At 67.8% G+C, this 114,736-nt stretch carries 109 protein-coding genes and 1 pseudogene (2 of these 110 only partly in view); 61 read left to right on the top strand and 49 right to left on the bottom strand.

Annotated features, from left to right (window positions below):
• From AC0685_RS03505 to AC0685_RS03490, 4 genes are all read left to right on the top strand, one after another.
• A protein-coding gene (locus AC0685_RS03505; RefSeq protein ID WP_478224066.1) for an acyl-CoA dehydrogenase crosses the window boundary here: on the top strand, positions 1-997 show its 3' portion. 848 nt of this gene lie to the left of the window's left edge; 997 of the gene's 1,845 nt are visible here — the last part of the coding sequence; the start codon falls outside the window, past its left edge; the stop codon is at positions 995-997.
• Positions 998-1,122: 125 nt separating this feature from the next.
• Positions 1,123-1,398 (top strand): GlsB/YeaQ/YmgE family stress response membrane protein, encoded by a 276-nt coding sequence (locus AC0685_RS03500; protein WP_340686134.1) that lies wholly within the window; start codon positions 1,123-1,125, stop codon positions 1,396-1,398.
• A gap of 71 nt (positions 1,399-1,469) precedes the next feature.
• Positions 1,470-1,766, top strand: coding sequence for a GlsB/YeaQ/YmgE family stress response membrane protein (locus AC0685_RS03495; RefSeq protein ID WP_037307283.1), 297 nt, complete (start codon positions 1,470-1,472; stop codon positions 1,764-1,766).
• 21 nt (positions 1,767-1,787) lie between these two features.
• Positions 1,788-2,504, top strand: a complete 717-nt coding sequence (locus AC0685_RS03490) for a leucine-rich repeat domain-containing protein (protein WP_478224064.1) — start codon at positions 1,788-1,790, stop codon at positions 2,502-2,504.
• A 106-nt stretch (positions 2,505-2,610) separates the two neighbouring features.
• On the opposite strand, the gene AC0685_RS03485 is transcribed toward AC0685_RS03490, so the two are convergent.
• Genes AC0685_RS03485 through AC0685_RS03475 form a run of 3 tightly spaced genes read right to left on the bottom strand, consistent with a single transcriptional unit; the run spans position 2,611 to position 6,639 of the window.
• Entirely contained in the window at positions 2,611-4,449 is a 1,839-nt protein-coding gene (locus AC0685_RS03485) for a VanW family protein (RefSeq protein ID WP_478224062.1), read from the bottom strand.
• Positions 4,450-4,469: 20 nt separating this feature from the next.
• Entirely contained in the window at positions 4,470-4,763 is a 294-nt protein-coding gene (locus tag AC0685_RS03480) for a GroES family chaperonin (RefSeq protein WP_007032412.1), read from the bottom strand.
• 40 nt (positions 4,764-4,803) lie between these two features.
• Complete coding sequence (locus tag AC0685_RS03475) at positions 4,804-6,639, bottom strand: NHL domain-containing thioredoxin family protein (RefSeq protein WP_478224061.1); 1,836 nt, start codon at positions 6,637-6,639, stop codon at positions 4,804-4,806.
• A 152-nt stretch (positions 6,640-6,791) separates the two neighbouring features.
• On the opposite strand from AC0685_RS03475, the gene AC0685_RS03470 reads away from it, so the two are divergent.
• A complete protein-coding gene (locus tag AC0685_RS03470) occupies positions 6,792-7,361 on the top strand; it encodes a hypothetical protein (RefSeq protein ID WP_478224060.1) in 570 nt (189 codons plus the stop codon).
• Here AC0685_RS03470 and AC0685_RS03465 read toward each other — a convergent pair.
• Together AC0685_RS03465 and AC0685_RS03460 are read right to left on the bottom strand one after the other, a co-directional pair.
• Positions 7,328-7,825, bottom strand: a complete 498-nt coding sequence (locus tag AC0685_RS03465) for an SRPBCC family protein (RefSeq protein WP_478224059.1) — start codon at positions 7,823-7,825, stop codon at positions 7,328-7,330. The genes AC0685_RS03470 and AC0685_RS03465 overlap by 34 nt on opposite strands.
• Before the next feature lie 35 nt (positions 7,826-7,860).
• A complete protein-coding gene (locus AC0685_RS03460) occupies positions 7,861-10,206 on the bottom strand; it encodes an oxidoreductase (RefSeq protein WP_478224057.1) in 2,346 nt (781 codons plus the stop codon).
• Between the two features lie 420 nt (positions 10,207-10,626).
• On the opposite strand from AC0685_RS03460, the gene AC0685_RS03455 reads away from it, so the two are divergent.
• From AC0685_RS03455 to AC0685_RS03435, 5 genes are all read left to right on the top strand, one after another.
• Positions 10,627-11,190, top strand: a complete 564-nt coding sequence (locus tag AC0685_RS03455) for a DUF3558 domain-containing protein (RefSeq protein WP_478224055.1) — start codon at positions 10,627-10,629, stop codon at positions 11,188-11,190.
• A 334-nt stretch (positions 11,191-11,524) separates the two neighbouring features.
• Entirely contained in the window at positions 11,525-11,971 is a 447-nt protein-coding gene (locus tag AC0685_RS03450) for a hypothetical protein (RefSeq protein WP_478224053.1), read from the top strand.
• A 20-nt stretch (positions 11,972-11,991) separates the two neighbouring features.
• On the top strand, positions 11,992-12,582 hold the full coding sequence (locus tag AC0685_RS03445) for a DUF3558 domain-containing protein (protein ID WP_478224051.1): 591 nt from the start codon (positions 11,992-11,994) through the stop codon (positions 12,580-12,582).
• Positions 12,583-12,585: 3 nt separating this feature from the next.
• The gene (locus tag AC0685_RS03440) at positions 12,586-13,779 is read left to right on the top strand and encodes a hypothetical protein (RefSeq protein ID WP_478224050.1); all 1,194 of its coding nucleotides are present in this window, start codon (positions 12,586-12,588) and stop codon (positions 13,777-13,779) included.
• Positions 13,780-13,781: 2 nt separating this feature from the next.
• A complete protein-coding gene (locus AC0685_RS03435) occupies positions 13,782-14,525 on the top strand; it encodes an ESX secretion-associated protein EspG (RefSeq protein WP_478224048.1) in 744 nt (247 codons plus the stop codon).
• Here AC0685_RS03435 and AC0685_RS03430 read toward each other — a convergent pair.
• The 3 genes from AC0685_RS03430 to AC0685_RS03420 form a co-directional block, all read right to left on the bottom strand.
• Positions 14,522-15,277: an amino acid ABC transporter ATP-binding protein gene (locus AC0685_RS03430; protein ID WP_340686123.1), complete on the bottom strand. Its 756-nt coding sequence runs from the start codon at positions 15,275-15,277 to the stop codon at positions 14,522-14,524. The genes AC0685_RS03435 and AC0685_RS03430 overlap by 4 nt on opposite strands.
• The gene (locus AC0685_RS03425; protein ID WP_125679484.1) at positions 15,274-16,077 is read right to left on the bottom strand and encodes an amino acid ABC transporter permease; all 804 of its coding nucleotides are present in this window, start codon (positions 16,075-16,077) and stop codon (positions 15,274-15,276) included. Before AC0685_RS03425 ends, AC0685_RS03430 begins: the two co-directional genes overlap by 4 nt.
• Before the next feature lie 76 nt (positions 16,078-16,153).
• Positions 16,154-16,963, bottom strand: a complete 810-nt coding sequence (locus AC0685_RS03420) for a basic amino acid ABC transporter substrate-binding protein (RefSeq protein WP_478224046.1) — start codon at positions 16,961-16,963, stop codon at positions 16,154-16,156.
• 148 nt (positions 16,964-17,111) lie between these two features.
• On the opposite strand from AC0685_RS03420, the gene AC0685_RS03415 reads away from it, so the two are divergent.
• The 3 genes from AC0685_RS03415 to AC0685_RS03405 are packed head-to-tail and all read left to right on the top strand — an operon-like array spanning position 17,112 to position 20,572.
• Entirely contained in the window at positions 17,112-18,773 is a 1,662-nt protein-coding gene (locus tag AC0685_RS03415) for a circularly permuted type 2 ATP-grasp protein (RefSeq protein WP_478224044.1), read from the top strand.
• A gap of 12 nt (positions 18,774-18,785) precedes the next feature.
• Positions 18,786-19,733 (top strand): alpha-E domain-containing protein, encoded by a 948-nt coding sequence (locus AC0685_RS03410; protein WP_378366479.1) that lies wholly within the window; start codon positions 18,786-18,788, stop codon positions 19,731-19,733.
• Complete coding sequence (locus tag AC0685_RS03405) at positions 19,730-20,572, top strand: transglutaminase family protein (protein WP_340686119.1); 843 nt, start codon at positions 19,730-19,732, stop codon at positions 20,570-20,572. The genes AC0685_RS03410 and AC0685_RS03405 overlap by 4 nt, the downstream gene beginning before the upstream one ends.
• A 235-nt stretch (positions 20,573-20,807) precedes the next feature.
• Here the strand turns inward: AC0685_RS03405 and AC0685_RS03400 are convergent, their stop codons facing one another.
• Complete coding sequence (locus AC0685_RS03400) at positions 20,808-22,220, bottom strand: M20/M25/M40 family metallo-hydrolase (RefSeq protein ID WP_478224042.1); 1,413 nt, start codon at positions 22,218-22,220, stop codon at positions 20,808-20,810.
• Between the two features lie 373 nt (positions 22,221-22,593).
• Here AC0685_RS03400 and pdhA point away from each other — a divergent pair, with 373 nt between their 5' ends.
• From pdhA to AC0685_RS03385, 3 genes are read left to right on the top strand one after another with little or no spacing between them, the layout of a single operon-like run.
• Entirely contained in the window at positions 22,594-23,799 is a 1,206-nt protein-coding gene (pdhA, locus tag AC0685_RS03395; RefSeq protein ID WP_478224040.1) for a pyruvate dehydrogenase (acetyl-transferring) E1 component subunit alpha, read from the top strand.
• Position 23,800: 1 nt separating this feature from the next.
• The gene (locus tag AC0685_RS03390) at positions 23,801-24,793 is read left to right on the top strand and encodes an alpha-ketoacid dehydrogenase subunit beta (protein WP_340688517.1); all 993 of its coding nucleotides are present in this window, start codon (positions 23,801-23,803) and stop codon (positions 24,791-24,793) included.
• Between the two features lie 16 nt (positions 24,794-24,809).
• The gene (locus tag AC0685_RS03385) at positions 24,810-26,141 is read left to right on the top strand and encodes a dihydrolipoamide acetyltransferase family protein (protein WP_478224039.1); all 1,332 of its coding nucleotides are present in this window, start codon (positions 24,810-24,812) and stop codon (positions 26,139-26,141) included.
• A 272-nt stretch (positions 26,142-26,413) separates the two neighbouring features.
• On the opposite strand, the gene AC0685_RS03380 is transcribed toward AC0685_RS03385, so the two are convergent.
• Positions 26,414-27,292, bottom strand: coding sequence for a phosphotransferase (locus AC0685_RS03380; protein ID WP_478224454.1), 879 nt, complete (start codon positions 27,290-27,292; stop codon positions 26,414-26,416).
• Positions 27,292-27,771 (bottom strand): glycine-rich domain-containing protein, encoded by a 480-nt coding sequence (locus AC0685_RS03375; RefSeq protein ID WP_478224037.1) that lies wholly within the window; start codon positions 27,769-27,771, stop codon positions 27,292-27,294. Before AC0685_RS03375 ends, AC0685_RS03380 begins: the two co-directional genes overlap by 1 nt.
• Positions 27,772-27,931: 160 nt before the next feature.
• Here AC0685_RS03375 and AC0685_RS03370 point away from each other — a divergent pair, with 160 nt between their 5' ends.
• The 3 genes from AC0685_RS03370 (at position 27,932) to AC0685_RS03360 (ending at position 30,384) form a co-directional block, all read left to right on the top strand.
• Complete coding sequence (locus AC0685_RS03370; RefSeq protein WP_478224036.1) at positions 27,932-28,267, top strand: hypothetical protein; 336 nt, start codon at positions 27,932-27,934, stop codon at positions 28,265-28,267.
• 222 nt (positions 28,268-28,489) lie between these two features.
• The gene (locus AC0685_RS03365; protein WP_478224035.1) at positions 28,490-29,602 is read left to right on the top strand and encodes a helix-turn-helix domain-containing protein; all 1,113 of its coding nucleotides are present in this window, start codon (positions 28,490-28,492) and stop codon (positions 29,600-29,602) included.
• A 245-nt stretch (positions 29,603-29,847) separates the two neighbouring features.
• A complete protein-coding gene (locus tag AC0685_RS03360) occupies positions 29,848-30,384 on the top strand; it encodes a hypothetical protein (protein ID WP_478224034.1) in 537 nt (178 codons plus the stop codon).
• Between the two features lie 662 nt (positions 30,385-31,046).
• Here the strand turns inward: AC0685_RS03360 and AC0685_RS03355 are convergent.
• A complete protein-coding gene (locus AC0685_RS03355; RefSeq protein ID WP_478224033.1) occupies positions 31,047-31,772 on the bottom strand; it encodes a TIGR02391 family protein in 726 nt (241 codons plus the stop codon).
• Between the two features lie 292 nt (positions 31,773-32,064).
• Here AC0685_RS03355 and AC0685_RS03350 point away from each other — a divergent pair, with 292 nt between their 5' ends.
• Together AC0685_RS03350 and AC0685_RS03345 are read left to right on the top strand one after the other, a co-directional pair.
• Positions 32,065-33,354 (top strand): HK97 family phage prohead protease, encoded by a 1,290-nt coding sequence (locus AC0685_RS03350; protein ID WP_478224032.1) that lies wholly within the window; start codon positions 32,065-32,067, stop codon positions 33,352-33,354.
• Complete coding sequence (locus AC0685_RS03345) at positions 33,351-33,740, top strand: hypothetical protein (protein ID WP_478224031.1); 390 nt, start codon at positions 33,351-33,353, stop codon at positions 33,738-33,740. Before AC0685_RS03350 ends, AC0685_RS03345 begins: the two co-directional genes overlap by 4 nt.
• A gap of 161 nt (positions 33,741-33,901) precedes the next feature.
• On the opposite strand, the gene AC0685_RS03340 is transcribed toward AC0685_RS03345, so the two are convergent.
• Positions 33,902-34,147 (bottom strand): helix-turn-helix domain-containing protein, encoded by a 246-nt coding sequence (locus tag AC0685_RS03340; protein ID WP_414943109.1) that lies wholly within the window; start codon positions 34,145-34,147, stop codon positions 33,902-33,904.
• Positions 34,148-34,250: 103 nt separating this feature from the next.
• Between AC0685_RS03340 and AC0685_RS03335 the strand changes: the two genes are divergently transcribed.
• The 6 genes from AC0685_RS03335 to AC0685_RS03310 all read left to right on the top strand — a co-directional run bounded on the left by AC0685_RS03335 (position 34,251) and on the right by AC0685_RS03310 (position 41,069).
• Complete coding sequence (locus tag AC0685_RS03335; protein ID WP_478224030.1) at positions 34,251-35,525, top strand: tyrosine-type recombinase/integrase; 1,275 nt, start codon at positions 34,251-34,253, stop codon at positions 35,523-35,525.
• Positions 35,526-35,638: 113 nt separating this feature from the next.
• Entirely contained in the window at positions 35,639-36,208 is a 570-nt protein-coding gene (locus AC0685_RS03330) for a TetR/AcrR family transcriptional regulator (RefSeq protein WP_478224453.1), read from the top strand.
• A gap of 26 nt (positions 36,209-36,234) precedes the next feature.
• On the top strand, positions 36,235-38,187 hold the full coding sequence (locus AC0685_RS03325) for an ABC transporter ATP-binding protein (protein WP_478224452.1): 1,953 nt from the start codon (positions 36,235-36,237) through the stop codon (positions 38,185-38,187).
• A 25-nt stretch (positions 38,188-38,212) separates the two neighbouring features.
• Positions 38,213-38,689, top strand: a complete 477-nt coding sequence (locus AC0685_RS03320) for a P-loop NTPase family protein (RefSeq protein WP_478224029.1) — start codon at positions 38,213-38,215, stop codon at positions 38,687-38,689.
• A 58-nt stretch (positions 38,690-38,747) separates the two neighbouring features.
• A complete protein-coding gene (locus AC0685_RS03315) occupies positions 38,748-39,230 on the top strand; it encodes an FxsA family protein (protein WP_340687195.1) in 483 nt (160 codons plus the stop codon).
• An 87-nt stretch (positions 39,231-39,317) separates the two neighbouring features.
• A complete protein-coding gene (locus AC0685_RS03310) occupies positions 39,318-41,069 on the top strand; it encodes an ATP-binding protein (RefSeq protein WP_478224028.1) in 1,752 nt (583 codons plus the stop codon).
• Here AC0685_RS03310 and AC0685_RS03305 read toward each other — a convergent pair.
• Together AC0685_RS03305 and AC0685_RS03300 are read right to left on the bottom strand one after the other, a co-directional pair.
• On the bottom strand, positions 41,066-41,713 hold the full coding sequence (locus AC0685_RS03305) for an SCP2 sterol-binding domain-containing protein (RefSeq protein WP_478224027.1): 648 nt from the start codon (positions 41,711-41,713) through the stop codon (positions 41,066-41,068). The genes AC0685_RS03310 and AC0685_RS03305 overlap by 4 nt on opposite strands.
• Before the next feature lie 29 nt (positions 41,714-41,742).
• Entirely contained in the window at positions 41,743-42,378 is a 636-nt protein-coding gene (locus AC0685_RS03300) for an SCP2 sterol-binding domain-containing protein (RefSeq protein WP_478224026.1), read from the bottom strand.
• 127 nt (positions 42,379-42,505) lie between these two features.
• Between AC0685_RS03300 and AC0685_RS03295 the strand changes: the two genes are divergently transcribed.
• Entirely contained in the window at positions 42,506-43,171 is a 666-nt protein-coding gene (locus AC0685_RS03295; protein WP_378435136.1) for a TetR/AcrR family transcriptional regulator, read from the top strand.
• Here AC0685_RS03295 and AC0685_RS03290 read toward each other — a convergent pair.
• Complete coding sequence (locus AC0685_RS03290; RefSeq protein WP_478224025.1) at positions 43,154-43,999, bottom strand: MaoC family dehydratase; 846 nt, start codon at positions 43,997-43,999, stop codon at positions 43,154-43,156. The two genes, AC0685_RS03295 and AC0685_RS03290, sit on opposite strands and share 18 nt — an antisense overlap.
• Positions 44,000-44,001: 2 nt before the next feature.
• Entirely contained in the window at positions 44,002-45,336 is a 1,335-nt protein-coding gene (locus tag AC0685_RS03285; RefSeq protein WP_478224024.1) for a 3-oxoacyl-ACP reductase, read from the bottom strand.
• A 92-nt stretch (positions 45,337-45,428) separates the two neighbouring features.
• Between AC0685_RS03285 and AC0685_RS03280 the strand changes: the two genes are divergently transcribed.
• The 4 genes from AC0685_RS03280 to AC0685_RS03265 all read left to right on the top strand — a co-directional run bounded on the left by AC0685_RS03280 (position 45,429) and on the right by AC0685_RS03265 (position 49,032).
• Positions 45,429-46,718 (top strand): acetyl-CoA C-acetyltransferase, encoded by a 1,290-nt coding sequence (locus AC0685_RS03280; protein WP_378435141.1) that lies wholly within the window; start codon positions 45,429-45,431, stop codon positions 46,716-46,718.
• Positions 46,719-46,786: 68 nt separating this feature from the next.
• Positions 46,787-47,761 (top strand): ATP-binding cassette domain-containing protein, encoded by a 975-nt coding sequence (locus tag AC0685_RS03275; RefSeq protein ID WP_478224023.1) that lies wholly within the window; start codon positions 46,787-46,789, stop codon positions 47,759-47,761.
• Complete coding sequence (locus AC0685_RS03270; RefSeq protein ID WP_478224022.1) at positions 47,758-48,561, top strand: ABC transporter permease; 804 nt, start codon at positions 47,758-47,760, stop codon at positions 48,559-48,561. The genes AC0685_RS03275 and AC0685_RS03270 overlap by 4 nt, the downstream gene beginning before the upstream one ends.
• A gap of 99 nt (positions 48,562-48,660) precedes the next feature.
• Positions 48,661-49,032, top strand: a complete 372-nt coding sequence (locus AC0685_RS03265) for a YciI family protein (RefSeq protein WP_478224021.1) — start codon at positions 48,661-48,663, stop codon at positions 49,030-49,032.
• A gap of 59 nt (positions 49,033-49,091) precedes the next feature.
• Here AC0685_RS03265 and AC0685_RS03260 read toward each other — a convergent pair whose 3' ends face one another.
• Complete coding sequence (locus AC0685_RS03260; protein WP_465430966.1) at positions 49,092-49,598, bottom strand: DoxX family membrane protein; 507 nt, start codon at positions 49,596-49,598, stop codon at positions 49,092-49,094.
• Positions 49,599-49,727: 129 nt separating this feature from the next.
• Positions 49,728-50,759, bottom strand: coding sequence for a glycerophosphodiester phosphodiesterase family protein (locus AC0685_RS03255; RefSeq protein ID WP_478224020.1), 1,032 nt, complete (start codon positions 50,757-50,759; stop codon positions 49,728-49,730).
• A 71-nt stretch (positions 50,760-50,830) separates the two neighbouring features.
• On the opposite strand from AC0685_RS03255, the gene AC0685_RS03250 reads away from it, so the two are divergent.
• The 9 genes from AC0685_RS03250 (at position 50,831) to AC0685_RS03210 (ending at position 57,648) form a co-directional block, all read left to right on the top strand.
• On the top strand, positions 50,831-51,592 hold the full coding sequence (locus tag AC0685_RS03250; RefSeq protein WP_478224019.1) for a MerR family transcriptional regulator: 762 nt from the start codon (positions 50,831-50,833) through the stop codon (positions 51,590-51,592).
• A gap of 112 nt (positions 51,593-51,704) precedes the next feature.
• The gene (locus tag AC0685_RS03245; RefSeq protein WP_007032375.1) at positions 51,705-52,895 is read left to right on the top strand and encodes an ATP-binding protein; all 1,191 of its coding nucleotides are present in this window, start codon (positions 51,705-51,707) and stop codon (positions 52,893-52,895) included.
• A 275-nt stretch (positions 52,896-53,170) separates the two neighbouring features.
• Complete coding sequence (locus AC0685_RS03240) at positions 53,171-53,332, top strand: hypothetical protein (RefSeq protein ID WP_172843476.1); 162 nt, start codon at positions 53,171-53,173, stop codon at positions 53,330-53,332.
• A 234-nt stretch (positions 53,333-53,566) separates the two neighbouring features.
• Positions 53,567-54,490 (top strand): bifunctional helix-turn-helix transcriptional regulator/GNAT family N-acetyltransferase, encoded by a 924-nt coding sequence (locus AC0685_RS03235; protein WP_478224018.1) that lies wholly within the window; start codon positions 53,567-53,569, stop codon positions 54,488-54,490.
• A gap of 1 nt (position 54,491) precedes the next feature.
• Complete coding sequence (locus AC0685_RS03230; RefSeq protein WP_478224017.1) at positions 54,492-54,767, top strand: hypothetical protein; 276 nt, start codon at positions 54,492-54,494, stop codon at positions 54,765-54,767.
• Positions 54,768-54,824: 57 nt separating this feature from the next.
• On the top strand, positions 54,825-55,181 hold the full coding sequence (locus AC0685_RS03225) for a YciI family protein (RefSeq protein ID WP_478224016.1): 357 nt from the start codon (positions 54,825-54,827) through the stop codon (positions 55,179-55,181).
• The gene (locus AC0685_RS03220) at positions 55,181-55,561 is read left to right on the top strand and encodes a YciI family protein (protein WP_478224015.1); all 381 of its coding nucleotides are present in this window, start codon (positions 55,181-55,183) and stop codon (positions 55,559-55,561) included. The genes AC0685_RS03225 and AC0685_RS03220 overlap by 1 nt, the downstream gene beginning before the upstream one ends.
• Complete coding sequence (locus AC0685_RS03215) at positions 55,558-56,775, top strand: RNA polymerase sigma factor (protein WP_478224014.1); 1,218 nt, start codon at positions 55,558-55,560, stop codon at positions 56,773-56,775. The genes AC0685_RS03220 and AC0685_RS03215 overlap by 4 nt, the downstream gene beginning before the upstream one ends.
• 252 nt (positions 56,776-57,027) lie before the next feature.
• On the top strand, positions 57,028-57,648 hold the full coding sequence (locus AC0685_RS03210) for a hypothetical protein (RefSeq protein ID WP_478224013.1): 621 nt from the start codon (positions 57,028-57,030) through the stop codon (positions 57,646-57,648).
• Between the two features lies 1 nt (position 57,649).
• Here the strand turns inward: AC0685_RS03210 and mctP are convergent, their stop codons facing one another.
• Both mctP and AC0685_RS03200 read right to left on the bottom strand, forming a co-directional pair.
• A complete protein-coding gene (gene mctP / locus AC0685_RS03205; RefSeq protein ID WP_478224012.1) occupies positions 57,650-59,293 on the bottom strand; it encodes a monocarboxylate uptake permease MctP in 1,644 nt (547 codons plus the stop codon).
• The gene (locus tag AC0685_RS03200) at positions 59,290-59,568 is read right to left on the bottom strand and encodes a DUF3311 domain-containing protein (protein ID WP_340687210.1); all 279 of its coding nucleotides are present in this window, start codon (positions 59,566-59,568) and stop codon (positions 59,290-59,292) included. Before AC0685_RS03200 ends, mctP begins: the two co-directional genes overlap by 4 nt.
• Before the next feature lie 204 nt (positions 59,569-59,772).
• Here AC0685_RS03200 and AC0685_RS03195 point away from each other — a divergent pair, with 204 nt between their 5' ends.
• Together AC0685_RS03195 and AC0685_RS03190 are read left to right on the top strand one after the other, a co-directional pair.
• The gene (locus tag AC0685_RS03195; protein ID WP_478224011.1) at positions 59,773-61,389 is read left to right on the top strand and encodes an alpha/beta hydrolase; all 1,617 of its coding nucleotides are present in this window, start codon (positions 59,773-59,775) and stop codon (positions 61,387-61,389) included.
• A 217-nt stretch (positions 61,390-61,606) separates the two neighbouring features.
• The gene (locus tag AC0685_RS03190; RefSeq protein ID WP_340687212.1) at positions 61,607-61,882 is read left to right on the top strand and encodes a helix-turn-helix domain-containing protein; all 276 of its coding nucleotides are present in this window, start codon (positions 61,607-61,609) and stop codon (positions 61,880-61,882) included.
• Here AC0685_RS03190 and AC0685_RS03185 read toward each other — a convergent pair.
• The 12 genes from AC0685_RS03185 to AC0685_RS03130 all read right to left on the bottom strand — a co-directional run bounded on the left by AC0685_RS03185 (position 61,879) and on the right by AC0685_RS03130 (position 73,721).
• Positions 61,879-62,454 (bottom strand): EndoU domain-containing protein, encoded by a 576-nt coding sequence (locus tag AC0685_RS03185; RefSeq protein WP_478224010.1) that lies wholly within the window; start codon positions 62,452-62,454, stop codon positions 61,879-61,881. The two genes, AC0685_RS03190 and AC0685_RS03185, sit on opposite strands and share 4 nt — an antisense overlap.
• A gap of 76 nt (positions 62,455-62,530) precedes the next feature.
• On the bottom strand, positions 62,531-63,778 hold the full coding sequence (locus AC0685_RS03180; RefSeq protein ID WP_478224009.1) for a DUF6297 family protein: 1,248 nt from the start codon (positions 63,776-63,778) through the stop codon (positions 62,531-62,533).
• Positions 63,772-64,377: an ABC transporter ATP-binding protein gene (locus AC0685_RS03175; RefSeq protein WP_478224008.1), complete on the bottom strand. Its 606-nt coding sequence runs from the start codon at positions 64,375-64,377 to the stop codon at positions 63,772-63,774. The genes AC0685_RS03180 and AC0685_RS03175 overlap by 7 nt, the downstream gene beginning before the upstream one ends.
• On the bottom strand, positions 64,374-65,246 hold the full coding sequence (locus AC0685_RS03170; RefSeq protein ID WP_478224007.1) for an LLM class F420-dependent oxidoreductase: 873 nt from the start codon (positions 65,244-65,246) through the stop codon (positions 64,374-64,376). Before AC0685_RS03170 ends, AC0685_RS03175 begins: the two co-directional genes overlap by 4 nt.
• A gap of 85 nt (positions 65,247-65,331) precedes the next feature.
• Positions 65,332-67,155 (bottom strand): phosphoenolpyruvate carboxykinase (GTP), encoded by a 1,824-nt coding sequence (locus AC0685_RS03165; RefSeq protein ID WP_478224006.1) that lies wholly within the window; start codon positions 67,153-67,155, stop codon positions 65,332-65,334.
• 407 nt (positions 67,156-67,562) lie between these two features.
• Complete coding sequence (locus tag AC0685_RS03160; protein ID WP_478224005.1) at positions 67,563-68,282, bottom strand: DUF6802 family protein; 720 nt, start codon at positions 68,280-68,282, stop codon at positions 67,563-67,565.
• A 109-nt stretch (positions 68,283-68,391) separates the two neighbouring features.
• On the bottom strand, positions 68,392-68,577 hold the full coding sequence (locus AC0685_RS03155; protein ID WP_478224004.1) for a hypothetical protein: 186 nt from the start codon (positions 68,575-68,577) through the stop codon (positions 68,392-68,394).
• Positions 68,574-70,415, bottom strand: a complete 1,842-nt coding sequence (locus tag AC0685_RS03150) for a dynamin family protein (protein WP_478224003.1) — start codon at positions 70,413-70,415, stop codon at positions 68,574-68,576. Before AC0685_RS03150 ends, AC0685_RS03155 begins: the two co-directional genes overlap by 4 nt.
• A complete protein-coding gene (grpE, locus tag AC0685_RS03145; protein ID WP_478224002.1) occupies positions 70,412-70,897 on the bottom strand; it encodes a nucleotide exchange factor GrpE in 486 nt (161 codons plus the stop codon). The genes AC0685_RS03150 and grpE overlap by 4 nt, the downstream gene beginning before the upstream one ends.
• Positions 70,898-70,936: 39 nt before the next feature.
• The gene (locus AC0685_RS03140) at positions 70,937-71,593 is read right to left on the bottom strand and encodes a TetR/AcrR family transcriptional regulator (protein ID WP_478224001.1); all 657 of its coding nucleotides are present in this window, start codon (positions 71,591-71,593) and stop codon (positions 70,937-70,939) included.
• Complete coding sequence (locus tag AC0685_RS03135) at positions 71,590-72,069, bottom strand: YqeB family protein (protein WP_478224000.1); 480 nt, start codon at positions 72,067-72,069, stop codon at positions 71,590-71,592. The genes AC0685_RS03140 and AC0685_RS03135 overlap by 4 nt, the downstream gene beginning before the upstream one ends.
• 128 nt (positions 72,070-72,197) lie before the next feature.
• Positions 72,198-73,721: a dynamin family protein gene (locus tag AC0685_RS03130; RefSeq protein ID WP_478224451.1), complete on the bottom strand. Its 1,524-nt coding sequence runs from the start codon at positions 73,719-73,721 to the stop codon at positions 72,198-72,200.
• A gap of 193 nt (positions 73,722-73,914) precedes the next feature.
• On the opposite strand from AC0685_RS03130, the gene AC0685_RS03125 reads away from it, so the two are divergent.
• The 3 genes from AC0685_RS03125 to AC0685_RS03115 all read left to right on the top strand — a co-directional run bounded on the left by AC0685_RS03125 (position 73,915) and on the right by AC0685_RS03115 (position 76,256).
• Positions 73,915-75,108: a sensor histidine kinase gene (locus tag AC0685_RS03125; protein WP_478224450.1), complete on the top strand. Its 1,194-nt coding sequence runs from the start codon at positions 73,915-73,917 to the stop codon at positions 75,106-75,108.
• Complete coding sequence (locus AC0685_RS03120) at positions 75,105-75,761, top strand: response regulator (RefSeq protein WP_034314242.1); 657 nt, start codon at positions 75,105-75,107, stop codon at positions 75,759-75,761. Before AC0685_RS03125 ends, AC0685_RS03120 begins: the two co-directional genes overlap by 4 nt.
• Before the next feature lie 81 nt (positions 75,762-75,842).
• Entirely contained in the window at positions 75,843-76,256 is a 414-nt protein-coding gene (locus tag AC0685_RS03115) for a VOC family protein (RefSeq protein ID WP_478223999.1), read from the top strand.
• Between the two features lie 499 nt (positions 76,257-76,755).
• Here the strand turns inward: AC0685_RS03115 and AC0685_RS03110 are convergent, their stop codons facing one another.
• The gene (locus AC0685_RS03110; protein WP_478223998.1) at positions 76,756-77,667 is read right to left on the bottom strand and encodes an SDR family NAD(P)-dependent oxidoreductase; all 912 of its coding nucleotides are present in this window, start codon (positions 77,665-77,667) and stop codon (positions 76,756-76,758) included.
• Positions 77,668-78,246 (bottom strand): TetR/AcrR family transcriptional regulator, encoded by a 579-nt coding sequence (locus tag AC0685_RS03105; RefSeq protein WP_478223997.1) that lies wholly within the window; start codon positions 78,244-78,246, stop codon positions 77,668-77,670. It abuts the gene before it with no gap.
• Between the two features lie 190 nt (positions 78,247-78,436).
• On the opposite strand from AC0685_RS03105, the gene AC0685_RS03100 reads away from it, so the two are divergent.
• The 6 genes from AC0685_RS03100 to trmB all read left to right on the top strand — a co-directional run bounded on the left by AC0685_RS03100 (position 78,437) and on the right by trmB (position 83,389).
• Complete coding sequence (locus AC0685_RS03100; protein ID WP_478223996.1) at positions 78,437-79,375, top strand: ABC transporter ATP-binding protein; 939 nt, start codon at positions 78,437-78,439, stop codon at positions 79,373-79,375.
• 28 nt (positions 79,376-79,403) lie between these two features.
• Positions 79,404-80,135, top strand: a complete 732-nt coding sequence (locus tag AC0685_RS03095) for an ABC transporter permease (RefSeq protein ID WP_340687228.1) — start codon at positions 79,404-79,406, stop codon at positions 80,133-80,135.
• A 149-nt stretch (positions 80,136-80,284) separates the two neighbouring features.
• The gene (locus AC0685_RS03090) at positions 80,285-81,202 is read left to right on the top strand and encodes an ABC transporter ATP-binding protein (protein ID WP_340687229.1); all 918 of its coding nucleotides are present in this window, start codon (positions 80,285-80,287) and stop codon (positions 81,200-81,202) included.
• Positions 81,199-81,951, top strand: coding sequence for a hypothetical protein (locus AC0685_RS03085; RefSeq protein ID WP_478223995.1), 753 nt, complete (start codon positions 81,199-81,201; stop codon positions 81,949-81,951). The genes AC0685_RS03090 and AC0685_RS03085 overlap by 4 nt, the downstream gene beginning before the upstream one ends.
• 158 nt (positions 81,952-82,109) lie before the next feature.
• Positions 82,110-82,661: a hypothetical protein gene (locus AC0685_RS03080; protein ID WP_478224449.1), complete on the top strand. Its 552-nt coding sequence runs from the start codon at positions 82,110-82,112 to the stop codon at positions 82,659-82,661.
• Positions 82,662-82,705: 44 nt separating this feature from the next.
• Positions 82,706-83,389, top strand: a complete 684-nt coding sequence (trmB, locus tag AC0685_RS03075; RefSeq protein ID WP_378346146.1) for a tRNA (guanosine(46)-N7)-methyltransferase TrmB — start codon at positions 82,706-82,708, stop codon at positions 83,387-83,389.
• 219 nt (positions 83,390-83,608) lie between these two features.
• On the opposite strand, the gene AC0685_RS03070 is transcribed toward trmB, so the two are convergent.
• Complete coding sequence (locus AC0685_RS03070; protein WP_478223994.1) at positions 83,609-85,858, bottom strand: FtsX-like permease family protein; 2,250 nt, start codon at positions 85,856-85,858, stop codon at positions 83,609-83,611.
• A complete protein-coding gene (locus tag AC0685_RS03065; RefSeq protein ID WP_395882136.1) occupies positions 85,858-86,553 on the bottom strand; it encodes an ABC transporter ATP-binding protein in 696 nt (231 codons plus the stop codon). The genes AC0685_RS03070 and AC0685_RS03065 overlap by 1 nt, the downstream gene beginning before the upstream one ends.
• Positions 86,554-86,733: 180 nt before the next feature.
• Here AC0685_RS03065 and AC0685_RS03060 point away from each other — a divergent pair, with 180 nt between their 5' ends.
• The 3 genes from AC0685_RS03060 to AC0685_RS03050 all read left to right on the top strand — a co-directional run bounded on the left by AC0685_RS03060 (position 86,734) and on the right by AC0685_RS03050 (position 90,648).
• A complete protein-coding gene (locus tag AC0685_RS03060) occupies positions 86,734-88,509 on the top strand; it encodes a sensor histidine kinase (RefSeq protein ID WP_478223993.1) in 1,776 nt (591 codons plus the stop codon).
• The gene (locus AC0685_RS03055; protein WP_034314268.1) at positions 88,506-89,156 is read left to right on the top strand and encodes a response regulator; all 651 of its coding nucleotides are present in this window, start codon (positions 88,506-88,508) and stop codon (positions 89,154-89,156) included. Before AC0685_RS03060 ends, AC0685_RS03055 begins: the two co-directional genes overlap by 4 nt.
• Before the next feature lie 184 nt (positions 89,157-89,340).
• Positions 89,341-90,648, top strand: a complete 1,308-nt coding sequence (locus AC0685_RS03050) for an amidohydrolase family protein (RefSeq protein ID WP_478223992.1) — start codon at positions 89,341-89,343, stop codon at positions 90,646-90,648.
• 292 nt (positions 90,649-90,940) lie between these two features.
• Here the strand turns inward: AC0685_RS03050 and AC0685_RS03045 are convergent, their stop codons facing one another.
• The 8 genes and pseudogenes from AC0685_RS03045 to AC0685_RS03010 form a co-directional block, all read right to left on the bottom strand.
• Positions 90,941-91,627, bottom strand: a complete 687-nt coding sequence (locus AC0685_RS03045) for an SDR family oxidoreductase (RefSeq protein ID WP_478223991.1) — start codon at positions 91,625-91,627, stop codon at positions 90,941-90,943.
• 66 nt (positions 91,628-91,693) lie between these two features.
• Positions 91,694-93,424, bottom strand: coding sequence for an arabinofuranosyltransferase AftB family protein (locus AC0685_RS03040; RefSeq protein WP_478223990.1), 1,731 nt, complete (start codon positions 93,422-93,424; stop codon positions 91,694-91,696).
• A 53-nt stretch (positions 93,425-93,477) separates the two neighbouring features.
• The gene (locus AC0685_RS03035) at positions 93,478-94,095 is read right to left on the bottom strand and encodes a class I SAM-dependent DNA methyltransferase (RefSeq protein WP_478223989.1); all 618 of its coding nucleotides are present in this window, start codon (positions 94,093-94,095) and stop codon (positions 93,478-93,480) included.
• Positions 94,096-94,127: 32 nt separating this feature from the next.
• Entirely contained in the window at positions 94,128-95,747 is a 1,620-nt protein-coding gene (locus tag AC0685_RS03030) for a DUF7850 domain-containing protein (RefSeq protein ID WP_478223988.1), read from the bottom strand.
• A gap of 112 nt (positions 95,748-95,859) precedes the next feature.
• Positions 95,860-97,971: a PhoX family protein gene (locus AC0685_RS03025; RefSeq protein WP_478223987.1), complete on the bottom strand. Its 2,112-nt coding sequence runs from the start codon at positions 97,969-97,971 to the stop codon at positions 95,860-95,862.
• A gap of 179 nt (positions 97,972-98,150) precedes the next feature.
• On the bottom strand, positions 98,151-100,193 hold the full coding sequence (locus tag AC0685_RS03020) for a PhoX family protein (protein WP_478223986.1): 2,043 nt from the start codon (positions 100,191-100,193) through the stop codon (positions 98,151-98,153).
• Positions 100,194-100,291: 98 nt separating this feature from the next.
• Positions 100,292-101,509 (bottom strand): MFS transporter, encoded by a 1,218-nt coding sequence (locus tag AC0685_RS03015; RefSeq protein ID WP_478223985.1) that lies wholly within the window; start codon positions 101,507-101,509, stop codon positions 100,292-100,294.
• A pseudogene (locus tag AC0685_RS03010) lies at positions 101,499-101,860 on the bottom strand (MarR family winged helix-turn-helix transcriptional regulator). Before AC0685_RS03010 ends, AC0685_RS03015 begins: the two are co-directional and overlap by 11 nt.
• Before the next feature lie 82 nt (positions 101,861-101,942).
• On the opposite strand from AC0685_RS03010, the gene AC0685_RS03005 reads away from it, so the two are divergent.
• Positions 101,943-102,578 (top strand): HAD family hydrolase, encoded by a 636-nt coding sequence (locus tag AC0685_RS03005; RefSeq protein ID WP_478223984.1) that lies wholly within the window; start codon positions 101,943-101,945, stop codon positions 102,576-102,578.
• A 338-nt stretch (positions 102,579-102,916) separates the two neighbouring features.
• On the opposite strand, the gene AC0685_RS03000 is transcribed toward AC0685_RS03005, so the two are convergent.
• Together AC0685_RS03000 and AC0685_RS02995 are read right to left on the bottom strand one after the other, a co-directional pair.
• Positions 102,917-103,999 carry an inositol-3-phosphate synthase gene (locus AC0685_RS03000; RefSeq protein ID WP_191255714.1) on the bottom strand — a complete coding sequence of 361 codons (1,083 nt, stop codon included), beginning with the start codon at positions 103,997-103,999 and terminating at the stop codon, positions 102,917-102,919.
• A 62-nt stretch (positions 104,000-104,061) separates the two neighbouring features.
• The gene (locus tag AC0685_RS02995; RefSeq protein WP_005168208.1) at positions 104,062-104,607 is read right to left on the bottom strand and encodes a PadR family transcriptional regulator; all 546 of its coding nucleotides are present in this window, start codon (positions 104,605-104,607) and stop codon (positions 104,062-104,064) included.
• A gap of 248 nt (positions 104,608-104,855) precedes the next feature.
• On the opposite strand from AC0685_RS02995, the gene AC0685_RS02990 reads away from it, so the two are divergent.
• The 3 genes from AC0685_RS02990 to AC0685_RS02980 all read left to right on the top strand — a co-directional run bounded on the left by AC0685_RS02990 (position 104,856) and on the right by AC0685_RS02980 (position 110,824).
• Positions 104,856-105,269: a DUF5318 domain-containing protein gene (locus tag AC0685_RS02990; protein WP_125679417.1), complete on the top strand. Its 414-nt coding sequence runs from the start codon at positions 104,856-104,858 to the stop codon at positions 105,267-105,269.
• A gap of 505 nt (positions 105,270-105,774) precedes the next feature.
• The gene (locus AC0685_RS02985; RefSeq protein ID WP_478224448.1) at positions 105,775-108,150 is read left to right on the top strand and encodes a transglycosylase domain-containing protein; all 2,376 of its coding nucleotides are present in this window, start codon (positions 105,775-105,777) and stop codon (positions 108,148-108,150) included.
• 160 nt (positions 108,151-108,310) lie between these two features.
• Entirely contained in the window at positions 108,311-110,824 is a 2,514-nt protein-coding gene (locus AC0685_RS02980; protein WP_478223983.1) for a transglycosylase domain-containing protein, read from the top strand.
• On the opposite strand, the gene AC0685_RS02975 is transcribed toward AC0685_RS02980, so the two are convergent.
• A complete protein-coding gene (locus AC0685_RS02975) occupies positions 110,825-111,874 on the bottom strand; it encodes a Gfo/Idh/MocA family oxidoreductase (protein WP_478223982.1) in 1,050 nt (349 codons plus the stop codon).
• Positions 111,875-111,929: 55 nt separating this feature from the next.
• Here AC0685_RS02975 and AC0685_RS02970 point away from each other — a divergent pair, with 55 nt between their 5' ends.
• The gene (locus AC0685_RS02970) at positions 111,930-113,018 is read left to right on the top strand and encodes an ROK family transcriptional regulator (protein ID WP_478223981.1); all 1,089 of its coding nucleotides are present in this window, start codon (positions 111,930-111,932) and stop codon (positions 113,016-113,018) included.
• Between the two features lie 17 nt (positions 113,019-113,035).
• Positions 113,036-114,583 carry a glycosyltransferase family 87 protein gene (locus AC0685_RS02965; protein WP_478223980.1) on the top strand — a complete coding sequence of 516 codons (1,548 nt, stop codon included), beginning with the start codon at positions 113,036-113,038 and terminating at the stop codon, positions 114,581-114,583.
• Here the strand turns inward: AC0685_RS02965 and AC0685_RS02960 are convergent.
• A protein-coding gene (locus AC0685_RS02960) for a hypothetical protein (protein ID WP_478223979.1) crosses the window boundary here: on the bottom strand, positions 114,540-114,736 show its 3' portion. It continues 139 nt past the right edge of the window; only the last 197 of its 336 coding nucleotides appear in the window; its start codon lies beyond the right edge, outside the window; its stop codon occupies positions 114,540-114,542. The two genes, AC0685_RS02965 and AC0685_RS02960, sit on opposite strands and share 44 nt — an antisense overlap.

Genomic DNA, 114,736 nt, shown 5'->3' with positions numbered 1-114,736 from the left:
CTGGCTGCTCGGCGAGGTGCACGACGGCATCGCGCAGATGTTCCAGGTCATCGAGTACGCCCGCATGATGGTCGGCACGAAGGCCATCGCGACGCTGTCGACCGGTTACCTCAACGCGCTCGAGTACGCCAAGGAGCGCGTCCAGGGCGCCGACCTGCCGAACATGCTGAACAAGGCGGCGCCGCGCGTCACCATCACCCACCACCCGGACGTCCGCCGCTCGCTGATGCTGCAGAAGGCGTACGCCGAGGGCCTGCGCGCGGTGTACCTCTACACCGCGACCTTCCAGGACCAGGTGTGGACCGGCGAGGGCGACGAGGCCTCGCAGAAGGTCGCGCACGGCGTCAACGACCTGCTGCTGCCGATCGTCAAGGGCGTCGGTTCCGAGCGCGCGACCGAGCAGCTCGTGCAGTCGCTGCAGACCCTCGGCGGGTCGGGCTTCCTGCAGGACTACCCGATCGAGCAGTACATCCGTGACGCGAAGATCGACTCGCTGTACGAAGGCACCACGGCCATCCAGTCGCTGGACTTCTTCTTCCGCAAGATCGTCCGCGACAAGGGCGCTTCGCTGGCCTACGTCGCCGGCGAGATCACGAAGACCATCGAGTCGGAGATCGGCAACGGGCGGCTCAAGAACGAGCGCGCCCTGCTCAAGCAGGCGCTGGAAGACACCCAGGGCATGCTCGGCTCGCTGATCGGCTACCTGACCTCGTCGCAGGAAGACCCGCAGAACATCAACAAGGTCGGCCAGCACACGGTCCGCCTGCTGATGTCGGTCGGCGACCTGCTCATCGGCTGGCAGCTCATCAAGCACGCCGAGGTCGCCATCGGCAAGCTCGACGCCGGCGCGTCCGCGAAGGACGTCCCGTTCTACGAGGGCAAACTCGCCGTGGCGTCGTTCTTCGCGAAGAACGTGCTGCCGGAGCTGACGTCGCGCCGCGCGATCGTCGAAGCCGCGGACAACAGCCTCATGGAGATCCCCGAAGCCGCGTTCTAAACGGTTTAGTGACGAAGAGCCCTCTCCGGTCCGGAGGGGGCTCTTCGTGGTTTCGAGGCGGTTTTCCGGGGGCATTTCCGTGCTGAGTCCGCCCGCGGGCGGAGACCTCGGCAAAGGAGTCTTCAATGACAGTCACCGGCATCATCACGGCGATCGTGGTCGGTTTGATCCTCGGGGTGCTCGGCAGGTTCTTCGCCCCCGGCAAGCAGTCCATCCCGATCTGGCTGACCATCATCGTCGGTATCGTCGCCGCCTTCATCGGTACGGCGATCGCCCGTGGACTCGGCTACGCGGACACGAAGGGCTTCGACTGGCTCGAACTCATCACCCAGATCGTCATCGCCGGTATCGGGGTGACCCTGGCCGCGAACCTCTACGGACGCCGCGGTGTCACCCGGTAAGGGGTCTTGAGGCGCGATGAGCCCGAATCGGTGTCACCGTGGGCTCATCGATCTCCAGCGAAGGAGGAACCATGTTGGGTGGCCTTTGGGGCATCATCACCACGATCGTGGTCGGGCTGATTCTCGGTGTCATCGGCCGGATGCTGGCGTCCGGCGATCAGAAGATCCCGATGTGGCTGACGATCGTGGTCGGCATCATCGCCGCTTTCATCGGCAACTGGCTGGCCGGTGTGTTCGGTGTCCGTGACACCCCGGGCATCGACTGGATCCGGCACGCCTTCCAGGTCGGCGCGGCCGTCGTCGGCGTCATCGCCGCGGCCGCCATCTACGCGAAGGTCAAGGGCGGCGGGCACCGCGCCGTGACCTGACCGGGGCTACGGTCGGCCCCTGTGACCACTCGACTCGATCTCAGTGGCCAGGGGCTGACCTCCCTGCGCGACCTCCCTCTCCCTGCCTCGCTGGAGTACCTGGACCTGTACGACAACCGGCTGACGTCCGTTCCCGACGAGCTGTGGTCCCTGTCCGGGCTCCGTGTGCTGAATCTGGCCGACAACCGGCTGACCACCGTCTCGCCCTCGATCGGCGCCCTGCGGAACCTGCACACCCTGGATCTGGGGCACAACGAGCTTTCGACCCTGCCGGACGAACTCGGCGAGCTGTCCGGGCTGACGGAATACCTTTACGTGAGCGACAACCGGCTCACCGAGTTCCCCGCCGCGCTCTGCTCGCTCGGACGGCTGAAATATCTGGGCTGCACGGACAATCGCATCTCCACACTTCCGGAAGACCTCTCCGGGCTGGCCTCGTTGCGCGAATTCCGCTTGTACGGCAACGGGTTGACCGAACTACCGGAATCGATCGGGACGCTTTCCGCGTTACGCGAACTACACCTGCGGAAGAACCTGCTGACTTCCCTGCCGTCCTCTCTCGGGGAGCTGAACGAGCTGCGTCAGCTGGACCTGCGCGAGAACAAGCTCACTTCGCTGCCGTCGTCCATCGCCCGGCTGTCCAAATTGGACAAACTGGACCTGCGCTGGAACAAGGAGTTGCGGGAGCCGTCGTGGCTCGCGGACTTCGAGGCTCGCGGCTGCATGGTGCTGCGGTGAGCCTCAGAGCCTGATGGCGGAGCTGAAGATGTACTCCGAAAAGTGGCCGAACGCGTGAACCCGCCCTGCCGACGTCGATCACGGACGCGGGTTCACCAACAGGAACTCAGGTGCAGATGATCGCGGCCCGCGGCGAGTAGGTCGCGTTGCGGGTCTCCCGGCGGACCTCCGTCCCGGTGACGACGTCGACGAGCACGCGGGTGTCCGAGGTGCTGAACCCGGCCGCGCCGGGATCGGGTACGCACCCGGGGCCAGAGCCCATCTGCACGGGCTGGGGGACGTGGGAGTGCCTCTCCCCGCCGACGCTCTGCACCGAAAACCGTTTGGTGCCCCAGATCCGCACGGTCACCGAACCGTTGGCGGGGATCACCTGGATCGCGATCCCGGTCGGGGCGTCGTTGACGATCTGCAGCTCGACCGGCGAGCCGTCGTCGTTGATCGCCTTCACGTCGCGCGCGACCGGATAGCGGTCGAGGTAGTGGTCGTGTTCCAGATGCCCGCCATCGGCCAGCCCCGCCAGGTACGCGGCGTTGTAGAGCGTCGTCGCGAGCTGGGAGACACCGCCGCCGACCACGACCGGCCCGGTGCCGTCTTCGTTCACCGGAGCGGGGACGTAACCCGCGTCCGCCGTCCTCGCTCCGGACCGCGCGCCGAGGCTGAACGTCTCGTTCGGCTTCACGATGGCGCCCGAGACCCTGCTCGCCAGTGCCTGCACGTTCGTCATCGCCGGCCCGCTCAGGCCCGACGTGGTGAATTCGCCGATGATCTCGTTGATGCCGAGGACGTTCGCCGCGTCGGTGCTGACGGCCGGGCTGCTGGCGTCGTAGACCGCCTTCAGCTCCCGCTCTTCGCTCTTCGCGAGCACCGAGGTCAGCGTCGAGAACGTGTGGTCCCAGTTGATCTTCCGCGCGTCCTTCGACGGCTGCACCGCCGGCCTGTCGCCGACGAAGACGATCTGCGCGTCCGCCCCGTCGGTCTCGGTCTCCTTGAGCTGAGGCTGCGCGGCGGCGCGCAGTTTGCCCTGGTCGATGCGGACTTCGAGGTTGCCGTCGTCGCGCGCGGCGAACTGGAAGGACTCCGCGATCGTGGCGGGCTTCAGTGTCGCGTCCTTGCCCTCGCCGCGGATGACGAGCGGTTTCGCGACCGCGGGGACGACGATCTTGACGAGCGCGGCGTGCACACCGGGCGAAGTCGCCTTAACGGGCGCGACGTTCACCTTCAGCTCGACACCTTCGTCGCCCAGCCAGCGGTCGATGACCGCGGTGACCGCCTCCTTGACGTCGGCGAGCGTCTGCCCGTTCCGCGGCTCGACCGCGGTGGCGACGACGCCGCCGTCGCTGCCCGCGACGGGCTGGAACGTGATGTTCCCTTCGACCGGCGGGCGGTTCAGCTGAGCGGCGGCGAGGTCCGAGACGGCCTTTTCGAGCTTCGGCGCGTCGGTCCAGGTGACGACACCGACCTCGCGGCTGCTGAAGAACGACATCAGCCGCGTGTACGGGCTCAGCGGCTGATGACCGGCGCGCCCCAGCGTCTGCGGCCAGTCCAGGCCGAGACCGGACGACGTCGGGTACAGCACCGTCCGGACGTCGCCGGCCCGCACCCGCACCGGCTCGATCAGCCTGGGCTCCAGCTCACGGCGGAGCTTCGACTCCGCCTCCTTGTGCGTGAGGCCGCCGACGTCGATCCCCGCGACCGTGACGCCGCGCGGGACGTCCCCGGCGCTGACGATCAGATCGACCGCGTACGCGACCACGAACAGGCCCATGAGCACCCCGGTGACCATGAGGGCCTTGCCGAGTCCCCGGCGGAACTTCGACGCGGGCGTAGGCGGCGGATTCACCACCCTGTCACCCTCGAAGAGCTCGTCCACCAGGCCCTGGTCGGAGTCCGGGAGGAGATCGTCGGTGAACAGGCCGGCACCCGGCTCGTCACGGTCTTCGCGCACCGCCCCTCCCGTGGCTCGAGTTACAGGTACAACCCCGTGCCGTGTTCGGTCCGTTCGGTCGCCACGGCGTGGATGTCGCGTTCCCGCATCACCAGGTGCCCCTCACCCTGGATCTCGACCTCGTGCTGGTCATCCGGGTTGAACAGCACGCGGTCGCCGGTCTTGACGTTCCGCACACTGTTGCCCACGCCCAGTACATCACCCCACGCGAGCCGCCGCGCGACCTGCGCGGTGGCGGGGATGACGATGCCGCCGGAACTTCGGCGCTCCCCGTCCTCGGGGGACAGCTTCACGAGCACCCTGTCCTGCAGCATCTGAATCTCGAGTTTCGGCCGATCTGACACGAGTACGACTCTACTTACCCGGATCGCCCGCCATGACCAGGCTCAGCACGCTTTCTCCGCCCTTTTCGAACCGCACCGGGACGCCCCAGTCCTGCCGGGTGATGCGGCACGCGGGGTGCTCGCCTCCGTCGTCACAGCTGGCGGCCTGCGCGACGACCTGAAGGACCCCGCCGGTGACGCCCTCGGCGAAGCGGAGCTTGCGGAACAGGTCCGTGCCCACCCCGGCGCCGTCGGCGAGCAGTTCCGGCGGCGACGCGCTGATCTCCAGCCGCGTCGACGGGCCGAACCGGTCGTCGAGCTTCTCACCCGGTGGCGGGGTGAAGACGACGGAGAACTCCAGCTCACCCGGCGCCAGCACGGTCGGCGGACGGCGGACCGCGTGCGCGTCCCCGGCCACCGCCTGCTCACCGAGCGGCACCGGACCGACGCGGCTTCCCGCCGACTCGACGACCAGAAGTTCGCCGTCGTGCACGAGCAGTCCGGACGGCTCCGCGAGACCGGTCGCGAGCGTGGTCACCCGGCGGGTGAGCGGGTCGTAGCGGCGGATGGCGCCGTTGTAGGTGTCGGCGATCGCGATGGTGTCGCCGGGCAGCACGGCGAGGCCGAGCGGATGTTGCAGGAGCGCCTTGTCCGCGGGCCCGTCGACGTGCCCGAAGGAGAACAGGTCGACGCCGACCGCCGTGTGCACGGTGAACGTCTCGCCCTCGGGCTGGATCCAGCGCAGCGCCGACGTCTCCGCGTCCGCGAGCCACAGCTTCCGTCCGTCGGGCGTGAGACCGGACGTCTGCGCGAAGAACGCTTCGTGGACGTCACCGTCACGCAGGCCTTCAACGGTCGTGCCGGCGAAACGGCGGATGGTGCCCGAGACGGGCTCGAACACGCTCAGCGTGTGGTTGCCCGCCATGGCGACCACGACACCGCCCGCGGGTCCCCACCAGGCGACGTCCCAGGGGCTGGTCAGGTCGATGTCGAGCGCCTTGCCGGTGTCGACGCCGTCGCGCCACTGACGGCCGGTGCCGGCGACAGTGGAGACCTCACCGGTGATCAGGTCGATACCGCGCAGCCGGTGACCGGCCGTGTCGGCGACGACGGCGTGGTACCCCGCGCGCTCGGCGACCTCGTACGGCAACAGGGTGATCCCGGACGGCTCGGTGAAGCTCGCCAGGTCGAACGGCCCGTCCTGCGCGCCGCGCTCTCCGCTGCCGAAGCGGCGGATGATCGTCTCGCCGTCGGACGCGAACTCGACGATGGAGTGATTGCCGGTGTCGGCGACCAGGATGCGGCCTTCGGCGGTGGTGACGGCCTTGCTCGGGAAGCGCAGCTCGGTGCGCTTCTCCTCGGCCGGGACGTACGGGCTGCCGCCGCGGCGCAGCGTGCCCTTGGCCTCGTGGGTGGCGACGAGGTCGGCGATCACCCGGCGCAGCGCCTCGGCGTGCCCTTCACCGGCGGCGACGTGGACGACGTAACCCTCGGGGTCGACGACGACCAGCGTCGGCCACGCCTTGACCGCGTACTGCGACCAGGTGGCCATCTTCGGGTCGTTGAGCACCGGGTGGTGCACTTCGTAGCGCCGCACGGCGGCCTCGATCGCGGCCGCCTCGCCCTCGTGCAGGAACTTGGGCGAATGCACGCCGATGGTCACCAGGACGTCGGCGAACTCGGCCTCCAGCGGGCGCAGCTCGTCCAGCACGTGCAGGCAGTTGACGCAGCCACTGGTCCAGAAGTCCAGCAGGACGACGCGGCCGCGCAGCCCGGCGAGCGTGATCCGCTCACCGCCGGTGTTGAGCCACCCGTCGCCGTCGAGCTCGGGCGCCCGGACGCGGGACTGCGTTCGTGGAGAAGTCACGACATGAGTGAACTACACGCGCGGCCGTGCTGTTCCGAGGTCCAGGCGTTGAGAGGGCGAGCTCACCCCGAGGGAGGAGCCCCATGTGGGTGATGAGGGAGTGGTGTTAAAAGAGAAGGCGCCTTCGCGTTGGGCAATTTAGGCTCGAACACATGTCCACTGTTGAGCACGCCTTCACCATCGAGGAGGCACACGATCTCCAGGCGAGCTTGGCCGAACCCGTGCGTCCCGGGTTGAGCGAGGCCGAGCTCGACGACGTCGAAGCCCGCTTCGGCTTCCGGTTCGCCGCCGACCACCGCACCTTCCTCTCGGCCGGGGTGCCGATCGGCGACCGCTGGCCCGACTGGCGCTGCGGCAACCCCGACCAGCTGCGGAAACGCCTGGACTGGCCGGTCGACGGAGTGCTGTACGACGTCGAACACAACGGCTTCTGGCTGCCGGACTGGGGCATGCGCCCGCATCACCTCGCCGACGCGCTTTCGCGGGCCCGCTCGCATCTGGCGCTCGCCCCGCAGCTGGTTCCCGTCTGCGGGCACCGGTATCTGCCGGGAATCGCCGGGAGCACGGGATATCCGGTGCTGTCGGTGTATCAGACCGACATCGTCTACTACGGCTACGACCTGCGGGGGTACCTGCGGCACGATTTCTGTGGCGAGCCCTTGGGCCCGCCGCCGTCCGGCGGGCCGCGTCAGGTCGAGTTCTGGTCGCGGTTCGTGGAGTGAACGGACTCGGCGGCGGCCTTCAGCCGGGCCAGCGTCGCGGCGATGTTCGCCCGGTTGGCGTCGTCCCGCTTCCAGACCCCGGTGAACAGCGACGTCGGCCCGCGCAGCCAGCCCGGCCGCCGGTCCCACGTGCTTTCGACGGCCACGCAGCCGTCGCCCGAGGGCTCGATGTCGTACTGCCAGCGCGCGACGGGAAGACCGGCGACGGTGGTCACCTCGAACGCGAACCGCTTGCCCTGGTCGGCGTCGGTGATCGTCGAGAGAGTGCTCCAGCGGCGGAACCCCTGGCGGTTGCGGCCGCGGAACTTGGCGCCGACGGCGGGCTCCTTCGCCGCACCGACCCAGCGGTGCCCTTCGTACTCCTCGGCCATGTCCGCGAGGGCGCCCGGGTCGCTGACCAGGGCGTACACCTTCTCGGGCGGGGCGGCGATCGCGATCTTGCCGGTGGCGCTGGGCTGCGTCATCACATACCTCCGTACTGAGGGTATGTGAAATACCCTCAGTTGTCGCGGCGGAGCATCCGGCTTATGCCGGCCGCCACCGTCGTCGCCAGCACCCAGCCCGAGGCGGTGAACCCGGCCGCGACCCAGTTGTCCATGCCGTGCATGTACCAGCGCGACTTGTTGCCGAAGTCGACGATCGGGACCAGGAGGTCGATCGTGTACAGCACCGGGTTCCACTGCAGCCCGGTGTCGTCCTGGTTGACCAGGCACCGCGGCCCGCTCACCGTGAGCTTGGGGTTCGTGATGCAGTCGTCGACGCCGAGCCCGAACCACAGGCTCCCCAGTACGAGCAGCGTCAGCAGCCAGCCGAGCGCGCGCACCGGACGGAAGCCGTAGCCGACCATCGACCGCTGCAACCAGCTCCACACGTGCACGCCGGGTCCGAAGAACTTGAAGCCCTTCGCGAGTGCCTCGTACCGGAACTGCTGTTTCTTCAGCAACACCGTGGACGCGTGCTCTTCATTACCGGACGCGCGCAGCGTCGCCGCCAGCTGGTCGTAGGGCCCCGGGCGGTAACCGTCCATCGCCTTGCGCAGCAACGCGATCCGATGGTCGATCGCCCGGTCGTCGTCGAGCGCGATGTCCTCTTGCAGTGCGTCGTAACGGAAATCCTCCAGCTCGATCCCGCTCGCCGACGCCCAGAACGCCTCGTTGTCGCCCAGCGTCCCGCAATGCGCGCGCCGCAGCACGATCCGGCCGTCCGGCGGAGCGCCGGGCGTGAGCAGGAATTCGTCGGCCGAGACATCACTGCCGTCGAGCGCGATCCCGTGCTGTGGCAGGGAACCCAGTCGCGCGCCGCGGAAGTCGACGCGCCGCGCGACCTGTGCGCCGTCGAGGTTGACCCCGCCCTGCGCGACGAACGGGCGTTCCTTGTTCTCGGTGAGGATCAGGTCCCGGCCGATCCGCGCGGTACGGACGTCCAGCGAGTAACTGGTGCGCGTGCGCGCGCCTGGCTCGGTCAGGCTCGTGCCGAAGAGGTTCACGCTGCCGCCGATCTCGGCGCCCTGCAGCCGCAGGGTGCCCTGAACGGTCGCGTCGGTGAGCTGGAAGTTGCCCGCGACCTTCGCGCGTCGCGCGGAAAAGACGTCGCGGCGCGGGTGGAGGAACATCGAGTTCCACGCCAGCACGTTGCCGCCGACGGTGATGTCGGCCATGCGCAACTGCCCGGACGGCACCCGCAGGCTCGTCGCCTCCAGATCGCCGCCGATGGTGGTCCCGTCGAGGTGGATCGCGCGGTCGTAGTAGGGAATGGTCTGCCCGCGGACGACCTGGACCTCGGCGCCGGCCAGCCGCAGCGACCCGCCGATCCGGGCGTTGACCATCCGCAGCGTCCCGGTCGCCTGCATCCCGTCGCTCAGCTCGAGGTTCCCCTTGACCGTCGAGCGATCCGCGACCAGCGCCGGCCGCGGATCGATGTACGGATCGTTCGACTTCCACGCGTCGACGACGATCGGCCCGGCCTGGTTCACCGAAAGCCTTGCCTCGCGCAAAATGATGTCACTGTCCACAGTGGCGCTCGGCAGGAACATGATCCCACTGGCGGAGAAGCGTTTCCGCTGCGCGGCGGGCCCGTAGTTGTCCACCTCGCACAACAGGCTGCCGCCGATGTGGATCCCGTTCCCGTTGAGCGCGAACCCGTCCCGGTTGTTCAGCGTCGCGCCGGAGAAGTTGACGTTACCGCCGGCGCGCATCCCCGGGATGCGGACTTCTCCGTTGGCCACCAACCGATACGCCAGCAACGCGCCGACGATGTTGACCCGGTCGGCCTGGATCGCCTTGCCGCGCGGATGCGTGATCACCGTGCGGGTCAGCACGACGGAGCCCTCGATGACCGCGTCGGTCAGGTTGACCGCCGCGTTCGGCATCCCGCGCTCACGATCGTCGCCGCGCTGGACCGTGGTCTCCTCGATCTCGTGCTCGGCGTCGACGTGCACGACACTGCGGATGAGGCGGACGTCGTTGCGGGTGCGGAGGTTGCGCGCCTTGAGCCCGGGCAGCCAGCATTTGCGGAACACGAGCCCGAGCAGATGCGCCTCGCGGACGTCCGGCGGATGCTCGAACCGGCACCGCTCGAACCGGAACAGATACTTGATGTCGGCCGCGCGCAGATCGAGCGTCCCGGTGATGTACGCGTCCTCGACCTGCACGATCGGCGCGTTGGTCGCCTGGCGACGCCAGCGGAGCAGCCCCGTCGTGCCCGGCTTCATCAGCTCGGACGCCGGGACCTCGTACCGCTTGTCGGGGTTCGGATCGAACGGGTCGAGCGGCGGCAGCGACGTGTCGCCGTTCTGGTCGCCTTCCCCCGGATCACGCGGCCCGTTGTTGCGCCGAAAACCCGGCATCGTTTCGTTCCCTCCCCCGTCGTTCCTCGGGCACCAGCGAAGCCGATCACGCATGGGATTCGCAAGTGGCCCAGGGCAGTAGACCGGAAGCTGCCACGTGCCTACGACGGCAGAACGGCCGACTCGGGTGCTGGACCAGGCCGTTTCTCGCGGCGTCGGTGATCTTGAGCGGATTCGGCGTGAGGGCGGCGGTTCGCTGCTACGGTCACTCAGCGGAGTCGGTGTTGGACTACGGGTAGGTCGCGCCCTTCGCGGCCCGTGCGGGGAGGCACGACAGTGCTGGGCCGCACTCGCCCGCGCAGCACCGGTAGCACTTCGCTCCACAGCCGAACCATGGCGAGCTCGGTTCCAGACAAGCGAGAGCAGGAAAGGCCCCGAATGTGACGGCTCATCATCGCCTCGACGATCACCTGCACGACTTTGCTGCTTGCGACGGCTTGCTACGGTGACAAGACCTCGGGGAGCCCCACCTCTGCACCGGCGTCGTCCTCGGGCCTACCGCGAGCAGGTGCCCCTGCCGTGCGAAGTCCACTGAAGACCGACCTGCTGACCACGGATCCCTGCGGCGCTGCTACCAAAACCGAGGTCGAAGGCGTGGGAGGAGCCCTCAAAAGCACAGCGGCCGAAGACATCGCGAGCGGAAGCGGTTGTGCCTGGATCTTCGCCGACTCCGCAGGGAACGTCAGCGGCGCATTGAACGTCAGCCAGCCCGACGGCCTCAGTCACCTATACGCGCTCAAAGCTCAAGGTAGCGGCGTAACGACGTTCAAACCACTGCCGGACATCGCCGGGTATCCGGCAGTCGAGTACGCGAATGGTGGCGAAGGTCAAGGCGCTTGTCAGCTCGCAGTAGGCCTCCGCGACGACGTGACATACGTCCTGGTCACGCAACTGCGGCGTGGTAGCCCCTACCTGGACGACCCGTGCGGCTTGAGCGTGAAGATCGCAGAGTTCACGATCCAGCATCTGAAGGCGGTCCAATGACCTTCCGGCGATGCGAGAGCTCATCGCCGTCCCTGGCTGGCCGCTGGCAGCGGAGCGCACCTGCCAGTCGATGTACGGACCAGAACGCCTCCTGCACCACACGCACGGCACGTCCGCCGAGTCGGGAAGGACGAGCCGAGGGCGGCGGCCTGGGCTTTCTTGATCAGACAAAACCGTCTTTCAGGCCAGACCACGCTGATCGTCCCATCTTTCGATGGTGATCTTCCGCGAAGGGGCTGATCAACGGTTTACCTGCTGCTATCGTCACCGATTGGAGTCAGCAGAGAACTACGGGTAGGTCGCGCCCGATGCGGCCCGTGCGGGGAGGCACGTCATGACAGGACCGGGAAGCGGCCCACAGAGGGCCAACGACCAGGCCAACGGACCGGGGTCGCAGGCGACGCCCGACTACCGCGATCTGGGCACCGGGCAGGCCAAGGCCGACTTCGCCGCCGCCTCGGCGAACGGCGGCTGGGAGTTCGATGCCGAGGCCATGGACAAGGTGATCAAGTCTCTTGAGGATTGCCTTCAAGGTGACTTCGCGATCGCCCAGAACGAAGCGACGTGGCTGACCCAGATCAAGCCGCCGGGTGCAGAGGTCGGCAGCGAGGGTTACACGCAAGCCGCTGTCACTTCTGGTCGGTCCTATCAAGACTTTCTCCGAGGCGCCCGCGCCTATACGGACGCCTACGTGAGCACTCTGATCGAGATCAAAACGGCCTATCAGAATCAAGACCAAGCGGCGATCGACGCGCTTCGCCAGATCGGAAAAGTCGACTGATGCGACCTCGAGCCATTCCCATGATCGCCGCAACCATCGCCGTGGTCGCACTGTCCGGCGGTTGCAGCGACAAGAATCCGGGAACCGCCGAAACTCCGGCGCCCACCGCGCCGTCCTCCTCGACACTGCCTTCTGATGGCGCACCGAGCGTGACTGATCCGATCACTGACACCTCCGTGGTCGAGGCAGACCCTTGCCGCGCGATCCCGACTGCTCAAGTGGAAGAGGTCGGCGGCAAGGTCGAAAGTTCCCGTCTGGACAAGATGGCCTTGGGCAACGGTTGCACCTGGTTGTTCGCCGGGAGCCCCAGCAACGTCAACGCCGGGCTCGTGACCGGCAACAAGGACGGCCTCAGTTCTCTCTACGCGCAGCACAAGTCCGGTGGTCTCACCACTTTCAAGCCGGTCGAACCCATCGAGGGCTATCCGGCGGTCATCTACGCCAACGGCGGTGAGGACGAAGGCACCTGCACGTTGGCGGTCGGTGTTCGGAACGACCTTGTGTACACCGTGATTCCGCGCCTGTCGATGAGGCATCCCGGTTTTTCCGACGCGTGCGGAATGGCGACCAAGGTCGCGGCCGCCGCGATCAAGAACTTCAAAGGGGCGTAGGTCATGACCTACAGCGGTTGGGAGATCTTCACCAAGCTCAACACCTACCCCGAAACCACAGCGACTCTGGACAGGGCACAGCAGGCCTCTCACACCTTGATGGACATCCATCACAGAATGAGCAGGACGCTGGAGTCCAGCCAGACGGCGCTGAGTTCCTTCTGGAAGGGCAAGGCCGCCGACAGCGGTACAGCGGGCCTCGCCCCGCTCATCGCGACCTCCAAGATCGCGGGCGAGAACATGGACCGCGCCCGTCAGTCGATGTTCGACCAGAACGCCTCTTTCCATTACACGCGCGGTAATGTCCGCCCGGTCGAGAAGGAACGCGCGGGGGACAGCGGGCCCGAGGACGTCTTGTCCATCGGGGCGAGTGACGACGAGATCGCGGCGGCGAAGTTCGACGCGGACACGAAGCACAACGTCGAGATCTACGAGCCGTACTACCAGAGCACCCAGCCGCGGCAGCAGTCGCTCGCGCCGGCGTATCCGGCCGCGCATGATCCGAACGTTTCGTCGGGGCCGATCACGCCGGATCCGATCGATCCCGGTCAGACCAAGGTCAGCGGGTTCAGTGGCGGGCCCGGCGACTCCGGGCGGCACAGTGGTCCCAGCGGGTACACCGGCGGGCCGAGTTCGTACAGCGCGCCTCCGGGGGCCGAGGGGTATCAGGCGCCGAGGCCGCCGCAGGTCCCGCCGACGCCGAGGATTCCGCAGGTACCGCGACCGCAGCCTTCGCCGCAGCCGAACGATCGGACCGAACTGTCCCAGTGGGACCGTGGGACGCAGGTACGGCCGGGCGACCACCGCCCGCCCGGCTTCGGCCCCGGTCCTGGCGGCGGTCCTGGAGGTGGCGGCAGTGGATTCGGCCCGGGAACGGGCGGCTTCGGGCCCGGCGCAGGCTTCGGGCCGGGTGGCTCGACGGGCGGGCCGGGGAGCATGGGGCCCGGCCGCGGCGTCGGCGCCGGCATGCCCGGTGAAGGCGCGATGCGCGGCACACCGGCGGGAGGACCCGCGGCCGCGGGACGCCCCGGAGCGCCTGGCATGGGCGGCGGCGGGATGGGCGCCGGTGCCGGCAAGGGCAAGGGCGGCGAGGACGAAGAGCACCAGCGCAAGATCACGCTGCAGGAAGAGGACGGCGACTCCCTCTTCGGCGGTTACGACGGGGACAAGCCGGTTCCGCCGGTGATCGGCGCGTAATCGTGCTGCGGAAACCCGTCGAGCTCACACTCCAGACCTACGAAACCCTGCTGGACCAACACAATCTCGGCGACATCCACCCGACCCTCGTCCGCGGCGCGCAGTGGTATCTGCCCGAGGAACGCCGCGAGCTCGCGGCCACCGCAAAGTCCGAATTGGACAGACAAGGACTGCTCACCCGTGGCCGGATCGACGACGAATTCCTCGACACGCTGCGATTTCTGCAGCGGCCGGCAGTGGAGTACTACTCGTGGGTGAAGTCCGAAGGGCGTGAGCGGACCGTTCGCGCCGCGGGAAGTGGCCGGGAAGCGGTCACGGTGGTCTTGGTCGACAAAGTCGTCTACCTGACGCCGACGCGGCCGGACACACTGGCGCAGGATTTCACCGGCCTGCTCCCCGAGGCTCCCGCCGCGCGCACGCCGTCCTTGAACTGTTCGGAAGACGATCTGCAGGTCCTGATGAAGGGCGAAATGCTGACCGGCACCGGCCCGAGCATCCGTGACGCGAAGAAGATCCTCCAGTGGATCCGGTCGCCGCACACCTTCTTCGGCAGGCTTTACGTCGCCATCCGTGATGGTGGCGGCAACCGGAAACGCGTCGAAAGACCACCGGGCTGGATGGACACCGAACAGGGCCGCGTCGTGTTCGGCCCGGACGCCAAGGGCTGGGTGAGCCTCATGGGCGCCGGGCCGCACGAAATCGTCGCGAAGGTCGTCCAACTGGAGTCGCAGCTGCGGGGACGCTAGCCCTGGTGGTTCGGATTCAGGACCCGCGAGAGGAACGTCTTCGTGCGTTCCTCCTGCGGGTCCCCGATCACCTGGTCCGGCGAACCCTGCTCGACGACCACACCGCCGTCCATGAACAGCACGATGTCGGCCACCTCTCGGGCGAACTGCATCTCGTGCGTGACGACGAGCATCGTCATGCCCTCCTGCGCGAGCTGCCGCATGACCGCGAGGACGTCACCGACCAGTTCGGGGTCGAGCGCGGACGTCGGTTCGTCGAACAGCATGACGTCCGGGTTCATCGACAGCGCCCTGGCGATCGCGACGCGCTGCTGTTGCCCGCCGGAAAGCTGCGTCGGCAGCGAAGACTCCTTCTCCGCCAGCCCGACCTTCGCGAGGTTTTCCCGCGCGATGCGCTCCGCCTCGTCTTTGCCACGCTTCAGCACCTTGCGCTGCGCGACGGTGAGGTTTTCGAGCACGCTCAGATGCGAGAAGAGGTTGAACGACTGGAAGACCATGCCGATCTTCGTGCGGGCGCCGTCGATGTCGACGTCCGGATCGGTGATCTCGCTGCCGTTGACCACGATCTTGCCCTGCTGCGGTTCCTCGAGGAGGTTGACGCAGCGCAGCAGCGTCGACTTGCCCGAACCCGACGGGCCGATGATGCAGACGACCTGGCCGCGCTCGACGTGCAGGTCGATGCCCTTGAGCACTTCGAGTTCGCCGAACGCCTTGTGCAGTCCCGAAACCTCGACGATCGTCTGGGTGCTCATACCGTTCCTCCGCCGGGCACTCCGGCTCCGTATTTCTTCTCTAGCCGCTGCTGCAGGATCGACAGCGGGATGGTGATGACCAGGTAGCACAGACCGGCGACGACGATCGGGGTCAGGCCCTTGGCCTCCAGCAGCGCCTGACGGCTGAACTGCGCGAGTTCCTGCTGCGCCGGGGTGGTGCCGAGCAGGAACGCCAGCGACGAGTCCTTCGTCAGCATGATCAGCTCGTTGGCCAGCGGCGGCAGGATGATCCGGAACGCCTGCGGGATCACGACGGTGATCATCGTGCGGGCCGGCGACATGCCGAGCGAACGCGCGGCCTCGACCTGCCCGCGCGGCACCGCCTGGATACCGGCGCGGATGGTTTCCGCCATGTAGGCGGACGACACGATACCCAGCGCCAGCATGATCGCGACGTTGCGCGGCAGGGTCGTGTCGAACGCGGTCGGCACGCCGATGCCGACCGCGAGGAAGATCAGCAGTGCGGGCAGACCGCGGAAGAACTCGATGTACCCGCGCGCGAACCAGCGGTACGGGCCGACCGAGGAAAGTCTCATCAGGGCGAGCAGCAGGCCCATCCCGAGGCCGAGCGCGAAGCCCAGCGCGGTGAAGACGATGGTGTTCTTCAGTGCGACGGTGATGACGTCCGGGAACTGCTTGGCGGCGACTTCGAGATCGAAGAACGCCTTGCCGATCCGGCTCCAGTCGGCCAGCAGCGCGAGCACGATGACGATCACCAGCAGCAGGACGTACTGCCCGGTCCGGAAGGCCGAACGTCGCTGGCGGCGGCTCAGAGCCATTTCTCTCCTCAAACAGGTGGCGACAAGCCTGTGGCCGGTGCGCTGGCACCGGCCACAGGGCGGCTTCAAACTAGTGCTAGGCGGCACCGCCCGGCTGCCAGGTCGGCGCCTTGCCGAACCACTTCTGGTAGATCTGCGCGTAGGAGCCGTCCGCCGCGGCGGCCTTGAGCACCTCGTTGATCTGGCCGAGGAGGGCGCTGTTGCCCTTCTTCACGCCGATGCCGTAGAACTCGTTCGTCTTGAACTCGGTGACGACCGTCGTGTCCGGGTTCGTCTTCGCGAAGTCGTAGAGCACGCCGTTGTCGTTGACGCCCGCGTCGACCGTGCCGTTCTTGACGGCCTGCTCCAGCAGCGCGAGGTCGTCGAAGGTGACGATCTCGGCGCCGGCGGCCTTCTCCTTGGCGTAGTCGGCGCCGGTGGTGGCCGACTGGACACCGATCTTCTTGCCCGCGACGTTGGACAGGTCCTTGATCGGCGAACCGGTCTTGACCAGCAACGCCTGGGTCGCCTCGAAGTACGGGTCGGAGAAGTCGAACTTCTCCTTGCGCTTGTCGGTGATCGTCATGCCCGCGGCGGCGAGGTCGCACTGTCCGGTGTTCATCGCTTCGCCGGACTCGATGGTCTCGAAGGCGATGTCGACGATGCTCTGCTCGACACCCAGCTTCTTGCCGACCAGGTCGACCAGGTCGACGTCGAAACCGACGATCTTGTCACCCTGCTTGACCTGGAAGGGCTGGTAGGGCAGGTGCGTGCAGGTGGTGATCTTGCCGGACGCGACGAGCTGGACGCCGCCGGCCGCGGTTCCGCCTTCCTCGCCGCACGCGGACAGCGCACCCGCGGCCAGGGCGAGCGCCGGGATCAGGGCGAGCGCTTTGAATCGAGCCACGTCGTCACTCCTCGTAGTTCCCATGTGTCGAGAGCACGCATATTGCCACTCATCCGGCGGCAAGCACAGCACTGCGACGTTACAGCGCCGTTTCGGCCGTCACGGGCGTTGCATGAGGTATCGCGCCGGCATGGCAGGGTGAGCGAGTATGGCGACCATGAACAACAACCCGGCGCCGCGGCTCCCACCTGCGGGCCGCCGCCCACGGACGACGACGTCGGCGCGGCGCGCGGCGAGGCCCGGGGCGCAGTTCGACGGCTATCTCTCGCCGTCCCGGCCGCACGCGGGCGCGTACGACGAGATGTTCACGGCGGACGGGACGGTCCGCCAGCCGTACCGGGCGCTGTACGAATCGATCTCCGCGCTGACGTCGGCCGACCTCTCGTCCCGCTCGGCGGCGATCGACCGGGCCATGGTGGACCAGGGCATCACGTTCTCGCTGTCCGGCCAGGAACGCCCGTTCCCGCTCGACCTGGTGCCGCGCGTGATCACCTCCGCCGAATGGAGCAAACTCGAACGCGGTGTGGCACAACGGGTCCGCGCGCTCGAGGCCTTTCTCGCCGACGTGTACGGCGACCGGCAGATCCTGCGCGACGGCGTTCTCCCGCGACGGCTGATCACCTCGTGTGAGCATTTCCAGCGCGAGGCGTTCGGGATCAACCCGCCCAACGGCGTCCGCATCCACGTGTCCGGTGTGGACCTGGTGCGGGACGAGGACGGCACCTTCCGGGTGCTGGAAGACAATCTCCGCAACCCGTCCGGCGTGTCGTACGTCATGGAGAACCGCCGCACGATGGCGCGCGTGTTCCCGGACCTGTTCGCCCAGCACCGGGTCCGCCCGGTCGGCGACTACGCCTCGCATCTCCTGCGCGCGCTGCGGGCCGCGGCCGCGGCGAACGTCGCCGACCCGATGGTCGTCGTGCTCACGCCCGGCGTGCACAACTCCGCGTACTTCGAGCATTCGCTGCTGGCCCGGCTGATGGGGGTCGAGCTGGTCGAAGGCCGCGACATGTTCTGCCGGGACAACGTCGTCTACCTGCGCACCACCGAGGGCGAGCAGCAGGTCGACGTCATCTACCGGCGGATCGACGACGAATTCCTCGACCCGGTGCACTACCGGCCGGATTCCGTGCTCGGCGTGGCCGGGATCCTGAACGCGGCGCGCGCGGGCAACGTGGTGGTCGCGAACGCGGTCGGCAACGGCGTCGGCGACGACAAGCTCGTCTACACCTACGTGCCCGAGATGGTGAAGTACTACCTCAACGAGAAGCCGCTGCTGCCCAACGTGGACACCTTCCGGTGCTGGCTGCCGGACGAGTTCGACCACGTCATGCGGCACATGGACGAGCTGGTGATCAAACCGGTCGAGGGTTCGGGCGGGTACGGCATCGTGTTCGGCCCGGACGCGACACAGGCCGAGCTGACCGCGTTGAAGCGGAAGGTCCGGGCGAACAAACGCGGCTGGATCGCGCAGCCGGTGGTCCAGCTGTCCACCGTTCCGTCCAAAGTGGACGACCGGCTGGCGCCGCGGCACGTCGACCTCCGCCCGTTCGCGGTCAACGACGGCAAGGACATCTTCGTGCTGCCGGGCGGGCTGACCAGGGTCGCGCTCCCGGAGGGCAGCCTGGTGGTCAACTCGTCGCAGGGCGGCGGCTCCAAGGACACCTGGGTGCTGGCGCCGCGATCCTCGACGGCGGAGCGGGAGTTGGAGCGCCCCGCACTCGGCGCACTGTCCCAAGTGGACGGACTGGTCGCCGAACAGGGTCCCGAGCTGACCACCACCCAGCAGCAACAGCAGCAACAGGCATAAAGGGAGGTTGATGTGCTCGCCCGCAACGCGGAATCGCTGTACTGGATCGGCCGGTACGTCGAACGCGCCGATGACACCTCCCGGATCCTCAACGTCTCCGTGCATCAGCTGCTCGAAGACGCGAGCGTCGACCCGGACCACGCGAGCCGCCAGCTGCTCGCCGTCCTCGGCATCACCCCGGAGGGCATGGACACCCTCGACGTGTGGAAGCTGACCGAACTGGTCGCCTACGCCAAGGACAATCCCGCGTCGATCGTCGGCTCGATCAACTCCGCCCGCGAGAACACGCGCGGCGCCCGCGAGGTCGTTTCGACCGAGCTGTGGGAATGCCTGAACGCGACGTGGAACGCGGTGCCGGACAGGCAGCGGTACGCGCGCCGGGCCGGGCCGCACGCGTTCCTGTCCTTCGTGGAGGAACGGGCGGCGATGTTCGCCGGGCTCGCGGATTCGACGATGAGCCGCGACGACGGCTGGTTGTTCATGGTGCTCGGGCGGTCGGTCGAACGCGCGGACATGGTCGTACGGCTGCTCCTTTCGCGAGTGCAGGACAGCGCGTCGTCACCCGGCTGGATCACGGTGCTCCGTTCGGCGGGCGCGCAGGACACCTACCTGCGGACCTATCGCGGCGCGCTCGACGCCGGCCGGGTCGTGCAGTTCCTGTTGCGGGACACGCTCTTCCCGCGTTCGGTGTTCCACGCGCTGCGGCAGGCCGAGGAATGCCTGGAGCGGCTGGACCCCGGCGTCAACTCGCGGGCCAACGAGAAGTCCGAGGCCTTGCGGCAGCTCGGCCGCGCGCGCAGCGAGCTGGAGTTCCTGCGGCCATCGGATCTGCTGGAGGACCTGCCGAAACGGCTCGGCGCCCTGCAGACTTCGATCAAGGACATCGGCGACGCGGTTTCGGTGCAGTACTTCCATTCGTCGCCTTGGGTGGCCTGGAGCGGTGCGGAGGTTTCGCTGTGACCTGGCAGCTTCGGGTGGCCCACCGGACCGGATACCGGTACGCGACACCGGCCACGCAGTCGTACAACGAGGCGCGGCTGACCCCGCGCTCCGACCGGCGGCAGACCACGGTCGTGAACCGCGTCGAGACGACGCCGGCGACCCGCGCCTACCGGTACACGGACTACTGGGGCACCGTCGTGACCTCGTTCGACCTGCACGCGCCGCACACCGAGTTCACCGTGCTCGCGACGTCGGTGGTCGAGACGGCCGACGAAGGCGAGCCGGTCCGCTCGGCGACGTGGAAGGACCTTCGGAGCGACACCGTCGTCGACCACCGCACCGAGTACCTGACGCCGACGCCGTACACGCCGCGCGATCCGGAGCTGTCGAAGGTCGCGCGCGAACTGCGGAAGGGGCTCGACCCGGCGGAGGCCGTGCTCGCGGTCTGCGAATGGGTGAACCAGCAGCTCAAGTACCAGCCGGGGACGACCGGCGTGCACAGCACGGCGACCGACGCGTGGCGTGCGCGCGAAGGGGTCTGCCAGGACTTCGCGCATGTCACGCTGGTGATGCTGCGCGCGATCGGCGTCCCGGCGCGGTACGTCTCCGGCTACCTGCACACGAAACCGGAGGCGAAGCTCGGCGAGACGGTCGAAGGCGAGAGCCACGCCTGGGTCGACGTGTGGACCGGCGGCTGGTGGGCCTACGACCCGACGAACGCGATCCCGGTCGGGCCGCGGCACGTCTGGGTCGCGTACGGCCGCGACTACGCCGACGTGCCGCCGCTCAAGGGCATCTTCACCGGCGGCGGTCAGTCCACTTTGGACGTCTCAGTGCAGCTGACCCGGCTGACGTGAGCTGTCGTGAGTGATTTGGGTCGTCAGAACTTGAGATGGGGCGCTGCGCGCCCGCTCGCGGGTGGGATGAGAATGCCGGTTCTGACGCCGTGAAGGCCTCCTTCCCTACTGTGAGGGTAGGGAAGGAGGCCTTCACGGCATCCCAGGCACTGACCACGTGCACCACCGATCACACCAGCCTTACCTGCAATGATTCACATACCAACGACCCAAATCACTCACGACAACCCGGCGCTCAACTGCGCGCGTGCGCGTCCAGGATGTGCGCGACCGCTTCGGTGACCCGCTGAGCGAAGTCGATGTTCAGCCACTCGTCCGGCACGTGGATGTTCGAGTCCGGCCCGCAGGCGCCGGTGACCACGAACTGCGCGTCCGGGTACTTCTCGCCGAGCAGCCCCATGAACGGGATCGATCCGCCCATGCCGAAGCTCTTGTGCGGCGCGCCGAAGACCTCGCCGCTCACGTGGTGCAGGACGTCGTCGAGCCACGGCGCGGTGTCCGGCGCGTTCCAGCCGTTCTCGGCCTGGAAATCGCCGAGCTCCACCGAAGCGTCGTACGGCACGTCGGTGGTCAGCACGCGGCGGACCGCCTCCATCGCGGCCTTCGCGTCGGCCGTCGGCGGGAGGCGGAAGCTCAGGGTGAGCGTGGTGCTGTCGCGCAGCACGTTGCCCGCGTCGGCCGGAAGCGGGAAGCCCGCCGCACCGATCACCGAGAGCGTCGGCCGCCACGAGTTGTTGAGCAGCAGTTCCAGGTCGTCGTCCGAGACCGTCCGGCCGACCACCGGGAACAGCGTCTTCGCCGCGCCGGGCGCGATCTCGACGACACCGCGAGCCTCTTCGACGCGGTTCTCCGGGATGTCGACGCTCAGCTCGGCGAGCTTGATCTCGCCGGTCTCGACGTTCTCGATCCGGTCGATCAGGGCACGCAGGACGCGGAACGAACTCGCCACGATGCCACTGGCCATGCCGGAGTGCTGTGCGGACTCGAGCACCTTCACGGTGACGTTGACGTGCAGCATGCCGCGCAGGCTGGTGGTCAGCCACAGCCGCTTGTAGTCGGTGCCGCCGGCGTCGAGGCAGACGACCAGCGAGACCGCGCCGAGCTTCTCCTTCAGGTGCTCGACGTAGGCGGGCAGATCCGGGCTGCCGGACTCCTCACCGGTCTCCAGCAGCACGACCGCGCGGGAGTGCTCGCCACCGGCGGCGCGCACGGCCTCGATCGCCGTCGTCGCCGCGTAGCCGGAGTAGCCGTCGTCGACCGCGCCACGGCCGTACAGGCGCCCGTCGCGGATCACCGGCGTCCACGGGTCGAGCCCCTCGGACCAGCCACCGACCGGCGGCTGCTTGTCGAGGTGCCCGTACATGAGCACGGTGCCCTTTTCGGCCGCTTCGGACGTCGCCGGGATGTCGACGACCAGCAACGGGCTGCGGCCTTCGAGCTCCACGACCTCGAGCGTCGCGCCGGGGATCTCCCGTGCGGCGATCCAGGAACGGACATGCTCGACGGCGGCGGCCAGATGGCCGGTCTTCGCCCACTCGGAGTCGAACGCCGGCGACAAGGCGGGGATCGCCACCAGGCCGGACAGGCTGGGAAGGACGTCGTTCGTCCAGTTCGAAACCACGGTTTCGCGTACGGATTTCTGCTCCACGTCCGCCATCCTGCCACGGGTCGCGGAGGGTGTGATGGATCACAGCGGCGGGCACGGATCGTCATCGGCCAAGCCGGGCAGGACACCCGTCCGGACGAGTCGTCCGCTGGTCGGCCCGCGGGTGAATTCCCTACTTTCGGCGGCCCCACACTCGGGCTTCCTAGCATTTTCCCTGATCAGGCACCCTTTCTCAGCAACAAATCAGCATCCGCCACTGACCAAAACCGCGTCCGGCATGCCAGGATGTCCGCACGAACCGTCAACGCCGATGGTGACCCAGCGCTTCAGATCCGACGCGCTGGTCCCCGCCGGCGCAGTCACTGTGGCCGCCACAAGTGGCCGCCAGAGGCGCCGACATCAAGGAGAGCAGCGCATGCCGTCCGAACACTGGACGCACCCGGAGCCTGGAGATGGTCCCGCCGCCGTAGCGGCGCAGCCTTCCCCCGAACAGGTGATCGCCGGTTTGCGAGCAACGAGCGAAGGTGGCGCTGAGCTGACTCAGCTGCTCACCCCCGAAGGCGAACGGATCTCTTCGCCGCAATTCGACCGCTACGTCGACGACATCGACACAGAAGCCCTCAAGGGCCTGTACCGCGACATGGTCCTGGTCCGCCGCGCGGACCGCGAGGCCAACGCGATGCAGCGCCAGGGCCAGCTCGGCATCTGGGTGCCGCTGCTCGGGCAGGAGGCCGCGCAGATCGGCTCCGGCCGCGCGCTGCGGAAGGGGGACATGGCGTTCCCCAGCTACCGCGAGCACGGTGTCGCGTACACCCGCGGCGTCGACCTCAAAGAGGTGCTCGGCATCTTCCGCTGCACCGATCACAGCGGCTGGGACTACAAGGCCCACGGCTTCCACCCGTACACCATCGTGATCGGCAACCAGGTGCTCAACGCCGCCGGTTACGCGATGGGCCAGAAGTTCGAAGGCAAGGTCGGCGACGACGACAGCGAAGCGACCATCTGTTACTTCGGTGACGGAGCGACTTCGCAGGGCGACGTGCACGAAGGCTTCGTCTGGGCAGCCGTCTACGACGCGCCGCTCGTGTTCTTCTGCCAGAACAACCAGTGGGCGATCTCGGAGCCCACCGAACGCCAGTCGCGCCTGCCGCTGTACCAGCGCGCCCGCGGCTACGGCTTCCCCGGCATCCGCGTGGACGGCAACGACGTCCTCGCCTGCCTCGCGGTCTCCCGCTGGGCGCTGGAGGAGTGCCGCCACGGCAACGGCCCGGTGCTGATCGAGGCGTTCACCTACCGGATGGACGCGCACACCACCACCGACGACCCCACCCGCTACCGGCTCTCCGACGAGCTGGAGGAGTGGAAGCTGAAGGACCCGATCGAGCGCGTCCGGGCGTACCTCGCCCGCGGTGGCGGCGCCGACCAGGCGTTCTTCGACCAGGTGCAGGCCGATTCGGACGCGTTCGCGGCCGAGCTGCGCGACTACTGCTTCAACATGCCCGAGCCACCACCGGACCGGATCTTCTCCAACGTGTACGCGGAATCCACGCCGCTGCTGGACGCGCAGCGCGAAGAGTACTTGTCCTACTTGGACGGTTTCGTCGGGGCGGGTGAGCACTGAAATGGCCGACCTCCAGAAACTCACCATCGGCAAGGCGATCAACCTCGGCCTCCGGCGCGCCATGGAAGAGGACCCGAAGGTCCTGATCATGGGTGAAGACGTCGGCAAGCTCGGCGGCGTCTTCCGCATCACCGACGGCCTGCAGAAGGACTTCGGCGAGCAGCGCGTCCTGGACACGCCGCTGGCCGAATCGGGCATTATCGGCACCGCGGTCGGCCTCGCCGTCCGCGGTTTCCGCCCGGTGTGCGAGATCCAGTTCGAAGGCTTCATCTTCCCGGGCTTCGACCAGATCTCCAGCCAGGTCGCGAAGCTGCACTACCGGACGCAGGGCAAGATCAAGATGCCCATCGTGATCCGGGTGCCGTTCGGTGGTGGCATCGGCGCGGTCGAGCACCACTCGGAGTCGCCGGAGTCGCTGTTCGCGCACATCCCCGGCCTGAAGGTCGTGTCGGTTTCGAACGCCGTCGACGCCTACTGGGGCATCCAGCAGGCGATCAAGTCCGACGACCCGATCCTGTTCTTCGAGCCTAAGAAGCTGTACCACTCGGGCGCGATGAAGTCCGAGGTCGACACGGAGGCCACGCCGGACGAGCTGTTCAAGTCCCGCGTCGTCCGCGAGGGCACCACGGCCACCGTCGTCGCGTACGGCCCGTCGGTGAAGGTCGCGCTCGACGCGGCGGCCGCCGCCGAGGACGAGGGCAAATCGCTCGAGGTCATCGATCTGCGGACGCTGTCCCCGCTCGACCTGGAGCCGGTGTTCGAGTCGGTGCGCAAGACCGGGCGGCTCATCGCGCTGAGCGAGGCGCCGTCGGAATCGTCGCTGACCTCGGAGATCGCCGCGCGCGTGCAGCAGGAATGCTTCTATTCGCTGGAAGCCCCCGTGCTGCGGGTGACCGGATTCGACACGCCGTACCCGCCTGCCAAGCTCGAGGAGCACTACCTCCCCGACCTGGACCGGGTGCTGCACACCGTCGACCGTTCACTCGCCTGGTAAGGGGGAAGTTCCTGAAATGCCCGAGTACAAACAATTCCCCCTCGCCGACACGGCCGAAGGGCTGACTGAGGCCGACATCATCGCCTGGCAGGTCAAGCCGGGTGACAAGGTCACGGTGAACCAGATCGTCGTCGAGGTCGAGACCGCGAAGGCCGCCGTCGAACTGCCCATCCCGTGGGCGGGCGTGATCACCGAACTGCTCGTCGAACCGGGCCAGACGGTGGAGGTCGGCGCGCCGATCCTCACCATCGACGTCGACCCGGACGGCAAGGCGGCCCCCGCACCCACCGCCGCCCCCGTGGCGGAAGAGCCGGCGGAAGAGGAGATGAAGCCGCTGGTCGGCTACGGCTCCAAGGCCGTCGTCACGCAACGGCGTGCGCGCAAGGGCGCGGCTCCGGCCGCTCCGGCCGCCGCCCCGGTGGCTGTGGTGCCCGAACCTGCCGCCCCTTCGAAACCGAAGGGCGGATACGTGCCGCTGGCGAAACCGCCGGTGCGCAAGCTCGCCAAGGACCTCGGCGTCGACCTGCACGCGCTCACCGGCACCGCCGAGGGCGGCGTCATCACCCGTGACGACGTGCGGGCGGCCGCCAACGGTTCCGCCGCTCCGGCCGCCGCTGTGTCCAGTGTGGACAGTGGCTACGACCCCGCGACGCGGGAACGCCGGGTGCCGATCAAGGGTGTCCGCAAGGCCACCGCCGCCGCGATGGTGCAGAGCGCCTACACCGCCCCGCACGTCACGGAATTCCTCACCATCGACGTGACGCCGATGATGGAATTCCGGGAGAAGCTCAAGAAGTCGCGCGAGTTCGCCGGGGTCAAGGTCACCCCGCTGACCTTCGCGGCGAAGGCCGTCTGCCTGGCGGCCAAGCGCACTCCGGACGTCAACGCGGTGTGGGACGAGGCCGCGCAGGAGATCGTCTACAAGGACTACGTGCACCTCGGGATCGCCGCGGCCACCCCGCGCGGGCTCGTCGTGCCCAAGGTCCGCGACGCGGATTCGATGTCCCTCAAGGAACTCGCGATCGCGCTCACCGAGCTGACCGACGTCGCCCGCGAGGGCAAGACCACCCCGGCGGCCATGCTCGGCGGCACGATCACCATCACCAACGTCGGCGTCTTCGGCGTCGACACCGGGACGCCGATCATCAACCCCGGCGAGTCCGCGATCCTGTGCCTCGGCGCGATCAAGGACACCCCGTGGGTGGTCGACGGCGAGATCAAGGTGCGCAAGGTGCTCCAGCTTTCGCTGAGCTTCGACCACCGCGTGGTCGACGGGCAGCAGGGCTCGGAGTTCCTGGCCGACGTCGGCGCTCTGCTGGCCGACCCCGCGGTCGCGATCACCTACTGACCCAAAAGTCCGTGAAGGCCCCCTTCACTAATGGCCGGTTTCTGACCTGCGCAAACGCGCCGGAAGGGTCGGTGACCAGCGAAAATCGCTCCTGTTAGTACCGGTCGCTACCGGCCCTTATCGGTGCTCCTGTGTACCCAGCGTGTACCGGTAGACGAGCAGTAGGCCCCCCACCTTTGCCCAGGTGGGGGGCCTTGTTCGTTACCTGCGCAGCGTGGGCACGAGAACGGGGGCATCACGAACGACTTGCGGTCCCCGGTGCTTCGCTTGAACTAGCTCGTCAGGCGGTGCCGGGCATACTGCCTTGCAGCGGTGGCGAGCCTGGTGGCGCCGGGGAACGGAGTTGTCGCGGCTCGGTAGCTCCACAGTCCAGCTACATAACAGGCGAAGGCAGTAACTGCCTTATCCGTCCGCTCGGACCACGACGGCACCGTTGACGCCCACTCCTCAGCCTCGCCCGGCTCATGGCCCGCCGCGATGAGCCGCACGACCAAGAAGGCTGTATCTACCCATGCCGCGCCCGATGCAGGCCGCCCCCAATCGATCACCCGCACGGACGATGAGTCATCGTTGATCATGAACTGGTGCTCGTGGAGATCGGTGTGGAGCAGAGCGGTCCCCTCGATCAGGCTGGGGGTCGCACGGCACCAGTCGGTCAGTTCGTCGGGATTGAATCCCGCGACCTTGTCCGGGGCCTCGGCCGCGAGTTTGGTCCACCAGTCAGTGGACGCCCAGCGCTTGCTGAGGGGCTGCGCTGCTTCGCCGGAAAGCTCGTTGATCCTGGCAACTGTCGTGGCGACGGTCGCGAGGTCATCAGATTCCGGAGACAGGTCGGCGGGACGACCGTTGACGTACTCAAAGCCGACGATAAGCCAGGGAGCCTCCGCGTCGATGTCTTCGCTGAACCGGGTCGCTGGGGCTACTCCGGGAGCGAGTTCTCCGGCCCCGGACTCGTTCCGAAGCCAGCGCATTTGTGGGCTGACTCCTCGGACCCCCTTCAGGAAGATGTCTCCCTGATCACCGCGCAGCATGAGAGCGACATTGCAGTTCTGCCCCTGTTCGATCTCTCGCACGACGGTGACGGAACCAAGGCGCGCCTGGACCGCGCTGTGGATGGTGGCCGGTAGGTCATCCCAGGTGAATCGCTCCATCACGCGGGGACCGTATCAGCGCAAACCTGGTACTGGTGGCATCCTGTGTCGCCGCCGGAGTGCGTACACCCGTCCGTGCACTGGTTGCACTTTGCTGACGCGGTCCACAGCGGAAGATCGACGGCGTACCCGGCATTGCGGAGAGCCTTCATGGTCGCGCTCATCGAATCTTTCGGAGTCTTCGTGATGGGGATGGCCCCGGTGTCGGTGGGCTCGTGGTGGATGAACCGGCCTGCTACGCGGTCGCAGAACGCGGCGTACTCGCGCGTGTAGAGAATGAAGGTGTGCCAGCCGATGTCGACGGTCTCACTCGGAGACAGCGGCTCGGACGCCCCGGAACAGGCTCCGAGATACGCGAGGGCCTGATCCATGATCCGTGCGGCGAACTCGCGCGTCATGTCGTGTTCCTTGGAGATCTTGTTCACGAGCCGGTTGAACAGCTTCTCGGAGACAAGGCCTTGCCCGGTGATTTCTTCCACGGTGATAGTCATTCTCTCTCCTCTTCATGAACCATTTCGTTGCCACGTCAAAGACGTGGAACCCAGCCGACGCACCCGTTCGGGGGGCTGCACGGCTGCGTCGACCGGGCGCCTAGGGTTCGAGCCCTTTAGTCAACTCGGCCGCCCGCTCTGTGAGTTCGTGGCCAAGTTGGGTGTGGGCTTCACCGAGTGTCCGCAGGCTCCGCGCGAATTCCGTTTCGTCGTACTGAATCGACAACAGATGAAGGACGATGTCGCCGTATTCGTGGTTGATCCGAGCAAGCCGAGCGAAAAGCTCTCGATCACGCCTCTCCACGGCGTGCTTCCTGGTTCGCTGCGCGCACTCGGTGGATACAGCCACCGCAGATCTGGTCCGGGGTGGGTCGAACACGATGAAGCGTCACGCTCGCTCGATCATGTTTCAGTGGGTATGCCTGCGATTCCTCGCACCAGGGTGTCAGAAGGGGTGGCCATTCATTTTCAACCTGGACAGTGAGGTAGCTGTGCGCTAGGCCGTCAATAAAGGCATGCCACTCGTACGCAGCCGCACGCGACGCGAACACCCGCTTGGTGAGCCACCGAGGTCTGTCGTCTAGTGCCGTCATCTCCATCCTCCGGCTGCGTAGGTGACCTGTTCCCATCAGGTAGCCTGGTCATCACACGCCGTGATTGGAATAGAGCTGCTGTTTACAAGGGTTTACAGACGTGGTGGATGGGCATGGCTGAGCTAGGGCAGCGGTTGCGGGCGGCACGCGAGGCCGCCGACCTCAGCCTGTCCGCGATGGCCGCCAAGACCAACTACACCAAGCCCTACTTGAGCCTCCTGGAGAACGGCAAACGGACCGTGAGGCCGGAGCATGTGACGGCATATTCACGCGCGCTCAATGTCTCGGCGGAGGCTCTCTACGGCCCGCAACAAGACCCTCTTCGACTGGCACACGAGTGGCTTGTGGCAGACACGCCTGTCACTGTGCACCGAACCTCTGGACGGCGGGTCGGGGAAAGCCTGACTTCCGAGATTGAACGGCGGGTTATCGATCTCCGCTACCTGGACGACACAATCGGCGGAGGAGATCTCATGCCGATCGTTCACCGGGAATTGGCGGATACAATGGAGATCGTGAAATTCGGGAGCTATTCCGAGAACATCGGTAAACGTCTCCTGGTCACGGTTGGCGAACTCTCTCAACTTGTCGGCTGGGTCGCTAGCGACGCAGGGCACTATCAGGAAGCTCAGCGGGTTTACCTGGACGGAGTCTCCGCCGCGCGAGACGCGGACGACCAGGCGCTTGCGGGCCAACTGTTTTCCTCGCTCGCATACCAGATGACAAACGTGGGAAACCCTGTCGATGCGGCCCTGTTAGCGAAGACTGCCGTTAAGGGCGCCGAGCGCGCGACACCCGTTGCCAAGGCATTGCTGCTTGAGCGCGTGGCCTGGGCTGCGGCCAGGTCCAGGGACGCCGAAGCTGCGCGTAGAGCACTGGATGCCGTAGACGACGCCTACGAAGCGCGCTCCACTGGAATCAAAGAACCGGAATGGGTCTACTGGCTGAATCGTGACGAGATCAACGTTATGGCCGGTCGCTGCTACATCGAAATTGGACAGCCTGCGGAGGCTGCTCCACTACTCGCCAAGGCCATCGATGGATACGAAGCCAGTCACGTGCGTGAAATCGCCCTGTATCAAACCTGGCTAGCCGAATCCTACGCTCGCGCGGGCGAACTAGATGCCGCACGTGACGTCATCGAGGATGCCCGAACCACTTCAACTGGAATCAATTCCACCCGCTTGACACGTCGCGTCGAAGAAATTGAGCAGCTTATCAATTGAGGGAATTTTATAGACGCAGCGCGGACTGGTCGCCGTCGTAAAATTGCCGACGATAGCTGGCAACCCCTTCGTGTGCTCGTCAGGCCGAGCCTCACCCACGAACATGATGCACGGCCCTGACCTGGGAAGACGACCTCGCCGGCCGCGGGCCCCTGTCGGCATGTCCCCTTACCGCCCCTGAACTAGTAGGCAGCGTCCAGTCAGGATACGACACATTCAGGAGGTGGCCCCGCAAGAGGGATGTCATGACAGTAATTCTCAGGCCCGCTATCGGGCAGTCCACGGGGCGGCGTAGTCCGCTCGCGGGTAAGTCGAACGGTCGACGTGGTAAGCCCCGCGCGAAGCTCAGCAAGGACGACGTCCGCGCCATTTTGGTCAAGTACTGGGAGGAGTGCCGTTCACTGCCGTCGCTCGCCCGTGAGTACAAGGTGAGCACAACAACGATCTACCGGGCCGTGTATGGCCACACATGGCGGCTGGAGTACTCGCGGTGGCGTCGAGCGATCAAGGCAGAGGGGCGCTCTCTTCCGAAGAGACACGACCCAGACAACCAGCCGAAGCGGTTCACTGATTCGTGCATTGTGGATCTCGCTCGGTTCGAGCTGGCGGCAGACGCGGGAGAGGCAAGCCCTGCGGGGTCGGTAGCTGAGATCGCCGCGCAGCATGGCGTGTCGCGGTCAGCCGCCTACCGAGTCCTGCGGGGAACTCTTCATCGGGAGTGGTTCGACGCGGTGTACGCGGACCTGGAGCGCGGGGGCAGCGGGCACCCCACCGACTGGTGACAGCACGCAGGACAGAGGCATCGTGTTGATTCCACCCGTGTACCTATCAGGTCATATAACCCTCTATCTCTCTCTTCTCTAAGGGTTAGTAGTATTTATAGATACATGGGTGGAATCGACATGCGACACGGGCCGTGCTGCGGGTGGACGCGGGGGGCGGAGTGTCAAAGTGTCGAAATATGGGTGTTTCTAGGTCTTATATAGCTCTCTTCGCTCTAAGGGGAATACAGAAAAGGGCTTGAATCGACACTTCGACACTTCTTGGTGTGGCGTGCGCCACAGGGCGGCGTTTTGCCTGGTCGGATGTCACCCCACCGCCACTGAAGTAAGTAGAGGCCGCGAACATCCCTGGGGCTGCTCATGCTGCGACGTGCGTGCATGACCTGTCCCCGGACGGCCGTTCCCGGTGCCGCTCACTGTGAGCGCTGCGGGGGTGGCCATCGCCGTACGGCTGGTGACCGCGTCCGGCAGGCAGTCCGACGAGCGATGAACCGTGCAGCCGGGCAAGCTGCCGTGACTGCGGTCGCGTGTTCCCTGCGCGCCGGGTTGCGGTCGACCTCCGTCCTAGCCCTGCGGCTTGCAGGTCCCGTGCATCGGCTACCCCAGGCCAAGACTGAAGATGAAAACGCACCTTCAGGCCACTTGCCTAGAGAAGACCGGCCTTACTCGCTGCCACTGCTTGCAGGGGCCGTGTCCCTGAACCGATTTCCATGCTCGTACCTCATTTGGGTAAGAAGCAACGAACACGCTCCGACAAGACCTAACGCATAGCGTTTATGATCAGGCCGGTCCTGAATGCGGTGTGCATCAACATTGCGCAGCGCTTGAGCTATACCCTGCGCGAATAGTTGCCATCCCTGAGTTTCCCCTTCGGTCTTTCCCATTTGAAATTGACCAGCCTTGCCGAATATGGCAACCGCAAGGTCCTTGCCTACTTCGCCGACTGGGCGGCCCGCCCACTTCCTTACCCTGTCCTCGGTAAAGATCACCGCTTGACTAGCAACCTTGCCCCAAGCTCCGGCTTGTATCTCCGGTGCAACATGCTCCCACAGTTCGGGATCAACTCCTGACTCGTCGGCGATCGGCGTGTCGTCTGCCAGCAAATCAAGTTCGGCGATGGCAGCGTCAAGGACACCTTGCGCCTCGGGGATAGTCGCTCGAAAGGTGTTAATGAATGCGGAGTTGTCTCCCATTGTGTACATCGTTGGCGTCCATCGGATGTCTAAGAATGTTTCAGTGATGTGATGGGTTTCGCCTAGGGCACGGTTAAGAACTGACTGAACGCGAAGATTCCAGGAATTGAACTCCGCAGAACTCGTGGAGGTTGGCAGGTGTGAGGCTTCGGTGCGCAGCGCGCGAAGGCGGTCGGCGGCATCGTCGGGTTTCATGCAGACATACTGCACGCGGCCCTGGCGACCTTGCGGAGACGCGCCGGACTCGCGACAGGATAGTCACAGATCCAGCCGACGCGCGGGGGAGGGCGGGCGAAAGTTCAGCGCCCTGCGGCGTCCAGAACACCCCGGCCCCTTTTTGCACACGCGCTGAGTGCGAGTCCGTTTTTTGAAGTGAGTTTTCGCAGGTCCCGCCTTCGTGTTCCGGGAAACCGCTGGTCGTGAATCGTTGTTAAGGGCGTGATTTCGCCATTTAAGCGCTGTGTGAGTCCTGTTAAAGGGGTTTCTGATGTCTGAAGTTCTTTCGTCCGGCAGGGCTTCGCTGGTGCTCCACCGCGTGGGCGATGACTACTACGTCACGGGTACGGACGCTTCCTTACCGAATTTCGTGGCGAACTATGGCGACATCGCGGCCACCATGGGTGGTGATGTCTCGAAGGTGATGGCCCGCACCACGGGCGGGAGTCTGGTGATCAGTGGCGAACGGTTCGCTTTCGAATTGCCCGATACAACAACCGGCCGAGATGTGCGCGAGTTGACGCGACGCGGTGTGATCGGCTCGTCTTCCATCGTTTTCATAGCTGGCCCGCGACCGATTAACCGCCCTGCTCGTCCCGTACGCAATGCTCGTGCGCTTGCTGCTGCTCTTGACTCGAAGGAGACCCCTAACTCAATGGTTATCGACAGCCCGAAGTATTTAACTATTTTCGGCAATCCCATGCACGACTTGCACAAGGCGCGTGCCTACGGTGGCGCCGATGAACTTGCCGCGAGGTCGATTACCGAGATGCCACTGTCCGGGGCAGGCACACCGACCACGCGACCGCTCACGGTGCGGGACTACAACTCGCGGGTGCTGAACGCGGTCACCGCGACATCGTTCGACCGCAGCGGTTTCGTTCGGGTCCCGGCGATTCCCCCAGTGAGCCGGGAGCAGGCAGCGCGCTATGTCCCTGTGGGCGGTGTCTATCCGCTCGCGGATGTAGATCTCAAGGCGCTCATGAAGGAGCGCCGGGCGGAGAAGGTCGGTATTCAACGTCGACTGCCTGAGGACGTTCGCGAGGACTTCGGCCCGGACGTGCTGGCCGCGTTCGAACGCTCCTGCCTCAACGATGTGGGCCGCGCGATGGATGCCGCGTTGCTGCACGGCATCCCCACCGCCTCCGAGCCACACAAGGGCCTGATCGGCAACGGCACCGTGACGCAGGTGGCCACACTTGCCGCGCTCACCTTCACCGAATTGTCCGCCGCGATGGCGCGCGTCGAGGTACTCGGCGAAGCGACCGCACTGCTGGTCTCCTGCGACGTCCGTCACCACCTGCGTGACACGCTTACCCGTGATCAGCGCGAGGAACTGCCTCCGATCGTGCGCATTCACGGCGCCACAGACGGCACGGCCGTGCTCCTGGACGGCACGATGGTAGGCGTAGGTGTGCGACAGGCGCCGGATATCCGCCTCGCCGAGAATGTTCCCGGCGATTTCGAAGAAGACCTTTTCCGGCTAGCCGTGTCCGCGCGGTTCACCGACACCGTTCTTGCCGACAAGTCCGCCGTTCAGGCTGTCCGGGTGACCGCGTGAAATGGCCCGCGCGGTTCTGGCGATGGGGAACGATCACCCCGCCGGAGATCGACCTCACCGACACGGGCATGGCGCCGCGCTCACGACGGCGACTTATCTCCGACGACCTGATCGAGCTTCGCTGCTACGAATGTTCGGCAATGTGGTGCGCCGACCGCCACCGCGACGACGTCGCTGTCTGCGCATCGTGCGAAGCATTCGCCGTCCCCGTTGTCTGGACGGATGACCCAGACATGGGCGCTACACATGATGACGCCGAATACTGGCGAGACAAGATCAGGCGATTCTACGAAGACGTGAAGAAACGGCGGTTACTCGGCGCGGACGTGCTACTGCTACACCGCGACCGCGCTGGAACGGTCGGAAACGCCCGCTTCCGTAAATGAGCACCGAATTTGTCTTGCCCATCGCCGGCCGCGGTGCAAAATTATCCCAATTCTTGGGAAATAAACTCTGCGTATTGAGAAGCCAAATTTCGAGGGTGCGGGTATTGGACGCATGTCGCTCACTGCCAATAGAAAGTTAGCCGTTGCCTATGTGTCATGAGTCAGTTCGACAGGTCAACGAACAGGTGTGACGGGTCAACCTTGAGCGCGTCGGCGATTTTAAAGACCTTATCTATGGAAATGCTGTACCGCCCGGCCTCCACGTGCGCGTAGTAGGACCGGTCCAGGCCCGCCGCTGACGCGACCGCCGTTTGGCTCAAGTCGGCTTCCGTGCGCAGCCGCCGCAGGCGGAGCCCGAACGCCACGCGCCGCTCCGGGGCAGGCTCATCCTCTGCGGTCTTCGGCATGGCCACAAGGTAACGCACCCTCCGGTTGTGGGATATACGCTACAGTCCACGGTGTGGAGTATTTCCCACAACTCGGCAGGTTGAGCACTAGAGGGGCGAACTCATGAGCGTTGAGGACCGGTGGCACCACAAGGGCACCCGCAAGCGCACGGCGGACTACGGCCGGGGTAAGCGGTGGCGCGTGCGGAACAAGGGCGCCCGGACCATGTCCTTTCACAAGAAGAGCGATGCGCAGGCGCACGACGTCAAGGTCAATAACGACTTGCTCAAGGGCCTTGTGCCGTTCGATCCGACGGCCGGGCGTGTCCTGGTCTCGGAGGCGGTCCCCAAGTGGTTGAAAGAGCGCTACTCCGACGTTCAGACCCGTCGTACGGTCGCGTCCCGGTTCAAGAACCACATCTTGCCGACGTTCGGTCACCTGCGGGTCTGTGACATCACCCTGTCGCGGGTCATGGAGTGGTGGGCGGAGATGTGCGAGAAGACGAAGCCCAACGGCGAGCGGTACGCGACCAGCACCCTTGAGCTTGTCTACGTCCATTTCGGGTCGTTCCTGCGGACGGCGGTCAAGGGCGCTACCAAGCTTCTCCCCGTGCACCCCTTCGACGGGTGGGACGTGGAGGTGCCCCGGCGTGACAGGCGCGTCCGGAACATCTGGGAGCAAGAGCGGGTCAACACCGTGCTTGCCGCCATGCCGGAGCGGGAACGGCCCATCGGGCTCGTGTCGGCCACCTGCGGGCATCGGCAGGGCGAAGCGTTCGCCGTCGCGCTAGAAGACGTGAACCGCTTCCGCAAGGAGATCACCATCCGCCACCAGGTGAAGCGCGTCGGCGGGAAGCTCGTCCTAGCCAAGCCCAAGGGCGGCAAGGTCCGCACGGTCCCGCTCGCCGACGTCACCGCGACCGCCATTGCCCAGCACGCGGAGAAGCACGGGACCACCGTGGTCCGGTGCACATGCTGTAACAAGGACTGGCACGTGGTGTTCACCAACGACAAGGGCGGCCTGCTCACGTCGGGCGCGTGGAACCGGGACGTCTGGCACCCCGCGATCCAGGCGGACGGCTTGAAGTCCGGCGGGGCCTACGGGATGCACAACCTTCGCCACTACTACGCGTCGCGGCTCATCGAAGGCGGCCCCGGTCACCGGGGGCGTCCATGGAACAGGTCCGCGACTACATGGGCCACGCTTCGATCGTCACGACGTCCGAGACGTACGGCCACCTGTTCGAGCAGGCTCACGAGCGCGCCCGCTCGCTCATGGATGACCTGTTCTCGGCTGTTGTGTACCCGCTGCGTACCGCCGAAGGCCGGTAGCCGTGTTAGCGCAGGTCAGACGGCTACCGATCTCCGGGGCTACAGAAGGCCTCCTTCCCTACCCTGAGAGTAGGGAAGGAGGCCTTCACGGACTTCAGCCTTAATCGCTTGACGGAGTGAGCGCTCACTCCGCAGACTGGAGGCATGACAGAAACCACCTCCCGGCGGAGAGCGCCGGGGATGAGTGCCGACGAGCGGCGCCGGATGATCGTCCAGTCCGTGCTGCCCCTGCTGGTGGAGCACGGCGCCGGTGTCACGTCGAGCCAGATCGCGCGTGCCGCGGGCATCGGCGAGGGCACGGTCTTCCGCGTGTTCAAGGACAAGGACGAACTGTTCGCCACCTGCTTCGCCGAAGCGCTGAAACCCGACCAGGTACTCGACGCGATCGCGGTCATCGACCTCGACCAGTCCCTCGACGACAGGCTCATCGAGGCGGCCGACGCGCTCAGCGCGCACCTCCAGCGCATGGGCGCCCTCATGGCGGCCATGCACGGCTCCGGCAAGAGGCCGGAACATCGCCACGGCGACCGCAGGGACCGGCGGAAGGAGTCGATGAGCGCCATGCGCGACGCCATGGCCGAGCTGTTCGAACCGGAGAAGGACCGGCTCCGCCTGCCGCCGACGCAGTCCGCGGCGCTTTTCCTGTCGTTGCTGTTCAGCGGCCGGATCCGGTTCAGCGAAACCGGTGACGAGCCCACCACGATGGAGCTCGTCGACGTGTTCCTCAACGGCGCCTTGGCGGCCGCGTGATCGGCCCGCCCGGCGGGGGAGGCGGCCTGGAACTGTTCATGGCGCGCGGCGGCAGGCGACGCCGTCCGCCGTCGACGGTGCCCGACAGCGGTCTGACCGGCCCGGTCGACATCCCGGAGCCCGAACCCGAAGCCCTCCCGAAAGACCTGAAGTCCCGGCTCAACCGCATGTGGGTCAACATCGCGGGCACGGTCCGCGGCCTGCCGAAGGTCGCGAAGCTGACTTGGCAGGCGAGCCCTCCGCTGACCATCGTGATCACCCTGGTGACGCTGCTTTCCGGTCTTCTCCCGACGGCGACCGCGTACGTGGCGAAACTGCTGATCGACTCGGTGGTCGCGGCGATCCAGGGGCACGGGACGAAGAGCGCGATCGTCGGTGTCGCCCTCTTCCAGTTCGGCATCCTCGTGCTCACCGCGGTTTCGCAGGCGCTGACCACCTACGGCCAAGCACTGCTGCAGGAACGGATGACGCTGACCATCCGCCACCAGGTGATGGACCACGCGAGCAAGCTGCACCTTTCGTACTTCGAGGGTTCCGCGTCCTACGACATGCTGCGTCAAGCCGCGCAGGAGGCGCCGACGCGGCCGCTGTCGATGATGAACTCGGCGCTGGGCTTGATCCGGACGCTGATCACCTTCGGCAGCATGATCGCGCTGCTCGTCTCGATCAGCCCGCTGCTGGCGCTCGTCGCGCTCGTGGCGCCGATCCCCGCGTTCATCTCCCAGTCGAAGTACGGCGCCCGCGCGTTCTGGCTGACGCTGATGATGTCCCCGCTGAAACGACGGATGGACTATCTGTCCTCTTTGGTCACCACGGACACGTACGCCAAGGAGACCAAGCTCTTCGGGCTCGGCCCGTACTTCGTCGACCGGTTCCAGCGGCTCGGCCAGGTCTTCTACGACCGGCAGCGCACACTGACCCGCAAGCGCAGCGTCAGCTCGACGTCGTGGGGTCTGCTCAGCACCGCCGCCGGATCCGCGATCGCGCTGTACATCGCGCTGGAGGCCGTCGGCGGCAGGCTCACCCTCGGCGATCTCGCGCTGTACACGGCCGCCGCGGCGTCGGTGCAGACGTCCGTCCAAGGGTTGTTCACCGCGTTTTCCGGGATGTACGAGAACAATCTCTACCTCGACACGCTGTACCGCTTCCTCGGGACGAAACCGGAGATCGTCGCGCCACCGGAACCGCGACCTCTTCCATCCACAGTGGAGGGTCACATCCGGTTCGAAGAAGTGTCCTTCACCTATCCCGGAGCTGCCGACCCCGCCCTCGACGGCGTGAGCTTCGAGATCCGGCCGGGCGAGACGGTCGCCGTCGTCGGCCGCAACGGCGCCGGGAAGTCGACACTGTTCAAACTGCTGTGCCGGCTGTACGACCCGACGGGCGGGCGGATCCTGCTCGACGACGTCGACATCCGCGAGTACGACCCGGTGGAACTGCGGCGGCGGATCAGCGCGATGTTCCAGGACTACGTGACGTATCAGGGCACCGCGGCGGAGAACATCGGACTCGGCGACCTGACGCACCTCGTCGACCGGGAACGGATCGAGACGTCGGCGAAACGGGCCGGTGCCGACGAGCGGATCGAGCGCCTGCCCAGTGGCTACGACACCCCGCTCGGCCGCTGGTTCGACCAGGGCGTCAGCCTGTCCGGTGGCGAATGGCAGAAGATCGCGTTGTCCAGGGCGTTCCTGCGGGAAGCGCCGATCCTGATCCTCGACGAGCCCACCTCCGCACTGGACGCCCAGGCCGAGCACGATCTCTTCTCGCGGCTGCGTGCGCTTTCGGAGGGGCGCACGACGCTGTACATCTCGCACCGGTTCTCCACCGTCCGCCAGGCGGAGCGGATTCTGTTGCTGGAGCACGGAAAGGTCGCCGAATACGGGACACACGACGAACTGATGGCGGCGAAGGCGGGCTATGCCGACCTGTTCACGTTGCAGGCCGCCGCGTATCTCGACGACGAGGCTGAGGCCTGACCATGCGGCGGATCATGGTCGTCGGGTGCAGCGGCGCCGGGAAGTCGACGTTCTCGCGACGGCTCGGCGCCGCACTCGGCCTGCCGGTCACCCACTCGACCGGCTCTACTGGCGGCCGGGGTGGACGCCCGCGCCGGACACCGAGTTCCACGCCGCGCAGCAGGAGATCATCGAATCCGGTGCCTGGGTGATCGATGGGAACTACGGAGCGTCGATGCACCTCCGGCTCCCGCGAGCGGACACGATCATCTTCCTCGACTACCCGCGCCGCGTCTGCCTCCGGCGGGTGCTGATGCGATGCCTGCGCGAATACGGGCAGGACAAGCAGGCGTCCGGCTGCCCCGAAAGGCTCGATCTGGAGTTCTGCTCCTACGTCTGGCGCTGGCCGAAGGACCACCGGGAGCGGACGGTGCGGCGGCTGGCGGAACAGGGGGCGCACGCGCGGCGGATCGTGCTGACCAGGCCCCGCGAGGCGGAGGAGTTCCTGCGCCGGATCGGTTGACCGGGGTCACCGTATCGGGGGTTGGGAGCAAAACGGGCAAGCCGTACGTTGTCCAGGTATGGCTGTCGCGTTCCTGCTCTATGTCGTCGCCGAGATCGCCGCCGTGTGGGCGGTGGGCTCGGCCGTTGGCGTGCTCGGCACGATCGCGCTGCTCTTCGCCGGCGCGTTCGTCGGGTCCTGGCTCGCGCGCCGTGAAGGCGGCCGCGCCTTCCGGGCGTTCGCCGAGTCCGCGCGGCTCGGCCGTCCCGCCGACGCGGAGAAGGAACTCACCGACGGGATGCTGATCGGGCTCGGCGGCCTGCTGATCCTGCTGCCCGGTTTCGTCAGCGACGTCATCGGCCTGCTGTTCATCCTGCCGCCGACACGGAGCGTCGCGCGCAAGGTCTGGCAGAAGCGGATGGCGCGCCGGGCGGTCAAGTTCGCCAACCGCACGCGAGGGCCGGTGATGGTCGTGGACAGCGAGGTCGTCGTGGACACCCCGCCCGCGGAGGCCGCCAAGAAGCAGCCGCCGGTGATCGAGGGCCGTATCGTCGAGGGCTAGGAGCCGCACAGCTTGGACACTAGCTTCGCCGCTAGGCTCCAGTGTCTAAGCTAGTGTCTAAGCTAGTGTCTAAGCTGGGACGGCGGCATGCTCTACGACGAACTCGCCGAGATCATCGCGAGCCTTCGCGACCTCGGTGGCGACCACGCCTTTGTCGAGGCCAAACGAGCCGAGTCAAAGCTTCCGAAGAGTGTCCGCGAAACGCTCTCGGCGTTCGCCAATACCAGCGGCGGAGTCCTGATCCTTGGCCTCGACGAAACCCAGGGATTCGAGGCGACCGGGGTTCGCGACCCGGCGAAGATGGAAGCCGATCTGGCGGCCTTGTGCTCGGAAAACCTGGAGCCGCCGCTACGCCCTCTCATCGGGACCCACCGTTTCGAAGGCGCGGATCTCGTGGTCGCCGAGATCCCCGAACTACCGCCGGGCAGCAAGCCTTCGTTCAACCGGGGCACCGGCATGACGCAGGGGAGCTTCGTCAGAGTCGCCGACGGGGATCGAAGGCTGAGCCCGTACGAAGTCCAACTGATGATGGCGAACCGCGGTCAACCGCGGGATGACGAGCAGCCCGTGGCGGGTACGACCGTCGCGAACCTCGACCACGCCCTGGTCGATACTTTTCTGAGCCGGCTCCGCCGCCACCGGAGCAGGGCTTTCGCGGGCTTGGACACCACCGCGGCGCTGCGCCGCGCGAAAGTTCTCGTCGGCACCGAGCTTTCCCTCGCGGGACTGCTGGCACTGGGGGAATACCCTCAGGAGTTCTTCCCGCAGCTCATGGTGACCTTCGTGCACTACCCGACGAAATCCGGGCCTGATCCTCGAAACGGAACGCGGTTCATCGACAACGTCGCTGCGGAGGGGCCGATTCCGGCGATGGTGGACGAAGTGCTCATCGCTCTCCGCCGGAATATGAAACGACGATCCACCGTTCGCGGCGCCGGACGGGCCGAAACGTACGAGTACCCGGAGACCGCACTACGAGAAGCAGTGGTGAACGCACTGGTGCACCGCGACTACTCGGGTACCTCCCACGGGACACAGGTGCAGGTCGAGATGTATCCCGACCGCCTGCTAATCCGTAATCCAGGGGGCCTTTACGGGTCGGTCCGCGAAGAGAATCTCGGCGTCGAAGGGACCTCCTCGGCTCGCAATGCGACGCTGCTGAAGATCCTCGAAGACACCCCGTTGCCTGGGTCGGATCGTCCGATCTGCGAGAACCGCGGCTCCGGGATCCCGGCGATGCTGACGGCGATGCGGGACGCCAAGCTCAGTCCGCCACGGTTCGCCGATGACATTTCCACTTTCTCGGCGACTTTCCCGAACCACACCTTGATGGGCGATGACGCGGTTCGCTGGATCGCTTCATTGGATGAGCACGGCCTCACCGACAGCCAATGCCACGGCCTCGCGATGCTGTTCCACGGGGAGACGCTCAACAACCAGGCCTACCGGAACGCCAACGACCTCGATTCGAGGGTGGCGACCGAAGAACTCGGTGATCTCGTCGCACGGGGCCTTCTGGTCCCGGCCGGCGGTCGCCGATACGCGCACTACACCCTCGCCGAAGACGCGGCTCCCGCTCCCAAGGACAGCACCGACAGTCCGGCACCGCCGAAGCGTCGCGCCGACCGGCGTGAAGAGATCCTCGACGCGCTGGGCGACGACGAGGCGACACGTGCCGACCTGGTCGCGGCGACCGGACTGCACGACCGCACGATGACGCGATGGCTGACCGTCCTGCTCAAGCAGGGGCTGATCGAAGCGACCGAGCGAAATCTGCGGAGCCCCAACGTCCGCTATCGCCGTACGTCCAAGCGAACTCTCGATGAAACAGGTGGCTAGCCCGCGCTCGGCTTCGGGATGTCGAAATACCCGCTGAACCGCACGGCCGGCGCGTACTCACCCTTGACCTTCACCTTGCCCGTCACGAACATCGCCGCCACCGCCGCGTTGCCGGTGGCCATCCGGATGAAGTCGTCGACGGACAGCGTGATGGTGGTGTCCGGAGTGCGCGCGAGATCGGTGCTGGAAACGCAGACGCCGTCCTCGATGACCGTTTGAAAACGATCGAAACCGTCTTCTCCGTCACCGTCGGTAAAACGCCACGCGACGACGAAGTCGACATGCCGCGCGCGTTCCGGAACGAAATGATCCGACATTCTGCGGAAAATCTCGTCGAGGAACGCCGAACGCAGTTCCGGGTGATCGGCGATCGCCTTGAGCTGCTCTCGTGACGCCCGTTGCACGACGTCGACGAGCACCTCGGTCTCCAGTGAGCTCAACTCGATGCCCGCGCCGGTTTCGCCCAGCATGTGCAGGGTTTCCAGCACCTGGGTGAACTGCTCGGGGCTCAGTTTGGTGAGCTCGAGTTTCTCCGCGAAGGCGTTGACGACGTGCTCGCCGCCGGTGCGCGTTTTGTGCGGCCTCGACGGACGGGAAAGGCGTACCTTGTCCCGCCAGCGCCGGTTCGGAGAATTTCGGGGCACGGCACGGAAGTGTATCTGCTCAGCCGGGTTCAGGACGGTTTAGGAAGGTCGAAGAAACCGATCAAACCCGCGGCGAAGGCCAGGTCACCTTTTACTTTGATCTTTCCGGTGACGAATAGCACAGCGGGTGTCGCCTGGTGGGTGATGAGCCGGAAGAAGTCGACGGGCGCGATCGTGATCGTCACCCTCGGCTTCTCCTTCATGTCACGGCTGACCGTGCACTCGCCATGCGAGATCACCGTCTCGTAGCGGTCGTAGCCGCCGTCGCCGGTGCCGCCGGACAGCCGCCAGTGCACCACCGCGTGCAGTGTCCTCGCGCGGTCCTGCCGGATGTGGGCGCCCATGCGGTCGAAGATCTCACGCAGCACGCGCTCCCGGAGCGGCCGTTCGGCGACGACGCTCTCGAGTTGTGTACGCGAGGCGCGCGCGACGAGGTTCGCGAAGCGGGCCGGGTCCACCTTGCGGAGGTCGAACGCGGGCGCGGACTCGGCGAGCCGTCCCAGGGCGGTCAGCAGCCGCCGGACGTCGTCCTTGCCGAGGTCCTTCGGGTCGATGGCGCCCGCGACCTCGTTGACGTCGAGAGAGTGCGCTTCGGCGGAATCCGGCTCGATCCGTTCCAGCGCGTCGACCAGCGCGCGGCCGGTCAGCCCCACGATCTCGGTCATCTTCCCTCCGGTTCCACCTACCCGAGCGTAAGGCTACCCGTGAGTAGGTAGGCGGGCAAGTGTGCCGAAGTCACCCTGGCCGGTGGTAGCCCGGTAGCGTCTTACGCGAACTAATGGGAGGTCTTGAGTGTCCGAGGAAGTGCCGCGTCCCGCCGAACGCGCCAAAAGGCTGCCGAGAGCGGTGCGGGAACGCCAGATCCTGGACGCGGCGGTCTCGGTGTTCTCGCGCTACGGCTATCACTCCGCGTCGATGGACGAGATCTCCGAGGTCGCCGGTGTGTCCAAGCCGATGATCTACACCTACCTCGGGTCCAAGGAAGATCTCTTCGGCGCGTGCATCCGCCGCGAAGCCACCCGCCTGCTGGAGGCCGTGCAGGACGGGATCAAACCCGATCTGCCGCCCGACATGCAGCTTTGGCACGGGCTTCGCGCGTTCTACCGCTTCGTCGCCGACTACCGCGAGTCCTGGACGGTGCTGCACCGCCAGGCCATGACCGTCGGCGGGGCCTTCGCCGCGGAGATCACCGACATGCGCACCCGCGCGATCGAACTGGTCGCCGCGCTGGTCGTCTCCGCGGGCACCCGCAAGGGCCTCGGCGAACAGGCCGAGTTCTCCGGCGCGGGACTGTCCGCCGCGCTGGTCGGGGCGGCCGAGTCGCTGGCCGACTGGGCACTCGACCACCCCGACGTCTCCGACGGCGTGCTCGCCTCGTGGCTGATGAACCTGGTCTGGCTCGGGTTCAACGACCTCGTCGAGGGCGAGATCTGGAAGCCGTCAGAGAGCGGCGACTGAGCCCTCCAGGTGCGGCTTCGGCTTGCGCGCGTTCCACAGCTCGAAAGCCCACCCGTCGCCTTCGCTCCAGGTGGTGAAGGCCGCCTTGGCGGGCAGCAGGACCGGCTGCTTGAACTTGACGTCGACGGTGAAGGCCTCCGGGAGCCTGCCTTCGAACGCCGCGAGCGCGTGCGCCTTCGTCCACATGCCGTGCGCGATCGCGGCCGGGAAGCCGAACGCCTTCGCCGTGATCGGGTGCAGGTGGATCGGGTTGCGGTCGCCGGAGACCTCGGCGTAGCGGCGGCCGATGTCGCCGGGCACGTGCCAGATCGCGTTGGCCGTCGGCTGGGAGAGCTGACCGCGCGAGGTCTTCTCGCCGCTGCCGCCACCGCGGCGCAGGTACGTGCTGACGTCCGTCCACACAGGACTGTCGTTGACCAGCAGCTCGCTGACGACGTCGAACTGCTTGCCTTTCTCGTGCGGGCGCAGGTCCTCGGCGCGCACGCGCAGGGTGAACGACTCGTCGAGCCGCAACTGCCGGTGCTGGGTGATCCGGTTCGCGACGTGCACCATGCCCAGCAACGGGAACGGGAAGTCGGCCTCGGTCATCAACGCCATCTGCAGCGGGAACGCGAGGATGTGCGGATACGTCGCCGGAAGCACGTCGTCCAGCCGGAATCCGCACACCTGGTTGTACGCGGCGAGGTGCGCCGGGTCGACGACGACGCCCTCGCGGACGAACTCGGTCCCCGGCAGCGTGTTCCCGCCGCTCTTGCGCAACGAGCCGAGCAACGCCTTGGGGTACAGCGAAGACAGGCTCGGCGACTCGTGGAGTTCCTTGACGGCCATGCTCACGCTCCCAGCAGTGCCTGGCCGCAGACGCGGACCACGTTGCCGTTGACCGCGGCCGAAGCCGGGTTCGCGTACCAGGCGATCGTCTCGGCGACGTCGACCGGGAGCCCGCCCTGGCCGAGGCTGGACAGCCGCCGCCCGGCCTCGCGGATGAACAGCGGGACGGCGGCGGTCATCTTGGTCTCGATGAAACCGGGCGCGACGGCGTTGATCGTGCCGCCGTATTCGGCGAGCTTCGGCGCGCCGTCGTTCACCATGCCGATGACGCCCGCCTTGCTGGTGGCGTAGTTGGTCTGACCGACGTTGCCCGCGATCCCGGCGATCGAGGAGACGCCGATGATGCGGCCGTTCTCGTGCAGCACCTTGTCGGAGAGGAGCTTTTCGTTCACCGCGAGCTGCGAGGCGAGGTTGACCGCGATGACCGAGTCCCAGCCGCCTTCGGTCATGTTGCCGAGGGTCTTGTCCCGCGTGATGCCCGCGTTGTGCACGACGATGTCGACGCCGCCGTGGCGCGTGGTCAGGTACTCGGCGAGCTTCTCCGGCGCGTCGGCGGCGGTGATGTCCAGCTGCAGCGACGAGCCGCCGACCTTGTTGGCCACCTTGGACAGGTCCGCGCCCTGCGCGGGGATGTCGAGCGCGACGACGTGGGCGCCGTCTCGGCCCAGCACCTCGGCGATGGCGGCGCCGATACCGCGGGAAGCGCCGGTGACCAGGGCGACCTTGCCGTCCAGCGGCTTCGTCCAGTCGGCCGGGGCCGAGGCGGTCTTGGTCTCGGTGCCCACGCGGATGACCTGGGCGTCCACGAAGGCGGACTTCGACGAAAGCAGGAACCGGAGCGTGGACTCAGTGGCCTCTTCGGCTCCTTCGGCGACGTACACGACCTGAGCGGTCGCGCCGCGCTTCAGCTCCTTACCGACGGAACGGACGAAGCCTTCGAGCGCACGCTGGGCGATCCGCTCGTGTCCTTCGGCCAGCTCCGGCGGCGTTCCGAGGACGACGACGCGGCCCGACGGCCCGACGCTCCGGATCACGGGGTGGAAGAAGTTGTAGACCTCGCGAAGCTGCTTCGGGTCCTTCACGCCTGTCGCGTCGAAGACGAGCGCGGCGTGCTTTTCGGCCGCCGTCGAGAGGACCTCGATACCCGCGCGGTGCAGCTGCGCCTCGATCACCTTTTCGAGACGGCCGCCCGGCGCGGCACCCAGAAGTGCGGGACCCTCGAGAGGGGGCTGACCGGGCTTGTACCGGCGGAGCGTGGCGGGATTCGGCAGGCCGAGCTTCGGCACCACGAACTTCCCCACCGGGGATTTCGTGAACTGCTGGTACCTGTCAGCCATTACGTGCCTCCCGTGCAGTTTGCGTCACGTCGCATTCTAACCTACTCGCTAGTAGGTTACAGTGTGAGAGAGCCTACGGAGGAGTGGAAAAAATGGCCACGAAAAGGACGGCACCCGTGCGCAAGGTCGCGATCATCGGCGGCAACCGGATCCCCTTCGCCCGCTCGAACGGTCCGTACGCGAAAGCGTCGAACCAGGACATGTTCACGGCCGCCCTCGACGGCTTGGTCAGCCGCTTCTCCCTGCAGGACGAGGTGATCGGCGAGGTCGCCGCCGGCGCCGTGCTCAAGCACGCCCGCGACTTCAACCTCGCCCGCGAAAGCGTCCTCGGCAGCAGGCTGAACCCCGCCACCCCGGCCTCCGACGTGCAGATGGCCTGCGGCACCGGCCTCCAGGCGATCATCAACGTCGCCAACAAGATCGCCCTCGGCCAGATCGACTCGGCCATCGCGGGCGGCGTCGACACCACGTCCGACGCGCCGCTGGCGGTCAACGACGACCTGCGCCAGATCCTCGTGCAGCTCAACGCCGCGAAGACGCTGCCAGAGCGGTTGAAGCTCGCCGCGAAGCTGCGCCCCGGCCACATCGTCCCCGAGATCCCGCGCAACTCCGAGCCGCGCACCGGCCTCTCCATGGGCGAGCACGCCGCGCTGACCGCGAAGGTCTGGGAGATCACGCGCGAGGCACAGGACGAACTCGCCGCGACCAGCCACCAGCGCCTCGGCGCCGCGTACGACAAGGGCTTCTTCGACGACCTGGTGACGCCGTACCTGAAGCTGGCGCGTGACCAGAACCTGCGCCCGGACTCCAGCGTCGAGAAGCTCGCGAAGCTGAAGCCCGCCTTCGGTGGCCCCGAAGGCACGATGACCGCGGGCAACTCGACGCCGCTGTCCGACGGCGCGTCGACGGTCCTGCTCGCGACCGAGCAGTGGGCGAAGGCACGGAAGCTGCCGGTGCTGGCGTACCTGACGTTCTCGCAGACCGCGGCCGTCGACTACGTCCACGGCGACGAGGGCCTGCTGATGGCGCCCGCGTACGCCGTCCCGCAGATGCTCACCCGTGCCGGGCTCACCTTGCAGGACTTCGACTTCTACGAGATCCACGAGGCCTTCGCGTCGCAGGTGCTCGCCACCCTCAAGGCGTGGGAGGACCCGGCGTTCGCCAAGGAGAAGCTGGGCCTCGACGAACCTCTCGGCTCCATCGATCGGGCGAAACTGAACGTCAACGGTTCTTCGCTGGCGGCCGGGCACCCGTTCGCCGCGACCGGTGGCCGTATCGTCGCCACCCTCGCGAAGCTGTTGAACGAGAAGGGATCCGGCCGCGGACTCATCTCGATCTGCGCCGCGGGCGGCCAGGGCGTCACCGCGATCCTGGAAAAGTAACGTTCGCCCGCAGCGGATCGGGGAAAAACCCCGGTGCCTTTGTCGGTGCCGGGGTCTAGGTTGACCGCATGTTCGCGGTTCAGGCGAAAGCGCTGGTCAAAACCTACGGGTCAATACGGGCGCTCGACGGGGTCGATCTGTCGATCCCGAAGGGCGAGGTGCTGGGCCTGCTCGGGCCGAACGGTGCCGGCAAGACGACGACGGTCCGCATCCTGACCACGCTGCTTCGCCCGGATTCGGGCGAGGCGGAGGTGGCCGGGCACGACGTGCTGGCCCACCCCGACGCAGTCCGGCGGTCGATCGGGTTGTCCGGGCAGTACGCCGCCGTGGACGAGAACCTCACGGGGTTCGAGAACCTGTACATGGTCGGCAGGCTGTACGGGAACAAGAAGGCCGCGGCGAAGTCCCGGGCGCGTGAGCTGCTCGCCCGGTTCCGGCTGGAGGACGCGGCGGACCGCCCCGCCAAGACGTACTCCGGCGGTATGCGGCGACGGCTCGACCTCGCGGGGGCGCTGGTCGCCGAGCCGACCGTGGTGATCCTCGACGAACCGACCACCGGGCTCGACCCGCGCGGCCGGATCGACACCTGGGAGGTCATCAAGGAGCTCGTCGCCGACGGCACCACGGTGCTGCTGACCACGCAGTACCTGGAGGAGGCCGATCAGCTCGCCGACTCGATCGTGGTGATCGACAAGGGGAAGGTCATCGCGCGCGGCACGGCCGACGAACTCAAGCAGGAGATCGGCGGCGAGCGGCTGGAGCTCGTCGTGGCGAACGCGAGCGACCTCGCCATGACCACCCAGGTGCTGGCCGAGGTCGGCTCGGGCACGCCGTCGGTCGACGAACACACCCGTAAGGTCGACGTCCTGGTCGAGGGCGGGCCGAAGGCGTTGATCGAGGCGCTGCGGCGGCTGGACGGCCACGGCGTCGCGGTCCAGGACGTCGCGCTGCACCGGCCGACGCTCGACGACGTCTTCCTTTCGCTCACAGGACACGCCACGGACGAGGGGGAGAAGACGGAAGAGGGGGTGGGGAACCAGTGAGCGCGGTCGCGAAGGCCTTTTCCGACGGTGGCGTGATCACCTGGCGGAACCTGAAGAACGTCCAGCGCAACCCGGACTGGCTGATGGCGGCCACCCTGCAGCCGATCATGTTCGTGCTGCTGTTCGCGTACGTCTTCGGCGACGCGATCGGCGGGGAAGCGGGCGGGCTCGCGTATCGCGAGTTCCTGATCGCGGGCATCTTCGCGCAGACGGTCGCGTTCAACTCGGCGTTCACGGTGATCGGCTTCGCGAACGACCTGCAGAAGGGCATCATCGACAGGTTCCGTTCGCTGCCGATCTCCCGCCTCGCGGTGATCTTCGGCCGGACGACGTCCGACCTGGTGATCAGCGTGGTCGCGTTGGTCGTCATGTCGCTGTGCGGGCTGCTCGTCGGCTGGCGGATCCGCGGCAGCTTCCTCGACGCGGTGCTCGGCTACCTGGTGATGCTGATGTTCGCCTGGGCGCTGTCCTGGGTCGGCGCGTGGATCGGGCTCGTCGCGCGCAGCGTCGAGGTGGCGCAGAGCGCCGGGCTGATGTGGATGTTCCCGCTGAGCTTCATCTCGACGGCGTTCGTCCCGGCGGACAAGCTGCCGGGCGTGCTGAAGACGATCGCCGACTGGAACCCGTTCACCGCGGTGATCAACTCGGCGCGTGACCTGTTCGGGAACCGCTTCGGCGCGGCACCGACGGGCTGGCCTGCCGAGCACGCTTCGCTGTACGCGATCCTGTGCTGCGTCGCCATCATCGCGATCTTCGCACCGCTCGCGACGGCCCAGTACAAGAAGGTCGCGAGCCGCTAGGAAAACTTCTGCTCAGAAATGTCGAACCGCCGTCGAGCCGCTCGACGCGCTGGTGAAGGCGGGGTAGAAACAGCCCCGCCAAGACACTGAGGAGCAACGATGCGGTTTCTGATGATGCACCGGTTGGACGAGAGCGCCCCGGAGGCCTGGAACCCCAGCAAGGAGTTCATCGACCGGATGGGCGCCTTCATCCAGGACTCGTTCGAGAAGGGCATCCTGATCACGGCGGAGGGCGTGCACCCGTCGGAGAAGGGCGCGAAGGTCCGCAAGGTGCGTGGCGGCAAGATCACCGCGACCGACGGCCCGTTCACCGAGGCCAAGGAGGTCATCGGCGGGTTCGCGCTGATCAACGCCAAGGACCTGGCCGAGGCCGTCTCGTTCGCCGAGTCCTACGCCGCCTTGTTCGACGAGATCGAAGTCGAGGTGCGGACGGTCGTCGAGGAAGAGGACATCGCCGCCTTCACCTCATGACCCACGCGTTTAGTCCTCTGGATGCGCCTTTACGCATCCAGAGGACTAAACGCGGGTCGTCACTTCGTGATGGCCTTCTCGGCCTTCTTCGCCAGCTTCTCGGCGCGCTTCTCCGTCTTCGACGCGGCGCGGCGGGCACGCCAGCCGAGCGACGGCTTGCCTGCGGTGTCGGCGGCGGCCAGCAGCAGGCCACCGGCGAGGCCGGCGTTCTTGATGAACTGGATCTGCTGCTGCTGACGCTCGGCCGGTTCCTTGATCTCCCAGAACCGGTGCGCGGCCAGCGTCGTCGGGACGAGGCTGCCGAGCAGCAGCAACGAGGCCAGGCGCGGTGCCTTGCCCGCGGCGAGCGCGACCCCCGCACCGACCTTCACCGCGGCGTCGATCCGGACGAGGGTGGCGGGGTCGCGCGGCACCGACTCCGGCACCACGCCCTCCAGCTTGTCGAAGGACTCGGTGAGGAACGGCTCCGCGGCTTTGGCGTGCCCCTCGGTGTCCCTCAGCGCACCGATCCCGCCGGAGATGAAGATCGCGGCGAGGAGCGGACGTGCGACGCGACGGAGAATCACGGTCGTAACCTTTCTGATCCGGACCCGGGAAACAAACCTAACCCCAGTCTTCCCGCCCGCCACGTCGCCGAACCGCGCTAACGGTGTATCGCGAAATATTTCTCTGGCGCTAGACGGGGCTAGATTCCGCTAGCGGGCTCGATACGCCTTGGGCAGCTTGAACCCGCGGTCGGCCGCGACCTCCCGCAGCCGGTCCGGGTAGTCGGTGATGATGCCGTCGACGCCGTCGTCGATCAGTTTGCGCATGGTGGCCGGGTCGTTGATCGTCCAGGGCACGACCTTGATCCCCGCTCGATGCGCCTCAGTGACCAGCGCCTTCGTCGTGAACGGCCGGTAGTCGGGGTCGCCGACCTTGCCACCCTGCGGGTTGCCGTGCACCGGCGAGAGCGCGCTCGCGCCGAACGACTTCACCGCGCGGACGGGGCTGCCGCCGAAGTCGTCGATGTCGATCCCGCCGAGCCACGGCGACTTGCCCGGCTGACCGGCCTGCAGGAACTCGGGCTGGGTCAGCGCGACCGTCGGGAGCCAGGGCGCGACCTCGCGGAACCGCATCAGCGCGCCCCAGTCGAAGCTCTGGATGGAGACGTTGTGCGCGAACCCGCCGCGCACGATCTCGCGCACCGCCCGCTGGACGAACTGCTCACGCGGCGCCGTCTCGTGCGGTGCGGCGGCCTCGACCTTGGTCTCGATGTTGAACTTGATGCCCCAGGCGCGGTGGTCCCTTGCCAGCTGGAACAGCTCGGCGAGCGTCGGCATCTTGGCGCCGGGGGAGAGCGTCTGGCCGGGATGGGCGGGCTGCCGGAGCGAACCGCAGTCCAGCGTGCGGACCTGCGCGAACGTCAGATCCTTCACGTATTTGCCGACGTACGGGTACGCCGGGTCGCCGGGGGTCGCGGGCGCGGTGTCGCGGCACTTCGCGGGTGTCGTCTTGCGGTCGTGGGTGATCACCTCGCGGCCGTCCTTGGTGATCTGGATGTCGAGTTCGAGGGTGTTCACCCCCAGCTCCATCGCCTTGCCGAACGACGCGAGCGTGCTCTCGACCGTGAGGCCGAGCCCGCCGCGGTGGGCCTGGATGTCGAAGGCGCGTCGCGGATGCGCGTCGGCGATCCCGGCCGTCGTCAAGGTCAGCGCAGTGGCGATGACCAGCGCGAATGTCTTCATTCGTGAACCATGCCACGGTCGGGTGAACTTCGATTGACTTTGACGCAACGTCAACCTCTACCTTCGTGGACATGCCGAACGAGAAGGAGTGGTCGATCCAGGACATCGCCCGCTCGGCCGGGACCACGAGCCGCACGCTGCGCCACTACGGCGACATCGGGCTGCTCGAACCGAGCCGGGTGGGGAGCAACGGATACCGCTACTACGACCAGGACGCGCTGGTGCGGCTGCAACGGATCCTGCTGCTTCGCGAACTCGGGCTGAGCCTGCCCGCGATCGGCGAAGTCCTCGAAGGGGAGCAGGACACAACGGCGGCGCTGCGCTCGCACCTGAAGTGGCTGGAGCAGGAGCGACAGCGGCTCGGACGGCAGATCGAATCGGTCAGGACGACCTTGAGGAAGACAGAAAGAGGTGAACAACTGATGGCAACGGAAGTGTTCGACGGCTTCGACCACACGAAGTACGAAAAGGAGGTCACCGAACGCTGGGGCGCCGACGCCTACAAGCAGGGCGACCGGTGGTGGAAGTCGCTGAGCGCCGAGGACAAGAAGGCGCACCAGCAGGAACAGAAGGACATCGCCGCCGCTTTCGGTGAGGCCCGCGCCAAGGGTCTGCCCGCCGACGGTGACGAGGCCCAGGCGATCACGCAGCGCCTGTACGAGTGGCTTCGGCCGGCCGTGCGGGCCGTGTCGAAGGGCTACTTCGCCGGACTCGGGCAGCTGTACGTCGACGACCCGCGCTACGGGCAGTACGACGAGAAGCACGGCGAGGGCACCGCGGAGTACATCCGTGACGCGATGGCGGTCTACGCCGAGCGCAACCTGCGCGACTAAGAACGAGGGACGGGGCTGCAGACCCGTCCACTCGGAGTAACCCGTCGCGACACGCCTATCCCTCTATGGCGGAATATCGGGTCCACGCTAGAAACGCCGATAGCGTGTGAGAGTGGATCCCATCCGCAACCCCTTCGCCCCGGGCGCCGGTCAACGGCCGCCCGAGCTGGCAGGTCGCGTCCGCGAGCTCCAGGCCTTCGAGGTCGTGCTCGAACGGGTCGCGCGGGGAAGACCCGAACGCAGCCTGATGCTGACCGGCCTGCGTGGCGTGGGGAAGACCGTGCTGCTGGGCGAGCTGCGCTCGCGGGCCATCAAGCACGGCTGGGGCGCGGGCAAGATCGAGGCCCGCCCGGACACCGAACTCCGGCGGCCACTGTCGGCCGCGCTGCACCGCGCGATCCGCGACCTCGCCGTGCGCCATCGCGCGCCGGACCGGGTCGAGCAGGTGCTCGGCGTGCTCAAGGCGTTCGCGCTGCGCGCCAACAAACCGGACGCGAAGCTCCGTGACCGCTGGCAACCGGGTATCGACGTGCCCGCCGCGCAGGGCCGCGCAGATTCGGGCGACATCGAGATCGACCTGGTCGAGCTGTTCACCGAAGTCGCGGAGCTGGCTGCCGACGTCGGCACCGGGGTCGCGCTGCTGATCGACGAGATCCAGGACCTGCTGCCGGAGGATGTTTCCGCGCTCTGCGCGGCCTGCCACGAACTCTCGCAGTCCGGGGCGCCGCTGGTCGTGGTCGGCGCGGGGCTGCCGCACGTGCCCGCCGTCCTTTCGGCGTCGAAGTCGTACTCGGAACGCCTCTTCCGTTACGCGCGCATCGACAGGCTGGAGCGCGAAGACGCCGACCTCGCGGTGATGGCACCCATCGAACGCGAGGACGCGGGCATCGAACCGGAGGCGCTGGACGCCTTGTTCGACGCGTCGGGCGGATATCCGTACTTCATCCAGGCCTACGGCAAGGCCGCCTGGGATGCCGCGCCGGCGGATCCCATCACCGTGAAGGACGTCCAGGTCGCGGCGCCGGAGGCCGAATCGGAGCTCGCGGTCGGCTTCTTCGGCTCCCGCTACGAGCGCGCGACGCCGGCCGAGCGCGAGTACCTGCTCGCGATGGCCGAGCTGACCCAGGGCCGGGACGAGTCCGCCGGTACCGCCGATGTGGCCGTCTACCTGGGACGGAAGCCTTCGTCACTGTCTCCGGCGCGGGACAGCCTGATGAAGAAGGGCCTGGTGTACTCCGCCGAACGCGGGCACATCGCCTTCACCGTGCCGCACTTCGGCCACTACCTGCTCGGCCGGGACTAAGTCTCTCTCCAGCTTTATTGTCTCAGCGCTAGAAAGCGGTAGAAACACCTACCGCCACTTCATCGCACCCTCTTCGGCCGTATAGGAAAAAACCTAGATAACTGCGGCGTTACCAAGAAGTGACCGGCGCCACCAAATCTCTCCGGTTTTACACTCCTGTTGCCGATGATTCATCGGCAGGTGTGCCAAGTCACCGGATAATCGTTGGCATCCTTGTGAAAAAGGGTGCATACTAGAAGCACAGCCACGAAGACGCAAGATCTACTCCCAAGGGGATGACAAAACCGATGAACAACATCGCCGCCAAGCTCCGTGCCCGTCGCGCCGAGGCTCGTACTCGCCGGGCCCTGAACCGGGCGATCGACACCGCGGCCACCGCGACCGTTCGTCAGGAGCTCATCGCTATCTCCCAGGCGCGTCACACGCACATGCGCTGACCCGACAACAACCGTTGTAGGTGTCGCCCATTCGAGTGACCTACGACACATAGTGCGTGAGATGTAACGCCTCGGAACGCGGCGTCGATACCCACTACGACCCCGTGATGCTGGCGGACCCCCGACCTGGCAGCATCACGGGGTTTCCATATGTCCACCCCCGAAAGATTTCTTGCCTTCACCGCTTCGCGGAGTAACACTTGACCCAGTCAACGAATCTGTTGAGGTGGTCAAATGAATCGATCCGCGGACCGGGTGGCGACCGTCCGGGCCTTCAACCGCCTGTACACCGGCGTGATCGGCGTCCTCGACGAAGGACCGGCCGACGCCGAGTACTCCCTGAGCGAAGCCAGGGTCATCTTCGAACTCGCGCAGCAGGATTCGACCCAGGTCACCGACCTGCGCAAACGTCTCGACCTCGACGCCGGATACGCGAGCAGGCTGCTCGCGAGACTCGAAGGGCGCGGTCTCCTCACCCGCGAACGCAGTGACGAGGACGCCCGCCGTCAGATCGTCCGGCTGACCGAGGACGGTCGCAAGGCCTTCGCCGTCCTCGACCAACGGTCGGTGGGCAGGATCGGCTCGCTGCTCGGCAAGTTCGGTGAAGACGAGCAGGAGCGGCTGCTCGGCGCCATGGACACGATCACCTCGCTGGTCGGCGAGCGCGCCTCGAGTCCCGCGCTGGTCCTGCGCCCGCCCCGTCCGGGCGACTTCGGCTGGGTCGTTCATCGCCACGGTGCCCTCTACTCCCGCGAGTACGGCTGGGACGAACGCTTCGAAGCACTCGTCGCCCGTGTCGTCGCCGAGTACGTCGACCGGCGCGGAGACCCGCGCCAAGCGAGCTGGATCGCCGAACTCGACGGCGAGCGCGTCGGCAGCATCTTCTGCATGCCCGCCGAAGACGGCACCACCGCGAAACTGCGGATGCTGCTCCTGGAACCGGCCGCGCGGGGACGGGGCGTAGGGAAACGCCTGGTCGCCGAATGCGTCGAGTTCGCGAGGGCATCCGGCTACACGGCGATGGAGCTCTGGACGGTCTCGCTGCTGGACGCGGCACGGGCGATCTATCGGAAGGCCGGCTTCCAGCTGGTGAGCGAAGAGACGATCACGGGCTTCGGATACGAGTTGACCGGGCAGACATGGCGGCTGGAGCTGTGAGGTGTTCGTCGTCTGCTTCCCCACCTGCGATCGCCGGTCCGTGGTCGGGGTCAGTTCGATCGATTTTGTCGACGACCTGGCACCGGGCATGATCTCCGTTTCCGGTCGCTGCCCGGATGGCCACTACGCCGTCCTCCTGACCGGGAAGGCCTTCGCGGCCCACGAACCCTGTGTACGCGAAGTCCGGCAGGTGGTGGAACGCAGGCGGCGCCGGACCAGGCTGGGCGCCTGGTTCGCGCGGCAGCGGGAACTGCACGACCGGCTGTTCCGGTACTGATGTCGATTTGCCGCGGGCTCGTTCGTCTAGGGACCATCGATTCCCAGGGAGGACACCATGCCCCACTACATCGGATTCATCCGTTCCACGACGGACTCGCACGACCACCTCGGCCCCGATGAGGCGCAACGCGTGCTCGAGAGCTATCTGGCCTGGGCGGACGAACGCACCAAGGAGGGCCGCTTCGTCGGTGGCGGCGGGCTGTCGAGGAGCGGCCGGGTGCTGCGCGCTTCGGGCGGCGAGGTCGGCGCGACCGACGGGCCGCACACCGAAGCCACCGAGATCGTCGGCGGCTATCAGGTGATCGAGGCCGCGGACCTCGATCAGGCGGAGAAGATCTTCGCGACGCATCCGCATCTGGCGTTCGGGCCGATCGAGGTGCGCAAGGTCGGCGAACGCGGTTGCGAGGACTGATGCCGAAGTTCGTGGGTCTGATGACCTTCCCGCAGAATTCCGAGCCCGCCGGTGAAGGCCCGGCCGAGAACGGTATCGAGCGGTACTTCGCCTGGCAGGAGGAGTTGCGATCGTCCGGCAAGCTGGTCGCGGCCGCCGGGCCGGCCCCGGAATCGCGGGTGGTGCGCGGCGGGACGATCACCGACGGACCGTTCACCGAAGCGAGTGAGATCGTCGCCGGCTATCTCGTGGTCGAAGCCGCTGATCTCGACGAAGCGGCGAAGCTGTTCGAGACGCATCCGATCGCGGTGGACGGTGTCGGGATGTTCGTGGTCAGCGAGATCGCGCTCGAGCTCGACACTCCACGTGAAGAACACCTGAGCCGCTTCGGGCTTTCATGAGCCGCCCGGCCGGCGTGGTGGAGCATCTGTTCCGGCACAGTGCCGGGCGGATCGTCGCCACGCTGGCCAGGGCGCTCGGCCCCGAACGGCTGGACCTGGCCGAGGAGGCCGTCGCCGATGCGCTGGAACAGGCGCTGCGCACCTGGCCGCAGTGCGGGGTGCCGGACAACCCGCAGGGCTGGTTGTTCCGCGCCGCACGGAACCGGGCGATGGACGTCGTCCGGCGCGAGCAGACGTTGCGCGCCCTGCTGCCCCGGCTCGTGGAGCTCGACGGTCACGCAACCGGCCGTCGGGCGGATGACGAACTCGTGTTGATGCTGCTGTGCTGCCATCCCGCGCTGCCGACTGTCTCGCAGGTGGCGCTGACGTTGAAGACCGTCGGCGGGCTCGGCGTGAACGAGATCGCGGCGGCCCTGCTGACGAAACCGGCGACGGTGGCGCAGCGGCTCGTGCGGGCGAAGAAGTGGTTGCGGGAGTCGGGGAAGCCGCTCTCCCTGCCGGGGCCGGACGCGCTTGAGTCCAGAGTGGACAGTGTGCTGGCCGTGCTCTACCTGCTCTTCAACGAAGGTTACGACGCGACGACCGGCGAGGTCGCGGTGCGCGGCGAGCTGTGCGGGGAGGCGATCCGGCTGGGGCGGCTGCTGCTGGCCGAGCCGAAGACGGATCTGCCGAGGGTGCGGGCGCTGGTCGCGCTGATGCTGTTGCAGGGAAGCAGGCTGCCCGCGCGCGTCGACCGGGAGGGTGACCTGCTGCTGCTCGACGAGCAGGACCGGGACCGCTGGGACCACGCGATGATCACCGAGGGGACGCGGCTCTTCGAGCGGGCGTGCACCGGGCCGGAGATGTCGGCGTACCACGTCGAGGCGGCGATCGCGCTGTGCCACAGCACGGCTTCGCCGCCGGACTGGCGCCGGATCGTCGGCCTGTACGACGATCTGCTGGCGCTGCGGCCGTCACCGGTGGCCCGGCTGAACCGCGCGATCGCGCTTTCGATGGTGGATGGCGCCGTCGCCGGGATCGCCGAACTCGAAGCCATCGAGGCCGACCTGCCGGACTACACCCTGCTGCCCGCCGTCCTCGGCGCCCTGTGGCTGCGGGCCGGCGACCCGGCGCGAGCCGCGGAGCACTACCGGCGAGCGCTCGCGCTGCCCTGCTCGGAACCGCAACGCCGCTTCCTCACCCGACGCCTGACGGCCTGCGCGACAGCTCTCTGACCAGCGCTTTTTCTTGCTCCGCGCGTACCCCAACCCCCACCACTCCCAGGGGGGCGCGCCCCGCACCAGCGTATCGGGAGGGGCTGTCGCGGGGCGGGGTCCGGAGGGATTCGGGGGCGAGTTGTCCACAACGGCGGGTGGGTGTGGACAACTCGGTGCAGGGGGCGCGGGGCAGCGGTGGACGTGTTGCGAAAGCGGAAGCAGCGACGTCGAAGACATCCGCAGTTCACGCGGGCAGGGTTTTCTGGAGGAGTGAACTGGACGGCGTACGTCGACGGCTACTGCGAACGCCTCGCCCCCGGCCTCTGGGGCGAGCCGCTCAACAGCCTCAGCAATCTCGCCTTCCTGATCGCGGCGATCGCCGTCTGGCGGCAACCGAAAGGCCGCGTGTTCGGAGTCCTCATCGGACTGGTGTTCCTCGGCAGCACGGCCTTCCACCTGCTCGCCACCCGCTGGTCCGCTGCCGCGGACACCGGCTTCATCCTGGTGTTCGTCCTGTACTACGCCGCCGTGTTCCCGCACGTGTTCTTCGGCGTCCGCCGCGGGCTGTCCTGGCTCGGCATCCCCGTGTTCCTCGCCTTCACCGCCGTCGTCGCGTCGCTGGGCGGCGGGCTGTACCTCTCGGCGTTGATCGGGCTCGTGGTCTTCGCGGTCATCCTCCGGGGTGAAGACCGGCGCAGATTCGCCGTAGCCGCCGGTGTCTTCGGGGTGTCCCTTTCGTTCCGCACGGCCGACCACACGGTCTGCGGGAACTTCCCCGCCGGGACGCACTTCCTCTGGCACCTGCTGAACAGCCTCGTCCTCTACCTGGCGGCGACCGCGGCCACGAGAAAGGCCGCGTCCCGGCAGGACGCGGCCCCTTCTCACAGCTGACTCAGTGGACGCCGATTTCGCGGAGATCCTTGTCGTGCTCATCGGCGTGGTAGTCCTCGGCCTCGGTGTCGTCCGTGCCGTTGAAGACCTTCAGCCGCCGCGCGATCACCGTGAAGATCACCGCGATCAGCAGGTTCGCGATCAACGCCACGAAACCGACGTAGATCTGCATCGGCGAACCGCTGAACGGGTGCCAGCCGAAGATCGACAGATCGCCGAGCTTCAGCGCCGAGCCACCGAAGTGCGCCTTACCGGTCGCCGGGTTGGGGATGTTGTAGAGCATGATCAGGCCCCAGCCGATGCCGACCACCCAGCCGGCGATCAGGCCCCAGCGGTGGAACCACCGCGTGTAGAGCGAGATCGCGACCGCGGGCAGCGTCTGCAGGATCAGCACACCGCCGATGAGCTGCAGGTCGATCGAGAACTGCGGGTCGATGAACAGGATGAACGCCACCGCGCCGAACTTCACGATCAGCGAAGCGAGCTTGGCCTGCTTCGCTTCCTCGCCCGGCGTCGCGTTCTTCTTGATGTACTCCTTGTAGATGTTGCGGGTCCACAGGTTGGCCGCCGCGATCGACATGATCGCCGCGGGCACCAGCGCGCCGATGCCGATCGCGGCGAACGCGATCCCGGCGAACCACGACGAGAACTGCGTGTCGAACAGCACCGGGACGACGGTGTTCGTGTCGGGCTTGCCGGTCGCGTTGTTGGTGATCGGCGAGACCGACGCGCTGATCGCGACGTAGCCGAGCAGCGCCAGCAGGCCCAGGACCAGCGAGTACGCCGGGAGCGCGACCATGTTCCGCTTGATCACGCTGCGGCCGCGCGAGGCGAGCACGCTGGTGAGCGAGTGCGGGTACAGGAACAGCGCGAGCGCCGAACCGAGCGCCAGCGTGGCGTACTGCAACTGGTTGTTGGCGTTGAGCAGGATGCCGTCCGCCTGCGACGGCGTCTTGTCGAACTTCGCGTCGGCCGCGTCGAAGATCGCCGACCAGCCGCCGAGCTTCGAGGGCAGGTAGATGATCGCCACGATGATCACGAGGTAGATCAGGATGTCCTTGACGAACGCGATCAGCGCGGGCGCGCGAAGACCCGACTGGTAGGTGTAGACCGCCAGGATGATGAAGGCGACCAGCAGCGGCAGGTGACCGACGATGCCGGAGCCGTTGATGCCCATGGTCCGCAGCACCGCTTCGAGCCCGACGAGCTGCAGCGCGATGTACGGCATCGTCGCGATGATGCCGGTGATCGCGATCAGCAGCGCCAGCGTCGGCGAACCGAACCGGCCGCGGACGAAGTCGGCTGGCGTGACGTAGCCGCGGACGCGCGAGACCGACCACATGCGCAGCGCCGGCATCAACACGATCGGGTAGACGATGATCGTGTACGGCAGCGCGAACAGGCCCATCGCGCCGGCGCTGAACATCAGCGCGGGGACGGCGACGAACGTGTACGCCGTGTAGAGGTCACCGCCGAGCAGGAACCAGGTGATCCACGAGCCGAATTTGCGGCCGCCGAGACCCCATTCGTCCAGGTGGTCGAGGGTGTTGCCGGCCTTCCAGCGCGACGCGACGAAGCCGAGCACGGTGACCACCGCGAAGAGGATCGTGAAGATGATCAGCTCTGGCCATTGGATGTTGGTCACTTGACGTCCCCCTCGTCGAGCTCGTCCACGGACAGCCGATCGGGACGCTCACTGGTCGGCTTGTCCTTGGTCATCACGTAGACGATCCAGGTGCACACGACACCGACCACCACGAACACGAATTGGAACCAGTAGAAGAACGGCATCCCGAACAGCCGGGGACCGTCCGAATTGAACAAGGACGTGATCAGCACCAGCAACGGGATGATCAACAGGAGGTTCCAGGGGCTGAACTGAAAGCCCCTCACCTTCCCGTCTGCCTTACCTGACGCCATCGGACCTCACCTAACGTTCCCGTACCCCCGGATGGTCCCGATGACCCTAGAACCTCTCCCCCGCCCGGGTCACGCGTGCCCGATATCGATTTGATCAGCGACGCCCCATACGACGAAGGGCGGTTGCCGTCGGAGTCCCCGCCGGATATCAATAGCCGCAAGTCGCGAACAGGAACTTCGCACGCAAGATCAAAGGGGCATCGGATGAAGAAACTCCGCTATGCGGTGGTGATCCCGGCTGTCGCCGGCACCATGCTGGCCGGGTTCACGCCTGCGTTCGCAGGGCCGGAGGCTGCCGGGCAGCAGCCGCTGAACTCCACCAACATTCCGGCGAAGTACGCGGACCAGAAGCTGGACTGGCACAAGTGCACCGCCAGTGAGCTGCCGTCCGCGCCGCCTCCGGGGGCCGAGAACATCGAGTGTGCGACCTACCGCGCGCCGCGTAACTGGTACAAGACGAACGAGAACATCGACCTGACGATCGCCGTCAGCCGCCTCGCCGCCACCAGCGGCAAGGCGACGGCCAGCGTCATCACGAACCCGGGTGGCCCCGGCGCTCCGGGCCGTAACTTCCCGGCCCGTCTGCGTAACCAGACGAAGCTGCGCGTGAACCAGGAGATCATCGGTCTCGACCCGCGCGGCACCGGCAAGAGCACGAACATCACCTGCGGCAACGCGATCGGCACCGGCTCGGACCTCGACCCGCGCGACCGCAGCCGGGCGAACCTCAACCTGATCCTGGACGCCACCAAGTACGCGGCGGACTCCTGCCAGGTGAAGTCCGGCGAGCTCGGCCCGCTCATCAACACCGCGCAGACCATCCGCGACATCGACCTGCTGCGGGTCCTGCTGGGCCGCGACAAGATCAACTGGGTCGGCTACTCGGCGGGCACCTGGATGGGCGCGCACTACGCGCAGCAGTTCCCCACCCGGACCGGGCGCTTCCTGCTCGACTCCGCGACCGAGTTCACCACCACCTGGCAGAACTCGTTCGACTGGCAGCCGCTCGGCTTCGAGCGCCGCTGGCGCCAGGACTTCCTGCCGTGGATCGGCAAGTACGACAAGGTCTACGGCTTCGGCAAGACCGGTGAAGCCGCACGCCAGACCTACGAGAAGGTGCGCTTCGCGCTGACGCAGAACCCGGTCGAGGTGGACGGCGTCCCGGTGTCTGCCAACGCCCTCGACTCGACCATCGCGTCGTACCTTTACAACAAGCGCAACTTCACGGCACTCGCCGACTACTTGGTCAATCTGAAGACGCTGACCGAGGGCACCTCGACGCAGCAGCAGAAGGCCACGGCCGCGCAGAAGGTCAAGGCGGAGACGGTGGACGGTGACGGCGTCATCGGCCCGCAGCCGCTGTTCGTCCCGACCGACGGCGACTCCTACAACGCCAGCTTCTGGACCATCCCCTGCAACGAGGGCAAGTGGACCGGCAACCGGCAGAGCGTCATCCGTCAGTCGCAGAAGCTGATCGACCGCGATCTGCCGCTGCTCGGCGCCGGCTGGCTGATCCAGCCGTGCATCTTCTGGAAGAACAAGCCGGTCGACCTGCCGAAGCTCGACGGCCGCGGTGTCCCGCCGGTGCTGATCGTCCAGTCGGTGAACGACCCGGCGACCCCGCTCGAGGGCGCGACCCGTGCGCACCGCGCGTTCGCCGGCTCGCGGATGATCACCGTGACCGGTGAGGGTGACCACGGTATCTACGCCGGCGGCAACGCGGGTGTGGACAAGGTCGTGGAGGACTACCTCGTCGACGGCAAGGTGCCGAACGACCAGAGCCTCCCCGGACTCCCACTTCCGGTGCCAGCGGGCGCCTGAAGCCACTAGGGATTGTGGCCCCGTCGAGTTTCGGCTCGGCGGGGCCCTTTTCTTGGGGTTGTCCACGACCTGTGCACAGAGTTGTCCACAGGCTGGGGGTAACTCGGTGGGGACAACTCGGTCGCCTGGACCGAAGTCGCGTGATCGGAGCCGTAACTCGCGTGACTGAAGGCGGATCTCGCGTGCGCCTGGCCGTACCGGTATTAGTATTGGCGCCATGGTGCGAGTGCCGTTGACGGACGAGGAACGCGAACGCGGCGAGCGGCTGGGGCTGGCGCTCCGGGACGCGCGCGCGGCGTCGTCGCGGAGCATGGTCGAGGTCGCGGCCGAGGCCGGGATCTCGGTCGAGACGCTCCGGAAGATCGAGACCGGGCGGATCCCGACGCCCGCCTTCTTCACGGTGATGGCGATCGCGGACGCCGTCGGGCTGCCGCTGGACGTGCTGCGAGCGGCAGCCGAGCACGGCACCTCACAGGTCGCGGAAGCGAGTTAGGGGCGCAGGGCGGCCAGGGCGTGTGCCCGGTCGTTCAGGTAGAGGAAGCCGTCGATCGGCAGGTCGAAGCTGTTCAGCAGGCTTTCCAGCGTGGCGTATTCGTCCACGCCCAGCCGCAGGTTCTCGTTCATCGCGTGCGCGACGAGGACGTCGGCCAGTTCTTCCCACTCACCCGACCAGTGCAAGGTGCGGTAGAACGCCAGGACGTCCGGCGCGATCCGGCCGGAGATCTGGTCGAGCAGGCTGTCGCCGAAGAAGCTGATCCGGCCGGCGGCCAGGTCGGCGACGGTCGGGTTCGCCGGGTCGGCGGCGGTGTCTGGGTTGCGGACCACGCCGGGGCCCGCCACCGGATAGCCCGTCTTGACGTGGCCGTTGTCCTCGACCAGCACGATCAGGTGCACGCCGTACCGTTCGCCGGCGCACCGCCAGCGGCCGTTGTGGAGTCTGACGCGGGGTTCGCTCGGATCGTTCGCGACGTCCTTGATCACCGCGATGATCTGCTCGTCGGTCCAGCCCGCGGGGAACTCGCTGGTCGCCCGCCGCCCCTTTCCCGGTGCGTGCCCGCCGCCCACTCGTGCTCCTTTCGTCGCATCGAGGGTAACCCGCGTTCGGAGTATTCGAATGATCCGAACGCGGGAACGGGTGACCTCAGGCGATCACGCTGAGCAAGACGGCACCGACGACGAGCACATCGACTCCCCGCAGGGCCTGGAATCCGGCCGCTCCGCCGCTGACGTCGTAGTTCATCGGCGGCCGGGTCGCCGTCCGCGACGCGGCGACGACGGCGAGCGGGATCGCCAGCCACACCGGCCAGTCTGGGACCGCTCCGAGCGTCAGCGTCACCAGGCCGGCCAGGAGCCCCCAGGCGAGGCCGAGCAGCGCGACCACCAGGCCGTTGACCAGCCGCAACTCCCAGTCGGACGCGCCGAGCCAGCGCCTGCGGCCGGGGTTGCGCCACAGTTCGCCGAGCCCGCCGACGAACGGCACGAGCGCCGCGTACGCGCCGAGCGCGAACAGCGGCGCGACCGGGATGGCCGGAAAGGCCAGGTGCGCGACGCCGACCAGGCACGCGATCACCACACTGGCCGCCGCGTAGCGCATCCGGCCGAGCACCCCGGCCCACGCGAGCCGCAGCGTCGTCGGCCTCCGCAGCGACAACCACGGCACCGGCTTCGATTCCGGGATCAGCAGCATGGGATCCATGAAGACCGCGGCCATCGCCCGCAGGAGTCGCGCGTTCCAGCCGTCGACGAGTTCCTGACGCCCGGCCCCGGACATCGGCTCGCCACCGAAGGCCACCGCGACCGCCACCACGAACAACGCGCCCGCCAGCACCTCGACGGCGATCGGGCCCCACCCCGCGACGGCGACCGCCAGGCCGGCCATGGCGAGCACGACCGGCGCGAGCGTCTCCCCGCGGATCGCCGTCCGCCGCGCGGTGACCGCCGCCAGGATCGCCCCGGAGGCCGTCAGCGCCGACATCGCGATCCACACGTCCTTCGAGCCGCCGCCGATCGCGGTGACCAGTGCCCCGGTGTAGCCGACCACCAGGACCAGCGCGAACCAGAGCGTCCACATCCGCTTGACGACGACACGGCGCCGGTCGACGCGGGCGAAGTCCATCCATGTCAGCGCCGCCGGCTCGGCCCAGACGAAGCCGCGGCGCAGCAGGCCGCGCCAGAACATCGCGCACAGCACGATCAGCAGCCCGAACACCGCCGGGAAGTCCACAACGGACTGTCCAAAAAGGAAATCCCGGAGCTTCGGCAGGTTCTGGAAGGCGGTGAACAGCGCGCCGAAACCGAACAGTGCCAAGAAGGTCTGGTAGTCGCCGTTGAACAGGCCGCCGAATCGCTGTCGTCCGGGGACGTGCGTGGGCGCTTTCGTGGTCACCACAACTCAAGCGTGGAGTCGGCCGCTTCGAGCAGCGGGGGATGGTGCGTGGCCACGACGACGGCCGCCCTGGCCTCGGTCGACCGCTTGATCAACGACGTCAGCCACTCCTTCCCGGCGGCATCGAGCGCCCGCTCGGGCTCGTCGAGCAGCAGGACGTCGTGCGGCCGCGCCGTCGCACCGAGGAGCAGCAGACGACGGCGTTGCCCGGCCGAGAACTTGCCCGCCGTGACCTTCGCGCGTTCCGATAGGCCCGCGTCCGCCAGGAGCGCGTCGAAATCGCCGAGCTCGGCGCCGAACGAGCCCTCCAGCAGTTCGAGATGCTGGAGCGGAGTCAGCTCGGCGAAGAAGTCGGAATCGTCGAACAGCACGGAAACCTTGCGGCGGAAGGAAACATCGCGTTCGTCGGGCTTACCGCCCGCGACGACGACGCGGCCCCGCTGCGGGGTCTGCGTTCCGTACAGGCACCGCAGCAGGGTCGACTTCCCGACCCCGTTGGGGCCGACGATGACGGCACATTCGCCCGCCTCGACCTCGAAATCGAGTCCGTCGAACAGCCAGTGCTCCCCAGCCTGGACGCCGAGCCCGCGTACGTCGATCATTGGCCGCGCAACGACTCGATCACCGGTGCGAGCGCGTCCATGTTGTGCTCCAGCACGGTGAAATAGGTGAAACCGAATCGCTCGCGGTGGGCAAGGATCTGTTCGGCGATCTGCTCGTGGGTGCCGACGAGAGCCGTCGGAAGTTCGGCGAGCTGGTCGACGGTGAGGTTGCCTTCGAGCAGCTCTCGCAGGCTCTCCAAACCCTTTCGCCGGTCTTCGACCACGGCGACGAAATGCGAGAGGATATTGAATTCGGCAGCGCGGCCGTTCAGTTTTCCGCGGACGAAGTTCACTCGCTCTTCGATTCCGGCGGCGTCGTCGACGGCGAGCGCGCCGCCGTCGGGAACGGCCGCCGTGCCGGTGAATCCGATGATGTCGGCGTGTTCGGCGGCGAGGGTGAGCAGCCTGTCGCCGCGTCCGGCGATCATCAGCGGCGGACCCGGCTTCTGCACCGTCGGCGGTTTGTGGTTTACGTCGGCATAGAGACGCTTGAGCTCTTTGATGGTGTTTTCGAGGTGGTCGACGCGTTTTCCGGCGCGGGGGAACTCAATACCCGCCGCTTCGAATTCGGCTTTCACGTAACCGGCCCCCAGGCCGAGCTCCAGCCTGCCCTCGGTGAACTGGTCCGTGCCGGTGACGTCGCGGGCCAGCAGCACCGGGTTGTAGAAGGCGGTGTTGATGACGAAGGTGTTGAGCCGAGGGCGGCTCGTCACCTCGGCGGCGAGCACGAGGGCCGGGAACGGCGGTGCCATGCCGAGATGGTCGGCCGCGCCGATCACGTCGAATCCGAGGCCCTCGGCCTTGCGGCACTTCTCGACCCACGCCGCACGGCTCTCCGGGACGACCATGTTGACGCCGAATTTGACCATGCGGCCACGGTACCGAGAGCGAAAGAAGAAGGCCTCATCCCCGGGAATGACTCCGGGGATGAGGCCCACTCCGACGTTCGGACGATCAGCCGAGACGCTGCTTGAGCGCCTCCAGTTCGTCACGCAGCGACGACGGGACCTTGTCGCCGATCTTCTCGAACCACTCCTCGATGAGCGGCAGTTCCTGGCGCCACTCTTCGGCGGAGACGTCGAGCGCGGCCTGGATGTCGGCCAGCGGCTCCTTGAGGCCGTCGGTGTCGAGGTCCTCGGCGTTCGGAACGAAACCGACCGGGGTCTCCTTCGCGTTGCCCTTGCCCTCGACGCGGTCGATGACCCACTTCAGGATCCGCGAGTTCTCGCCGAAGCCCGGCCACAGGAAGCGGCCGTCGTCGCCACGGCGGAACCAGTTGACGTAGAAGATCTTCGGCAGCTTGTCCGCGTCTGCGTTCTTGCCGAGGTCCAGCCAGTGCTTGAAGTAGTCACCGGCGTGGTAGCCGAGGAACGGCAGCATGGCCATCGGGTCGCGGCGCACGTTTCCGACCGCTCCGGCGGCGGCCGCGGTGGTCTCCGACGACATGGTGGCGCCCATGAACACGCCGTGCTGCCAGTCGCGGGCCTCGTTCACCAGCGGGACCGTGGTCTTGCGGCGGCCGCCGAACAGGATCGCCGAGATCGGCACACCCTGCGGGTCGTCCCACTCGGGCGCGAGGATCGGGCACTGCGACATCGGCGTGCAGTAGCGCGAGTTCGGGTGCGCGGCCTTCTCTTCCGACTCCGGCGTCCAGTCCTGCTTCTTCCAGGAGGTGGCGTGCGCGGGCTTCTCGCCCATGCCCTCCCACCAGACGTCGCCGTCGTCGGTGAGCGCGACGTTCGTGTAGACCGTGTTGCCCTTTTCGATGGTGCGCATCGCGTTGGGGTTGGTGTGCCAGTCGGTGCCCGGCGCGACGCCGAAGAAGCCGAACTCCGGGTTCACCGCGTACAGGCGGCCGTCCTCGCCGAACCGCATCCACGCGATGTCGTCACCGAGGGTCTCGGCGCGCCAGCCGGGGATGGTCGGCTGCAGCATGGCGAGGTTGGTCTTGCCGCAGGCGCTCGGGAACGCCGCCGCGACGTAGTGGACCTTGTCCTCGGGCGAGATCAGCTTGAGGATCAGCATGTGCTCGGCCAGCCAGCCCTCGTCGCGGGCGATGACCGAGCCGATGCGCAGCGAGTAGCACTTCTTGCCCAGCAGCGAGTTGCCACCGTAGCCGGAGCCGTAGCTCCAGATCTCACGGGTCTCGGGGAAGTGCGAGATGTACTTGGTGGTGTTGCACGGCCACGAGACGTCCTCCTGGCCCGGCTCCAGCGGCGCGCCGACGGAGTGCAGGGCGGGGACGAACGCGCGCTCGGTGCCGTCCTCGGTGACGAACTTGTCCAGCGCGGCCTTGCCGGCGCGGGTCATCACGCGCATGGAGGCGACGACATAGGCGAAGTCGGTGATCTCGATGCCGAGCTTGGGGTCCTCGGCTCCGAGGGGGCCCATGCAGAAGGGGATCACGTACATCGTGCGACCGCGCATGCATCCGCGGTACAGCTCGGTCATCGTGGCCTTCATCTCGGCCGGGTCCATCCAGTTGTTGGTGGGACCGGCGTCCTCTTCGTTCTGCGAACAGATGAAGGTGCGCTCTTCGACGCGGGCGACGTCATTCGGGTCGGAAGCGGCCCAGTACGAGTTGGGCTTCGCGTCGAGCTGCACGAACGTGCCAGCCGAGACCAGCTCGGCGTTGATCCGCGCGGCCTCTTCGTCGGACCCGTCGACCCACACCACGCGGTCCGGAGTGGTCAGTTCGGCGACCTCCCGGACCCAGGACAGCACGCCACTGTGCGTCGTCGGCGCATTTTCCAGTCCAGGGATGGCGACTGCGGTCATCTCTACTCCTGACTTCCGACGGCAGAAGCCCACATCGGGAACGACGCTGTTCCGATGCGGGCTTCGATGCCGGCGACCGAATGGCTTCGCACACCGGCGGGAAAGCCGGTGTGCGGGTTTTGGGATTCCCCGAGAGTAGCCGGATGACCGGCAGGTAACCGAGAGCTGACCTGTCGGTTCTCTCACAAGAACGATAAGGGAATCGATTCAGTATCACCGGAATGGGCCATACGCAGAAATTCTTCCGGTGATCGACGGCACAAGCGCGAGGCGCGCGAAGGACGAATCGGACATGAGAAAGCCCGGTACGAGGTGCCGCACCGGGCTGTTCTGTGACCAGGATTACAGGAATTGCCGCTTCGAATTGGCCTGAACCATTCTTGCATTGGTCCAGGCCAATTCCGGAATCAGTTGGGGCTGATCCACTGGCCGGTGGCGGAATCGATCTTCGCCACACCTTCGAGTGTTTCGGTGCCCGCGCCACCCCACGCCGCGTCGCCCGCCGGGTCGCCTTCGGTCGCCGGGACGGTCGCGAAAGCCGCGCCGATGTCGTTGTTGACCACGCCGCTGCCGACCTCGGTCCACTGGCCGGGCCCGGTGTGCTCGTAGGTCTTGGAGTTGCCGGAGGCGTCGGTCTCGACCGCGATGTCGGCGCTGCCGTCGCCGTCCTTGTCGGTGAAGGCGATCGTGCGGCCGTCCTCCGTCTGGACGACGGCGGTGTCGGGGGTTCCGTCACCGTCGGTGTCGATGGTCGGCGGGCCGACCTCGACGTCGCCGCTGGGCATGTCGGCGTGCATGGTGCCGCTGGTGCCCGCGTCGGAACCGTCGTCGTTGCCGCCGCCACCCGCTTCGACCCAGGAGCCGGAGGCCTCGTCGTAGACGGCCTCCTGGACGACCTTGCCGTTCTCGTCGAGCACCGCGTACTGGTCGGCTTCGCCGTCGCCGTCGGTGTCGACGAACGCCTGGCCGGTGCCGTCCTCGTGCTGGATGACCGCGGCGTCGTTGACGCCGTCCTTGTCGAGGTCGTAGTTGAGCTCGGCCTGGTACTCCTCGCCGTCAACGTGGACAGTGACCGCCTCCGTGGAGCCAGTCTCGGTGTCCGTGCCGCCGCTCTCGTCGACCCACATGGGATAACCCCCTCGTTGACCTGCTGGTGTGTCGAAGCTTATGACTCACCGTAGGCCGGTTCGGTTCCGGTCCACAACAGGACCACCCGCCTGAACCGTCCGGAGCGGGTCACTTCGACAGATGGTCGATCGCCGGAGCGATCACCACGCCGATGAGGAGGACCACCCCGACGATGAGGATCACCACCGCCACGATGGCGCGGAGCACCCGCAGGATCAGCTTCTTGCGGCCCTGAGGGTCACGGGCCATTTCGCTCAGCCGCCGCAGCTTCGCGGGTTGCGGGGGAAAGGTCACGCTTGATTGTCGCGCAGTGACCGAATGCGACCGAGCAGGGCCTCAGCGCGGTCTCGGCCGTCCGAGACGTCCTTCAGGCGCTTCGCCACCACTGAGATCTTCTTCGCCCGCTCCTGCGCGCCCATCTTGATCGTCTTGTCGACTTCCTTCAGCTCCGCCTCGATCGCGTCGATGCGGCGGCCGAGGGCTTCGTCGAGCGCCATCGACAGCTGCTGTTCGGCCTCGATCAGCTGCTCCGCGACGAGCTGGTCCAGCGTGGACCGCGCGTCGGCGATCGCCTCGACCAGCCATTGCTTCATATGTTGCTTGTCCGACGCGTGTTTGCGGGTCCGCGCCATCCACCAGCCGGCGCCGAGGCCGATGATGATCGTGGCGGGCAGGATCACCGGGTTCAGGATCGCGACCCCCGCCAGCGGCAGCGCGGCGACCTTGCCCGCGCCGAGGCCACCGGAAACCCCCATGAAGATGAGCAGTTTGTCCTCGGCGGTCGGCGGTTTCTTGTCCGGCGGGCGCAGCACGACCGGCGGGCCGCCCGCCCTGGCGAACTGGCCGCGGATGATTTCGAGCTCTTCGGGCGAGAACAGCTCCGAAAGCGCGACGTTGGTGACCTGGTTGAGCCGCTGCGAGAGCAGCATCGAGATCCGCTGCGACGTCGTCTGCAACGCGATGTCGACCTGCTGGGGCAGCGCGGCGAGGGCGTCCCGTTTCGCGCCGTCGATCAGCTGCCGGAAATGCGTCGACGCGTCGCGCATCTGCCTGCTGGTCTCGTGCCCGACCTCGACGCGGGTCCGCTGGATCTCCGCGCGCAGTTTCAGTTGCCAGCCCCGCGTCGAAGACCGGCGTTCGGTGGTCAGGTCGTCACGACGCTGGCGCAGCTGTTCGGCTTCGGCCTCACCGGCGGACAGCGCGCGGCTTTCCGCCTGAAGCTTCGCCTTGAGCTCGCCGAGCGCGCTCGACAGCGCGCGCAGGGTGTTGGCCTCGCCCAGCATCGCCGAGCGGCCGACCAGCATCTCCTGCAACGCGCCCTGCAACGCGGCGATCCCGGCCTTCTCGCGCAGCATCGTGGCCATCTGCTCGTTCGGGGCCTTGGCCGCCGTCTCGAACATGCGCGCGGAAACCGGGTGGAACACCGCGTCGGCGAACCGGGGGGCGTGCTCGGCGAGCAGCCGCCGGTCGGCTTCGAGGACCTCGCGCCAGCCGCGGAACTGGTCGGTCTTGGTCAGCGCGAACAGCACGGTCTCGACGCGTTCGCCCATGTCGTGCAGGAATTGCAGCTCCTGAGAGGTGAACGGCGAGGAGGCGTCCACGACGAACAGCAGCGCGGTGGCGCCGGCGGCGGCCTCCTTCGCGAGTTCACCGTGCATCGAGTCGAGCCCGCCGACCCCGGGAGTATCCACAATGGACACTCGTTCGAGCAGCGGGACCGGGCCGGAGACCTCGACGTAACGCGGCGGGATCTGCCCTTCCGGCAGTTCGTGCGCGGCCGAAACCCAGTGGATCAGATCGTTGAGGTTGATCGGCACCGGCGCCAGCTGGCCCGGATAGCAGGCCTGCGCGGCCCACTGCTCGGCGTGCTCGAAGACGAGATACGTCGCGGTGGCGACGTCGGCGTCCACAGGGGACAGTCCCGGCATGGACAGGAGGGCGTTCACGAGCGAGCTCTTGCCGCGGTTGGTCTCGCCGACCACCACGACCGACGGCTTCTTCGGCCGCGCCTTCCGGATGTCCTCGACCCACTTCGCGGCCTGAGGATCGGCTTCGCGGACGACAGTGAGCAGTTGTTCGCGCGTGCTCTTCACGACCGCCGGAAGATTCGCCGCAGCGCTCGGAGCGGTCACAGGGCCTTCTTCGCGTAGACGATGACGATCGGCGCGCGCAGGACCCGCTCGTGATCGGCGAAACCGACCACCTCGGTCTCCGCGACGAGCCCTTCGAGCGCCGGATCCTCGGTCGCGACCGCGCCGCCCGCCTCGTGCACGGCGGGATCGAACCGCTCACCGTCCGGGCGCAGGGCACGGACGCCGATCCCGGCGAGACCGTGTTCGAGCCGCTCGACGACGCCGCCGCTGCGGGCGCGATCGAGGGCGTACAGGCACAGCTGGATCAGCGCCTGCCTGTCGGCGAGAGCCTGTTCGAGGTCGGCCGGACCCGTGGTCGTGGACTCCACATCGGTCTTCGACGCGGCTTCGACGGCCTCGGTTCCCTCGGTCGGCGAAGTCTCGCCGACCGCTTCGGCGATGATCGCCGCCGAGATCTGACCGGTCGGCACGTCGTCCGGATTCACGTCTTCGACCGCCTTCTTGCGCAGCCAGGCACCCACCCGAATCGACCCCCGTAACTGGTGTCCCGGGCCTACCGATCAGCCCGGGGAGATTTCACCAGTGTCGGGCACGTGCCCGCCAGCCGGGGGCGGAATCGGCAGAACGGGACGGAGGAATCTGGCGATCAGCTCCTTCATCACCGCGAGTTCCGCCGCCGGATCGAGGTCCGGCTCCAGAATCACGCGGGAAAGCGGGGCGTCGACCAAGGCGACGAGCCAGCTGGCCACCGTCTTCGGATCGAAACCGGGATCGATCCGGCCCGCGTCCACCGCCCGCGTCACCAGGCCGACGAGACCGTCGCGCAGTGCGCGGTCGTTGCCCTGGATGAGCCTGGCCAGATCGGCGTCGCGGGAACACTGCGCCGCGACCTCGAGGACGAGCTTGGCGATGACAGGGTGCAGAAGCTGTTCCGATACGTGGGTGATGACCTGGAGGATGGCTTCCCCCGGATCCTCGATCTGTTCGGCGGCCGCGAGCAGGGCCGCGGTCTCGTCGGCGTCCTGCTCGAAGATGCCGACGAACACCGCGCGCTTGTTCGGGAAGTAGTGGAAGAGGCTGCCGGTGCTGATCCCCGCGGCGCGGCAGATCTCCGCCGTCGTCGTCTTCTCGAAGCCCTTCATCGCGAAGCAGCCCGCGGCGGCGTCGAGGATGGCTCGGCGTTTCGCCTCGTGCTTGGCCGGGTCGACCGTCCTCATTTCACCGCCGGCGGCTCGTCAAGCCACGGGTAGCCGTGGTCGAGGAAGGCCTTGGCGACGGCCTTGCGGTCGACGTCGCCCTTCTGCCGCACCAGTTCCCGGCCGTCGGCGGCGAGCAGGACCAGCTCCTTGCCGTCGAGGAAGACGGCTTCCAGCTGTGCTTCGTACGCGCGGCTGCGGCCCTTGGTGGTCAGCGTGATGCGGGTCGGCGTCACCTTGACGATCAGCCGCTCGTGCGCCCAGACCGCGGCGAAGAACAGGCCGAGGGCCAGGCCGACGCCGATCCCGGTGACCATGCCCCATGGCCGCGGCATGTCCGAGACGAGCTGGAAGGGGCCCTTGAACGGGACCCAGCTCAGGGACGCCACCCAGCCCGAAATCGACTGGAGGAACCAGCCCAGCGCGGCGCCCGCCAGCGGACAGCCGACCCAAGAGGCCGTGCGCAGCCACTGGGGCTCGTCGACGATCGTTTCCATGCGCCCATTATTAGACCGAGCGCTCGGTTTATCAATCCGCGCCTTTAGTCGACTACTTGCCTGGAGGCCTTCCGGCGCCTGACCGCGGTCGGGGCAAGTAGTCGACTAAAGGCGCGGATCGCGGGAGGTCAGTCGCGGATCTGCTGCCAGATGAGGAAGTACGCCCGGTGCACGACGTGCGCGACGCGGCTCTGGGCGGGCGTCGCGCCGAAGGACGCGAAGGAGCGCCACCAGCCGGCACGCTCCAGAGCGTGGGCCGCCAGCTCGGCGCGCGGAGCACCCGGCTTGCCGAGCTGGGCGCCGATGTCGGCGTTGCTGCCGACCCGCAGGACCTCCTCGGACAGATCCTCGGGCATGTCGACGGCGCCGGACGCGACCAGCGTGAGCGCTTCGAGCAGCCGCAGCTGGTGTGCCTCGGGCTTGGCGAGCAGGACCTCGATCGCGTCGTGGACGCGCTGCCGTTCGGCCGGGTCGCCGGACGCGTGGGCCAGCGCGGTGACCGAAGCCAGCGCGGCGGCCGCCTTGATGCCGTCGGCGCGGGCGGCGAAGACGATGCTCAGCCGCTGGCGGACCGCTTCGAGACCGGAGGCGTCGAGCAGCTTCCGGCGAAGCGAGCCCGCGGTGATCTCGGGTTCCTTGCGGATCGCCTCGACGGCGTACCGCACGCCGAACAGGTCCAGCTTCTCCAGCAGCCGCAGCCGGGTGCCCGCCGCGACGTCGCATTCCCAGCTGGTGAAGATATCCGCCGAGATCAGCATGGTCTCGAGGATGTCGTCGTCCATCTCGGCCAGCTGGCGCAGTGCTTCGGCATCGGGCGAGGTGAACCCGCCGGACTCGGCAGACTCCGCGATCAGCCCGATCACCGGCAACACGTCCGCGACGCGGGGCTTCAGCGTCGCGGCCTGCTTCTCCGAGAGCAGCGTCGCGGCCTTCCACACGTCGCCGCCCGAGCCTTCGACCGACTCGGGCGCGATGGTGTCCGCCTTGTTGAGCACCGCGATCGCGTTGACCGGGCCCGCCTCGCGGCTCGCGGTCGCGGCGGTGAACGCGGCGAGCGCCTGCTGGTCGTCGGCTCGCACGCCCTGGGTGACCACGTAGAGCACGGCCTCGGCGCCCGCGACGGCGTTGCGCGAGGTGTCGTCCAGCTCGTCGGAGCCTTCTTCCTCCTCGTCACCCTCGTCGGGCTTACGGTGCTTCGCCGCGCCCAGCAGCTCCTCGGTCCGCGACACCGAAGCGGCGTCGAGCGAGCCGAGGCCCGGGGTGTCGATGACGGTCATGCCCTGCAGGACCGCGTTGGTGAGGTACGCCTCGATATGCGAGACCTTGTCGATGTCGATGCCCAGCTCGGCCGGGATCATCCCGTCGGCGGAGAAGGGCAGCACCTGTTTGCGGCCGTCGGTGAAGACGATCTCGACCCGATCGACCGTGCCGTACTGGAACCTGGTCACCAGCCGGGTGCACTCGCCGACGTCGGTCGGCGCGACCCGGCGCCCGATCAGGGCGTTGACCAGGGTGGACTTCCCCGATTTGATCCGGCCCGCGACGGCGACCTGCAGCGGGCCGCCCAAGCGCCGCAGCACCTCGGCGAAACCGGCCGCGGTCCGCGCGGACACCTGGGGCTGGAGGCGGTGGCAGAGGTTCGCCACCGACATCGACAGCGGGCCGGCGAGACGGCCCTGCTCCGTCGCTGAGGTCACGGTGCCCACCCCTCCCAGTCGTCGAGCACACCGAGGGAATCGTGCCATGCCGCTCATCCTCGGGTCGCACCGAAGGTGGTACCGGCGACCGACGCGCGAGCGGCACGGGCCGACATAGTGTTACCAGGTGCGACGGTTGAGCCTCTGGATGCGTGCCCACCCCATAGCGGGGGACAGTCTCATCGCCGTCGTCCTCCTGCTGACCGATCTGCTGCTCTACGTGGCCGCGGTCGAGACGCCGGAAGTCCCGATGCCGCCCTGGTACGTGACGGTTCCGCTGGACATCGCGATGGTCGCCCCGCTGGTCTTCCGGCGGAAGGCGACGCTGTGGTCGGCGTACCTGGTGCTGCTGATCGGCATCCCGCACAGCGCGCTGGAACTCGGCGCGGCGAGCGGGCTGGCGATGATGATCAGCATCTACTCGGTGCTGGTCTACGTCGGACGCAAACAGGGCCTGCTGTACCTGGTGATCACGCTGGTCACCTCGGCGCTCCAGCTGTGGGCCGACCCGCCGGAGGACGTCTGGGTGCTGGCGATCATCGGCGTCTTCTCCAGCGCACTGTGCTGGACGCTCGGCGAGTTCGCCGGCGCGAGGCGCGCCTATCACGAGGAGGTGGAAGCCAGGTTGCATCTACTTGAGACGGAACGGGACCAGGCGACCAGGATCGCCGTCGGCGAAGAACGCGGACGGATCGCCCGTGAGCTGCACGACGTCGTCGCGCACGCGGTGAGCGTGATGGTCGTGCAGGCCGACGGCGCGTCCTACGCGGTCGACGGGAATCCCGAGATGGCGAAACGGGCCTTGCAGACGATTTCGGAGACCGGCCGCGGCGCGCTCGCCGAGCTGCGGCGGCTGCTGGACGTGCTCCGCAGCGACGGCGACGACGAGCCGCGCGTGCCGCAGCCGGACGCCAGCGCGCTGACCGACCTCGCGGACCGGATCCGCCAGGCGGGGGTGCCGGTGACGCTGGCGATCGGTTCGGACGCGCTCGCCGGGCTGCCCGCCGGGGTGTCCCTCGGCGTGTACCGGATCGTGCAGGAGTCGCTGACGAACACGCTGAAACACGCCGGCCAGGGCGCGCAGGCCGAGGTGGTGGTGCGGCGGGAGGCGGACGTGATCGACGTCAAGGTCACCGACGACGGCGCCGGCCGCGCGAAACAGCTGGTGCCCGCGGCGGCGAAGCACGCCGCGCCGCCGCGAAAACTCGCCGTCCCCGGTGGGAACGGATTGATCGGAATGAGGGAACGGGCGAACGTCTTCGGCGGCACGCTGGAGGTCGGGCCCGCCCCCGGTGGAGGGTGGCAGGTGCACGCGAGGCTCCCGGTTAGGTTGGCGACGTGATACGGGTGGTGGTCGTCGACGACCAGGAATTGATGCGCGTCGGGTTCCGGATGGTCCTGGGCGCGCAGGCCGACATCGATGTCGTCGGCGAGGCGGGTGACGGCGCGCAGGCCATCCGCCTGGCGGAGGAACTGCGGCCCGACGTCGTGCTGATGGACGTCCGGATGCCGGTGCTGGACGGGGTCGAGGCGACGAAACGGATCGTCGAGGCCGGGACGGCGCGGGTGCTCGTGATGACGACGTTCGACCTGGACGAGTACGTCTATTCGGCGTTGCAGGGCGGGGCGAGCGGGTTCCTGCTGAAGGACACGCAGCCGGATCACCTGGTGTCGGCGCTGCGGGCGGTCGCTTCGGGCGACGCCGTGGTCTCGCCGTCGGTGACCCGGCGGCTGCTCGACCGGTTCGTCGGCGGCGGCGGGAAGCCCCTGCGGGACGCGGCCGAGCTCGACGTCCTCACCGAACGGGAGCGGGAGGTGCTCGTGCTGATCGCGAAGGGCCTCTCGAACCTGGAGATCGCCGAGACGCTGTTCCTGTCCGAAGCGACGGTGAAGACGCACGTCGGGCGGATCCTGTCGAAGCTGGATCTGCGTGACCGGGTGCAGGCCGTGGTGCTCGCCTACGAGACCGGGCTGGCGCGTCCCGGGGTCACCTGAGAAGTCCTCGGAAAAGTGGTCATTCGGTGAGCACTTTGGGGCGGATCCTTGTCTTCAGAGCCACTACCTGAGGAGAAGGAAATGCTGCGAGGTCTCACCACCACCACGTTCTACGCCGACGACATGACCGCCGCGATCGAGTGGTACTCCGATCTCTTCGGGATCGAGCCGTACTTCGTCCGCAACGGCCCCGACGGGACGCCGGCGTACGTCGAGTTCCGGATCGGCGACTACCAGCACGAGTTCGGCCTGGTCCGCGGCGACTTCCGGCCGTCGATGGCCCAGCCCGGCCCCGGTGGCGCCATCGCGAACTGGGCCGTCGACAACGTCGAGGACGCCTTCGCGAAGCTGCTCGAGAAGGGCGCGAAGGAGTACGAGCCGGTCATAGAGCGCGGGCCTGGCTTCGTGACCGCGTCCGTCGTCGACCCGTTCGGCAATGTCCTCGGCGTCATGTTCAACCAGCACTACCTGGACGTGCTGGCCGGGAAGAAGTAGTGAGGGTAGGGCCTCCTCCCCTACCCGGAAAGCCAGGATCCCCGCGAAGTCGGATAGCTGCGGTGGTCGTGAGTGGCGATTCGGGTTCTATTGAGGGGTCAGTCAAATGTGGCGTGACCCTGGACTGGCCGACAGGAGTCAGCCGCGCTCTTCAGCGTCCACAAGGGACGCTTTCCGGCGACGAAATGCCTGCTTCAAGGCCATATGCCCGGTTTGACGAGGGTGTCGTGAGTGGCAAGTAGGGTTCTAACCCTCTTTGCCACTCACGACCCCCTCGTCAAAACACACAAATAGCTCAACTCGGACACTGACCCCGCAGAAACTGTCCCTTATGGACAGTCGGGAAGGTGTCTCTTCGGCGAGTCCCGCTCCTGCCGCCAACTCCGGCACGCCACCTTTGCCCTTACCACTCAATAACCCGAATCGCCACTCACGACCCCCTGGACCCTGAAAGCAGGGAAGGAGGCCCTCACGGCGTGGTTTTCATGGGGGTCGGGTCTCAGCGGTACAGGGCGTGCTCCGCCGTCTCCGGGTCCTTGCCCGCGTCCCGGACTTCGGCCATCCACTTGCCGAAGTCGGGGCGTGAACCGTCGACGTCGGTCAGGCCGTACTCGTTCATCAACGTCCACGACGCGAGCGTCCTGCCCGCGAACCGCGCGACCTCCGGGTCGGTCGCCAGCTTCGCGACACCCCGCCCGAGCAGCGCCGGAGTCTCCGAGATGGCGAAGTCGACCGGAGCGGACTTGCCGACCGCGTCCCGCCACGTCTCCTCGGTGACCCCGAAGTGGTCGAGCATGGCTTCCGAACGCAGGAAGCCCGGCGTGACGGTCATGCCGACGCAGTCGTACTTCTTCAGTTCGGCGCCGAGCGCCCTGCCGATCGCGCGGATCCCGCATTTCGCGAGAAAGTACGGGATCCCCGCGCCGACGTACTCGTCGTGGTCGCCGTCGGTGACCTCGATGACGAGCCCGCCCTCGCGCCGCACGACCAGCGGAAGCAGCCGGTGCAACGCGATCAGATGCGTGTCGATCGCGTTGTGCACCAGCGTGAGCGCGTCGTCGAGACTGGAGTCCCAATACGCCCCCTCGAAATCCGCGAACTGGTCGCCGCCCCAGACGTCGTCGACCAGGACGTCGATCCGGCCGTCCACTTCGGACTCGATCCGCGCCCTCAGCGCGTCCACATCGGACACCACGGTGAAGTCGGTCCGGACGGGGATGCCCCGCCCACCCGCCGCGTCGACGAGCTCCGCGGTGTCTTCGATCGTCTCCGAACGCTTCATCGGCGACTGGTGCTCCCGCGTCGTGCGGCCGGTGACGAACACCGTCCAGCCGAGCCTGCCGAGCTCCACCGCGATCGCGCGGCCACATCCCCTGGTCGCCCCCGTGACCACGGCCACTTTCCGGTCCATTCAGGACTCTCCTTTCCACGCGGTCAGCACCGCGTCCACGTCTTGCCCCACCCGGTCGACGATCCGGCCCTTCGGCCGGATCGACCAGTCCAGCGCGGCCCCGTTCGCCACCCCCAGCAGCACCCGCGCCGCGCGGACGACACCCGGCGCACCCGGCAGGTCACGCGCCGCGACGCGCGTCAGCCGCCGCAATTCGGCTTCCACGGCGGTGAAATGTTCACCCAGCAGGGCACGGAGTTCCGGGTCTCCGATGTCCACGCCCAGCTGCCCGAGATGGTTCGCCGCGGTCTCCGCGTCACCGAGTCCCTCGTAGACCACGACGACCGCCGCGCGCAGCGCCTCCACCGGATCGGCCAGCTCGCCGCATTCCCGCATCCGTCCCACGACGGACCGCGTGTTCGCCCGGCTCAACGCCAGCAGAAGACCGTTCTTCGAACCGAACCGCTGGGCTACGGTGCCGACCGCGACACCGGCCTCCGCCGCCACCTGTGCCAGCGTGAAACCCGGGCCGACCATGCCGATCACGGTTCCCGCCGCGGTGAGCAGTCGTTCGTCGGTGATGCTGCGGGGTCTCGCCACACCATTATTGAACCATGATTCATTAACCCCGGCGAATCAGGGTCACTCTCAGGGGTATCACCGATCGCGTACGCCGCCGGAAGACGGCAAGCTACGTCTCAGGTCGGGTACCAGGTTGGCACCTCAGGATGACGCGCTCGGCCACCCACATGGACGACGATTGTTCTCGCAGTCGCCGAGGGGAGCAGACATGATCGAGGCAGCGGGCCTCACCAAGCGGTACGGCAGGACACTGGCGGTGAACGACCTGTCCTTCTCCGTCGCGGCAGGGGAGGTCACCGGCTTCCTCGGCCCCAACGGGGCGGGCAAGTCGACGACCATGCGGATGATCCTCGGCCTGGACAATCCGACGTCGGGCCAGGTGCGTATCGGGGGCAAGCTCTACCGCGAACTGAAGGACCCGCTGCGGACGGTCGGCGCACTGCTGGACGCCAAATGGGTGCACCCCAACCGGTCGGCGCGGGCGCATCTGCAGTGGATGGCGCGGTCCAACAAGATCCCGGCGGGCCGGGTCGACGAGGTGCTCGAGATCGTCGGGCTCACCAGCGTCGCCGGGAAGCGCGCCGGCGGTTTCTCCCTCGGCATGTCGCAGCGACTGGGGATCGCGGCGGCCCTGCTGGGCGACCCGGAGGTCCTCCTCTTCGACGAGCCCGTCAACGGCCTCGACCCCGAGGGCATCCTCTGGATCCGGAAGTTCATGCACCGGCTGGCCGACGAAGGCCGCACGGTCTTCGTTTCCTCGCACCTCCTTTCGGAGATGGCGCTGACCGCGAGCCACCTGGTCGTGATCGGCAAGGGGCGCCTGATCTCCCAGTCCTCAACCGAGGACTTCGTGGCGCGGGCCGCCGAGAACACGGTCAAGGTGCGGTCGCCGCAGCTGCCCGCGTTGCGCGCCGCGCTGACGCAGGCGAGCGCTCAGGTCACCGACGCCGACCGAGCGCTCGTGGTGTCCGGTTTGGACAGTGAGAAGATCGGCGAGATCGCCGCGGCCAACCAGATCGTGCTGCACGAGCTCAGCCCGCAGACCGGCTCCCTGGAGCAGGCCTTCATGCAGATCACCGGCGACTCGGTCGAGTACCACACCGGTCTCGAAGCCGAAGCCGCCGAAGTGGTCACCGCCGCCCAGTAGCCGCTCACTCTTCTGAGGAATTAAAGCCATGACTCTGCTCGCCGTGGAACGCATCAAGCTGTTCACCACACGCTCACCCTGGTGGTGCGCGTTGATCACCCTCGCGGTCGTGATCGGCTTCGCCGCCATCTTCGCCGGCGCCGCGCCATCGGGGGAATTCACCGACGTCGGCATGTCCCAGTTCGGCTACGTCTTCGGGATGACCGTGGTCATGGTGCTGGCCGCGCTTTCGGTGACCACCGAATACCGCTTCGGCACCATCCGCACCACCTTCCAGGCCGTGCCGAACCGCCGCGCCGCGCTGCTGGCGAAGACCGGCGTCGTCGCGATGCTCTCGCTGGTGATCGGCGAGATCGCCGCGTTCGGCGCCTGGGCCCTCGCCTCGATCATGCGGCCGGAGGATCTCGCGCTGAACACCGGCGCGGAGTGGATCAGCGTCGCCGGGGTCGGCCTGGTGTTCGCCCTCGCCTCGGTGATCGCGGTCGCCGTCGGCATCCTGATCCGGCAGAGCGCCGGCGCCATCTCGCTCCTGCTGATCTACACCCTCGCGGTCGAGAACCTGATCCAGCTCATCCCGAAGATCGGCAAGGACATCTACGACTGGATGCCGTTCCACGTCGCGGACCGGTTCCTCACCGGCTCGGGCCCCGCGGCGGCGGAAGCGCCGTTGAGCCAAGCCGGGTCGCTCGCCTACTTCGCCGGTTTCGCGCTGGTGCTGCTGGTCATCTCGCTGGTCGTCGCGGACAAGCGCGACGCGTAAGGACTTCCACAGGGGAGAAAGCCGGATGTCTCGCTCGGGGGAGTGAGGCATCCGGACGGGGAGAAAAGGGGAACAAGGACCGGGCCGCCTATCGGGGGGCAGCCCGGTCCTTTCCCGCGTAATGTCGGAACCCACTGGAGGGAGGGCTGATGATCGAGGCCACCGGACTCACGAAACGCTACGGCGACAAGCTCGCCGTCGACGGACTTTCCTTCACCGCCGAAGCGGGCCGGGTGACGGGATTCCTCGGCCCCAACGGGGCGGGGAAGTCCACCACCATGCGGATGATGCTCGGGCTCGACAACCCGACGTCGGGCTCGGTGACGATCGACGGCATGGCCTACCGCGAGCTGCGTGATCCACTTCGGACGGTCGGCGGCATGATCGACGCCACCTGGCGGCATCCCGGCCGCACCGCCCGCGAGCACCTCCGGTGGATCGCCGCGACGAACGGCCTGCCCGACAAGCGCGTCGACGAGGTACTCCGGCTGGTCGGGCTCGACTCGGTCGCCCGCAAACGGGCCGGGCAGTTCTCGCTCGGGATGTCGCAGCGGCTCGGGATCGCCACGGCGCTGCTGGGCGACCCCCGGGTGCTGCTGTTCGACGAGCCGGTCAACGGGCTCGACCCCGAGGGCATCGTGTGGATCAGGAAGCTGATGCACGCGCTCGCCGCCGAGGGGCGCACCGTGTTCGTGTCCAGCCACCTGCTGCCGGAGATGGCGCAGACCGCGCAGGACCTCGTCGTGATCGGCCGGGGGAAGCTGATCTACCAGGGCACGATGGAGGAGTTCGTCGGCCGGGCGAAGGGCCTCGGCGTGCGGGTTCGCAGCCCGCATCTGCCGGAGCTGCGGACGGCGCTGACCGACAAGGGAGCCGAGTTCCGCGAGGAGGACGGCGCGCTCGTCGTGTCCGAAATGGACAGTGACACCATCGGCGAACTCGCGTTCGCCGCCGGCGCGACCCTCCACGAGCTGAAGCCGCTCGCCGGCTCGCTCGAACAGGCGTACATGCAACTCACCGCCGAAGCCGTCGAGTACGGCGCCGGCGTACCGGAGGTGGCCCGATGACCGCGGCGAACATGCTCCGCGCGGAGCGGATCAAGCTGCTGAGCACGCGCGCTCCCTGGTGGTGCGCGGCCATCGCGGTGGTGGTCGCGCTGGCCTACACCGCGCTCTTCTTCGGCTTCGTCCCGCTCGAAGGCCAGACAGGCGTCACCTCGACGCAGGTCGCCAGCGCGCTCGGCCGCACCGTGGTGCTGGTCCTCGCCATCCTCGCGGCGGCGACGGAGTTCAACTGGGGCACGATGAAGCTCACCTTCCAGGCGGTGCCGTCGCGCGTGCCCGCCCTGCTGGCGAAGGGCGCCGTCGTCGGGGTGTTCTCCGGGCTGATCGGGCTGCTGGTGGGCTTCGGCTCGTGGGCGGTCGCGTACCTGATCAAACCGGCCGCCGACCTGGGCCTGGCTTCGGGCGCCGACTGGCGTGCGGTGGCGGGTCAGGGCCTGACCTTCTTCCTGACCGGTCTGCTCGGCGTCGGCCTCGGACTGCTGTTCCGCAGCCCCGCGTTCGCGCTCGGGTTCGCGCTGGCCTGGACGCAGGTGCTCGAAGGGCTCGTCGTGCTGATTCCGAAAGTGGGCGACGACATCTACCAGTGGATGCCGTTCTTCGCGGCGAATCAGTTTTCCGGGCCGGATCTCACGGTGTCGATGTTGAAACTCGAACCGCCGCTGGGGCCGTGGGGTTATTTGGCTTATTTCGGCGGCATCTGCGTGATTGTTTATGCGGCCGGACTGATGATCACCCATCGAAGGGATGCGTGAGCTTTTACCGCGGCCAAAGGAGTTAAGTCCACGTTAAGAGGCTGTGGCTTCTCTCACACGGAGCGGACATACTGTTCGTGACCGGGCGATGCTCGGGATGAGCCTATTTCGGCTCTCGGCCCCGGAGGTGATCCTTGACGGTGGATTCCGGTCAGGGAGTGGAACGCACGATCCCGCAAGCCCGCACGGAAAGTACGCAGCCCCGGCTCGAGCCCATGCTCGACCTCGAATGGTCACAGGCGATCGAACTGCCCCGCACGGTCGCTTCCGCGACCCGGCCATCCGATATCCGCCGCGCCTGGGTACACCGCGCGCCCGAAGATCTCGTTGTCGCGCTGTACCGCGCGTCCAGCGGAATGCACGGCGAAATCCCCGCGCCGTGGTGGCTTCGCGCCGTCGTGGAAGGCAGACTCGAATCGCGGGAACTCGGTTTCCGCATCGAAGATCGGATCGCCGGTCTGCTCGGCAGGCGTCCCGGCTGGGAATTCGTCCCGTGGGCCGCGGACGGGGAATCCGGTTACTGGGAGTTCATGCCCTCTGAACGCGGAGCGTCCGGGCATTCGATCCCGACCACGGTGCTGAACACGAGCCGCCACGACGGCTGGATCGACGTTCTCCCCGCCCATTCCAGCACGACGCCGTCGCCGATCGCGGTCGCCGGATTCGCCGGGCTGCGCTCGCGGCTGGGGGAGTTCGAAGCAGTCAGGTAACCGCCGCGTTTAATGGGCTGGTGGAAAACGAGGACCAGCCACGGATGCGCAGCGTGGTCAGCTATGTCAAACGCGGCGGCCGGATGACCGTCGGGCAGCAGCGAGCCTGGAACGAACTCTGGCCGTCGCTCGGCCGCACCGTCGGCGAACTGCCCGAAGGACCGGTGGATTTCGACGACTGGTTCGGCAGGCAGGCGCCGGTGATGGTGGAGATCGGTTCGGGCATGGGCGAGACCACGTCCCAGCTCGCCGCCGCCGCGCCGGAACTCAACTACGTCGCGGTCGAGGTCTACGATCCGGGGCTCGGCCAGCTGATGTTGCGCGCCGAGAAGCTCGGGGTGAAGAACCTGCGGCTGATGCACGGTGACGCCGTCGTGCTGCTGACCTCGCATGTGGAGCCGGGCTCGCTGGCCGGGGTCCGGCTGTTCTTCCCGGACCCGTGGCCGAAGAAGCGGCACCACAAGCGGCGGATCGTGCAGCCGGAGTTCGTCTCGCTGGTGGCCTCGCGGCTCGCGCCGGGCGGCACCTTCCACATGGCGACCGACTGGGAGAACTACGCCGAGCAGATGATGGAGGTCTGTTCGGCCGAGCCGCTCCTGCGCAACCGCCATGCTGGCGAGCCCGGTGGCTGGGCGCCGCGGCCGGAGTGGCGGCCGATCACGAAGTTCGAGAACCGCGCCGACGTCGAAGGCCGGATCTCGCACGATCTGATCTTCGAGCGGGTCTGACGACGACACAGAAAGGGCCGGTCAGGACGTCCCCACGTCCCTGACCGGCCCTTTCTTCACACCCCCGCGCCTTGGAACGCCCCCTGCGCGTCCCCGGTGCCCGTTCGTCCCTCCCCCGACAGAGAGACGACCGGGCACCCGGCCCGTGGGTGGATCACCACCGACTCCACCCACGAGACCTGGCCGCCCTGGCGCCATGACGCCATTCGGGCGAACTTTTCATTCGTCGGCCAGAGGCTCCGACTGCACCCGCTTGAGCGCCGGGGTCGAGACGGATGCCCCGAGCAACGCCACCCCGATTCCCAGCACCACGGGCGCCAGCAGCCATGGGCTCAGCACGACCGCTTCCTTCTCGACCAGGCTGTAGAGCCCCATGCCGACTCCGATCCCGACCACACCCGCGCCGATGGTGGCCACCATCGCGGGCAGGGCCGCTTCCATCCGCAGCGCCCTCGACAGCACCCGGACCGGTGTCCCGGCCGCGATGAGCGCCCCGAAGGTGCGGCGGCGGTCCATCACCGAGCCCGCGGTCGCCACGGCCGCGCTGCACCCGGCGAGCACGCCGGCCGCGATCAGGCCGATCACCGTGACCCGGCGCAGGTCGCCGAGCTCCTGCTGCTGACCGATCAGGTGCAGGCCGCGGCTGCCGACCTCCTGGCCGGGGGCCGCCCCGACCAGCGCCGTCCGCACGACCTCGGCGTTCTCCGTGGTGGTCGGCACGATCACGTCGAAGCGCTCCGGCGTGACACCCGCGGGAACCAGGGCCGGGTCGATGACGATCGTGCTGGACGTGTCCTCGTCACCCTGAGGGAAGAGGTGCACGGGAGCCTTCGGATCCAGCTGCGGACCGGCCTTGTCGTACTCCGACAGCACGCGGTACTCCGCCGGGTTGATCCCGTACCTGCTGTAGATCGCGGGACCCGGCCGGCAGGAGCCGCCGATGTTCACCCGCAGGAGTTTCGTGGCGTCCTCGCAGGTCATCACGAAGGCCCGGTTCAAATTCTGGGAGCGGGTGCCCGGCTCACCGGTGGACAGGTAGACCTGCCCGACCGAGACGGCCTTCTCGGTGATCCCGTAGCGGGCGAGGGACGCGTTGGTCTGGTCGGCGATCTGCTGCGCCTGGGTCGCGTCGGATTGGGCGTAGAGGACGTTGTCCTTGAAGGTCCGGCCGCCGCCCGCCATCGACTCGAACGAGGGCAGCAGGGTCAGCGCCATCGAGCCGGTGAAGACGGCGAGCACGACACCCGCGGTGGCGCGGTAGGCGCTCTTCGGGTCGTCGCGGAGCCTGCGTCCCGCCAGCAGCGAGGCCGGTTTGCGCCAGATCCGGACGAACGTGCCGCCGACCGCCGAGGTGACCCACGGCCCGATGATCGCCGCCGACCCGACCAGCAGGAACAGGCCGAGCATCACCATCGGCAAGCTGGCGTTGTCCTGGCTGATCGCGAAGAGGAAGAAGGCACCGGCTACGGGGACCGCGAGCAGCCGCCACCAGTGCAGCGGCTTGCGGGCGTGTGCCGAAGCCGCGAACAGCGGCGTCTTCAGCACTCGGCGGATGCCGAGGACCCCGGCGAAGACGACCAGCAGCGGGATCGCGATGGCGACCGCGATGGTCGAGCCGACCGACAGGCTGAAGTCCGACGCGAGCCAGGTTCCGCCGCCCCACGGGACGAACGTCGAGAGTCCTTGGAGCGCCGGCGCCACGAGGATGCCGAGCAGCGCGCCGACCACGGCGGACAACGCCGTCTCGGCGGCGACGATCTTCGTCACCTGGCCGGGAGTCGCCCCGGCCAGCCGGAGCGCCGCCATCCGCAGCTCACGCCGGGCGGCGGTGAGCCTGGCCGAAGACGCGACGAGCACCAGGCTCGGCACGAGCAGGACGATCACACCGACCCAGGCGAGCAGTTCGAGCATCGGGTCGGGCTTCGCCTGCTTGTTGGGGAAGCCGTCCGCGGCCATCGCCGTCTTCGGCATCGACTCCGGGGTGTGGCCGACGACGGCGACCAGCTGCTCCGGATACATCAGCGATTCGGGTCCGAGCGCGTCGACGAGTTTGCCGAACCGGTCCCCGAGCTGCGCCTGCGGCGTCGACTGGATCAGTTTCCCGAGGGCGGGGGACACGATCGACTCGCCGGGTGCGGGCAGCCGCGGGATGCCCGGCGGCAGGCTGAGCATCGGCGAAGTGCCGGTCTGGGCGATGTCGACGCGGGTGATCTCGCGGTCGCCCGAGTAGTCCTTGTTCGCCGCCATCAGCAGCGGCGCCGGCCCCTGGCTCTCGCCGGACTGGGAGTAGTAGCTGCCGATGTCCTGCCAGATCGCCCGCTGGGAGCGGGCCTGCGTGGCACCGGGAAGGGAGGCCAGCAGAAGCACCAGACTGGTCGCGACGGCGACCCCGACCGCGGTGAGGATGGCCGACGTGCGGGTCCGGCGGTCGACCCGGAGCACCCGCATGGCCAGCTGGAAGCTGTTCATTACGCGGCCAGCCTCGTCGCGATCAGGCCGTCCCGGATGGAGACGGTGCGCGGCATGGCCTCGGCGAGCTCGCGGTCGTGGGTCACCACGATCACGGCGGCACCGCTGTCGGCGGCCGCGGCGAGCAGCGCGTCCATGGTGGCGCGGCCGGTGCGGGTGTCGAGCGCGCCGGTCGGCTCGTCGGCGAAGATCACCTTCGGCCGGTGCGTCAGCGCGCGTGCGATCGCGACGCGCTGCGCCTCGCCACCGGAAAGCTCACCGGGGCGGCGCTTCTCCTTGCCCGCGAGGCCGAGCTTCGCCAGCCATTCGCGGCCGGCCTCGATGGATTCCTTGCGGCCCTTGCCACCCAGCAGCGACGGCAGCGCGACGTTCTCCTCGGCGCTCAGTTCCGCGACGAGCATGCCGGACTGGAACACGAAGCCGAACTCGGTGCGCCGCAGCTCGCTGCGCTTGCGCTCGTTGAGCTGGTCGACCCGCTGCCCGGCGAGGAAGATCTGCCCGGAGTCGGCGCGGAGGATCCCGGCGAGCACGTGCAGCAGGGAGGTCTTGCCCGAGCCGGAGGGCCCGACGATGGCGACCGCGTCACCCGCCTGGATGTCGATGTCGATCCCGGCCAGCGCGTGCTGCGTGCCGTACCGCTTCACCAGCCCGCGGCCCGAAAGCACCGGCTGCCCTGTCCACTGTGGATCCGCCACCGTGATTCTCCCTAGTCAGTCACTTGTGTTCTGCTTCGGGAAAGAGCTTCGCGGTGAACCGCCGGTGTCCACTTCGGGCAGACGGCCAGTGCTGATCACCCGCGTATCGGCCGATCGGCCGACCCGGCTCGGGCCGGTCGGCCAAGGTGCGGACGGCGGCCGATCCTCTACCGTCACGGTGTGACAGCAGGTCCGGCCCAGAACAAGTTCCCCGCGCGGGTGAGTGCGCTCGCGCGACGTATCGGCATGCCCGCCGTCGTCCTGCTGGCCGCGCTCGCGTTCGACCTGGTCTTCGTGACCGACGCCGCCTTCGACGACACGGGCCCGCGCGGGATCGATCTCCTGCTCTTGCCCGGCATCTTCGCGATGGTGTTCTGCGCGCTCTGGGCGCAGAAGCGGGCCGCCGTCGCCGCCGTCGCGGCCTCGGTCGTGCTGGTGGCGTACACGCTGGTCGTCCGGTATTTCAACATCCCGACCTACTCGAGCGTGCTCGCCCATCTGTCCATCACAGAGGTGGTCGCGGGGGTCGAGGTCCTGTTCTACGCCGCGCGCCGGACGCGACCGGGTGTCGCCTTCGCCGTGATCTCCGGTCTGGTGCTGGCCACGCTGACCGCGGTGTCCGGCCGGTACTACTACGGCAGCGAGTCGAACGGCACCATGGCGCAGGCGATGCTGTTCGGCGGTCTCCTGCTGGGCGGCACACTGCTCTTCGCGATCCCCGGACGCGACCGGACGGCGCATCCGAAAAACTACGAGAAGCTGCAGAAGCTCAACAAGCTGGTGATGGGCCAATGGCCGCTCATCGGCCTGCTGGGCGTCGCGCTGATCCTGGAGTTCGGCTTCACCTACGAGAGCGGGGCGCACGGCTTCCCCATCCTCGTCTGCTCGATCGTCGCGGCGATCATCGCGATCGCCGCGCCGCGGCGGCCCGCCGACGCGATGGTCGCGCTCACCGCGGTCATGCTGCTTTCGGCGCTGGTGACGCCGTTCCTCCGACTCCGCTACGACTACCCGACCCCCGGCGGCGTGCCGGGCACGCAGGTCGTGGCGGGGATGGGCCTGGTCGTCACGCTGGTCCGCGCGGTCGGGCTGAGCAAGGCCGCGTCGCGGATCGCCGGGCTGTCGATGGTGGTCGCCGTGGCCTCCATCCTCAACACCAAACGGCCCACGCCCCGGCTGATGACCGACCCGGACGACATCGCCGGCCTCGTCGTCGCCGCGCTGCTGCTGCTCGGCATCTCGGTGGCGATCGGCCTGGCGTTGCGGTCACGGGATTCGGAACGCACGCAGGTCATCCAGTCGGCGATCAGCGACGCGCAGACGTCGGAGCGGATGGCGCTGGCGCGGGAACTGCACGACGTGGTCGCCCACCACGTCACCGGGATCGTCGTGCAGGCGCAGGCGGCGAAGATGATGGGCGAGAAGAATCCGCAGGTCGCGGTCGAGGCGATGGGCCGGATCGAGGACGCCGGGGTGGAGGCGCTCGCGGCGATGCGCCGGCTTGTGCGGAGTATGCGCGGTGACGCCCCGGCCGGGAGCAGCGAGTTCAGCGAACAGGCAACCACCGATCTCGCCGCCGATCTGCGGACGCTGATCGAACGGTCGAACCACGGCGTGAAGACGTCGATGAAGCTCGAACTGCCGCCGAACGTGCCGCACGAGGTCGGGCGGTCGGCGTTGCGGCTGGTGCAGGAGTCGCTGACGAATATCGGCAAGCACGCGTCCGGCGCGAAGGAGGCGCTGGTCATCGCGGAGGTGAGTGAGAACGAACTGCACCTCCAGGTGACCGACGACGGACGCGAGCCACAGGGCCGTCCGGCGGGCGGGTCGGGCGGCTACGGTCTGATCGGCATGCGCGAACGGGTCGCCCTGCTGCACGGCCGGCTCACCGCCGGACGGGCGCCGGGCGGCGGATGGCGCGTCGAAGCGTGGCTACCACTTGAAGGAGAAGAGTGATCCGGGTACTGATCGCCGACGACCAGGACATGGTGCGGATCGGCTTCCGGATGATCCTGGACGCGCAGGACGACATCGAGGTGGTCGCCGACGTGCCGGACGGCGTCTCGGCGGTCGCGAAGGCGCGCGAACTGCGGCCGGACGTCTGTCTGCTGGACATCCGCATGCCGGGGATCGACGGTCTCGAGGTCACCAAGCAGCTGGCGGGCCCGGACGTCGCCGATCCGCTGAAGGTCGTGGTGGTCACGACGTTCGACCTCGACGAGTACGTGCACACCGCGCTGCGGAACGGTGCGAGCGGGTTCCTGCTGAAGGACGCCGGGCCCGCGCTGCTGATCGAAGCCGTGCGAGCGGCGGCGCGCGGGGACGCGCTGGTGTCGCCGCAGATCACCGTCCGGCTGCTGAAGCATTTCGACGGCGGGGCGGTGAAACGCGACGTCACCCCGCCTTCGGAGCCGCTGACCGCGCGGGAGCTGGACGTGGTGAAGGCGGCCGCGAAGGGGCTGACGAACACCGAGATCGGGGCCGAGCTGTTCCTGTCGCTGTCCACCGTGAAGACGCATCTGGCGTCCGTGCAGGGCAAGGTCGGCGCACGGAACCGGGTGGAGATCGCGGCCTGGGCGTGGCGGAGCGGCGTCGTGGACTGAGCTGAGTGTGGGTGCAGGCGACCGAGGTCTTTTGATCTCTTGGAGTCGCGCCCTTTTGGCTGAAGGCCCCCGCTATCTCGGCGGCAGGGCGCCGACAAGAAGTCCGTGACATTGATGACCAGCCACGCCCTGGCGACGAGATAGCGGTCGGCGCGATAAAGAGTACGGTCCGTAAGCTCCATATATGCAACGCCGTTTCCACGCTCCTGTCGTTCTCCCCGCCGACCCCGCTTGCTCGTTGCTGCGTGACGCCGTGGTCGACGTGGACGAGACGGGCCGCGTCACCCATGTCGGTCCCCTGTCCGGGGCCCCCGAAACGTCCGCTCCCGTGACCCGGTTGAGCGGCATCCTCCTGCCCGGGCTGGTCAACGCGCACGCGCACAGCCCGATGACGCTGCTGCGCGGCATGGGCGGCGACCTGCCGCTGCTGCCGTGGCTGACCGAGATCATCTGGCCCACCGAAGCGAAGCTGGAGCCCGCCGACATCCGCACCGGCATGATGCTGGGCTCGATCGAGATGCTGCGGCACGGCGTCACGACCAGCGCGGAGATGTACTTCGAAGGCGAGCAGCTCGCCGACGCGGTGCTCGCCACCGGTGGCCGGGTGGTGCTGGCCCCGCCGATCATGGAACTGCCGGGGATGGACTGGCGCGCGATGCTGAAGAGCATCGAACGCTGGATCGACACCGACGGTCTCCGGTTCGGGCCCGGTGACCGGATCGAGGTCGGCTACGGGCCGCACTCGGCGTACATGCTGAACGACGAAGCGCTGCGGGCGACCGCGGAATCGGCGGCCGAGCGTGGCGCGCTGGTGCAGATCCACGTGGCCGAGGCGGCGCTCGAAGACGTCAAGCAGCGTGAAGCGCACGGTTCGGTGCCCGCGCTGCTGGAGAAGGTCGGGATGCTGCGGGGCCGGACGCTGGCCGCGCACGCGATCCACCTGTCCGACGAGGACATCGCGCTGTTCGCCGCGCGCGGCGTCGGGATGGCGCACTGTCCCGGATCGAACGCGAAGCTCGCCTCGGGCATCGCCCGGGTGACGGAGCTGCGGAAGGCGGGCGTCGCCATCGGGCTCGGCACCGACGGCCCGGCGTCGAACGACGACATCGACCTGTGGGAGGAAGTGCAGCTCTCGGCGATGTTCGCGCGGCTCGCGACCGGTGACTCGACCGTGCTGACCGCGGCCGACGCGTTCCTGCTCGGCACCCGCGGCGGCGCGGACGCGCTGGGCCGGACCGACATCGGCGCGCTGGAAGCCGGCCGGTGGGCGGACATGGTGCACGTCGACCTCGACGACCCGGCCTTCGCGACCGGTATCGACGTGCCCGACGCGCAACTGTTCGCGAACCTGGTGTGGGCCGCGGGCTCGCGCCGCGTTCGCGACGTGTGGGTGGCGGGCGAGCAGGTCGTCGGCGACGGCGAACCACTGCGGGTGGACCGCGGCAAGGTGCAGGCCGAAGTCGCCCACACCGCCGCACGCCTGCGCTCTTAACTCACCTACGCAACCCCCACCCGTCCCAGGGGGCGGCCCCGAGGCCAGTCTATCGGGGGTGGGCGGGGCGGGACCCGGGAAAGTGCTGGTCAGGGCGGAGTTGTCCACAACGGTGAGGGGCTGTGGACAACTGGCCCGAGCGCCCAATGCGGCATGGGGACGCTGAGCGGCCCCGGTGCCACATTGGGCGCAAGGCACGCTGGCGGCGCCGGGACCAGGGTTCCCAATGTCGCATTTGAGGCGCTGAGAATCTCAAAGGCGACATTGGGAACCCGCGCGCTGCTAAGCGAGGCTAGACCAGGCCGCGCGGCCGGAGGGTCACCTCGGTCGGGTGCGCGTCACCGGTGGCGGAGACCGCGGCGAGGACGGCGGCAGCGACGGATTCGGGGCGCAGAAAGCGTTCCGGCTCGTACGCGCGGCCCTCGTCGGCGACGATCGCCTGCTGCATTTCGGTGTCGGTGCGACCGGGGTAGATCGACGTCACCCGAAGCGCGGACTCCTCCTCGCGCAGGGAGTCGGCGAAGGCCCGGACGGCGAACTTGCTCGCGGCGTACGGACCCCAGCCCGGCCGCGCGTTCTGCCCGGCGCCCGAGTTGATCACGACGACGTGCCCCTTCGAAGCACGCAGCGCGGGCAGCAACAGCCTGGTCAGCGTGACGACGCCGAGGACGTTGACCTCGAAGTTCGCTCGCCAGTCGGCGTCGGTCGCGGTCTCGACCGTGCCGAGCCGAGCCACGCCCGCCGAGTGCACCAGCACGTCCAGCGCGCCGATTTCGGCGGTCGCCGTCTCCAGTGTCTCCGTGTCGGTCAGGTCGATCGGCCACGGCTTCGCCTCGGGCAGTGTGCCCGCCAGTTCGCCGAGCGCGCCGGCGTCGCGGCCGCCGAGCAGCAACCGGTGGGTCGGGGCGAGCGCGCGGGCGGCCGCGGCACCGATACCGCGGGTGGCGCCGGTGACGAGAGCCAAGGGGAGATCAGCCATGCCGGCCACGCTAGTGGGTTCGAATCTGGACCGGTAAACGCGTGTCCAGACGGCGAACTCGCGTGATCAGGGGGCGCAGACGACAGGCGGCGTCGCCACCCTCGGGAACCGGATGGAGCCGCGGGTGAACGAACCGGCGAGGTTGTCCGCGAAGCGGCCGGCCGTCAGCGGATCCCGGACCGACGCGTCGATCGCCACGAGAGCCTGGCAGTCGAGCGCCGCTCGGGCGGCGGCGACGTCCGCGGCGCGGACCGGACCGCCTTCGGCGATCGGGAGCCGCGCCGAATTCGCCAGCTCCCACACCGGGGGCAGCCATTTCTGGTGGCCAGGACGGCCGCCGGGGAGCGATGTCGAATGGGCGGCGAACGGGTTGGCGAGGCCGTAACCGTCGCGCAGCCGCATGTCGAGCGGGATCAGCAGGCCGAGCGCGCCCATGCTGTCCGCCGCGACGGTCACGTACGGCCGGTCCGTCGGGTACGCGTACCAGCGTCTGGTCGTGTAGTCCTGGATCAGCACCGCCGGACCTTCCACACCCCGGACGGCCGCCAGCGCCGACGGCATCAGCGGGTGGCCGGCGTAGTCCTCCGCCAGGATCGGATGCTCGTGCCCGGTCGACCACGACCAGAACGCTCGCTCGTCCGTGACGCCCACAGCGCGCGGAGAAGCCGAATACGCCGGGCGAAGCGATGCGGCGGCCACGAACGCCCAGATCCCGACGGCGACCAGAAGCGCCACGGTCACCCTCGTCACCGGCACGGCCAGCACCGGCAGGAGCAGGCAGAACAGCGCCGGGAGCAGCATGCGCCCGTGCATGAAATCCCCGCCGACCCGGATCACGTACACCGCGAGCAACACCGCTCCGGCCACCGGAACCGCGGTGAGCACCACGAAGGTTCTGTCCATAGTGGACGAAACCGTGACGACCGCGGCCGCGAGCAGCAGCAGCAGCGGGAGCCACAGCCAGTACGGCTGGACGAGATCGGCAAGGTAGGCCCATCCACGGGCCCAGTTCGCTTCCGACGCCTCCTTGACCAGCGCGGTGTTCGGCGTCAGCAGACCGTAGTAGCCCATCCGGAACACCTGATACGCCAACGGGAGCGCGGCCGCCACGGCCATCAGGCCCATCGCGTGGCGACGTCCCGGCCGCGCGAGGACGAGCAACGCCACCAAGGTGACAGCGCTGAAGAGGGCGAGATCGGGCCGCACCAACGGCCCCAGCCCGGCGACCAGCGCGACCGGCCAGGTACGCAGATCGTCCATTGTGGACGTACGGCGGACAAGCAGCCACCAGGTACCGCCCAGCCACAAGGTGATCAGCCCGGTCTCGAGCCCGGACGTCGCGAAGTCGCGGAACGGCGGCAGCGCGCAGACCACCAGCGCCCCGGCGGGGGCGAGTCCGTGGAACGCCAGCGGCTGATAGAGCCGCCGGGCGCCGTCCAGGCCGAAGAACAACCCGGCGACCGAGAAGACCAGCCCGGTGACCACGGAGACCCACTCCAGCGGCACCCCAGGGAGCAGCCCGAGGACGCTCAGAACAGCCGTCCACAAAGGACTCGTGTTGGTCTCGACCCGCTCGCCGACGTTGAACACCGGACCGTTGCCCGCGAGGATCTGCCGGACCGTCCGCAGCACGATCAGCCCGTCGTCGCTCATCCAGCGACGGCGCCAGGCCAGGTCGGCGTAGACCATCAGGACCAGGCCGAACCCGAACCAAGTCCAGGTCGACGGCCTCAGGTACCAGGCGCGCGAAGGCCAGCCGGGCGTGTTCTCACCCGTCGTCGTGTTCGTCTGCGTCATGGCCCCGCCCGCCTCGGTTGCGTGCGCAGGAGATCAGGTCCGCGGCCCGCGAGTCAAACCGCACGGCCGGACAGGCAGGACTGTGGCCACTTCCTCCCTTCCATGGCCAGCCGCGCGGTGACCTCGAAGCCCGCCTGCGCCAGCAGATCCGCGATCCGGCCGGGATCCAGCAGGTAGGCGTCGTAGGTGACCGGGTGGCCGTACGCCGTCTCCGGGCTCAGCCGCTCGTCTCCGACATGGAACCCGAGCAGTACTCGCCCACCAGGCACGAGGGTGCGACGGAACTCCGCGAACACCGCCGGGAGCTCCTCCGGCGGCAGGTGGAAGATCGACCACCAGGCGACGAGACCGCCCAGCTCGCCGTCCGGGAAGTCCAGGGCGGTCATCGAGCCGACCGAAAACCGCTGTTCAGGGTAATGACGACGGGCTATCTCGACCATTTTCGGCGACAAGTCGACACCGGTGACGTCGAGGCCGAGCGCCGCCAGGTGAGCGGTGACGTGGCCAGGACCGCAGCCGACGTCGGCGACCGGGCCGCGCACCTGCTCGGCGAACGCGACGAGCATCGCGCGGCTGATCGGCTCCTGGTCGAAGAGCGGTCCGATCCGCGCCGCGTAGTCCTCGGCGACGGTGTCGTAGGACGCGCGGGTGGCGTCGAGGTGGGAGGTCACGGTGGGCGACGTTAGCGGCACCCACCGACAATTCACGGCTCGATCAGCCCGGCGTCCCTGGTCAGGTCCTCCGGCGCGTTCGGCGAGGCCACCGGCGTGCAGCCGGTCGCGGGGTCCGCCGCCGAGTCGGTGCCGTCGTGGTGCGCGACTCCGGACCGGGTCAGCCGGCGCGAGCCGACGTCGAAGCACACCTGGTACGAGCCCGGAAGCACCCGTTCGAAGGCGTACCGCCCGTCCGGCCCGGTCACGGTCGAGGCCGTCTCCTTGCCGGAAGCGTCCTTCAACGTCACCTTCACATCCGGGACGCCGAGCTCGTCGCGGCGCTGGAGGCCGTCCTTGTCCTTGTCCAGCCACACGAAGTCGCCCAGCCTGCTCAGCGGCGCGACGAGACCCGCGGCGAGCGTCAGGTCGATCCGTTTGCGAGGGCCGACGGTGGTGGTCGCGGTGCAACCGGTCGCCGGGTCGGCGTCCGAATCCTTCGCGTCGTCGCCCGCGTCCTTCGCCGTGTACGTGAAGGGAAGCCCGGCGATGTCGAAGCAGACCTGGTAGATGCCGTCTTTCAGCTTGGTGAAGCGGTACTTGCCGTCGGCGCCGGTGGTGAGCGTCCCCAGCGCCGTGCCCGACGCGTCCTTCAAAGTCACCTTCACGCCCTGAACGCCCGGCTCCCCGGGGTCCTGCAGGCCGTTCCGGTCGACGTCGTCCCAGGCGAATTCGCCGATCTCGTCGATCGCGGGCGGCGGGGTGACCTTGATGGTCGTGGTCGCGGTCTTCTTCGGCAAGGTTCCGCTGGAGACGGTCACGGTGCTGACGTGGCCGTTGTCCGCTTCGGTGATGTTCTTGTGGTCGCAGGCGACGGTCGCGGACTTGCCGGCTTCGAGGGTCGCGATCGGGGTGGGGTTCACGTCGCAGTACGGGTCTTCGACCTTGATGCCGGTCAGCGTCGTGGTGCCGTCGTTGGTGACCGTGAAGCGGTAGTTCGCGGTGGTGCCCGCCTCGAGGGTGGCCGTGGCGCCCCAGGCGCCGCTCGCCGGGTCCCGCACCTCCGCCTTCGCCGAGAACGAGTCGACCCGCAGGTGGACGCAGTCCCACATGACCCAGTTGCGGTCGGTGGCGGCGAAGAACTTCACCGAACCGGCCGACGGCGGGGCGATCGACGGCGGGAAATCCTGCCGGGCCAGTTTGCCGTCGGCCTCGACGGCGTGCACGACCTTGAGCTTGTTCTCCAGGACGACCTTGCCGGACCCGTCGTAGAACCGCAGTCCGGTCTCCTGGACGGCGTCCGCGCGCCGGAGGTTGCCGTCGTTCGTGCCGGTCCAGTCGGTCAGCGTGTAGACGGCGCCGGGCACGAACTTCATCGCCGCGTAGGCGGTGCTGACCATCTTGTCCGGCGTCGAGATCAGGGCGTATTTGCCGCCGTCGGGCTGGTAGCCGCTGGCCGTCGACAGCCGGGGTTGCTTGCTCCTCGGCGTGCCGGGAGGTACCGGGGCGGCGGGGTTGAACGTGTAGCCGGCGGGCGGGCTGCCCTGCTCGAGGCTCGGGTTCGGCGCGGCGCCGCCGGTGCAACCGGACGGGACGGTCGCGGCCTGTGCGGACGGGGGAAGGATGCCCGCCACGAGTGCGCCTGCCGTCATGAACACCAGTGCCCTTTTCACAGGGCTGAAGCTAATGAGCGCGGCAGAGTTCCGTAATCACCGAACGGTGTCGTCCGGCGCCCCGATCAGGCAGAACAAGTCTCGCCGAGAGTGATCGGGGCGCCGGAGGCCACTACTTGACGCCGATACGGCCGACCTGGCCCCAGCGACCCTTCTTCCACACCGACACGATCGACGGCCGCGGCTGCGACGTGCCGCCGTCCGGCCAGTGCGACACCGGGCTGCCGGAGTTCGGCGCGTCCTCACCGGGGTGCTGGACCGCGACGAGCACCAGATGATCGGTCACGACCGGACCACAGGCCTCACCGCCGTTCGGCACGGTGAGGAACTGCTTGACCTGACCGCGCTGAGGCCCGGTGACCGGCACCGAGAACAAGCCGTCGTTCGAGCCGAGCGCGTTGCCGTCGGTGGAGATCCACAGGTTGCCGTGCCGGTCGAACGCGACGTTGTCCGGGCAGGAGATCGGGCTGACCTGGTCCTTCGGGAAGCCGCCGAAGTAGGTGTCCGCCGTCTTCGGGTCACCGCAGACGAGCAGCAGCCGCCAGGAGAACTTCGTCGACGCGGCGTCGCCGCCGTTCTCTTCCCACTCGAGGATGTGCCCGTTGCGGTTGTTCGGCCGCGGGTTCGCCTCGTCGACGTTCGCCTTGCCCGCGGGGCCGCGCTGGCTGTTGTTGGTCAGCGCGGCGTAGATCCGGCCGTTGACCGGGTTCGGCTCGATGTCCTCGGGCCGGTCCATCTTGGTCGGCTGGACCTTGTCCGCCGCCTCGCGGGTGAAGACGTAGACCTCTTCGGCGGTGAAACCATCCACAAAGGACTTGTTGCCGGAGGCCAGCGGGATCCATTCGCCGACGCCGTCGAATTCGCCGTCCGAGGGAAGTTTCCCGGTACCGTCGATCTCGGAAGCCGGGCTGTCGCCGGTGAAGCGGGCGACGTAGAGGGTGCCGTCGTCGAGCAGCGCCGAGTTGTGGCGACGCGCGTGCGCGCTCTTGCCCGGCTTGTACTTGCCCTTGGAGACGAACTTGTAGATGTACTCGAACCGCTCGTCGTCACCGGAGTAGACGGCGACCCGGCCGTCCTTGGTGATCTTGACGTTCGCGGCCTCGTGCTTGAACCGGCCGAGCGCGGTGTGCTTGATCGGCGTCGAGTTCGGGTCGTTCGGGTCGATTTCGACGACCCAGCCGAACCGGTTGGCCTCGTTGGGCTCCTGCGCGAGGTCCCAGCGCTTGTCGAACCGCTCCCACTTGCGGGTGCTTTCGGTGCCGGAGAAGCCGTACCGCTTCAGGCGTGCGGCCGCGACGGGGTCGGTGACCTTGGCCGCGTTGGCGAAGTACTGGTTGACGTTCTCCTCGCCGGAAAGCACGGTGCCCCACGGGGTCACGCCGCCGGCGCAGTTGTTCTGCGTGCCGAAGACCTTGCGGCCGGTCGGGTCCGCGGACGTCTTGAGGTACTTCGAACCGGCGGCCGGGCCGCGCACCTCGAACGAGGTGTTCAGCGTGATGCGGCGGTTGAACGGACTCGGCGTCACACGCAGGGCGCCACCGATCGGGTCGCGGAAGGCCTGGACGACCGAAAGGCCGTGCGCCGCCCACGCGATCTTGACCTGCTCCTCGGTCGGGTTCTTCGGGTCGTACTGGTCGACCGGGAACATGTGGACCTCGGTGGTGTACTCGTGGTTCACCACCATGAGGTTGCGGATACCCAGCGGGTCCTGCGGGATCAGGCCGACGAAGTCGCAGTTGTAGCCGAACTGCTTCGCCTGCGCGGCCGCGGTCTGCTTGTGGAAGTCGAACTTCGGCGCGCCCCACTCGACGGCGTCGCCCCAGCGGATGACGACGCGCTGCTCGTAACCCTCGGGGATGGTGACCGCGTCGAGCGTGTTCGGCGGCACCGCTTCGAAGTCGGTGCCCGGCACCGGACGTCCGGGGCGGCCCGGCTTGCCGTGGCCCGCGGCGGCAGCACTGGATACGTCAGCCGGGGTCTCGGCGGCGGCCGTGCCGGACAGCGCGGCGAAACCACCGGCGGCCGCGGCCATCACGGCGCCGGCCTTCAGCGCGCCACGACGGGACAGCATGTTCTTGACGACGTCGCCGAAGTATTCGTTGTCCGACGTGTTCGGCTCGGGGTGGGCGCACGCGTTGCCGCAGCGGTACTCGCAGGTGACCGCGGAGCGGCCACCGGGGTGGGAGGTGATCAACGGCAGCAGCCGCTGAGGCTCGAAGGACACAGGGCCTCCATGGTCGCGGTGGGTACACGTAGTCCAGTCGGGGGAACGCCGTGACGTTAAGCGACCAAAACGATCCGGCTCTGGCCAGAAGATGAACAGCGCGCGAACGAGCGATGGCGCGCTGCCGGACCCGGCGGCGCGCCATCGACCAAAAGTACTGCTAGATCGTTGCTTTTCGACTAAGAACCGATGTCGGCCAGGCCGTGCCTGCCCAGTTTCCACACCGCCACCACCGAGGGACGGGGCTGGCTTTCGCCGCCGTCCGGCCAATGGGAGGCCGGTTTGTCGGCGTTCGCGCCGTCCACTTCACCCGGATGCTGGACACAGACCGTGACGATCTTCCGCTCGACGATCGGGCCGCAGGTCTCCGCGCCGCGGGGCACGGTGAGGAACAGCTTCAGCTCGCCGCGGTTGCGGCCTTCCAACGGCACCGAGTAGAGGCCGTCGTTGATGCCGAGGGCGCCCGCCGAGTCGGTGGAGATCCAGAGGTTGCCGTGCCGGTCGAAGGCCACGTTGTCAGGGCTGGAGATCGGCGAGACCTGGTCCTTGGGGAAGCCCGCGAAGTAGGTGTCCGGTGAGGCCGGATCACCGCACACTAGGAACAACCGCCAGCTGAAGGTCAGCGCGAGCGCGTCCCCGCGACGCTCTTCGAGCTCCAGCACCTGGCCGTGCTTGTTGTTCAGCCGCGGGTTGGGCTCGGTGGCGCCTTCCTTGCCGGGGTTGCCGCGCTCTACGTTGTTGCTGAGCGCGCAGTAGATCCGGCCGGTGTACGGATGGGCCTGGATGTCCTCCGGGCGGTCCATCTTGGTGGCGCCCACCTTGTCGGCCGCCTCGCGGGTGAAGACGTACACCTCTTCGGCGGTCATTCCGTCCACAAAGGACTTGTTTCCCGACGCCAACGGGATCCACTCGCCGCCGCCGTCGAATTCACCGTCGCTCGGCAGTTTCCCGGTGCCGTCGATCTCGGCGGGCGGGCTGTCGCCGGTGAACCGGCCGACGTAGAGCGTGCCGTCGTCGAGGAGGGTCATGTTGTGCCGCCGGGCATGCGCGCTGTCGCCCGGCTTCATGCGGCCCTTCGAGATGAATTTGTAGATGTACTCGAAGCGCTCGTCGTCACCGGAGTAGGCGACCACGCGGCCGTCCTTGGCGACGCGGATGTTCGCCGTCTCGTGCTTGAACCGGCCCAGATGCGTGTGCTTGACCGGGGTACTGTCCGGATCGTTCGGGTCCAGCTCGATCACCCAGCCGAAGCGGTGGGCCTCGTTCGGTTCCCTGGCGATGTCCCAGCGCGCGTCGAACCGCTCCCACTTGCGGGTGGTCGCGGTGCCCTTGATGCCGTAGCGCGCGTAGCGCTTGCGCTTGACCGGATCGGCCACCGTTTCCGCGTTCCCGAAGTACTGGTTGATGTTCTCCTCGCCGGACAGGATCGTGCCCCACGGCGTGACGCCGCCCGCGCAGTTGTTCATCGTGCCCAGCACCACCGTGCCGGTGGGATCGGCGGCGGTCTTGAGCAGGTCGCTTCCCGCCGCGGGACCCGTCACCTTGAACGGCGTGTGCAGCGTGATCCGCCGGTTGTAGCGGGACATCTTCGGCCGCAGGTGCCCGGTGTCGCGTCCGCGCGACACCTGGACGACGGTCAGCCCGTGGGCCGCCCACGCGATCTTGACCTGTTCCTCGGTCGGGTTGTCCCGGTCGTAACCGCGGAACATGAACTCTTCCGAGGTGTACTCGTGGTTCGTGACCAGGAGCGAGGAGAGGCCCCAGTGGTCGAGCGGCAGCAGCGCGGCGAAGTCGCAGTTGTAGCCGAACTGCTTCGCCTGCGCCTCGGCGGTCTGATGGTCGAAGTCGAACTCCGGCGCGCCGGGCAGCACCGCGTCACCCCAGCGGATCACGATGCCCTGTTCGTAGCCCACGGGCACCACGACGGCGTCGAGAGTGTTCGGCTGGACCCGCTGGTAGTCGGTGCCGGGCGGTGGTTTCGGACGGCCCGCCGGTGCCGCGGAGGCGGGCGCGGCGAGCGCGAGCGGCGTCCCGGCGGCCAGCGCGACGACTGCGGTCGCCTTCAACGCGCCGCGGCGGCTCACCGCGCCGAGCACGTCGGCGAAGGTGGGGTTGTCCGACGTGTTCGGCGCGTCGTGGAAGCACGCGTCGCCACAGCGGTAGGTACAGGTCACTGACGCCCGGCTTGGTGAGTGGCCGGCCAGCAACGGAAGGAACTTCACGCGGACCTCCGGTCAGGCAGTTCGGGAGGTCGACGCTAAGGCACCGGACCGACGAGAGGAAACCCCTCGTTGGTCCGGTGTTCACCCTTTGTTCCGATTCACATCTCTTCGCCCACGAGGACGGCTTCGGCCGGAATCGTGTGCGGGTCGGCGGACTTCTCGCGGATCGTCAGCAGGGCGCCGGCCAGCACGCACAGGATCGCGGCGATCACGAACGGCGCCTGCTTGGCGCCGAACCACTCGGCCAGGTGACCGACGACGGTCGCGGCGACCGCGCCGCCGAGCCAGCGGCAGAAGTTGTACCCGGCGCTCGCGACCGGACGCGGGGCGCCGCTGATCGACATCGCCGTCCCGGTGAACAGCGTGTTGAGCAGGCCGGACACCAGACCGGACAGGATGATGCCGACGACCAGCACCGGCTTGCTCGGGATCGCCATGACCAGCAGCAGGACGGCGTAGCCGAAGACGGCGACCACGGTCGCGTGCCGCTCACCGAGCCTCGCGGCGAGTTTCGGCGCCAGCACCACGCCCGCGACGGCGACCGAAAGACCCCAGCCGCAGAAGATCAGGCCGACGGCGACGGCGCTCCACTCCAGCACGAACGGCGACCAGGCCAGCACCACGAAGAACGCGGCGGTGTAGAGCGCGGAACCGATCGACGTACGCAGCAGGCCACCGTGCTTGAGCGCGCGGAACGGGTCGAGCAGGCGGATCTTGGGCCGCTTTTCCTTCGCGTCGGTGGTCAGGAAGATCGAGCACAGCACGAGACCGCACAGCATCAGCAGCGAAGTGCCGAGGAACGGGCCACGCCACGAGATGCTGCCGAGCAGGGCGCCCAGCAGCGGACCGACCGCGAGACCGACGCCGAGCGCGGCCTCGTACAGCAGGATCGCGCCCGCCTGGCCGCCGGTCGCGGCGCCGACGATGACCGAAAGCGCGGTCGCGATGAAGAAGGCGTTGCCGAGACCCCAGACCGCGCGCAGCCCGATGAGCTGCTCGATCGAGCCGGACGCGGCGCACAACGCGGTGGCGACGACGACCAGCGTCAGCCCGACGACCACGGTCCGCTTGGCCCCGAACCGGGCACTCATCGCGCCGGTCACCAGCATCGCGACCGCCTGGACGCCGAGGTAGCTGGAGAACAGCAGCGTCACTTCGGACGGCGTCGCCTTCAGGCCCTCCGCGATCGACAGCAGGATCGGGTCGACGAGCCCGATGCCCATGAACGCGATGACCGCGGCGAACGCGGTGATCCATACCTGTTTGGGCTGCCCCTTGACGGCGTCCAACAGGCTCGAGTGGTGCTCAGCGCTCATCGCGGATCAGTTCCTCCTTCTTGTCTTCGTGCAGCAACCTGGTGAGGGCGGGGAGCGCGGCTTCGATCGCGGCGCGGTCGGTCTCGTCGAGTTCGAGGAGCCGTTCGCGGAGGAACTCCTCCCTCGCGACGATCAATCGCCGATGGAAGCGCTGTCCCACCTCGGTGACCTCGACGAGCACCGCCCGGCCGTCGGCGGGATCGGGATGGCGGCTGACCAGGCCCAGCCGTTCGAGACGGCGGACGACGTGAGGGTGAGCCGCACCTGCGGGGTCTCCCGGCGGACGAGGTAGTACAGCCGGAAGACCAGCGGGCGGAGCCGATGGGCGAGGTCGGCGACTTTCGCGGTCACTTAGCCATGCTAACTAAAATTACTGAGCATTGCTAAGTAATCTGCCGCACAGACTTGCCGGACAGCGCCTAGGGTTGAGGGCGTGGAAGCGGTGATCTTCGATCTCGACGGCGTCCTGGTGGATTCGGAAAAGATGTGGGACGAGGTCCGCCGGGCGGTCGTCCACGAGTTCCACGGCACCTGGCGGGAGGAATCGACCAGGGCCATGCAGGGGATGAGCACCCCGGAATGGGCGGCTTACCTGGCGCACGACCTCGGCGTCCAGCTCCGGCCCGGCGACGTCGCGCAGGTGGTGATCGACCGGATGGCGCGGCGGTACGCGGAGAAGCCGCCGATCATCCCTGGCGCGCCGGAGGTCGTGCGCGAGGTCGCGAAGCACTGGCCGGTGGCGATCGCGAGCTCGTCGCCGCCGCTGCTGATCAAGGCGTTCCTCGACATCACGCGGCTGCCGGTGCCGACGGCGGTTTCGTCGGAGCAGGTCGGCGCCGGGAAGCCGGCGCCCGACGTGTACCTGAAGGCGGCCGAGCTACTGGGCGCGGAGCCGAAGAACTGCGCGGCCGTGGAGGACACGACCAACGGGCTGCGCGCGGCGCTGGCCGCGGGGATGACGGTGTACGCGGTGCCGAATCCGCACTTCCCGCCGGATCCGGCGGTACTGGAGCAGACCACGGTGGTCGGCAAGATCACCGACCTGCCGGCGGCGCTGCAGGAGGGCTGAACAACCGCGTGATCGTCCAAGGGACTCTCACCGAGAGGACCGTGCCCGGCTCAAGTGATTCGCGCGGATTGAGGGCGGATCGTGAGTGCTGACGAGGGGTTAGAGCCGACCGTGTCTTAGGCACCTACGTGGGTTTCCGGCTGCGGTGTCCGTGAAGGCCTCCTTGCCTACCCTGAGGGTTGGCAAGGAGGCCTTCACGGACTCGGCAATCGCCACGTACGTCCCACAGGCATCAGCAGTCACGAAGTGCCCAGCTCGCATACCCGGGATACGGTCGAAGGCTCCCTTCACCGCGTCACATGCGGTGAAGGGAGCTTTCAGCCCACGTCAGGGGAGGGTCACGCCTCGCCGGCGATGAACTTCTCGACCTCGTCGCGCGCGGTGGCGTCGTCGTACTGCTCCGGCGGCGACTTCATGAAGTACGAGGAAGCCGAGAGGATCGGGCCGCCGATGCCGCGGTCCTTCGCGATCTTCGCGGCGCGCACGGCGTCGATGATGATGCCCGCCGAGTTCGGCGAGTCCCACACCTCGAGCTTGTACTCCAGGTTCAGCGGTACGTCGCCGAAGGCACGGCCTTCGAGCCGGACGTAGGCCCACTTGCGGTCGTCGAGCCACTGCACGTAGTCGGACGGCCCGATGTGGACGTTGCCCTTGCCGAGCTCGCGGTCGACCTGCGAGGTGACCGACTGGGTCTTCGAGATCTTCTTCGACTCGAGCCGCTCCAGCTCCTTCATGTTCAGGAAGTCCATGTTCCCGCCCACGTTGAGCTGCATCGTCCGGTCGAGCTGGACGCCGCGGTCTTCGAACAGCTTCGCCAGCACGCGGTGCGTGATGGTGGCGCCGACCTGGGACTTGATGTCGTCACCGACGATCGGGACACCGGCCGCGCGGAACTTCTCCGCCCACTCGGGGTCGGAGGCGATGAACACCGGCAGCGCGTTGACGAACGCCACACCGGCGTCGATGCAGGCCTGCGCGTAGAACTTGTCGGCTTCTTCGGAGCCCACCGGCAGGTACGAGACGAGCACGTCGACCTCGGCCTCGCGCAGCGCGGCGACGACGTCGACCGGGGTCTCGTCGGACTCCTCGATGGTCTCGCGGTAGAAGCGGCCGAGTCCGTCGTAGGTGTGCCCGCGCTGCACGGTGACACCCAGCGGCGGCACGTCGGCGATCTTGATCGTGTTGTTCTCCGAGGCGAAGATCGCCTCGGACAGGTCACGGCTGACCTTCTTGGCGTCCACGTCGAACGCGGCGACGAACTCGATGTCGCGGACGTGGTACTCGCCGAACACGACGTGCATCAAACCGGGCACGCGAGTGCTGGGATCTGCGTCACGGTAGTACTGAACGCCCTGGACCAGCGAGGCCGCACAGTTGCCGACGCCCACGATGGCCACCCGAACGCGGCGGTTCTCGCCCATGCCGGTTTCTCCTTCATTAGTCCAACAGTTGTAGGTAATGCGCAGCGCGCTCGGAGAGCGCCTCAGGTCTCCGGTCCGCGCTGCTCGGCCTGTTCGTGCGCGATCAGCTCGTTGAGCCAGCGCACCTCCCGCTCACTGGACTCCAGCCCGAGCCGGTGCAGCTCACGGGTGTAGCGGTCGATCTTCTCCTCGGCCCGCGCCATTGCCGTCCGAAGTCCTTCACGGCGTTCCTCGACCCGACGACGGCGGCCTTCCAGGATTCGCATCCTGACGTCGGCCGGTGTCCTCGAAAAGAACGCCAGGTGGACGCCGAAGCCTTCGTCGTCCCACGTCTGCGGCCCTGCGTCGCCGAGCAGTTCGGCGAACCGTTCCTTGCCCTCGGCGGTGAGCTTGTACACACGCTTGCCCCGGCGTGCCCACGCCCGGTCTTCCACCTCTTCGAGCTCCTCGACGAGGTAACCGGCGCGAAGCAGCCGACGCAGGGTCGGGTACAGCGAGCCGTACGAGAACGTCCGGAACATCCCGAGCGTCTCGTGCAAACGTTTGCGCAGCACGTAACCGTGCATGGGGGTCTCGTGCAGCAGCCCCAAGATCGCGAGCTCGAGCACACCGCACCCCCTTCCGGGAACAAACCGCGACCGGTCGCGTTGGCCACCGTGACCGGCTCGGTCAACCTACCGGCCCACTATATCGCGCCGATACATCGAAGTGGTGTAGCTAACCCCGAACGAGTACCCGGAAAACCCACCGAAATTCATCGGACAGTTATCGAATCTTCGGCGTGTCCGACCGCATACGGACCGTCCCGCCGACAACGGGGCGTGGACCACACAGCAAGAGCCCGTACTCTGTTGGCGTGCGAAACCAGCGGCAGGTCGTGGACTACGCCTTACAGCGGCGCGCGCTGCTCAAGGGCGTCCACTCCGGACGGGTCGGCACATACGACGTCTGCGACGCGGGCCCGTACCTCCTCCGTGCCGCGAAATTCCACGGCCGACCAGGTGATCAAGACTGCCCGGTCTGCCATCGGGAGGAACTGACCCTGGTGTCGTGGGTGTACGGCGACGAGCTCAAGCACGCCGCCGGATCGGCCAAGACGCCGGACGAACTGGTACGGATGGACGGGCACTTCGCGGAGTTCACCGTCTACGAGGTCGAGGTCTGCGGGAGCTGTCACTGGAACCACCTGGTGCGGTCCTACGTCCTCGGAACAGGAGATCCGGGAACCACCCGGCCACGGACCCGGTCGCAGAGGACAGCGGGTCAGTGACAGGTATCGAAAACGCAGTTGACCACAGAGCGGCGTCCCCCGAAGCGCCGGTCTGGGAGGCCCATTCGTGAACGACGACCGCAATCGCTCCTGGCCTGGCCAGGAGCCTGATGCACCTCGCCGTGCCCAATGGCCGGGCGAAACCGACGATCCCGGCTGGCCGAGCGAAGAACCGCCGCGCCGCCCCCAGCGCCGGACTCCCCCGAACGGCATCCCCCGCTCGGCGAACCCGCGTCCTCCCCACCCCCGCGCCGCCAACCCGCAGTGGCCGGGCGGCGACGCCGGCGGCCCCGAGTGGCCCTCCGGTGATGAACCCCGCGAACCGCGCCGTCCCGCGGCCCCGCGCCGTCCCAACGGCATGCCCCCGCGCAGGCAGGGACCCCCGCCGCCCGGTGGCCGTGCCGCCGGTGACCAGCGTGCCCGCAACGGCGCCGCCGGGCACCGCCCGCCGCCGCCTCCGCCCGGCGACCGCCGTCCTCCCGCCCCGGCCGATCAGGCCACCGCGATGGTCCGGCCGGTCGAGCCGGAACCGTACGAGCGCGAGCCGGAACTCATCACCCACCACGCGCACAACGGCACCGAAGACCCGTACGGCTACGACCCGTACGACGACCGCTATGACGATCGTCACCCGAGCGCCGCGTTCGGCGCCGAGGGCGAAGACGCGTACGACGAGTCCGCCGAAGACGAGCAGGACGACAAGAAGAAGGTCCTTACGCCGAAGCAGCGCAAGAAGCGGCGCTGGCGCATCGTCCGCCGGGTCCTCTACGCGATGTTCGGCCTGTTCGTCGTGGTGCCCGCGATCGCGTTCGTCATCACCTACTTCCTGGTGGACGTCCCGTCGCAGGAAAGCGTCGCGAGCTTGCAGAGCCAGCCGATCACGCTGATGTACGCCGACGGCAGCCCGATGGGCAAGATCGCGCCCGCCAGCGGCGGCAGCCGGTACCTGCTGAAGCCCGGGGAAGTCCCGGACGTGGTCAAGAAGGCCGTGTACGCGGCCGAGGACTCGTCGTTCGAGACCAACTCCGGTTTCGACGTCGGCGGCATCCTGCGCGCGGTCTACAACAACGTCACCGGCGGCCAGGGCGGCGGTTCGACGATCTCCCAGCAGTACATCAAGAAGGCCACGGCCAACGAGGCGCCGACGCTCACCCGTAAATGGACCGAGCTGGCCAAATCCTTCAAGATGAACAACCAGATGTCCAAAGAGGAGATCATCACCGCCTACCTCAACACCATCTACTTCGGCCGCGGCGCGAACGGCATCGAAGCGGCCGCGCAGGCCTACTTCAAGAAGCCGGCCAAGGAGCTCAGCGCGTCCGAGGCGGCCCTGCTCGCCGGCCTGATCCAGGGGCCCAGCCGGTCGGAGAACGAGCCGTACGCGCAGCGTCGCTGGAACTTCGTGATGGACCAGCTGGTGGCGAACAAGTGGCTCGACCCCGGTCAGCGCGCCACCGCCGAGTTCCCGAAGCCCATCCCGAAGGCGCAGGCGAAGGCCGACAACGCCGGGACGATGAGCCTGCACATCCGCAACCGGGTGATCGACGAACTCGAAGCCCGCGGCTACGACCAGGACCGGCTGCACCAGGGCGGCTTCAAGATCACCACGACGATCGACCCCAAGGCGCAGAAGATGGCCGAGGAGTCCGTCGCCGAGGGGATGAAGGGCCAGACGGACGAGAACATCCTGAACGCGCTGGTCGCGATAGACCCCAAGACCGGCGGCGTGGTCGCCTACTGGGGCGGCCCGGACTGGACGAAGAACGACAAAGGCCAGGACGTCCAGGCCATCGACTGGGCGAACGTCCCGCACAACCCCGGTTCGGCGTTCAAGGCCTTCGACCTCGCCGCGTTCCTCAAGATGGGCAAGGGCCTCGGCGAAACCTTCGACGGCACCAACAACCGGAAGTTCGACGGCCGCACGGTCCGGAACGCGGGCGAGAGCGCCAGCTGCGGTCCTCAGTGCACGGTCGCCGAGGCGATGAAGGTCTCCGCGAACACCGTGTTCTACGACATGGTCCGCAACGAGACGAAGATCGACCCGGTGGCGAAGGCCGCGAAGGAAGCCGGCGTGATGGTGGAGGCCGAAGGCGGCAAGGCGAAGCTGAGCCCCGACATCAACATCGCGCTCGGCGGTGGTGGCACGGTCACCACCGCGGAGGACATGGCGGCCGGTTTCGCCACGTTCGCCGGTGAAGGCGTCCGGCAGAAGCAGCACTTCGTCGCCAAGCTGACCAACTCGCAGGACGAGGTCGAGTTCGACGAGACGACGCCCAAGGGCACGCCCGCGTTCAGTGACGACGCCGACAAGAGCAAGCAGATCGCGGGCAACGTCACGGACGCGCTCGAAGAGGTCATCCCGTACTCGAAGCTCAAGTGCCCGAAGGGTCACGAGTGCGCGGGCAAGACCGGAACGCAGCAGTACGACTTCAAGGACAGCGACCCGGCGAGCTACCGCGACCGCAACGCGCAGACCTGGATGGTGGGCTACACGCCGAGCATCTCGACGTCGGTGTGGGTCGGCGGCGACGGCAACAAGCCGCTGCACGACAAGAACGGCAAGGCGGTCTACGGCCGGACCATCGCCGGTCCGATCTGGGAAGACTTCATGGCCCGGTACATGACCGGCAAGCCGTCGGAGAAGTTCGACAGCGTCAAGCCGATCGGCAAGGACGCGCGCTACGTGCCGACGACGACGGCGCAGAAACCGCCGCCGACGACGACGACACCCGAGACGCCGACGACCACCCCGACACCGACGACGCCCACCGAGCCGACCGAGACGACGCCGACGAAACCCACCAAGCCGACGAAGCCGAGCTGGACGAGGCCGGGCCCGGGGACTTCGGATCCGTTGTTCCCGAACGCCGAAGATCCGTGACGATCGGGCTGAACAGGTGCTGAAAGGTGTGCCGGGCGAGTGCCCGGCACACCTTTTTTCTTGGCGGCGATGAACCTGAACCGCTCCGATACGTCTTAACTGGAAGGAGACCTGCGACCGCAGGACCGCGCTCACCACGAAAGGTTCGGAGGACGTCCCAGTGAACGACGATCCCCACGGCGGATGGCCAGGTCAGGACCCTGACCCCGCACGTCGTCCGCAACGCCCGGCCGGACCGCCCCGCCGCCCCGCCGGCCCGCCCCCCGGGTACGGGCAGCGGCCGGGTCCCGGATCGCAGGGCCCGGGGCAGGCACCGTGGCAACGGCAGGGCACGCCTCAGCAGCCGCCACCGCGGCGTCCGCAGCGGCCACCGGTCGCGCCGCAGCACGAGCCGGACCTCATCACGCACCACGAGCACAACGGCACCACCGACCGCGGCTACGACGAGCCGTACGACGATGAGCCGTACCGCCCGGAGACCGACGAGAACGGGAAGCCGATCCTCACCCCCGCGCAGCGCAAGAAGCGCAGGTGGAGACGGATCCGGCGGGTTCTGCTCGCGTTGTTCTGCCTCTTCGTCGTCATCCCGGCGATCGCGTTCGTGATCACCTATTTCGCCGTCGACGTGCCGTCGCCGCAGTCCGTCGCGGCCACACAGGGCCAGGCGGTGACGTACTACTACGCCGACAACACCGAGATGGGCAAGGACGTCCCCAAGGGCGGCAACCGGCAGATCCTGACGCCGGAGCAGATCCCGGACATCGTCAAGAAGGCCGTCATCGCCACCGAGGACGCCTCCTTCGAGACCAACTCCGGTTTCGACATCGGCGGCATCCTGCGCGCGGTCTACAACCAGGTGACCGCGGGCAAGGGCGGTGGTTCGACCATCTCCCAGCAGTACATCAAGGTCGCCAGCGGGGACGACGATTCGACCCTCACCCGTAAGTGGACCGAACTCGCCAAGTCCTTCAAGATGAACCAGACGTACGAGAAGAAGGACATCATCTCGGCGTACCTGAACATCATCTACTTCGGACGTGGCGCGTACGGGATCGAGTCGGCCGCGCAGGCGTTCTTCGCCAAGCCCGCCGGTGAGCTCAACGCGTCCGAGGCGGCGCTGCTCGCGGGCCTCATCCAGCAGCCGGGCCGCTCGGAGAACCCGAAGGTCGCGAACGAACGCTGGAACGTCGCGCTGAACCGGATGGTGCAGAACGGTTTCCTCCCCGCCGCGGAGCGGGCGAACATGCAGTTCCCGACTCCGGTACCGCAGGAGGACAAGGAGCAGGCGGGTGTCGTCAACAGCTTCATCCGTGACAAGGTCAAGGAAGAGCTCGCCGCGAACGGCATCACCGACGACGTCTACTACACGGGCGGCTACAAGATCTACACGACCATCGACCCGAAGGCGCAAGCCGCCGCCGAGAAGGCGATCGCCGACGGAATGAAGGGCCAGACCGACGAGAACCTGCTCAACGCGCTCGTCGCCATCGACCCGAAGACCGGCGGCGTGAAGGCGTACTACGGCGGGCCGTCCATCGTGAAGGGACCCAACGGCCAGGACCTCAAGGGCCGTGACTGGGCGAACACGCCGCAGAACCCCGGGTCCTCCATGAAGCCGTTCGACCTCACCGCGTACATGCAGCTCGGCAAGGGCGGCATCAACTCGACGTTCGACGGATCCAACAACCGGCAGTTCGGGAAGCAGACGATCCGGAACGCCGGCCCCGGCAGCACCTGTTCGCAGCAGTGCACGGTGGCCGAGGCGATGCAGCGGTCGGCCAACACGGTGTTCTACGACATGGTCGTGAACGTGACCAAGCCGGGGCCGGTGGCACAGGCAGCCAAGGACGCCGGGGTCAAACCCGCCCCCGAGGGCGCCTCCGAGCTGTTCGCCGACAACAACATCGCGCTCGGCGGTGGCAAGACGGTCATCAGCCCGGAGGACATGGCCGCCGCGTACGCGACCTTCGCGGCCGAAGGCCAGCGGCGGGACAAGCACTTCGTCGTCAAGGTGACCAACTCGCAGGACGAAGCCGCGTACTCCGCTCCCGAAGAGGCGAAACCGGCGTTCGCCGACGACGCCGCCAAGAGCAAGCAGATCGCCGGGAACGTCACCGAGTCGCTCAAGGGTGTCATCCCGTTCTCGAAGCTCAAGTGTCCCAACAACCACGAGTGCGCGGGCAAGACCGGAACCCAGCAGCACACCTACCGTCCTGGCGAACCCGCGTCGGCGAAGGACGCCAACTCGCAGACCTGGATGGTCGGCTACACGCCGTCGATCTCGGCCGCGGTGTGGGTCGGCGGCGACGGCGACAAGGCGCTGAAGGGCAAGAACGGCAAGTCGATCTTCGGTTCGACGATCGCCGGCCCGATCTGGCAGAAGTTCCTTTCCCTGTACCTGAACGGGAAGCCGGGGGAGCGCTTCGAGAAGGTCAAGATCATCGGCGGGGACGACAGCAACACCGTCCCGTCGACGCAGACCCCGCCGGGCGAGGACGAAGGCTCGACCGAGACCGGCACGCCGTCGACGGGCCCGTCGACCGGGTCTTCGTCTTCGCGGAATGAGGATGACGAAGAGACGTCCAGCTCGAAGAACCCGCCGACCTCCAGCCAGAACAACGAAGAGGGCGGCAACGGGAGTCCCGGCCGGGGCGGCAGAGGCGATACCGAATAGCTAGAGGGTGACGACGCGCCGTTCGGCACCCGCGAGGTGAGCGGCTTCGATGACCCGGAGCGCCTCGACGGCGGAGGCGGGATCGACCGGGAAGTCGCCCTTGCCGAGCAGCGCGTCGCGCACCTGCGCGTAGAAGTCCTCGTACCGGCCGACCTCGGTGGGCACCGTTTCGACGTCGTCGTTCACGCCGAGCACGCCCGCGTCCGACGGCGGCTCGACCGCCCAGCCGGGGTCGCCGGGCCGCAATCCGTCCTTGATCTGCGGCTCCTGGACGTCGAGGCCGTACTTCGTGAAGGTCGCCTTGTCGCCGAGCACGCGGAATCGCGGGTTCCGGGTGCCCGCGAGCGCGGACGCCCACAAGTGCGAACGCACCCCGTTGGTGTGCCGGAGGGCGACGAAGGCGTCGTCGTCGACGGACACCCCGGCGCGGCGCCTGTCGACCTCCGCGTAGACCTCGGCGACCGGGCCGAACAGCTGCAGCGCCTGGTCGACGATGTGCGCGCCGAGGTCGTAGAGGAGGCCGCCCGCCTCGGCGGGGTCGCCGAACTCGCGCCAGTTGTCCCGCGGCTTCGGCACCCAGCGGTCATAGCGTGATTCGAAGCGGAAGACGTCGCCGAGCCTGCCGGTCTCGAGGACTTTCCGGACGGTGAGGAAATCCGAGTCGAAACGGCGGTTCTGGAACACCGTCAGTCCGACTCCCTTGGCCTTCGCCGCTTCGACGACCTTCGCCGCTTCGGCCGCTGTCGGCGCGAAGGGCTTGTCGACGACGACGGGCAAGCCCGCCTCGATCGCCCGAAGCGCGAGCGGAACGTGCGTTCGGTTCGGCGTGCTGACGACGACCAAGTCCAGCTCGCCGGCCTTCGCGAACAACGCGTCCGCGTCCGGCAGCACGTCGGCGGCCGGATAGTCGGCGCTCGCCTGTCCGGCCCGGTCCGGATTCGAGGTGACGACGGCGGCCGGGGTCAGCCCCGGTGTCGCGTCGACCAGCGGCGCGTGGAAGACGCGTCCGCCGGTGCCGTATCCGAAGATCCCCACTCGCAAGTCAGCCATGACCCCATTAAACAACAGTGTTGCGTAATTAGCCAGCCATGGCAGGATGCGCGCTATGCCGGAGACCGGGGTCAATCTGCGCGGCCTGCGCCAGCACAATCGGACACTGCTGCTCACGCACATCCTGCGCGCGGGCGGCCTCAGCCGCGTCGAACTCGCCGAACGCACCCGGCTCACCCAGCAGGCCGTCTCGAAGATCGTCCCCGAACTCCTCGAAGCCGGCCTGCTGGACGAGGAACGCCAGCCCGCGTCCGGAGTCGGCAAGCCGCGCACCCTGCTGCGCGTCCGCGCGGACGCCCGTTACGCGCTCGGCGCCCAGCTCGACCGGGACTCGTTCCGCGTGCTCAGGACCGACCTGACCGGGAAGATCATCGCGTCGCGCGGCGGGCCCCTGTCGCCCGGATTCACCCCTGACCAGGCCGTTTCCGCCCTCGGCGAAGCGACCGAAGCACTACTCGACGGCGCCGAGCGCGAACGTGTCCTCGGCCTCGGCGTCGGCAGCGTCGGCCCTCTCGACCACCGCGAAGGAGTCGTCCGGGACGCCACGAACATGCCGGGCTGGCACCACGTCCCCCTGCGCGACCTGCTCGCGAAACGCACCGGGCTGCCCGTGCGGCTCGACAAGAACACCAACGCCGCCGCCTTCGCCCAGCACTGGCCGGAGGGCGACCAGGCCGCGACCGCCGTCGTGCTCGTCGGCACCGGGATCGGCGTCGGCCTGCTGATCGACGGCAGGCTGTATCGCGGGCCGCGGACCAACGCGGGCGAATTCGGGCACACCACGCTCGCCTTCGACGGACCGCGGTGCGCATGCGGCCGGCGCGGCTGCGTCGAAGTGCTGCACAACGCGGCGGCGACCACGGAAGAGGCGGCGGGCCTGCTGGGGATCGGTCTCGCCGACCTCGTCCAGGTCCTCGACCTCGAACGTGTCGTGCTGACCGGGCGTTCGGTCCGCGCGGAGCCCGAGGTCTACCGCGACACCGTCGCGGCGCGGCTGCGGGAACTGCTGCCTTTGCCGCACTGGCAACGGATCAAGGTCGATCTCGACGAGATGGGCGACGACGTCGTCGCGTTCGGCGCGGCGGCGGAGGTGCTGGCCGGGTTCTACGACAGCGGCGACATCACCGGGTGGTCACCCGGATAGGCGCTAACATCCGCCAGGTGTCCGACCAGACGACCCAGCCCGAGGCTCCGCTCTCCCTCACCCCCGGCGAGCGGGTCATCCCGAGCTGGAACGAACCGCTCGTGGCCGCGGCCACGAGACCGATCGGCGGCCCGCTCGGCGAGCACGCGGCCGTGGGGCGGCACTGGTTCTGGTCGCCGCAACGGGTCGGGCTGCTGCTGGCCTGCCTCGCGCTGGTGCTCTCGTGGTTCGGCAAGGCGTCGTGCATCCAGCAGTACACCGACGATTCCGGGACCCACCAGCTCGACTGGCGGGCGGGCCGCCCGTTCGTCGCGATGTGCTACTCGGACATCATCCCGCTCTACAGTTCCGAGCGCCTGAACGATCCGGACACCTTCCCGTACGTGACTTCGTGGACCGAAAACGCGGGAACGGCGAAGGAGACCACTCGGTACATGGAGTACCCGGTCGCGACCGGGTTGTTCCAGTGGATCAACGCGAAGCTCACCGAAGCGTGGCTTTCGGTCGCGGAATCGGGCTGGCTGCCCGGCGCGCTCCCGGTGGCCGTGTACTTCGACATCTCGGCGCTCTGGCTCGCGCTGGCCTGGCTCGTCACGGTGTGGGCGACCGGCCGATCGCTGAAACGCCGTCCGTGGGACGCCGTGCTGGTCGCGATCTCGCCGCTGGTGCTGGTGCACGTCTTCACCAACTTCGACGCCATCGCGACCGCGTTCACCGCGACCGCGCTGCTCGCGTGGGCCCGGCGCCGTCCCGAGGTGGCGGGCTTCCTGCTCGGGCTCGGCGCGGCGGCGAAGCTGTATCCGCTGCTGCTGCTCATCCCGTTGTTCTTCCTGTGCCTGCGCGCGGGCAAGGTCAAACACTGGGCGCTCACCGCCGGGCTCGCCGCGGCGACGTTCGTGGTGGTCAACGTCCCGTTCGCGCTCGCCGCGCCGACCGGCTGGTGGGAGTTCTTCCGGCTCAACACGGCGCGCCCGATGGATCCCGACTCGCTCTACAACGTGGTCTCCCACCTTTCCGGCTGGGCCGGTTTCGACGGGAAACTCGCCACGGGGCAGACACCGGTCGTGCTCAACGCCGTCGTCGCGGTGCTGTTCCTCGCCGCCTGCGCCGGCATCGGGTACGTCGCGATGAAGGCGCCGCGCCGTCCACGGCTGGGCCAGCTGGCCTTCCTCGTGGTGGCCGCGTTCCTGCTGACCAACAAGGTGTGGAGCCCGCAGTATTCGCTGTGGCTGGTCCCGCTGGCGGTGCTCGCGATCCCGCGCTGGCGACTGCTGCTCGGCTGGATGGTCCTCGACGCGCTGGTCTGGGCGCCGCGGATGATGTACTACCTCGGCGTCGACAACAAAGGGCTGCCCGAAGACTGGTTCCTCGGCACCGTCGTCGTCCGCGACCTCGCGGTGGTCGGCCTCTGCGCGCTGGTGATCCGGGAGATCCACCAGCCGCGCAAAGACCCCGTCCGCGCCGCCGGGGACGACGATCCGATCGGCGGTTTCCTCGACGGCGCACCCGATTCGCGCACCGTCAAACGCGCTTCAACACCTCAGGCCCAGGACGTTCCAGCCTGACGTGCTTGCCGAAGTCCTCGGCCCCGAAGTCGTCGATCTGCACGACGACGGCTTCGGGCGACGTTTCGATCAGACGGCAGCTGAACCAGTCGTCGCCTTGCTTGACCGACCAGCGCTCGGCGAGGACGGCCAGCCCCTCGGCCTCCAGCAACG

Source organism: Amycolatopsis sp. NPDC043889, from assembly GCF_056435645.1.
The sequence above is the reverse complement of the archived record's forward strand: the minus strand, read 5'-3'. Positions and strand labels throughout refer to the sequence as shown.

Excerpts from the sequence above, each read along its gene's own strand:
- AC0685_RS03135 (WP_478224000.1), bottom strand. The coding sequence starts at position 72,069 with ATGGAAACGATCGTCGACGAGCCCCAGTGGCTGCGCACGGCCTCTTGG.
- trmB (WP_378346146.1), top strand. The coding sequence starts at position 82,706 with ATGCGCAGCGTGGTCAGCTATGTCAAACGCGGCGGCCGGATGACCGTC.
- AC0685_RS03480 (WP_007032412.1), bottom strand. The coding sequence starts at position 4,763 with ATGCTGCAGGACAGGGTGCTCGTGAAGCTGTCCCCCGAGGACGGGGAG.
- AC0685_RS03350 (WP_478224032.1), top strand. The coding sequence starts at position 32,065 with ATGTCTGAAGTTCTTTCGTCCGGCAGGGCTTCGCTGGTGCTCCACCGC.
- AC0685_RS03175 (WP_478224008.1), bottom strand. The coding sequence starts at position 64,377 with ATGATCGACGTACGCGGGCTCGGCGTCCAGGCTGGGGAGCACTGGCTG.
- AC0685_RS03335 (WP_478224030.1), top strand. The coding sequence starts at position 34,251 with ATGAGCGTTGAGGACCGGTGGCACCACAAGGGCACCCGCAAGCGCACG.
- AC0685_RS03360 (WP_478224034.1), top strand. The coding sequence starts at position 29,848 with ATGACAGTAATTCTCAGGCCCGCTATCGGGCAGTCCACGGGGCGGCGT.
- AC0685_RS03415 (WP_478224044.1), top strand. The coding sequence starts at position 17,112 with ATGGCGACCATGAACAACAACCCGGCGCCGCGGCTCCCACCTGCGGGC.
- AC0685_RS03440 (WP_478224050.1), top strand. The coding sequence starts at position 12,586 with ATGACCTACAGCGGTTGGGAGATCTTCACCAAGCTCAACACCTACCCC.
- AC0685_RS03170 (WP_478224007.1), bottom strand. The coding sequence starts at position 65,246 with ATGGTCAAATTCGGCGTCAACATGGTCGTCCCGGAGAGCCGTGCGGCG.
- AC0685_RS03225 (WP_478224016.1), top strand. The coding sequence starts at position 54,825 with ATGCCCCACTACATCGGATTCATCCGTTCCACGACGGACTCGCACGAC.
- AC0685_RS03115 (WP_478223999.1), top strand. The coding sequence starts at position 75,843 with ATGCTGCGAGGTCTCACCACCACCACGTTCTACGCCGACGACATGACC.
- AC0685_RS02975 (WP_478223982.1), bottom strand. The coding sequence starts at position 111,874 with ATGGCTGACTTGCGAGTGGGGATCTTCGGATACGGCACCGGCGGACGC.
- AC0685_RS03195 (WP_478224011.1), top strand. The coding sequence starts at position 59,773 with ATGAAGAAACTCCGCTATGCGGTGGTGATCCCGGCTGTCGCCGGCACC.
- AC0685_RS03275 (WP_478224023.1), top strand. The coding sequence starts at position 46,787 with ATGTTCGCGGTTCAGGCGAAAGCGCTGGTCAAAACCTACGGGTCAATA.
- AC0685_RS03390 (WP_340688517.1), top strand. The coding sequence starts at position 23,801 with ATGGCCGACCTCCAGAAACTCACCATCGGCAAGGCGATCAACCTCGGC.
- AC0685_RS03240 (WP_172843476.1), top strand. The coding sequence starts at position 53,171 with ATGACAAAACCGATGAACAACATCGCCGCCAAGCTCCGTGCCCGTCGC.
- AC0685_RS03310 (WP_478224028.1), top strand. The coding sequence starts at position 39,318 with ATGCTCTACGACGAACTCGCCGAGATCATCGCGAGCCTTCGCGACCTC.
- AC0685_RS03095 (WP_340687228.1), top strand. The coding sequence starts at position 79,404 with ATGACTCTGCTCGCCGTGGAACGCATCAAGCTGTTCACCACACGCTCA.
- AC0685_RS03430 (WP_340686123.1), bottom strand. The coding sequence starts at position 15,277 with ATGAGCACCCAGACGATCGTCGAGGTTTCGGGACTGCACAAGGCGTTC.
- AC0685_RS03050 (WP_478223992.1), top strand. The coding sequence starts at position 89,341 with ATGCAACGCCGTTTCCACGCTCCTGTCGTTCTCCCCGCCGACCCCGCT.
- AC0685_RS03340 (WP_414943109.1), bottom strand. The coding sequence starts at position 34,147 with ATGCCGAAGACCGCAGAGGATGAGCCTGCCCCGGAGCGGCGCGTGGCG.
- AC0685_RS03495 (WP_037307283.1), top strand. The coding sequence starts at position 1,470 with ATGTTGGGTGGCCTTTGGGGCATCATCACCACGATCGTGGTCGGGCTG.
- AC0685_RS03140 (WP_478224001.1), bottom strand. The coding sequence starts at position 71,593 with ATGAGGACGGTCGACCCGGCCAAGCACGAGGCGAAACGCCGAGCCATC.
- AC0685_RS03125 (WP_478224450.1), top strand. The coding sequence starts at position 73,915 with ATGCGTGCCCACCCCATAGCGGGGGACAGTCTCATCGCCGTCGTCCTC.
- AC0685_RS03045 (WP_478223991.1), bottom strand. The coding sequence starts at position 91,627 with ATGGCTGATCTCCCCTTGGCTCTCGTCACCGGCGCCACCCGCGGTATC.
- AC0685_RS02970 (WP_478223981.1), top strand. The coding sequence starts at position 111,930 with ATGCCGGAGACCGGGGTCAATCTGCGCGGCCTGCGCCAGCACAATCGG.
- AC0685_RS03000 (WP_191255714.1), bottom strand. The coding sequence starts at position 103,999 with ATGGGCGAGAACCGCCGCGTTCGGGTGGCCATCGTGGGCGTCGGCAAC.
- AC0685_RS03445 (WP_478224051.1), top strand. The coding sequence starts at position 11,992 with ATGATCGCCGCAACCATCGCCGTGGTCGCACTGTCCGGCGGTTGCAGC.
- AC0685_RS03130 (WP_478224451.1), bottom strand. The coding sequence starts at position 73,721 with ATGTCGGTGGCGAACCTCTGCCACCGCCTCCAGCCCCAGGTGTCCGCG.
- AC0685_RS03380 (WP_478224454.1), bottom strand. The coding sequence starts at position 27,292 with ATGGAGCGATTCACCTGGGATGACCTACCGGCCACCATCCACAGCGCG.
- AC0685_RS03100 (WP_478223996.1), top strand. The coding sequence starts at position 78,437 with ATGATCGAGGCAGCGGGCCTCACCAAGCGGTACGGCAGGACACTGGCG.
- AC0685_RS03355 (WP_478224033.1), bottom strand. The coding sequence starts at position 31,772 with ATGAAACCCGACGATGCCGCCGACCGCCTTCGCGCGCTGCGCACCGAA.
- AC0685_RS03070 (WP_478223994.1), bottom strand. The coding sequence starts at position 85,858 with ATGAACAGCTTCCAGCTGGCCATGCGGGTGCTCCGGGTCGACCGCCGG.
- AC0685_RS03250 (WP_478224019.1), top strand. The coding sequence starts at position 50,831 with ATGCCGAACGAGAAGGAGTGGTCGATCCAGGACATCGCCCGCTCGGCC.
- AC0685_RS03285 (WP_478224024.1), bottom strand. The coding sequence starts at position 45,336 with ATGGCTGACAGGTACCAGCAGTTCACGAAATCCCCGGTGGGGAAGTTC.
- AC0685_RS03300 (WP_478224026.1), bottom strand. The coding sequence starts at position 42,378 with ATGACCGAGATCGTGGGGCTGACCGGCCGCGCGCTGGTCGACGCGCTG.
- AC0685_RS03165 (WP_478224006.1), bottom strand. The coding sequence starts at position 67,155 with ATGACCGCAGTCGCCATCCCTGGACTGGAAAATGCGCCGACGACGCAC.
- AC0685_RS03385 (WP_478224039.1), top strand. The coding sequence starts at position 24,810 with ATGCCCGAGTACAAACAATTCCCCCTCGCCGACACGGCCGAAGGGCTG.
- AC0685_RS03255 (WP_478224020.1), bottom strand. The coding sequence starts at position 50,759 with ATGAAGACATTCGCGCTGGTCATCGCCACTGCGCTGACCTTGACGACG.
- AC0685_RS03110 (WP_478223998.1), bottom strand. The coding sequence starts at position 77,667 with ATGGACCGGAAAGTGGCCGTGGTCACGGGGGCGACCAGGGGATGTGGC.
- AC0685_RS03365 (WP_478224035.1), top strand. The coding sequence starts at position 28,490 with ATGGCTGAGCTAGGGCAGCGGTTGCGGGCGGCACGCGAGGCCGCCGAC.
- AC0685_RS03265 (WP_478224021.1), top strand. The coding sequence starts at position 48,661 with ATGCGGTTTCTGATGATGCACCGGTTGGACGAGAGCGCCCCGGAGGCC.
- AC0685_RS03425 (WP_125679484.1), bottom strand. The coding sequence starts at position 16,077 with ATGGCTCTGAGCCGCCGCCAGCGACGTTCGGCCTTCCGGACCGGGCAG.
- AC0685_RS03315 (WP_340687195.1), top strand. The coding sequence starts at position 38,748 with ATGGCTGTCGCGTTCCTGCTCTATGTCGTCGCCGAGATCGCCGCCGTG.
- AC0685_RS03450 (WP_478224053.1), top strand. The coding sequence starts at position 11,525 with ATGACAGGACCGGGAAGCGGCCCACAGAGGGCCAACGACCAGGCCAAC.
- pdhA (WP_478224040.1), top strand. The coding sequence starts at position 22,594 with ATGCCGTCCGAACACTGGACGCACCCGGAGCCTGGAGATGGTCCCGCC.
- AC0685_RS03200 (WP_340687210.1), bottom strand. The coding sequence starts at position 59,568 with ATGGCGTCAGGTAAGGCAGACGGGAAGGTGAGGGGCTTTCAGTTCAGC.
- AC0685_RS03460 (WP_478224057.1), bottom strand. The coding sequence starts at position 10,206 with ATGCCGGGTTTTCGGCGCAACAACGGGCCGCGTGATCCGGGGGAAGGC.
- AC0685_RS03470 (WP_478224060.1), top strand. The coding sequence starts at position 6,792 with ATGTCCACTGTTGAGCACGCCTTCACCATCGAGGAGGCACACGATCTC.
- AC0685_RS03040 (WP_478223990.1), bottom strand. The coding sequence starts at position 93,424 with ATGACGCAGACGAACACGACGACGGGTGAGAACACGCCCGGCTGGCCT.
- AC0685_RS02985 (WP_478224448.1), top strand. The coding sequence starts at position 105,775 with ATGGTCCGGCCGGTCGAGCCGGAACCGTACGAGCGCGAGCCGGAACTC.
- AC0685_RS03015 (WP_478223985.1), bottom strand. The coding sequence starts at position 101,509 with ATGAGCGCTGAGCACCACTCGAGCCTGTTGGACGCCGTCAAGGGGCAG.
- AC0685_RS03500 (WP_340686134.1), top strand. The coding sequence starts at position 1,123 with ATGACAGTCACCGGCATCATCACGGCGATCGTGGTCGGTTTGATCCTC.
- AC0685_RS03160 (WP_478224005.1), bottom strand. The coding sequence starts at position 68,282 with ATGTGGGTCGACGAGAGCGGCGGCACGGACACCGAGACTGGCTCCACG.
- AC0685_RS03085 (WP_478223995.1), top strand. The coding sequence starts at position 81,199 with ATGACCGCGGCGAACATGCTCCGCGCGGAGCGGATCAAGCTGCTGAGC.
- AC0685_RS03330 (WP_478224453.1), top strand. The coding sequence starts at position 35,639 with ATGAGTGCCGACGAGCGGCGCCGGATGATCGTCCAGTCCGTGCTGCCC.
- AC0685_RS03215 (WP_478224014.1), top strand. The coding sequence starts at position 55,558 with ATGAGCCGCCCGGCCGGCGTGGTGGAGCATCTGTTCCGGCACAGTGCC.
- AC0685_RS03290 (WP_478224025.1), bottom strand. The coding sequence starts at position 43,999 with ATGGCCGTCAAGGAACTCCACGAGTCGCCGAGCCTGTCTTCGCTGTAC.
- AC0685_RS03465 (WP_478224059.1), bottom strand. The coding sequence starts at position 7,825 with ATGACGCAGCCCAGCGCCACCGGCAAGATCGCGATCGCCGCCCCGCCC.
- AC0685_RS03090 (WP_340687229.1), top strand. The coding sequence starts at position 80,285 with ATGATCGAGGCCACCGGACTCACGAAACGCTACGGCGACAAGCTCGCC.
- AC0685_RS03280 (WP_378435141.1), top strand. The coding sequence starts at position 45,429 with ATGGCCACGAAAAGGACGGCACCCGTGCGCAAGGTCGCGATCATCGGC.
- AC0685_RS03190 (WP_340687212.1), top strand. The coding sequence starts at position 61,607 with ATGGTGCGAGTGCCGTTGACGGACGAGGAACGCGAACGCGGCGAGCGG.
- AC0685_RS03220 (WP_478224015.1), top strand. The coding sequence starts at position 55,181 with ATGCCGAAGTTCGTGGGTCTGATGACCTTCCCGCAGAATTCCGAGCCC.
- AC0685_RS03235 (WP_478224018.1), top strand. The coding sequence starts at position 53,567 with ATGAATCGATCCGCGGACCGGGTGGCGACCGTCCGGGCCTTCAACCGC.